General features: G+C 68.6%; 86 protein-coding genes. 44 read left to right on the forward strand and 42 right to left on the reverse strand.

From position 1 onward, the window contains the following. Positions 1-213: 213 nt before the first annotated feature. The 3 genes from QSK17_RS28905 to glgP all read right to left on the reverse strand — a co-directional run bounded on the left by QSK17_RS28905 (position 214) and on the right by glgP (position 5,333). Positions 214-1,494: an erythromycin esterase family protein gene (locus tag QSK17_RS28905; protein WP_285708607.1), complete on the reverse strand. Its 1,281-nt coding sequence runs from the start codon at positions 1,492-1,494 to the stop codon at positions 214-216. A 326-nt stretch (positions 1,495-1,820) separates the two neighbouring features. After that, positions 1,821-2,594, reverse strand: coding sequence for an enoyl-CoA hydratase/isomerase family protein (locus QSK17_RS28910; protein WP_285708608.1), 774 nt, complete (start codon positions 2,592-2,594; stop codon positions 1,821-1,823). Between the two features lie 141 nt (positions 2,595-2,735). Beyond that, entirely contained in the window at positions 2,736-5,333 is a 2,598-nt protein-coding gene (gene glgP / locus QSK17_RS28915) for an alpha-glucan family phosphorylase (protein WP_285708610.1), read from the reverse strand. 518 nt (positions 5,334-5,851) lie between these two features. Here glgP and QSK17_RS28920 point away from each other — a divergent pair. Genes QSK17_RS28920 through QSK17_RS28930 form a run of 3 tightly spaced genes read left to right on the forward strand, consistent with a single transcriptional unit; the run spans position 5,852 to position 11,072 of the window. Continuing rightward, positions 5,852-7,897, forward strand: coding sequence for an alpha-1,4-glucan--maltose-1-phosphate maltosyltransferase (locus QSK17_RS28920; RefSeq protein ID WP_285708611.1), 2,046 nt, complete (start codon positions 5,852-5,854; stop codon positions 7,895-7,897). 53 nt (positions 7,898-7,950) lie between these two features. Then, complete coding sequence (gene treS, locus QSK17_RS28925) at positions 7,951-9,717, forward strand: maltose alpha-D-glucosyltransferase (RefSeq protein WP_285708613.1); 1,767 nt, start codon at positions 7,951-7,953, stop codon at positions 9,715-9,717. Next, entirely contained in the window at positions 9,714-11,072 is a 1,359-nt protein-coding gene (locus tag QSK17_RS28930; protein WP_285708614.1) for a maltokinase N-terminal cap-like domain-containing protein, read from the forward strand. Before treS ends, QSK17_RS28930 begins: the two co-directional genes overlap by 4 nt. On the opposite strand, the gene QSK17_RS28935 is transcribed toward QSK17_RS28930, so the two are convergent. Both QSK17_RS28935 and QSK17_RS28940 read right to left on the reverse strand, forming a co-directional pair. Continuing rightward, positions 11,056-11,430 carry a hypothetical protein gene (locus QSK17_RS28935; RefSeq protein WP_285708615.1) on the reverse strand — a complete coding sequence of 125 codons (375 nt, stop codon included), beginning with the start codon at positions 11,428-11,430 and terminating at the stop codon, positions 11,056-11,058. The two genes, QSK17_RS28930 and QSK17_RS28935, sit on opposite strands and share 17 nt — an antisense overlap. A gap of 34 nt (positions 11,431-11,464) precedes the next feature. After that, positions 11,465-11,716, reverse strand: coding sequence for a ribbon-helix-helix protein, CopG family (locus QSK17_RS28940; RefSeq protein ID WP_285708617.1), 252 nt, complete (start codon positions 11,714-11,716; stop codon positions 11,465-11,467). A gap of 266 nt (positions 11,717-11,982) precedes the next feature. On the opposite strand from QSK17_RS28940, the gene glgB reads away from it, so the two are divergent. Together glgB and sppA are read left to right on the forward strand one after the other, a co-directional pair. Then, the gene (gene glgB / locus QSK17_RS28945) at positions 11,983-14,148 is read left to right on the forward strand and encodes a 1,4-alpha-glucan branching protein GlgB (protein ID WP_285708618.1); all 2,166 of its coding nucleotides are present in this window, start codon (positions 11,983-11,985) and stop codon (positions 14,146-14,148) included. 40 nt (positions 14,149-14,188) lie between these two features. Continuing rightward, the gene (gene sppA / locus QSK17_RS28950; RefSeq protein ID WP_285708619.1) at positions 14,189-15,877 is read left to right on the forward strand and encodes a signal peptide peptidase SppA; all 1,689 of its coding nucleotides are present in this window, start codon (positions 14,189-14,191) and stop codon (positions 15,875-15,877) included. A 23-nt stretch (positions 15,878-15,900) separates the two neighbouring features. Here the strand turns inward: sppA and QSK17_RS28955 are convergent, their stop codons facing one another. The 8 genes from QSK17_RS28955 to QSK17_RS28990 form a co-directional block, all read right to left on the reverse strand. Next, on the reverse strand, positions 15,901-17,676 hold the full coding sequence (locus QSK17_RS28955) for an asparagine synthase-related protein (protein WP_285708620.1): 1,776 nt from the start codon (positions 17,674-17,676) through the stop codon (positions 15,901-15,903). A 488-nt stretch (positions 17,677-18,164) separates the two neighbouring features. Further along, complete coding sequence (locus QSK17_RS28960; protein WP_285708622.1) at positions 18,165-18,335, reverse strand: hypothetical protein; 171 nt, start codon at positions 18,333-18,335, stop codon at positions 18,165-18,167. Between the two features lie 24 nt (positions 18,336-18,359). After that, the gene (locus QSK17_RS28965) at positions 18,360-20,003 is read right to left on the reverse strand and encodes a serine/threonine-protein kinase (protein ID WP_285708623.1); all 1,644 of its coding nucleotides are present in this window, start codon (positions 20,001-20,003) and stop codon (positions 18,360-18,362) included. Positions 20,004-20,126: 123 nt separating this feature from the next. Beyond that, positions 20,127-20,606 carry a flavin reductase family protein gene (locus tag QSK17_RS28970; RefSeq protein ID WP_285708624.1) on the reverse strand — a complete coding sequence of 160 codons (480 nt, stop codon included), beginning with the start codon at positions 20,604-20,606 and terminating at the stop codon, positions 20,127-20,129. A gap of 95 nt (positions 20,607-20,701) precedes the next feature. Beyond that, complete coding sequence (locus tag QSK17_RS28975) at positions 20,702-21,610, reverse strand: ABC transporter substrate-binding protein (RefSeq protein ID WP_285708625.1); 909 nt, start codon at positions 21,608-21,610, stop codon at positions 20,702-20,704. 32 nt (positions 21,611-21,642) lie between these two features. Then, positions 21,643-22,305, reverse strand: a complete 663-nt coding sequence (locus tag QSK17_RS28980; protein ID WP_285708626.1) for an ABC transporter permease — start codon at positions 22,303-22,305, stop codon at positions 21,643-21,645. Next, entirely contained in the window at positions 22,302-22,964 is a 663-nt protein-coding gene (locus tag QSK17_RS28985; protein WP_285708627.1) for an ABC transporter permease, read from the reverse strand. Before QSK17_RS28985 ends, QSK17_RS28980 begins: the two co-directional genes overlap by 4 nt. Further along, positions 22,957-24,114: an ABC transporter ATP-binding protein gene (locus QSK17_RS28990; protein WP_285708628.1), complete on the reverse strand. Its 1,158-nt coding sequence runs from the start codon at positions 24,112-24,114 to the stop codon at positions 22,957-22,959. Before QSK17_RS28990 ends, QSK17_RS28985 begins: the two co-directional genes overlap by 8 nt. A 277-nt stretch (positions 24,115-24,391) precedes the next feature. On the opposite strand from QSK17_RS28990, the gene QSK17_RS28995 reads away from it, so the two are divergent. Beyond that, entirely contained in the window at positions 24,392-26,248 is a 1,857-nt protein-coding gene (locus QSK17_RS28995) for a hypothetical protein (protein ID WP_285708630.1), read from the forward strand. 147 nt (positions 26,249-26,395) lie between these two features. On the opposite strand, the gene QSK17_RS29000 is transcribed toward QSK17_RS28995, so the two are convergent. Genes QSK17_RS29000 through QSK17_RS29010 form a run of 3 tightly spaced genes read right to left on the reverse strand, consistent with a single transcriptional unit; the run spans position 26,396 to position 28,869 of the window. Continuing rightward, positions 26,396-26,602 carry a hypothetical protein gene (locus QSK17_RS29000; protein ID WP_285708631.1) on the reverse strand — a complete coding sequence of 69 codons (207 nt, stop codon included), beginning with the start codon at positions 26,600-26,602 and terminating at the stop codon, positions 26,396-26,398. A 24-nt stretch (positions 26,603-26,626) separates the two neighbouring features. After that, positions 26,627-27,799 carry an acyl-CoA dehydrogenase family protein gene (locus tag QSK17_RS29005; RefSeq protein WP_285708633.1) on the reverse strand — a complete coding sequence of 391 codons (1,173 nt, stop codon included), beginning with the start codon at positions 27,797-27,799 and terminating at the stop codon, positions 26,627-26,629. Further along, complete coding sequence (locus QSK17_RS29010) at positions 27,799-28,869, reverse strand: acyl-CoA dehydrogenase family protein (protein WP_285708634.1); 1,071 nt, start codon at positions 28,867-28,869, stop codon at positions 27,799-27,801. The genes QSK17_RS29005 and QSK17_RS29010 overlap by 1 nt, the downstream gene beginning before the upstream one ends. A gap of 372 nt (positions 28,870-29,241) precedes the next feature. Between QSK17_RS29010 and QSK17_RS29015 the strand changes: the two genes are divergently transcribed. The 3 genes from QSK17_RS29015 to QSK17_RS29025 all read left to right on the forward strand — a co-directional run bounded on the left by QSK17_RS29015 (position 29,242) and on the right by QSK17_RS29025 (position 31,986). Further along, the gene (locus tag QSK17_RS29015; RefSeq protein WP_285708635.1) at positions 29,242-29,901 is read left to right on the forward strand and encodes a TetR family transcriptional regulator; all 660 of its coding nucleotides are present in this window, start codon (positions 29,242-29,244) and stop codon (positions 29,899-29,901) included. An 81-nt stretch (positions 29,902-29,982) separates the two neighbouring features. Then, positions 29,983-31,143, forward strand: coding sequence for a steroid 3-ketoacyl-CoA thiolase (locus QSK17_RS29020; RefSeq protein ID WP_285708636.1), 1,161 nt, complete (start codon positions 29,983-29,985; stop codon positions 31,141-31,143). A 129-nt stretch (positions 31,144-31,272) separates the two neighbouring features. Beyond that, positions 31,273-31,986 carry a FadR/GntR family transcriptional regulator gene (locus QSK17_RS29025; protein ID WP_285708637.1) on the forward strand — a complete coding sequence of 238 codons (714 nt, stop codon included), beginning with the start codon at positions 31,273-31,275 and terminating at the stop codon, positions 31,984-31,986. 22 nt (positions 31,987-32,008) lie between these two features. Here QSK17_RS29025 and QSK17_RS29030 read toward each other — a convergent pair whose 3' ends face one another. Next, positions 32,009-33,229: a C40 family peptidase gene (locus QSK17_RS29030; protein ID WP_285708638.1), complete on the reverse strand. Its 1,221-nt coding sequence runs from the start codon at positions 33,227-33,229 to the stop codon at positions 32,009-32,011. Positions 33,230-33,673: 444 nt separating this feature from the next. Between QSK17_RS29030 and QSK17_RS29035 the strand changes: the two genes are divergently transcribed. Beyond that, positions 33,674-34,879, forward strand: a complete 1,206-nt coding sequence (locus tag QSK17_RS29035; protein ID WP_285708639.1) for a cytochrome P450 — start codon at positions 33,674-33,676, stop codon at positions 34,877-34,879. A gap of 49 nt (positions 34,880-34,928) precedes the next feature. On the opposite strand, the gene QSK17_RS29040 is transcribed toward QSK17_RS29035, so the two are convergent. Continuing rightward, on the reverse strand, positions 34,929-35,954 hold the full coding sequence (locus QSK17_RS29040) for a GDP-mannose 4,6-dehydratase (RefSeq protein ID WP_285708642.1): 1,026 nt from the start codon (positions 35,952-35,954) through the stop codon (positions 34,929-34,931). 299 nt (positions 35,955-36,253) lie between these two features. On the opposite strand from QSK17_RS29040, the gene QSK17_RS29045 reads away from it, so the two are divergent. The 5 genes from QSK17_RS29045 to QSK17_RS29065 all read left to right on the forward strand — a co-directional run bounded on the left by QSK17_RS29045 (position 36,254) and on the right by QSK17_RS29065 (position 40,693). Further along, positions 36,254-37,498, forward strand: coding sequence for a glycosyltransferase family 4 protein (locus QSK17_RS29045; protein ID WP_285708643.1), 1,245 nt, complete (start codon positions 36,254-36,256; stop codon positions 37,496-37,498). A 90-nt stretch (positions 37,499-37,588) separates the two neighbouring features. Beyond that, positions 37,589-38,302: a class I SAM-dependent methyltransferase gene (locus tag QSK17_RS29050; protein ID WP_285708644.1), complete on the forward strand. Its 714-nt coding sequence runs from the start codon at positions 37,589-37,591 to the stop codon at positions 38,300-38,302. Then, positions 38,299-39,357 (forward strand): glycoside hydrolase family 15 protein, encoded by a 1,059-nt coding sequence (locus QSK17_RS29055; protein ID WP_285708645.1) that lies wholly within the window; start codon positions 38,299-38,301, stop codon positions 39,355-39,357. Before QSK17_RS29050 ends, QSK17_RS29055 begins: the two co-directional genes overlap by 4 nt. A gap of 93 nt (positions 39,358-39,450) precedes the next feature. After that, entirely contained in the window at positions 39,451-39,876 is a 426-nt protein-coding gene (locus tag QSK17_RS29060; protein WP_285708647.1) for a hypothetical protein, read from the forward strand. Positions 39,877-40,153: 277 nt separating this feature from the next. Next, positions 40,154-40,693 (forward strand): GNAT family N-acetyltransferase, encoded by a 540-nt coding sequence (locus tag QSK17_RS29065; RefSeq protein WP_285708648.1) that lies wholly within the window; start codon positions 40,154-40,156, stop codon positions 40,691-40,693. Positions 40,694-40,723: 30 nt separating this feature from the next. Here the strand turns inward: QSK17_RS29065 and QSK17_RS29070 are convergent, their stop codons facing one another. Then, complete coding sequence (locus tag QSK17_RS29070; protein WP_285708703.1) at positions 40,724-41,353, reverse strand: class I SAM-dependent methyltransferase; 630 nt, start codon at positions 41,351-41,353, stop codon at positions 40,724-40,726. A 152-nt stretch (positions 41,354-41,505) separates the two neighbouring features. On the opposite strand from QSK17_RS29070, the gene QSK17_RS29075 reads away from it, so the two are divergent. From QSK17_RS29075 to QSK17_RS29090, 4 genes are all read left to right on the forward strand, one after another. Continuing rightward, complete coding sequence (locus tag QSK17_RS29075) at positions 41,506-41,979, forward strand: pyridoxamine 5'-phosphate oxidase family protein (protein ID WP_285708650.1); 474 nt, start codon at positions 41,506-41,508, stop codon at positions 41,977-41,979. A 50-nt stretch (positions 41,980-42,029) separates the two neighbouring features. After that, complete coding sequence (locus QSK17_RS29080; RefSeq protein WP_285708651.1) at positions 42,030-42,224, forward strand: ferredoxin; 195 nt, start codon at positions 42,030-42,032, stop codon at positions 42,222-42,224. Positions 42,225-42,240: 16 nt separating this feature from the next. Then, positions 42,241-43,326 (forward strand): Zn-dependent alcohol dehydrogenase, encoded by a 1,086-nt coding sequence (locus QSK17_RS29085; RefSeq protein WP_285708652.1) that lies wholly within the window; start codon positions 42,241-42,243, stop codon positions 43,324-43,326. A 126-nt stretch (positions 43,327-43,452) separates the two neighbouring features. Further along, a complete protein-coding gene (locus QSK17_RS29090) occupies positions 43,453-44,301 on the forward strand; it encodes a hypothetical protein (protein ID WP_285708653.1) in 849 nt (282 codons plus the stop codon). 99 nt (positions 44,302-44,400) lie between these two features. On the opposite strand, the gene QSK17_RS29095 is transcribed toward QSK17_RS29090, so the two are convergent. The 8 genes from QSK17_RS29095 to QSK17_RS29130 form a co-directional block, all read right to left on the reverse strand. After that, positions 44,401-45,408 (reverse strand): sugar phosphate isomerase/epimerase family protein, encoded by a 1,008-nt coding sequence (locus tag QSK17_RS29095; protein ID WP_285708654.1) that lies wholly within the window; start codon positions 45,406-45,408, stop codon positions 44,401-44,403. Positions 45,409-45,501: 93 nt separating this feature from the next. Beyond that, entirely contained in the window at positions 45,502-46,662 is a 1,161-nt protein-coding gene (locus tag QSK17_RS29100; RefSeq protein WP_285708655.1) for a Gfo/Idh/MocA family protein, read from the reverse strand. After that, entirely contained in the window at positions 46,659-47,723 is a 1,065-nt protein-coding gene (locus QSK17_RS29105) for a substrate-binding domain-containing protein (protein ID WP_285708657.1), read from the reverse strand. The genes QSK17_RS29100 and QSK17_RS29105 overlap by 4 nt, the downstream gene beginning before the upstream one ends. A gap of 126 nt (positions 47,724-47,849) precedes the next feature. Then, complete coding sequence (locus QSK17_RS29110) at positions 47,850-48,836, reverse strand: ABC transporter permease (protein ID WP_285708659.1); 987 nt, start codon at positions 48,834-48,836, stop codon at positions 47,850-47,852. After that, complete coding sequence (locus QSK17_RS29115) at positions 48,829-50,385, reverse strand: sugar ABC transporter ATP-binding protein (protein WP_285708661.1); 1,557 nt, start codon at positions 50,383-50,385, stop codon at positions 48,829-48,831. The genes QSK17_RS29110 and QSK17_RS29115 overlap by 8 nt, the downstream gene beginning before the upstream one ends. Positions 50,386-50,419: 34 nt before the next feature. Beyond that, positions 50,420-51,592, reverse strand: coding sequence for an ROK family transcriptional regulator (locus QSK17_RS29120; RefSeq protein ID WP_285708704.1), 1,173 nt, complete (start codon positions 51,590-51,592; stop codon positions 50,420-50,422). Between the two features lie 332 nt (positions 51,593-51,924). Then, on the reverse strand, positions 51,925-52,821 hold the full coding sequence (locus QSK17_RS29125) for an SDR family oxidoreductase (protein WP_285708662.1): 897 nt from the start codon (positions 52,819-52,821) through the stop codon (positions 51,925-51,927). 169 nt (positions 52,822-52,990) lie between these two features. Continuing rightward, positions 52,991-53,191, reverse strand: a complete 201-nt coding sequence (locus tag QSK17_RS29130) for a hypothetical protein (RefSeq protein ID WP_285708663.1) — start codon at positions 53,189-53,191, stop codon at positions 52,991-52,993. 191 nt (positions 53,192-53,382) lie between these two features. On the opposite strand from QSK17_RS29130, the gene QSK17_RS29135 reads away from it, so the two are divergent. Continuing rightward, positions 53,383-54,441 carry an NAD(P)H-dependent amine dehydrogenase family protein gene (locus QSK17_RS29135; RefSeq protein ID WP_285708664.1) on the forward strand — a complete coding sequence of 353 codons (1,059 nt, stop codon included), beginning with the start codon at positions 53,383-53,385 and terminating at the stop codon, positions 54,439-54,441. Between the two features lie 71 nt (positions 54,442-54,512). Here QSK17_RS29135 and QSK17_RS29140 read toward each other — a convergent pair whose 3' ends face one another. From QSK17_RS29140 to QSK17_RS29170, 7 genes are all read right to left on the reverse strand, one after another. Then, positions 54,513-54,956, reverse strand: a complete 444-nt coding sequence (locus QSK17_RS29140; RefSeq protein ID WP_285708705.1) for a flavin reductase family protein — start codon at positions 54,954-54,956, stop codon at positions 54,513-54,515. Between the two features lie 116 nt (positions 54,957-55,072). Beyond that, on the reverse strand, positions 55,073-55,198 hold the full coding sequence (locus QSK17_RS29145; RefSeq protein ID WP_285708665.1) for a hypothetical protein: 126 nt from the start codon (positions 55,196-55,198) through the stop codon (positions 55,073-55,075). Between the two features lie 233 nt (positions 55,199-55,431). Beyond that, positions 55,432-56,499 carry an MBL fold metallo-hydrolase gene (locus QSK17_RS29150; protein ID WP_285708666.1) on the reverse strand — a complete coding sequence of 356 codons (1,068 nt, stop codon included), beginning with the start codon at positions 56,497-56,499 and terminating at the stop codon, positions 55,432-55,434. Positions 56,500-56,543: 44 nt separating this feature from the next. Further along, positions 56,544-57,860 (reverse strand): MFS transporter, encoded by a 1,317-nt coding sequence (locus tag QSK17_RS29155; protein ID WP_285708667.1) that lies wholly within the window; start codon positions 57,858-57,860, stop codon positions 56,544-56,546. Continuing rightward, complete coding sequence (locus QSK17_RS29160; protein ID WP_285708668.1) at positions 57,850-58,419, reverse strand: helix-turn-helix domain-containing protein; 570 nt, start codon at positions 58,417-58,419, stop codon at positions 57,850-57,852. The genes QSK17_RS29155 and QSK17_RS29160 overlap by 11 nt, the downstream gene beginning before the upstream one ends. A 137-nt stretch (positions 58,420-58,556) precedes the next feature. Next, positions 58,557-58,955, reverse strand: coding sequence for a type II toxin-antitoxin system VapC family toxin (locus QSK17_RS29165; RefSeq protein WP_285708707.1), 399 nt, complete (start codon positions 58,953-58,955; stop codon positions 58,557-58,559). A 16-nt stretch (positions 58,956-58,971) separates the two neighbouring features. Next, the gene (locus QSK17_RS29170; RefSeq protein ID WP_285708669.1) at positions 58,972-59,223 is read right to left on the reverse strand and encodes an AbrB/MazE/SpoVT family DNA-binding domain-containing protein; all 252 of its coding nucleotides are present in this window, start codon (positions 59,221-59,223) and stop codon (positions 58,972-58,974) included. 159 nt (positions 59,224-59,382) lie between these two features. Here QSK17_RS29170 and QSK17_RS29175 point away from each other — a divergent pair, with 159 nt between their 5' ends. The 5 genes from QSK17_RS29175 (at position 59,383) to QSK17_RS29195 (ending at position 65,937) form a co-directional block, all read left to right on the forward strand. After that, positions 59,383-60,024: a B3/B4 domain-containing protein gene (locus tag QSK17_RS29175; RefSeq protein WP_285708670.1), complete on the forward strand. Its 642-nt coding sequence runs from the start codon at positions 59,383-59,385 to the stop codon at positions 60,022-60,024. A 191-nt stretch (positions 60,025-60,215) separates the two neighbouring features. Beyond that, entirely contained in the window at positions 60,216-63,893 is a 3,678-nt protein-coding gene (locus tag QSK17_RS29180) for a multifunctional oxoglutarate decarboxylase/oxoglutarate dehydrogenase thiamine pyrophosphate-binding subunit/dihydrolipoyllysine-residue succinyltransferase subunit (protein ID WP_285708708.1), read from the forward strand. Positions 63,894-63,993: 100 nt separating this feature from the next. Next, positions 63,994-64,170 carry a DUF6104 family protein gene (locus QSK17_RS29185; protein WP_285708672.1) on the forward strand — a complete coding sequence of 59 codons (177 nt, stop codon included), beginning with the start codon at positions 63,994-63,996 and terminating at the stop codon, positions 64,168-64,170. A 190-nt stretch (positions 64,171-64,360) separates the two neighbouring features. Continuing rightward, the gene (locus QSK17_RS29190; RefSeq protein ID WP_285708674.1) at positions 64,361-65,182 is read left to right on the forward strand and encodes a DUF4097 family beta strand repeat-containing protein; all 822 of its coding nucleotides are present in this window, start codon (positions 64,361-64,363) and stop codon (positions 65,180-65,182) included. Beyond that, a complete protein-coding gene (locus QSK17_RS29195) occupies positions 65,179-65,937 on the forward strand; it encodes a helix-turn-helix transcriptional regulator (RefSeq protein ID WP_285708676.1) in 759 nt (252 codons plus the stop codon). The genes QSK17_RS29190 and QSK17_RS29195 overlap by 4 nt, the downstream gene beginning before the upstream one ends. Before the next feature lie 193 nt (positions 65,938-66,130). Here QSK17_RS29195 and QSK17_RS29200 read toward each other — a convergent pair whose 3' ends face one another. The 4 genes from QSK17_RS29200 to QSK17_RS29215 form a co-directional block, all read right to left on the reverse strand. Further along, on the reverse strand, positions 66,131-67,093 hold the full coding sequence (locus QSK17_RS29200) for a zinc-binding dehydrogenase (RefSeq protein WP_285708677.1): 963 nt from the start codon (positions 67,091-67,093) through the stop codon (positions 66,131-66,133). A 95-nt stretch (positions 67,094-67,188) separates the two neighbouring features. Next, positions 67,189-67,617 carry a type II toxin-antitoxin system VapC family toxin gene (locus tag QSK17_RS29205; protein ID WP_285708678.1) on the reverse strand — a complete coding sequence of 143 codons (429 nt, stop codon included), beginning with the start codon at positions 67,615-67,617 and terminating at the stop codon, positions 67,189-67,191. Further along, entirely contained in the window at positions 67,604-67,894 is a 291-nt protein-coding gene (locus tag QSK17_RS29210; RefSeq protein WP_285708679.1) for a hypothetical protein, read from the reverse strand. Before QSK17_RS29210 ends, QSK17_RS29205 begins: the two co-directional genes overlap by 14 nt. A 384-nt stretch (positions 67,895-68,278) precedes the next feature. Then, on the reverse strand, positions 68,279-68,599 hold the full coding sequence (locus QSK17_RS29215; RefSeq protein ID WP_285708680.1) for an SSI family serine proteinase inhibitor: 321 nt from the start codon (positions 68,597-68,599) through the stop codon (positions 68,279-68,281). Between the two features lie 335 nt (positions 68,600-68,934). Between QSK17_RS29215 and QSK17_RS29220 the strand changes: the two genes are divergently transcribed. From QSK17_RS29220 to QSK17_RS29260, 9 genes are all read left to right on the forward strand, one after another. Continuing rightward, entirely contained in the window at positions 68,935-70,044 is a 1,110-nt protein-coding gene (locus tag QSK17_RS29220; RefSeq protein ID WP_285708681.1) for a trypsin-like serine peptidase, read from the forward strand. Positions 70,045-70,521: 477 nt separating this feature from the next. Further along, positions 70,522-71,694 (forward strand): trypsin-like serine peptidase, encoded by a 1,173-nt coding sequence (locus QSK17_RS29225; RefSeq protein ID WP_285708682.1) that lies wholly within the window; start codon positions 70,522-70,524, stop codon positions 71,692-71,694. A 561-nt stretch (positions 71,695-72,255) separates the two neighbouring features. Then, entirely contained in the window at positions 72,256-73,503 is a 1,248-nt protein-coding gene (locus tag QSK17_RS29230) for a trypsin-like serine peptidase (protein WP_285708683.1), read from the forward strand. A 609-nt stretch (positions 73,504-74,112) separates the two neighbouring features. Next, positions 74,113-75,396, forward strand: coding sequence for a hypothetical protein (locus QSK17_RS29235; protein WP_285708684.1), 1,284 nt, complete (start codon positions 74,113-74,115; stop codon positions 75,394-75,396). 567 nt (positions 75,397-75,963) lie between these two features. Continuing rightward, positions 75,964-77,154, forward strand: a complete 1,191-nt coding sequence (locus QSK17_RS29240; RefSeq protein ID WP_285708685.1) for a trypsin-like serine peptidase — start codon at positions 75,964-75,966, stop codon at positions 77,152-77,154. A gap of 963 nt (positions 77,155-78,117) precedes the next feature. Further along, a complete protein-coding gene (locus tag QSK17_RS29245) occupies positions 78,118-79,350 on the forward strand; it encodes a trypsin-like serine peptidase (protein WP_285708686.1) in 1,233 nt (410 codons plus the stop codon). A 528-nt stretch (positions 79,351-79,878) separates the two neighbouring features. After that, positions 79,879-81,060 carry a trypsin-like serine peptidase gene (locus tag QSK17_RS29250; protein WP_285708687.1) on the forward strand — a complete coding sequence of 394 codons (1,182 nt, stop codon included), beginning with the start codon at positions 79,879-79,881 and terminating at the stop codon, positions 81,058-81,060. Between the two features lie 317 nt (positions 81,061-81,377). Continuing rightward, positions 81,378-82,505 carry a trypsin-like serine peptidase gene (locus tag QSK17_RS29255; RefSeq protein WP_285708688.1) on the forward strand — a complete coding sequence of 376 codons (1,128 nt, stop codon included), beginning with the start codon at positions 81,378-81,380 and terminating at the stop codon, positions 82,503-82,505. A gap of 124 nt (positions 82,506-82,629) precedes the next feature. Further along, positions 82,630-83,733, forward strand: coding sequence for a trypsin-like serine peptidase (locus QSK17_RS29260; RefSeq protein ID WP_285708689.1), 1,104 nt, complete (start codon positions 82,630-82,632; stop codon positions 83,731-83,733). A gap of 105 nt (positions 83,734-83,838) precedes the next feature. Here QSK17_RS29260 and QSK17_RS29265 read toward each other — a convergent pair whose 3' ends face one another. Next, positions 83,839-85,023, reverse strand: a complete 1,185-nt coding sequence (locus QSK17_RS29265) for an NAD(P)-dependent malic enzyme (RefSeq protein WP_285708690.1) — start codon at positions 85,021-85,023, stop codon at positions 83,839-83,841. Between the two features lie 271 nt (positions 85,024-85,294). Between QSK17_RS29265 and QSK17_RS29270 the strand changes: the two genes are divergently transcribed. Next, positions 85,295-85,849 carry a CGNR zinc finger domain-containing protein gene (locus QSK17_RS29270; protein ID WP_285708691.1) on the forward strand — a complete coding sequence of 185 codons (555 nt, stop codon included), beginning with the start codon at positions 85,295-85,297 and terminating at the stop codon, positions 85,847-85,849. Here the strand turns inward: QSK17_RS29270 and QSK17_RS29275 are convergent. Beyond that, on the reverse strand, positions 85,795-86,118 hold the full coding sequence (locus QSK17_RS29275; RefSeq protein ID WP_285708692.1) for a S24 family peptidase: 324 nt from the start codon (positions 86,116-86,118) through the stop codon (positions 85,795-85,797). The two genes, QSK17_RS29270 and QSK17_RS29275, sit on opposite strands and share 55 nt — an antisense overlap. A gap of 79 nt (positions 86,119-86,197) precedes the next feature. Here QSK17_RS29275 and sodN point away from each other — a divergent pair, with 79 nt between their 5' ends. From sodN to QSK17_RS29290, 3 genes are all read left to right on the forward strand, one after another. Beyond that, on the forward strand, positions 86,198-86,599 hold the full coding sequence (gene sodN, locus QSK17_RS29280; RefSeq protein ID WP_285708693.1) for a superoxide dismutase, Ni: 402 nt from the start codon (positions 86,198-86,200) through the stop codon (positions 86,597-86,599). 199 nt (positions 86,600-86,798) lie between these two features. Further along, positions 86,799-87,224, forward strand: coding sequence for an ATP-binding protein (locus tag QSK17_RS29285; RefSeq protein ID WP_285708694.1), 426 nt, complete (start codon positions 86,799-86,801; stop codon positions 87,222-87,224). Between the two features lie 17 nt (positions 87,225-87,241). Further along, positions 87,242-88,021, forward strand: coding sequence for an RNA polymerase sigma factor SigF (locus tag QSK17_RS29290; RefSeq protein ID WP_174550665.1), 780 nt, complete (start codon positions 87,242-87,244; stop codon positions 88,019-88,021). Here the strand turns inward: QSK17_RS29290 and QSK17_RS29295 are convergent. Then, positions 88,005-88,409 carry a hypothetical protein gene (locus QSK17_RS29295; RefSeq protein WP_285708695.1) on the reverse strand — a complete coding sequence of 135 codons (405 nt, stop codon included), beginning with the start codon at positions 88,407-88,409 and terminating at the stop codon, positions 88,005-88,007. The genes QSK17_RS29290 and QSK17_RS29295 overlap by 17 nt on opposite strands. 59 nt (positions 88,410-88,468) lie before the next feature. Here QSK17_RS29295 and QSK17_RS29300 point away from each other — a divergent pair, with 59 nt between their 5' ends. Continuing rightward, on the forward strand, positions 88,469-89,461 hold the full coding sequence (locus QSK17_RS29300; protein ID WP_285708697.1) for a diacylglycerol/lipid kinase family protein: 993 nt from the start codon (positions 88,469-88,471) through the stop codon (positions 89,459-89,461). A 281-nt stretch (positions 89,462-89,742) separates the two neighbouring features. Then, complete coding sequence (locus QSK17_RS29305; RefSeq protein ID WP_285708698.1) at positions 89,743-89,997, forward strand: WhiB family transcriptional regulator; 255 nt, start codon at positions 89,743-89,745, stop codon at positions 89,995-89,997. Positions 89,998-90,104: 107 nt separating this feature from the next. On the opposite strand, the gene QSK17_RS29310 is transcribed toward QSK17_RS29305, so the two are convergent. Then, positions 90,105-91,568, reverse strand: coding sequence for a sensor histidine kinase (locus tag QSK17_RS29310; protein WP_285708699.1), 1,464 nt, complete (start codon positions 91,566-91,568; stop codon positions 90,105-90,107). Positions 91,569-91,635: 67 nt separating this feature from the next. On the opposite strand from QSK17_RS29310, the gene QSK17_RS29315 reads away from it, so the two are divergent. The 4 genes from QSK17_RS29315 to QSK17_RS29330 all read left to right on the forward strand — a co-directional run bounded on the left by QSK17_RS29315 (position 91,636) and on the right by QSK17_RS29330 (position 95,582). Next, entirely contained in the window at positions 91,636-92,205 is a 570-nt protein-coding gene (locus QSK17_RS29315; protein WP_285708700.1) for an aminotransferase class I/II-fold pyridoxal phosphate-dependent enzyme, read from the forward strand. 46 nt (positions 92,206-92,251) lie between these two features. Then, positions 92,252-92,977 (forward strand): GntR family transcriptional regulator, encoded by a 726-nt coding sequence (locus QSK17_RS29320; protein WP_285708709.1) that lies wholly within the window; start codon positions 92,252-92,254, stop codon positions 92,975-92,977. Between the two features lie 9 nt (positions 92,978-92,986). Next, complete coding sequence (gene bioD / locus QSK17_RS29325) at positions 92,987-93,709, forward strand: dethiobiotin synthase (protein ID WP_285708701.1); 723 nt, start codon at positions 92,987-92,989, stop codon at positions 93,707-93,709. Positions 93,710-93,932: 223 nt separating this feature from the next. Beyond that, a complete protein-coding gene (locus QSK17_RS29330) occupies positions 93,933-95,582 on the forward strand; it encodes an acetolactate synthase (protein ID WP_285708702.1) in 1,650 nt (549 codons plus the stop codon). Positions 95,583-95,759: the final 177 nt, after the last annotated feature.

Raw genomic sequence — 95,759 nt, forward strand, 5'->3', positions numbered from 1 at the left:
CCGGCAGCCCACAGGAGGCCCTGGATCTGGTCTGCGACCTCTACGTGTCCAACACCGACACCTGACTACGAGCAGCACGCCAACTGGTGAACCGTCAACCCCCGAGGGACTTCCGGCGAGGACCACTTAGCGCGTCCGCCAGTAGGTCGTGAAGGGAGCCGTGAGTAGGTGGGGTCTCCGGCCGGAGGCCCCACCTACTCGGGTTCGGTCTGGTCAGAAGCGCACTGTGCGGTCCCGGGTAACCGTCGGGACGGCGAGTACGGCATCGAACGCCTCAGGGACCGGGGTGCTCAGATGGGAGCTCTGGAACCGGATCCCGTTGAGCAGTGGTGCACCCTGCGTGTCGCGCGGCGCGTGGCGCAGGTTGGTCAAGGTGATCCGGTCGGCGAGCCCGGCGTCGGTGAGGGCGGCCTCGACGCTGCCGGGCGCGGCAGGCTCAAGGTGGGCTTCGGCGAGGGTGAAGCCCACCGCGGCGTCCGGGTCGGGGTACATCTCCGGCACGTGGTCGGCGGTGTGGACGAGGGCCACGGCGCGGTAGTCCTGGCCGAACATCCGCTGCAGGTGCTGGCCCATGGGTAGCGTGGTGAGGCTGCCGCCGCCGAACTCCAAAGAAAACGCCGTCTTGTGGATGTGGTTGTTGTGCGCTGCGAGGACGATCCGGGTCCCCGGTTCGGCATGGTCCAGGTGCCAGCGCAGGGACTCGGCCAGGTAGATCTCTCGCAGCGACAGGTCCGCGGTCAGCGCCCGGCCGGACATCAGGGCGTTGCCCGCCTGGAACATGTAGTCGGTGTGGCAGGCCGCTTCCACCCGGCGCCGGGCGATGTCGAAGCGGCTCTGGCTGCTACGGGAGACGTAGAGCGGTTCGACGGCGCGAAGCCGCAACAACAGTCGCGCCAGTGTGGCGGTCAGTTCGTTCTGCTCGGCGGGCTCCAGGCCGGCCCACCCGGGAGCGGCCGAAGCGCCGGAGCCGCCGCCCTTGAGGAACCGGTCGCTGATCTCCAGGACCGTATCGACGAGGGGGAGTGCGTCGGGATCGACCTCACGCAGGTAGTCGGCCACCGGCTCCAGGGCAGGTCGTAGCGCCCCGCCGGCCTCGGGGATGTCGAGGCCGGCGAAGCGCAAGGGGTGTCCGCTGGCGCGGTTGTGGTGGCGCAGCCAGTGCATGAGATCTGCGGCGCCCCACTCGGCGGCGGCCCGGCTTACTTTCGCCAGGTCGCCGTCCTCTCCCTCGCCCTGCAGCCACTGGTCGAGCGGGAAGGCTTCGCTGAAGCCGAACTCCATGGCGAAGACGGTGAATCCACATCGTTCGGCGAGAAAGCGCAGCACCCGCTGGCGTGCGCGCGAGAACTCTTCGACGAAGTGGGCGCCCTCACCGACCGCCACAATCCGGGCATCGCCGACGATCTCCCGGAGGACTTCGAGGTCGTCGAGGGGCTGCTGCGGATCAAGGGTGGTCAGGGTGGTGGAGCGCTCGCGGAACCAATCGGCAAGCACGGTGCGGGAAGAAGGCTGAACAGGCACAGCTAGAGCTCTTTCTCGGCTCGGAGGTTCGGGACACAGCCGCTCATTCGCACACGGGCGGACGAGCGACGCGACGACGCGCAGCCGCAACCGGCGCCGGGCCACTGGGCCAACGGCGCGCCGCGTCTGCCGACGAACCTCGTCAGAGAAAATTGCTGCAGATTGCCATGATCGAAACCTAGCACCGGGCGCCGTACACAGGCACACGAATATTCCGGCGAACGCTCTTATCTCGCCATTTTTCGCGAGGTTCCGCACCCGCTCCTATCGGGCGAACGGGCGCGGTCCCGGCTTTCTGGTCAGCGGCCGGTGAACTTCGGGCGGCGCTTCTCCGCGAACGCCCCCATGCCCTCCTTGGCGTCCTCGGTGGCGAACAGACCGGAGAACTGCAGCCGCTCGATCTCCAGGCCAGTGTCGAGGTCGATCTCCAGGCCCTGGTCGATGGCCTGCTTCGCGGCGCGGATCGCCACGCCAGGGCCGCCCACGAAGGTCGAGGCGAGTTCAAGCGCGGCGGTGTAGACCTCGTCGTCCGGGACCACCCGATCCACCAGGCCGATCGCCAGCGCCTCGGCCGCGTCCACGTGCCGGCCGGTGAAGATCAGGTCCTTCGCCCTGGCCGGTCCCACGAGCCGGGGCAGCCGCTGGGTGCCGCCCGCGCCGGGGATGATGCCCAGTGTGATCTCCGGCTGGCCCAGCTTGGCGCTCTCCCCCGCCACCCGGAAGTCAGCGCAGAGGGCCAGCTCACAACCGCCGCCCAGGGCGTACCCGGTGATCGCCGCGACCACGGGCTTGCCGATCTCGGTGACGGCGGTGAAGCAGTCCTGGAGCGCACGGGAATGCGTGACCATGTCCGCGTAGGACATGACCGCCATCTCCTTGATGTCGGCGCCGGCGGCGAACACCCGCTCACCGCCGTAGATGATCACAGCGGCGGCCAGCGGATCGGCGTCCACGATCCGCGCGCACTCGGCGATCTCCTCCTGGACCTGCCGATTCAGGGCGTTCATCTTGGGCCGGTCGATCCGGATGGTCGCGATCTGATCGCTGACCTCAACACTGACGAACTCGCCCATCACGCCGTCGTCCTTCCGCTAGCTGACGCACTCCGGTGGCGTGACCACCTTACGACTGCGCCAGAGGAAGATCACGCGGCGATCCGGGTGTCCGAGCCGGCACGGCGAGGTAGACGCGTTCGTACCCGGACTGGGAAGGGCTCAGCGGAAGGTACCGGTGGTCATTCCCACCGGTTCCTCGGGAACGGCGATCAGGCCGAGCTCGGCCGGAGACGCCATGAGCGGGTGGTCGGGAACGACCCTGACGGTGTAACCGAAGGCGCCCGTGCGGTCCAGCGGCAGCGTCCCGATGCAGTGGGCCCGGCCGTCGTCGCCCATCGACTCCACCGTGAGCGTGACGTACCCCGGGTCGATCAGCTCGTCGTGCGCCCCGACCCGCCCGTACGCCGCCTGGACCCGGACGTCATCCGGGGACAGCTCGCCCAGCGCGACCGTCGCGCGCAGCTCCAGCGTCGCCCCCAGCTCGGGGGTGTCGCCGATGCCCGACGCCTCGACGTGCTCGACTCGGACGCCCGGCCAGGCGCGGGTGACCCGCAGCTTCCAGGCCGCGAACGCCTTGGCGTCGCGGTAGCCGTCCGCGGACAGCGTCCGCGCCGAGACGGCGGCGGGGGTGTACAGGTCGCCGACATAGTCGTGGAGCATCCGCCCGGCGAGGACCTTGGGGCCGAGAGAGGTCAGGGTGTGCTTGACCATCTCCATCCAGCGTCGGGGCAGCCCGTCGGCGGCGCGATCGTAGAACCGGTCGGCGACCTCGCGCTCGATCAGGTCGTAGAGGGCGGCGGCCTCCAGCTCGTCCCTGCGCTCCGGGTCGGCGACGCCGTCGGCGGTCGGGATGGCCCAGCCGTTGTTGCCGTCGTACCACTCCTCCCACCAGCCGTCGCGGATGGACAGGTTGAGGCCGCCGTTGAGCGCCGCCTTCATCCCGGAGGTGCCGCACGCCTCCAACGGGCGCAGCGGGTTGTTCATCCACACGTCGCAGCCGGTCACCATGAGCCGGCCCAGCGCCATGTCGTAGTCGGGCAGGAAGACGATGCGGTGCCGCACGTCCTCCTCGTCGGCGAACTTCACGATCTGCTGGATGAGCTTCTTGCCCCCCTCGTCGGCGGGGTGGGCCTTGCCCGCGATCACGATCTGGACGGGCCTCTCCGGGTCCAGGAGCAGCGCGCGGAGCCGGTCCGGGTCGCGGAGCATGAGCGTGAGGCGCTTGTAGGACGGCACGCGGCGGGCGAAGCCCATCGTCAGCACCTCGGGATCGAGCGCCTCGTCGGCCCAGCCCAGCTCCGCGTCGGAAGCACCGCGCTCGCGCCAGGAACTCCTGATCCGCTTGCGCGCCTCCGTGACGAGACCGGCCCGCAGCTTGCCGCGGATCGCCCATAGCTCCTGGTCGGGGATCTTCTGGACCGCGTCCCACCCACGGCCCGTCTCGACCAGCTCGGGCAGCTCCCGGTCGGCGAGCTCCATCATCTCGCGGCCCACCCACGTCGGGGCATGCACGCCGTTCGTGATGGATCCGATGGGGATCTCGTCGATGTCGAACCCGGGCCACAGCCCGTGGAACATCTCGCGGCTCACTTTGCCGTGCAGCAGGGACACGCCGTTGACGCGCTGGGCCAGCCGCATGCCCATGACCGCCATGTTGAAGACGGTCTTCTCGCCGTCCGCGGCGTCGGGTTCGGCGCCCAGCTCCAGGATCCGCTCGACGTTCACCGTCGGCCACGCGTTGGCCCCGCCGAACTGCCGGGCGATCATCTCCATCGGGAACCGGTCGATCCCCGCCGGGACGGGCGTGTGCGTGGTGAACACGGTGCCCGCGCGTACGGCCTCCAGGGCCTCCTCGAAGGAGAGCCGGGCCTCGGTGAGCTCGCGGATGCGTTCGAGGCCGAGGAAGCCCGCGTGCCCCTCGTTGGTGTGGAACACCTCGGGCTCGGGGTGCCCGGTGATGCGGCAGTACGCCCGGAGGGCGCGGACGCCGCCGATGCCGAGCAGGAGCTCCTGGACCAGGCGGTGGTCGCCGCCGCCGCCGTAGAGGCGGTCGGTCACGTCCCTGCCCGCCGTGTCGTTCTCCGCGACGTCGGAGTCGAGCAGGAGCAGCGGCACCCGTCCGACCTGGGCCACCCAGATCTGGGCGTGCAGCGTGCGCGGCCCGGGCAGCCCGATCCTGATCCGGGCGGGAGAGCCGTCCCGGTTCTTGAGGAGGGTGAGCGGCAGGCCGCCGGGATCGAGCGACGGGTAGTGCTCGAGCTGCCAGCCCTCGGGCGAGAGCGACTGCGAGAAGTAGCCGTGCCGGTAGAGCAGCCCCACGGCGAGGATCGGCACGCCAAGGTCGCTCGCGGCCTTGAGGTGATCGCCCGCCAGGATGCCGAGGCCCCCGGAGTACTGCGGCAGCGCGGCGGCGATGCCGTACTCGGGCGAGAAGTAGCCGACCGCGGCGGGGGCGCCCTCCAGCGACTGGTACCACCGCGGCGCGGTCATGTAATCACGGAGATCGTCCGCGGCGTCGGCCAGCCGGCGGAGGAAGCGCCGGTCCTGGGCGAGCGCGCGCAGCCGGTCGGCCTCGACCGCGCCGAGCAGCGCGACCGGGTCGTGACCGACCCGCTCCCAGGTCTCGGGATCCACCTCGGCGAACAGATCCGTCGTCTCCGGGTGCCATGACCAGCGCAGATTGTGGACCAGCTCGCCCAGCGGGGCGAGCTCGGGAGGAAGGACGGTGCGGACGGTGAACCTGCGGATTGCTCTCACGGGCCAGACCCTAGTTACTCAGCGCGACGGCGCGCGACCAAAACACTCCTGTCCAGGAAAGCACCTCCCGGCGCGGGGGGCGCCACCCTGCCTGCACTCCCTGGTCGTGCCCGAACAAATCAAGCCCTGCCGCGTCCCGGCCCGGACGGCGTCTCGCGTCCGTCTGGATCCGCGCTCGCGTCGGGCGGCATTTGCCAGACACCCCTTAGCGCTCTCACCATTAAGAAACCAGCTCAAACATCATCAAAGCAGCCGGTGCCCGGTGACGCCCTTCGCGATCGTACGGCTACCGCGATCTCAGGCGCGGTGCCAGAGTGTATGGAAGCAAGCACGCCGTGCGATCTTTCCCACCCACGGGGTAAAAAGGGACTATTGGGGCACCCCCTGTATGAGAAGCCGCCTCAGGCGTCTCCCAACGTGCTGTACCGAATGACACAGAGCACCTTGAAGAACCACAGATCAACGCTTGCCTCGGAAGTCCGGCGGCACCGGGTGTGCCGTCGCTAATTTGAATGACGATGATCGGACGAATCCCAATCCAGGACATCCACCCAGTCGTCGACTGCGGGCGCCGGCCCGCGAAGGCGGCCGCCGGGGAAACATTCGAGATCAGCGCCACCGTGTTCCGCGAGGGACACGACGCGGTGGCCGCCGGGGTCGTGCTGATCGACCCCGAGGGCAGGCCCGGCCGGTTGCTACGCATGCGCGAGCTCGGGCCGGGCACCGACCGGTGGGGTGTGGAGGTTCAGCTTCCCACCGAGGGCATGTGGCAGTTCCGCGTCGAGGCGTGGGGCGACCCGATCGCCACCTGGCTGCATGACGCCGGCATCAAGATCCCGCGCGACATGGACGCCGACCTGATGTGCGAGGAGGGGGCCCGGCTGTTCGACCGGGCGGCCCGTGGCGTACGGCCTGCGGACTGCCCGGGCGCGGACGACGGGGGGACGTGCGGGCACCGCGCAGCCTTCCTTGCGGTCGCGGCCCGGCTCCGCGACGAGAACCTCGATCCGCGCGCCCGGTTCGCGATCGTCCAGCTCCCGGAGACGGCGACGCTGATCGCGGCACACCCGCTGCGGGACCTGGTCACCAGGTCCGGCAGGAACCAGGTGACGGTGGACAGGCGGAGGGCGCTCTTCGGATCGTGGTACGAGTTCTTCCCGCGATCCGAGGGAGCGATCATCGAGGAGGGCGCCGCCCCCAAGTCCGGAAATTTCAGGACCGCGGGGCAACGGCTGCCCGCCATCGCCCGGATGGGGTTCGACGTCGTCTACCTGCCGCCCATCCACCCGATCGGCCGCCAATACCGCAAGGGACGCAACAACACCCTCACGCCCGAGCCGTACGACCCGGGGTCGCCCTGGGCGATCGGCTCGGAGGAGGGCGGGCACGACGCGATCCATCCCGACCTCGGCACCCTGGAGGACTTCGACGACTTCGTCGCCAGGGCGAAGGAGCTGGGCATGGAGATCGCGCTCGACCTGGCCCTGCAGTGCTCCCCCGACCACCCGTGGGTCAAGGAGCATCCCGAGTGGTTCAACATCAGGGCCGACGGATCCATCGCGTACGCGGAGAACCCGCCGAAGAAGTACCAGGACATCTACCCGCTGAACTTCGACCAGGACCCGGAGGGGCTCTACGCCGAGGTCAAGCGGGTGATCCTGCACTGGATGGATCACGGAGTACGGATCTTCCGGGTGGACAATCCGCACACCAAGCCGGTGAACTTCTGGGAGCGGCTCCTCGCCGACATCGCGGGCACGGATCCCGACGTGCTGTTCCTCGCCGAGGCGTTCACCCGGCCGGCGATGATGCAGACGCTGGCCAAGATCGGGTTCCACCAGTCGTACACCTACTTCACCTGGCGGAACTCCAAGGCCGAGATCGAGGAGTATCTCACCGAGTTGTCCCGGGAGACGGCGCACTTCCTGCGCCCGAACCTGTTCGTCAACACGCCCGACATCCTGCACGAGTACCTCCAGCAGGGCGGCGTTCCGGCGTTCAAGATCAGGACGATCCTGGCCGCGCTGATGTCCCCCACCTGGGGCGTCTACGCCGGCTACGAACTGGCCGAGAACATCCCGGTTCGCCCAGGCAGCGAGGAGTACCTCGACAGTGAGAAATATCAGTACAAGCCTCGCGACTGGGCGGGCGCCGAGCGGGAGGGCCGGAGCCTCGCGCCGTTCATCACGCAGCTCAATTTGTTGCGAAGAGCGCACCCGGCACTCCAAGAGTTGCGTAACCTACGGTTTCATAGCGTCGACCAGCCGGAGCTGATCTGCTTCTCCAAGCGACTGCCCGGCGCCTATGACACGGCCACACGACGGCACGGCGTAGGCGATGTCGTGCTGGCCGTCGTCAATCTGGATCCACACAACACGCACGAGGCCACGGTCCATCTGGACATGCCGGCCCTCGGTCTCGACTGGCAAGCCGAGTTCGTCGTGGATGACGAACTGTCGGGCGAGTCGTATCGCTGGCGCCAGGCCAACTACGTGCGTCTTGATCCGCATGTCCATCCTGCCCACATCTTCACGCTGCGCAGCGGGACCCCGCACCGCCCGTAGGCGCCGCGAACGCACATCCGGGGAGTCAACAGTTGACTGAGCGAAGCGACCCCATGACAAGAGGAGAGCCGGTGGAGCAGCCCGCCGGCTCGGTGCCCGCCCACAACGAGCCGATCCCGAACGCCTTCGCCCCCGAGATACCTCGGGATCGGTACTGGTACATGCGGGCCGTCTTCTACGAGGTGCTGATCCGCGGGTTCGCGGACTCCAACGGGGACGGCACAGGCGACATCCGCGGCCTGATCGAGAAGCTCGACTACCTCCAGTGGCTCGGGGTCGACTGCCTGTGGCTGCTCCCGCTGTACGAGTCTCCGCTGCGCGACGGCGGGTACGACATCGCCGACTTCATGAAGATCCTTCCCGACTTCGGCGATCTCGGGGACTTCATCCGGCTCGTGGACGAGGCGCACAAGCGCGGCATCCGCGTCATCGCCGACCTCGTCATGAACCACACCAGCGACCAGCACCCGTGGTTCCAGGCGTCCCGCCACGACCCGGAGGGCCCGTTCGGCGACTTCTACGTCTGGCACGACAGCGACGACCAGTACAAGGACGCCCGGATCATCTTTGTGGACACCGAGTCGTCCAACTGGACGTACGACCCGGCCCGCGGGCAGTACTACTGGCACCGGTTCTTCCACCACCAGCCGGATCTCAACTACGAGAACCCCGCCGTGCAGGACGCGATGCTGGAGGTCCTGCGCTTCTGGCTGGACCTCGGCATCGACGGGTTCCGGATGGACGCCATCCCATACCTCTTCGAGCAGAACGGGACCAACTGCGAGAACCTCCCGCAGACCCATGCGTACCTCAAGCGGGTCCGCGCCGAGGTGGACCGGCTCTACCCGGACCGGGTGCTGCTCGCCGAGGCGAACCAGTGGCCCGCCGACGTGGTCGAGTACTTCGGCGACCCGGTGACCGGCGGCGACGAGTGCCACATGGCGTTCCATTTCCCGCTGATGCCGCGCATCTTCATGGCGGTCCGGCGGGAGTCGCGCTACCCGATCTCGGAGATTTTGGCGCAGACGCCGAAGATCCCGGAGAACTGCCAGTGGGGCATCTTCCTGCGCAACCACGACGAGCTCACGCTCGAGATGGTCACCGACGAAGAGCGCGACTACATGTACTCCGAGTACGCCAAGGACCCGCGGATGCGCGCCAACGTGGGCATCCGCCGCCGCCTCGCGCCGTTGCTCGACAACGACAGGAACCAGATCGAGCTGTTCACGGCGCTGCTGCTCAGCCTGCCCGGCTCACCCGTCCTCTACTACGGGGACGAGATCGGCATGGGCGACAACATCTGGCTGGGCGACCGGGACGGCGTCCGCACGCCCATGCAGTGGACGCCCGACCGCAACGCCGGCTTCTCCAGCTGCGACCCGGGCCGCCTCTACCTGCCGCTGATCATGGACCCGATCTACGGCTACCAGGCGATCAACGTCGAGGCCCAGCAAAAAAGCCCGAGCTCTCTGCTGCACTTCACCAAGCGCATGATCGAGATCCGCAAGCGGCACCCGGTGTTCGGCCTCGGCGAGTTCACCGAGCTGAACTCGTCCAACCCGAGCGTCCTCGCGTTCATCAGGGAGCTGGGCGGTGACCGGGTGCTCTGCGTCAACAACCTGTCCAGGTTCCCGCAGCCGGTCGAGCTGGACCTGCGCCGGTTCGAGGGATCCACTCCAGTGGAGTGCATGGGCGGAGTTCCGTTCCCACCGGTCGGCGAACTCCCGTATCTTCTGACGCTTCCTGGGCATGGGTTCTACTGGTTCACCCTTCCGGTACCCCCCGGCACGGTCGAAGCGGACACGGTCAAGGAGGCATGACGACTTCACTCCAGGAGCTCCTCGCCGGCTGGATCACCGGGCAGCGGTGGTTCGCCGGCAAGGGACGCGTTATCGACGACCTGTCCATCGAGTACCGCGCTGACATCGCGCCGGGCGACCCGGGCCTGATCCACCTGATCCTGTCCGTACGGCAGGGCGAGCGCAGGACCCGCTACCAGCTCCTCGTCGGCCTGCGGACGAGCCTGCCCGACCGGCTCAAACACGTGCTGATCGGATACTGCGACTGGGACGGCGGGCAGTACGCCGCCTACGACGCGGCGCACGACGCGGAGCTCACCCGGATCCTGCTGGAGGCGATGGAGTCGTCCCGGCAGGCCGGGCGCCTGGAGTTCCACCACACGCCCGGGGTCGAGATCGACACGTCGCCGCGCAGCCTGGTGCTGACGGTGGAGCAGTCGAACACCTCCCTGGTCTACGGCGACCGGTACATCCTCAAGCAGTTCCGCCAGATCAGCCCGGGGATCAACCCGGAGTTGGAGGTGGTCACCGCGCTCGCGGCCGCCGGCTCCACCCACATCGCCCGGCCGTACGGATGGATCGAGACGGAGCTGGACGCCCTGCCGACGACGCTGGCGATCATGCAGGAGTTCCTCGCCAACGCGAACGAAGGCTGGGCGATGGCCCTGACCAGCGTCCGCGACCTGTACGGCTCCCCGCCGGACGTGCCGGCCGAGGACGCGGGTGGTGACTTCGCCGCCGAGGCGTTCCGGCTGGGCATCGCCACCGCGGAGGTCCACCGGGAGCTCGCGGAGGCGTTCCCGACCGGCGTGGTCGAGCCGCCGGAGGTCAAGCGGATGGCAGAGCGGTTCCGCGACCGTCTGGACAAGGCGGTGACCGAGGTGCCCCAGCTCGCCGCACACGCGTCGGTCGCGCACGCGGCGTACGACAGGCTCGCCGACCTCAGCCGGGCGGTGGCCGTCCAGCGGGTGCACGGCGACTACCACCTGGGTCAGGTCCTGCGGACGCCGGGCGACTGGATCGTCCTGGACTTCGAGGGCGAGCCGGGCCAGCCCCTCTCTGAGCGGCGCGGGCTGGACTCGCCGTTGCGGGACGTGGCGGGGATGCTCCGCTCATTCGACTACGCGGCGCGGCATCTGCTCGCCGGGCATCCGGGCGGCGTCGGTCTGACGGGACGGGCGGACGAATGGTCGGCGCGCAACCGGGCGGCGTTCCTCGGGGGCTATTCCGAGGGCGGTGGCCGGATCAGCGGCGGCGATGCCGTGTTGCTGCGCGCGCTCGAGCTGTCGAAAGCCGTCTACGAGGTGGTCTACGAGGCGCGCAACCGCCCGACCTGGCTCCCCATCCCCCTCGCCGCGTTCAGCTCTCCACGATGAGCAGCGAGATCTCGCTTCCGGCGAACCGCCAGGAGGCATCGTCCGTAGTGAGCACGGGCCAGTTCCGTTCCATCGCACAGACGGCGGCGTGCCCGAGAGAAAGTCGGTGCTCGGACTTGACGACGTCCTCGCCGTACATCCTGATGTGGATGTTGTAGGCCCTCCGGGTGGAGAGGTCGTCGTACAGGACCATGATCCTGTCCAGCATGGTCAGGATGTTGTTGAGTTCGTGGATCTCCTCGACCTCGATGAGCGCCGTGGCGAGGGACGCGGTGGGAACGAGCAGAGACGTGGACGTTTCGTATGCCTGGTCGACGACGTTCACCATGTCCGGCTTGTCGTTGGCCAGCGCGAGCACCGCGGAATGATCGAGAACGAGTCCCGACAGCCCCCTAACCACGCTCTTCCCGTCCGAACCACTCCGCGACCTTGCGCCGGGAGCGCTCGAACGCCTCTGGGTCCTTCTCCTTCGCCCGCTCGATCGCCGCGTCGATGACCACCCGGGACATCGCGGTTCTGTCGATCTCCTTGATAGCGGCCGACGTCAAGAACGCTGACACCGAGTCGGCTTTCCTGCTGTCGACCAGCTCCTGGATCGCCTCCGCAACCTCGTCGGGCACTGAAATGGACAGCTTCTTTGTCATGCGTCGATACTACTTTGAGTAGCACGAAAGATGCTACCGAATCGTGTCAATCAGCCTCTTGCCGTCCGGCCTCGGTCCAGATCGCTTCGGCGAACTGTCGCTCCTCGTCGGTGAATGCGCCGTGTTCTCGCTCGTACTCCCGCGATGTGCGCCGCGGAGCCCTCCCGGGACCTCACTGAGCGCGATCAACGGAGATGAGGGCGAGCACACCGATCTTTCACGCGAAGAAATGGGTGTTCCACGCGGTGTGGGGGCAGGGTTAGAGGATGGATCTCGATCGGCTGGCCGGCGGCGCTCATCACGACCCACACTCCATCCTCGGTGCGCATCCCGAGCGTGACGGTGTCACGATCCGTGTGCTGCGACCTCTCGCCGAGAAGGTCGAGGCCCTCGTGGACGGCACCGCGCACGAGCTGCGTCATGTCGCCTCGGGAGTGTTCGAGGTGACCATCCCGGGGCTGGACAAGATCCCCGACTACCGGCTGCGGATCACCTATCCGGGGACCGCGCCGTACGAGACGGGTGACCCGTACCGGCACTGGCCGACGCTCGGCGAGGTGGACCTGCACCTGATCAGCGAGGGACGGCACGAGCGGCTGTGGGAGGTACTCGGCGCGCGCGTGCTGCGCCACGAGGACACCGACGGGACCGCCTTCGCCGTCTGGGCGCCGAACGCGCTGGGCGTGCGGGTGATCGGCGATTTCAACCGCTGGGACGGCACCGGGCACCCCATGCGCTCGCTCGGCAGGTCGGGAGTGTGGGAGCTGTTCATCCCGGAGGTCGGGCCGGGCACCCGCTACAAGTTCGCGATCCTCGGCATCGACGGCGTGTGGCGCGAGAAGGCGGACCCCATGGCTCGCCACACCGAGGTCCCCCCGGCCACCGCGTCGATCGTCGAGCAGTCGGAATACGCCTGGCGTGACGACGCGTGGCTGGCGGAGCGGGCCGGCCGCGACGCGGTGGCCGAGCCGATGAGCGTCTACGAGATGCACCTGGGCTCGTGGCGGCCCGGGCTCTCCTATCGCGATCTCGCGACCGAGCTGGTCGCGTACGTCAAGGAGATGGGCTTCACGCACGTGGAGTTCATGCCGGTGGCGGAGCACCCGTTCGGCGGGTCGTGGGGATACCAGGTCACCTCCTACTACGCCCCCACGTCGCGGTTCGGGGCGCCCGACGACTTCAGACATCTGGTGGACGAGCTGCACCGGGCGGGCATCGGCGTGATCGTCGACTGGGTGCCCGCGCACTTCCCGATGGACGAGTGGGCGCTGGCCCGGTTCGACGGGACCCCGCTGTACGAGCACGCCGATCCGAGCCGCGGCGAGCACCCGGACTGGGGCACCTACGTGTTCGACTTCGGACGGCACGAGGTGCGCAACTTCCTGGTGGCCAACGCGGTCTACTGGCTGAGGGAGTTCCACGTCGACGGGCTGCGGGTGGACGCCGTCGCCTCGATGCTGTACCTCGACTACTCCCGCCGCGAGGGCGAGTGGACTCCGAACGTCTACGGCGGCCGGGAGAACCTGGACGCGATCGAGTTCCTCAAGGAGATGAACACGGTCAGCTATCGCGAGGTCCCGGGCATCGTGACGATCGCGGAGGAGTCGACGGCGTGGCCGGGAGTGTCCCAGCCGGTTCACCTGGGCGGGCTCGGCTTCGGCTTCAAGTGGAACATGGGCTGGATGCACGACACGCTGGCCTACCTCAAGCACGAGCCGATCTTCCGGCAGTACCACCACCATCAGATGACGTTCTCCCTGATGTACGCGTACTCCGAGAACTTCGTGCTGCCGTTGTCGCACGACGAGGTGGTCCACATGAAGGGGTCGCTGCTCGGCAAGATGCCGGGCGACGAGTGGCAGCGCTTCGCGAACCTCCGCGCGCTGTACGGCTTCATGTGGGCGCATCCGGGCAAGCAGCTCCTGTTCATGGGCGGGGAGTTCGGCCAGGGCTCGGAGTGGTCGGAGTCCAGGGGCCTCGACTGGTGGGTGCTCGACTTCGACTTCCACCAGGGGGTGCAGCGGCTGGTCCGCGACCTGAACCGGACATATCGCGAAACGCCCGCGCTGTACGCCCTGGACAGCGACCCCGACGGGTTCCAGTGGATCGACGCCGACGACGCCCAGGGGAACGTGTTCTCCTTCCTGCGGTATGACGGGTCCGGCTCGGCACTGGCCTGCGTCGCCAACTTCTCCGGCGCGCCGCACGACGACTACCGCCTGGGCCTTCCCGCCGCGGGCAGGTGGGAGGAGGTCGTCAACACCGACGCCTATGACTACGCCGGGAGCGGCGTCGGGAACATGGGCGCGGTCGAGGCGGTGGAGGAGCCGCACCACGGTCTCCCGTGCTCGGCGCGGCTCCGCGTGCCCCCTCTGGCCACGATCTGGCTGCGCCGTACCGCGGGGGCAGCTCACTCGGAGACGACGACATAGCGCCACTCCGTCGCGCGAAATCGTCACTTATGGTGGCACTATGGACGCGACGAAAGCGATCATCGATACGGTCGACCGGTTGCGGCAGCGCCGCACAGCGCCACTGGTCCTGGAGCTCGACCTGACGGAGGGACTCACGGAAGGACCGCCGGTCGATCCGCTGAGTGCGATCATGACCATGCGCAAGGCGCGGCTGGCCGACGTTCTCTCCGGGCTCAAGCGGGCCCGCCAGGACCCCCGGGTGCGCGCGGTCATCGTCAAGATCGGCGGGCATCCGCTCGGCCTGGGCATGGTCCAGGAGGTGCGGGCCGCCCTCCTCCGGCTCCGCGCCACCGGGAAGCTGACCGTCGCGTTCGGGGAGACCTTCGGGGAGTTCGCCGCCGGGACCGTCCCGTACTACCTGGCCAGCGCCTGCGAGCGGGTCTACCTGCAGCCGTCCGGGGACGTGGGGCTGACGGGCGTCTCGCTTGAGCAGCGGTTCGTCCGTGACGCGCTGGCCAAGGCCGGCGTGGAATACCAGCTCGGCCAGCGGTACGAGTACAAGACCGCGGCCAACACGTTCACCCAGAACCACATGACCGACGCGCACCGCGAGTCCGCGACCCGGATCGCCGAGTCGGTGACCGAGCAGATCGTGAAGGGCATCGCCGAAGCGCGCTCCCTCACGCCCGAACGGGTCCGCGAGCTGATCGACCAGGGACCGTTCGTCGGGCCGGAGGCGCTCGAAGCCGGTCTCGTCGACGCCCTGAAATATCGCGACGAGGTGTACGGCGAGACGGTCGGCGACGCCCACCTCCTCTACGTCTCCCGGTACGCCAGGAACCCGCTGCCCAAGAAGCTCCCGCACCCCGGCGAGCACGTCGTCGCGCTGGTCCACGGGATCGGCATGATCCGCCTGGGGCGCAGCGGCCGTTCACCGCTCGGCGGCGGGAACTCCATGGGGTCCGACACGATCTGCGCCGCGCTGCGCTCGGCCCGCCGCGACGACAAGGTGAAGGCGATCGTGTTCCGGGTGGACAGCCCCGGCGGGTCGTACGTCGCGTCCGACGCCATCTGGCGTGAGGTGGTGCTGGCCCGCAAGGCGGGCAAGCCGGTCATCGTCTCCATGGGCGACCTCGCCGCGTCCGGCGGGTACTTCGTGTCGATGGCCGCCGACGTGATCGTGGCCCAGCCCGGCACGCTCACCGGCTCGATCGGCGTGTTCGGCGGCAAGCCGGTCGTCAGCGAGCTGCTCGGCAAGATCGGCGTGGTGACGGAGGCGGTGACCGAGGGCGTCAACGCCGGGATGTTCTCCCCCACGCGCGAGTTCTCCGGCCCGCAGTGGGATCGGGTGAACGCCTGGCTCGACCGCATCTACGACGATTTCGTGGGCAAGGTGGCGCAGGGACGCGGGCTGGACCGGGACCGGGCGCACGAGCTGGCCAGAGGCCGGGTCTGGACCGGTGCCGACGCGCTGGAGGGCCGCCTGGTGGACGAGCTCGGCGGTCTGGAGGACGCCTTGGCCCTCGCCAGGAAGAAGGCGGGTCTCGCCGTGGACGCGCCGGTCAGGACCTATCCGCGGATGCATCCCCTTGAGCGGCTGTTCCCGCCCGAGTCGAGCGAGGACAGGTCGGCGGCCCCGGCCCGGATCCGCCTGGAGGCGTGGGGGCCGATGGCCCGCGTCGCCGCCGAGCTGGGCCTCCCGGCGTACGGCCCGCTCGTCCTGCCCGGCTGGTGGACGATCCGCTGACCAGTTCATAGCACCTGTCGCCGTCAGGCCCGGGGAATGCGTACTTCGACGGGGGTCAGGTCGTCCGGCACGCTCCCGGGGTACAGCCCGGACAGCATCGCGCCGACCGTGTAGAGATTCCAGGCCAGCGCGGGCTGCTTGACCGCGGGGGCGGCGAACAGGTCCTCGACGGCGTCCTTCCTGACGATGTCCCAGAGGACGTCGCCGTCCAGCACGCCCTCGCGGAGAACCGCGGTCAGCTGCTCGCCGGGGCTGGTCCGCCAGTTCCAGCCGCCCGCGCCCTTCTTCTGCGCCGCCGGGGCGGGCGGCTGCCGCCGGGCGAGCAGGGACTCCCATCGGGAGGGAGTGCGCTCGGCCATGAACCTCCATTCGGCGCCCTCGATCGGTATCCGCCGCAGCTGGGGAGCGAACATGCCGATGAGCTCGTGGACGACCTCCTCGGAACGGCGCCACATGGGGTCGAGCGCGAGCGCCGCCGCCACCACCCGGTTGTCGAGAAACGGCTGCACGGCGTCTCCCCTCCGCAGGGACCCCGCGCGGGCGGCCGCGTGCCATCTGCCCACCCTGTAGGTGACGTACATGTGGTCGAGGACCTGGGCCGGATCGGTCATGGCCCGCTCCTGCCAGGGAGCGGCGAGGCGGCGCGCGTGCGCGTTGGCGTCCTCGGTGAAGAGTGCCTCGTCCTTCAGGAAGAAGACGTCCACTCTCCGCCGCATCGCTTTGGGGGCGGGATTCCCCTGGCTGTAGAGGAACCCGCCGCGCAGGATCTCACCGCTCTGCCCGGACATGGTGAGCCTGGAGCTGTACGGCAGGTACTCGACGATGGTCTCGTAGGCGGAGGTCATGCCCTCGCACGTACGCAGCACCTCGAACGTACGGCGGAGCGGGTGCTCCACGAGCACCGCGTCCCGCTGCTCGGTGCGCTTGGGGGGAATCACCGTGTGCTCGACACCGAGCTTCGCGGCGATCCGCCGCGCGATCACCACATCCGGGTGGTCGTCCAGACCGTTGGTCGTCACCCGGAACGGAACCTTGGCCGCGTGGAGCAGGGCGGCCATGAGCCGGCTGTCCCGTCCTCCGGTGAGCGCCAGATTCACCTGGTCGGTGAGCGGCCTGACCGTTTCTATCAGCGCTTCGGCCAACCCCTCGATCGCGTCCCGCTTGCCCCGGCGGGACTCCGGTACGGGTCCGGACCCGGGCAACGGGACCGACGTGATCTTCCGGATTCCGTCGCGGATCTCCAGCGTGGTCGCCGGCGGCAACGCGCGCACTCCCTCGAAGGGCGTCTCGTCGGACAGGAAGTAGCCCTGCCGCACCATCGACTGGAGGGCCGGCACATCCCAGTCGATGGTGCGGCCGTCACGGGCCACCAGGTGCACGAGCAGCGCGCGGGTTCCCACGATGTGCAGCTCCGGGGTCTCGGCGTAGAAGACCCCGCACGCCCGCGTCATGTCGGTGACGGCCGTCATCGCCCCCGGTTCGATGCGAAGCGCCGCGAAACACCCTGGCATCCGGTGGGCGGTGTCGCGCATCGATGACGCGTTGAGCAGATCATGCGCTCCGCTCCAGTCGAGCAACGTTCCGGTGACTCCGAGCGCCCGGGAATCCGTCGCCATGACCAGAGCCGGCCGTGTGCCGCTCTCTCCCTCGTTCCCCCAACCGAGCAACACGGCCCCGGGAAATCGCCGCTGTACGGCGGCGACGGTGTCCGGCGGCACCGGAAACACCTGTTCGACCAGGCTTTCCGCGTGCCGGATCACCTGGTCGAGGAATTCCGGCGGAGCCGTGCCTTTGCTCACCGCCGCGAGAAAAACGCGCACTTTCACCTCACAGAGTCACATGTCCGGCTGTCTGAGGTCGGGGCGATATCGCGTGCTCCCGCATCGCGTGCTCCCGCATCGCGCGCCCTCAGTGATGCGGCGGACCCGCCGGTGGATCCGGTGCGAATCCGGCACGGCAGCGCGCGATCGCGACATCACAGCCGTAGTCGGTCGTCGATCTACGATCCGTTGCAGCCGCGGTGTGGCGGCTGCAATCAGGACGATCGACTTACACGTGGATTTTCACCGGGAGATGCCGCGGCATCGGCTGAACCCCGCACGAACGCCAGTGCGCCAGTGCGCCATAAATCCTGACCATCAGTACCCCCGTATCCAAAACGGCAAATCCATTCATGATCGTTGCACATGGAGGTCCGAACTGTCAGGTGAATATCAATATGACAGTAAAAGGCGCGCTTTCCCGGTTTCAGCGCGCAACCGATGTCACGCTGAAGAATCAATCAATTTCACGCGGTTCGCATAATCGCCCGGCCCATGCGGCGGCGGGAGCGGAGCCGTAGGAACGGGGTCCTGGCGGAGTCAATGTGCTCGACGGCCGGCACGGCGGTGGTGAAGAACGTGCGGTCACCGGCCGGCACGACCAGGGTCGTCGCGGCGACCGCCGACTGGCGGACCACCCGCCCGCGCGTGGAAGGCGCTGCTCAGGAGGGCGTGATGAAGGACCTGAACACGGCCCGCATCGTGGGCTGGAAGGTGTCCCAATATTGCTCGCGCACCTGCCAGTGCAGGAAGCAGAGCGATGCCCCCGTGGAGATCACCCGCGTCACCTGGCGATAGCCACCCTTCAGCTCGACGATCTCGGAGGAAGGGGTCGCCGTGAAGCCGGTGAACTCCAACTCCGCCGCCTCGCCGACGCTCACGGGTACCCGGGCGAGATTGGCGCGCTCGTATTTCGTGCCCTCCGCCTCGAAGTCGCGATCCATTTTCTCCAGGTAGCCCATGGGATCGGCCTCGCCGTCTTCCACTTCGCCGACCTCGATGCTGAGCACCGCGCGTCCCTTGGGATCCGACCACCACTGCTGGCCGTAATCGTTGCGGTCGTTCTTCCACGCCTTGGGTGCCTGGATGGACCACCCCTGGTCGGAGGAGAAGGAGCGGAGCGCGAGCGTCCTGGGCGGGGCGGACACCGCGGCCGGGCGGTTGCCCGCCCCCTCCGTTTGATCCGCCTTCTCTCCCTGCAGCAGGAACCAGCCGCCCGCCGCCACTCCCAGCAGCGTGACCGCCGCGATCAGCGTCGCCGTACGGCTTGGCCACCTGTCGGGCATCCGTCCGCGCAAGCGGTCCCGTACGGACTCTCTCGCTGTGCGCGATCTCCGCTTGCGCCCGGATGAGCGATCGTGGACAGGGCGGGTGGGCTCCTGCCATGACCGGTCATGATCCGGTGCCACGGCGCCCCCCACAGGACTGTCCATCAAGGGGCCGCCCGGCCTGGCACCGCTCGGCACTGGGCCACCCGGCACAACGCCACTCGCCGCCGCGGCCAGCAGTCGGTCCGCCTCCTCCGGACCGACGCGGTACGCCGGGTCCTTCACCAGCAGCCCGGCCAGGGCCGGACGGATCTCCGGGGGCACCCGAGTGAGATCGGCCTGTTCGTTGCTGATGAGAGCCGCCAGGACAGCCATCCCGCTGTCCCTGTGGAATGGCGACCTCCCGGTGACCAACGCGTACAGAGTCGCTCCGAGCGACCAGAGATCCGAGGCCGGCCCGGCCTGCGCCCCGCTGACCCGCTCCGGAGCGATGAAACTCGGCGACCCGGTGACCATCCCCGTCCTGGTGAGCGACGGGTCCTCCTCAAACGTCGCGATGCCGAAATCGGTGAGCACGATTCGGCCGTCCCGCCCGACCAGGATGTTGGCAGGCTTCACGTCACGATGGATGACACCGGCCGCATGAGCGCAGGTCAGCGCGGAGAGCACCTCCCGCCCGATCTCCGCGGCCCGAGCGGCCGGAAGAGGCCCGTTCTCCGCGAGAACCTGATCCAGAGACCGCGACGGGACGAGCTCCATCACGATCCACGGACGACCGTCCTGCTGGACGGCGTCATAGATCGCGATGATGCCCCGATGGTTGATCCGCGCCGCGGTCCGCGCCTCACGGGTGGCGCGCTCGATCAGCTCCGCCCGCTGCTCGTCACCGATCCCGGGCGGGAGGATCACCTCCTTGACCGCGATCGGCCGATCGAGGACCGTGTCGTGACCCTCCCAGACCGTGCCCATCCCGCCCTGACCCAGGGGACGGATCAACTGATAACGGCCAACGATGACCGGAGGGGGAGCAGTCGTCACCGTGAACACCGTCCATCAAGAAGCATGTCGTCAACCGACGGTCGATCATGCCACAGTCACCAGGACAAATGTGGCCTTCCCCACCAAACCGGCAGCTCACGCATGGTACGGAAGGGGGGCCGATCAGGAGACGGAGCGATAACGGGCGCGGAGCCGTACGAGCGGGGCCTTGGCGGGGTCGATGTAGTCGACAGCGAGCACCTGGGCGACGAAGAGCATGTGGTCGCCCGCCGGGACGACCTGGGTGGTCTCGGCCTCCAGCGCGGCCACCCCTCCCTCCACGACCAGCGCCTCGCTGTACGGCCCGCGATGGTGGGGGGCGCCGGCCAGGAGCAGCCGGGCGCTCGGGCGGCCGGGCGTGGCGAACCGGGAGGCGATGGCCTGCTGCCCGTCGGAGAGCAGCGCGATGGCCCAGCGGTCCCGGCGCAGCAACATCTCGGTGAGGTAGCTTCCGGCGGCGAGGCTCACCAGGACGAGGGGCGGGTCGAGCGACACGGACATCAGCGTGGAGACCGTGGCCCCCACATCGTCCCTGCCCTCGCGGACCGTGACCACCGACACTCCGGCGGCCAACTGTCCCATCGCCTCGACGAACTCGCCCACCCGGCTCCCCCGTGATCACGTTCGGTCGTTGCGGTCAGAGCCTATGCCTCGGGGCGATCACCCCGGCGGGCGCGCCCGCCGGGGTGATCATCCGATCAGACCAGCCCGTTCTGGGAGAGCCAGTCCTTGGCGACCACGGGCGGGTCGTCCTTGTCGACGGAGACGCGCTTCATCAACGTCACCAGCGTGGCGGTGTCGAGCTTGGCGGAGACGGCGTCGAGCGTGGAGGTGACCGTGTCGTCCACGCCCGGCTGGTAGACGAGCGGCGCGACGTTGTCCGCACCGAAGGCGTTCTTGGTGTCCTGGAGCGAGACGAGGCCGTTCAGCAGGATCTTCGGATCGGTGGTGAAGACGTTCCCCACCTGGACGGTGCCGCTCTTGATCGCGTCGGCCGTGGTGTCACCCGTGGGCTTCCACTCCTTGAACTCCAGGCCGTAGGCGTCCTTGAAGTTCTGCTCCTGGCGCTCCTTGAACTCCGGCGGGCCGCCCACGACGAAGTCCTTCGACACCTTGGCCAGGTCCTCGATCGTGGTCAGGTTGTGCTTCGCGGCGGTCTCCTTGGTGACCGTCAGCGAGTTGTTGTCCTCGGCGGCGGCGGGCTGCAGGACCTCCAGCTCCGCGGGAAGCTCCTTCTTCAGCCCGGCGAGGATCTCGTCCTCGGTCTTGGCCGTGCTGGTCTTGTCCACGAACGCGAGCAGCGAGCCGATGTACTCCGGCAGCACGGTCAGGCCGCCACTCTTGATCTGGCCGTACACGATCTCGCGGCTGCCGATGTTGGGCTTCTCCTCGACGGTGACGCCCTTGGCCTGCAACGCCTGAGCGTAGATCGACGCGAGGAGCACACTCTCGGGGAAGTTGAACGAGCCCACGACCACCTTCTTCGCGTCCGCCGGGGCCGCGGACGCGCTCGTGGAGGACAGCGGATCCGATCCGCCGCCGCAGGCGGTCAAGGCGAGCGCCGCGGTCACGGCGACCGCCAGAGCGCTGACAAGGCGTTTCATCATATTCCCTTCACAATTGGGGGGTAAAGCATAGATTACCGTGCCCGCCGGATGCCGGGCGAGACCGCTACCCGGGACAGCAGGGTGAACCCGGCTTGCGCCGCCAGGGCGAGCACGACGACGAGAAAGGCGCCGCCGATCGTGATCGTGTAGTTCTGGGTGGCGAGGCCGTCCATGATGAAGCGGCCCAGGCCGCCCAGGCCGACGTAGGCCGCGACGGTGGCCGTCGCCACCACCTGGATGGCCGCCAGCCGCAGTCCCAGGAGGATCAGCGGCAGCGCGACGGGGACGAGCACCTTGAAGAGGACCTGCGGTCCCCGCAGGCCCATGCCGTACGCCGCGTCGCGCAGGTCGGGGTCGACGCCGCGCACACCCTCGTACGTGTTGACCAGGATGGGCGGCACCGCCAGCAGGACCAGCGGGATGAGCACCGGCCAGGCGCTGCCGACCCCGATGATCAGTACGACGAGCACGAGGATGCCGAGGGTGGGCAGCGCCCTGGCGACGTTCGCGCTGATCACGACGACGTGTGAGCCGCGGCCGGTGTGCCCGGCCCAGAGCCCGAGCGGGACCGCGACGGCCGTCGCCATCAGCAGCGCCACCACCGAGAACGCCAGGTGCTCAAGCAGCCGTACGGGGATCCCTCCCGGGCCGGACCAGTTCGCCGGATTCGAGAAGAAGTCGATCAGCCAGTTCACGTGCGCCTCCACGGGGTCAGCAGCCGCTGCGCCAGCACGAGCAGGCCGTCCGCGATCACGGCGAGCAGGACGGTCGCCACGATGCCGACCACGATGGGCGTGGTGAACTGCCGCTGCCACCCGTCGATGAACAGGTAGCCGAGCCCGCCCTGTCCGATGAGCGCGCCGACGCTGACCAGGCTGATGCTGGAGACGGTGGCGACCCGGAGACCGGCCAGCACGACGGGCACGGCCAAAGGCAGCTCGACCCGCACCAACCGGCGCAGCGGGGTGAAGCCCATGGCGACCGCCGAATTCCGGACGTGGTCCGGGATCGAGGTGAGCCCGTCCACGACGGTCGGGACCAGGACCGCCAGCGAGTAGAACGTGAGCGGCACGATGACCGTCGCCTGTCCGAGGCCGGTGATCGCGAGCATCACGATGAAGACCGCGATCGACGGCAGCGAGTAGACGATGTTCATCACGCTCACCGTCGGCTGGTAGAGCCATCGCCAGCGGGCGCTCGCCAGGCCGATGGGCAGCGCGAGCAGCAACCCGAAGAGCACGGGGAGGAACGCCATGACAACGTGCGACTCCAGCAGTGCGACGATGCTGTCCGGCCGCCCGGTGTCCCAGTTGCGCCAGATCCAGTCCCATCGCACCAGGGGTTCGTCACCCATGCGGGTCCTCCCCGCGCGCGGGATCCGCACCCCGGGACTCATCCCGGGACTCTTCGTGCGCGGGATCCGCATCCGGGGACTCATGCCGGGACTCTTCGTGCGCGGGTCCTCCGCGCGGGTCGCCGGGGTCCGGCGCGGCGGAGCGCGCGGCGTACTGCCCCAGCACCTCGTCCAGCGCCTCGCGGGTGGCCACACCGATCACCCCGCCGTCCTCGTCGACCGCAACGGCGTTCCCGTTGGGCGCCAGCAGGGCCGCGTCCAGTGCCGCGCGCAGCGAGTCACGCTCCGGATCGAAGGTCCCGTACGGCAGGAGCCCCTCGTCGGCCCGCCAGCCCAGCGGGCGGCCGGAGGCGTCCACCGCGAGGTCGGCGGGAGCCGCACTCAGCCGGACGTCCTTGGCGGGGATGAACGAGAGACGGCGGATGCCCCGGTCACGGCCGAGGAACTCGCGGACGAAATCGTCCGCGGGCGCGGTCAGCAGCGTCGCGGGGCCCGCCATCTGGGCGAGACGGCCACCCACACGCAGGACGGCGACCATGTCGCCCAGCTTGATCGCCTCGTCGATGTCGTGCGTGACGAACACGATCGTCTTCTGCAGGTCCGACTGGAGACGGAGCAACTCCTCCTGCAGGCTCGCCCGGACAACCGGATCGACCGCGCTGAACGGCTCGTCCATCAGCAGCACGGGCGGGTCGGCGGCGAGCGCCCGCGCCACGCCCACCCGCTGCTGCTGGCCACCGGAGAGCTGGTACGGATAGCGCCGCGCCAGGTCGGAGTCCAGCCCCACCCGTTCGAGCAACTCCATCGCCCGGGCCCGGGCCCGCTTCTTGTCCCAGCCGAGCAGGTACGGCACGGTCGCCACGTTGTCCACGATCTTGCGATGCGGGAACAGGCCCGCCTGCTGGATGACGTATCCGATGCCCCGGCGAAGGGTGGGCGGGTCGATCTCCCGCACGTCCTGGCCGTCCAGGAGGATCCGCCCCTCCGTGGCGTCGATCATCCGATTGATCATCCGTAGCGACGTCGTCTTGCCACATCCCGACGGGCCGACGAACACCGTGATCGCCCCCGTGGGCGCCTCAAGACTGAGGTCGTCCACCGCGACGGTTCCGTCGGCGTAGCGCTTGGTGACGCCTTCAAATGTGATCACAGGAACCTCGTCCTTCGAGAGTTTGCGATCACGTCAACAACCCTGAGGCCCCTACCGTTCCCCTGAGCACTGCTCAGCCACATGATCCTCCCAACCAGCCTATGCGGGCATCTCGCCCGTCGTGTCCCATCTCTGGAAGAAATGGAACGGATGAATGCTCTCCTAAATTACTTACTAAATGTCTATCAAAGACACTTCGAATAGTGCGGTGGCCCCTGGGCACCCGGCATGATTGACTACACTCTCAAGACTCGCACCAACCTCAGAGGAACCGGCCGTGACAACACCGCTCACCGGTCAGCGGACCCGCAGTGAGCTGATCGCCGAGCTCTACGAACGTCACGCCGCCGGGCTGTTCGCTTACTGCCACGACCAGCTCGGCGAGACGAGCTCCGCCGCCGACGCGGTGGTGTCCGTCTTCACCGGAGTGCCGACCGACCCCTCCCCCGCGCGCGCCGCGCTGTACGCCCTCGCCCGGCGCGAGATCTACCGCCGGGACGTCAGCTACGCGCTACCGGCAGTGGACTCGGTCGCCGACCCGGCCACCGCGCTGATCGAGCGAGTCTTCCGTGACATCCGCCCCCACCAGCGGGAAGTCCTCCTCCTGTCCGCCGTCTGCGGCCTGACCACCAGTGAGCTCTCCTGGGTGTTCGAGGTCGCCACCGACACCGCGGCCGAGCTCACACTCAGCGCGCGCCGCCGCTTTTCCCAGACTCTCATCACCGCGACGACCGCGGCCCGGTCGGCCCCGTACGTGCCAGTGGGCGTCGCCGAGGTCTACGACGCCATCGTCGTCTCGCCGATCGAGGACGTGCTGGCCCGGCTGCCCTGGCGCCGCCCCGCCGCCGCGGTGCGGGCCCGGGTGCTGTCCTCCCTCCCCATGGAGGAGCCCGGCGACAGCGCCGCCGTCGCGGCCGCCCCTACGACACTGCCGACGAGGAAGCTGTGGCCGACCACGCCCGCGTGGCCGCTGCCGCTCACCGACCCCAACCAGGTCACCAACACGTGCGTGCTGCCCGCGGAGGCCCTCGCACCGCCGCAGCCCGGACGCAGGTCCAAGCACGAGGCGACGACCGAGCCGATGCCCCGGCTGCGCCCCTCGCTCTTGGCGGCGTTCACCGACCGGAAGCGACGCGCCGCACAGACTCCCGCTTCCGCCGGGGAGGCTCCGGCTTCGGGCAAGCAGGCTCCGGCTTCCGCCGGGGAGGCTCCGGCTTCCGCCGGGGAGGCTCCGGCTTCGAGAGAACAGGCTTCGGCTCCGGCCGGGCGGGATCTGACCGTTACGGACGCCCCGCCGTCCACACCCACCTTGCCCGCCCCGCCGGCCTTGCCCGCTCCGCGCGAGTCAGCACTCCCGGCCACGGTCGAGATGGCTTCCCCGGCCGCTGAGACGGCGGCACCGCGCCACTCGGCCACAGCGGATTCGACGGCTTCGTGGGGCTCCGCGCTCTATCCCTTCTCCTCGTCCGACCAGACGCCCTCGATCGGGCAGGCTTCCTTGGCCGGGGAGGTCGTCTCGCCTCGCCGTGATCCCTCCGCTCACGAGGCCTTCCCCACCGAGGCGATGCCCCCGATCTCGGGGGCATCCACCGTCTCGGGCGACGCGGTGACATTCGACGCCGTGACATTCGACACCGTGACATTCGACGCGGTGACATTCGACGCGTTCCGCCCCGCCGAGGAGACGTCGGCCGCACCGGCGGCCTTCCCGGCCCTGACGAGCTTCCCGGCCTTGACAGACTCCCCGGCTCCGGCGATCGAGGCGGCGCCCGCCGCCGAGACCCGCGTCACGGAGCCGGACGCCGTGCCGGCCGAGCTCGCCGAACCCTCCGAGGGCGGTACGACCGCCGGAGACGGCACGGCCACCGGAGACCGCAAGGCGGCCAAGCAGCGCAAGGCGGCGGCCAAGAAGGCGCTCAAGGCCGCGACCAAGGCCTCGGCCAAGGCGTCCGAGTCGTCCAAGGCCAAGGCCAAGGACGCGGTCTCGGTCCCGGCGAAGGCGAAGGGCAAGGCGAAGCCCGGAAAGCGCCGAGAGCGCCACTACGACTGGGCCTGGGAGCTCGTAGGCTTCCTGATCTGCGTGGCGATCGCACTGATCGTCTTCTTCTCGATGCCCACGTTCACCACTCCCTGACCTTCCGGAAGCCTCCGGTCCGGCCGACCGAGGCGAGCATCAAGACCGGCCGAGCCAGTACGCCGGTCGAGCGTCAGGGCACGCCGGGCGTCAGGGCGGGCCAGGGTGCTCCGCCCAAGAGTCAGGCCCCGGGGCGCGAACCGAGCGTCAGGGCCGGGCGAGCGTCAGGGCCGGGCGAGCGTCAGGGCTGGGCAGGCGCGGCCCCTCACCTGCCGCGATCACCCTGCCCACCAGCTCGTGCAGCGTCCTCTCCACGCCATCACGACCACCCGGCCCGTCGGGCTGTTCCGGCCCGTCCGGCCCTCCCGTGGTTCCCGCAACGCTTTCCCCACCGACGGGGCCCTGTGCGTTCATCGGGGTGCGTTCATCGGGGTGCGCTCATCGGGGCGGCTTGGGGAGCTGGAGGCCGAGCATGGCGATCAGCTCGCGCTGGACCTCGTTGACCCCGCCGCCGAAGGTGAGCACGAGTGCGCCCTTGACGCCCCGGTCCACCCGCTCGATCAGGTCGCGCGTCTCCTCGTCCGCCGGATCGCCGTACCTGGCGATGGTGTCGCCGACGATGCGGCCGACGTCCTGCATTCGCTCGGAGGCGTAGATCTTGGTAGCGGACGCGTCGGGCGCTCCCAGCCACCCCAGGTCCATGTTGGCGGCCACCTGCCAGTTCAGCAGTTCGTTGGTCCGGAAATATGCGTACACCTGGGCGATCGCGCGTCGTACCGCCGGGTTCTCGAAGAGCGGTCTGCCGTCACGGCCCGGCTTCCCCTTGGCCCACCTGAGGAACCGGACGTACGTGTGACCGATGTTGCCCGCCGGGCCGAGCGTCACCCGCTCGTGGTTGAGCTGGTTGACGATCAGGTCCCAACCCTTGTTCACCTCGCCGACGACCATGTCCACGGGGACGCGGACATCGCTGTAGTACGTCGCGTTCGTGTGGTGCCGCCCGTCCATGGTGATGATCGGCGTCCACGAGTAGCCGGGGTCGGCGCAGTCCACGATCATCATGGTGATCCCGCGATGTTTCTTCGCGGCGGGGTCGGTACGCGCGGCGAGCCAGACGTACTGCGCGTGGTGCGCGCCCGAGGTGAAGATCTTCTGCCCGTTGACCACGTAGTGGTCGCCGTCCCTGACCGCTGTGGTCCGCAGGGAAGCGAGGTCCGTACCCGCCTCCGGCTCGCTGTATCCGACCGCGAAGTGGCACTCGCCCGCGAGGATGCGTGGCAGGAAGAACTCCTTCTGCTCGGCGGTGCCGTACTGCATGAGGGTCGGGCCCACGGTGCCGACCGTGATGATCGGGTACGGCACCTCGGCGAGCGCGATCTCGTTCGCGAATATCTGCTGTTCCAGCGGGCCGTAACCGCCGCCGCCGTACTCCTTGGGCCACCCGAGGCCGAGCTTGCCGTCCCGGCCGAGCCGCTTGCAGTGCTCCATGTACGCGGGGCCGAACGGGTCGGCGGCGATCTTCTCGCGATCCTCGGGGGTGATGCAGCCCGCGAAGTATTCGCGCAGCTCGTCGCGGATCCGGCGCTGCTCTCGCGTGAGTTCGATGAACATCAGACCAGGGCTCCGATCAGGTCGAGCTGGGCCTCCGCGCCGCCGAGCAGGTGGGCGGCGTGCTTGCCCCAGGCGAAGTAACGGTGCAGCGGATAGGTCACGTCGAGGCCCATGCCGCCGTGCAGGTGCTGGCAGGTGTAGAGGGCTCTCACGACGGAGTCCGACGCGGTGTACGCCGCTATCGCCAGGTCCTCTTCGGCGGGCAGCCCCTCGGCCAGCCGCCACACACCCGACCAGACGGCCACGTCGATGGCCCGTGCCGCGATGTAGACGTCGGCGATCTGCATGGTCACCGCCTGGAACTCGGCCAGTGCCCGATCGAACTGCCTGCGCGTCCGGATGTAGTCGGTGGTGAGCTTGAGCGCGCCCGCCAGGACTCCGGAGGCGGTCGCCGTGATCCCCGCGAGGGCGTGCGACCGCAGCGTCTCGTAGGCCCGGCCGTCCGCCGCTCCGACGGGTTCTCCGGGGACGCCGTCCATGCTGATCACCGCGCCGGGTTCTCCGGTGGCCAGCGGCATGTCGTGAACGGTGACCGCTCCGGGATCGACGAGGAACAGCCCGACACCCGATCCCTCGACCTGCGCCGGCACGAGGATGCGCGACGCCGCGGCGGCGTGGGAGACCATGCTCTTGTGCCCGGTGATCCGGCCGTCCCTCGCGATCGTCGCGGGCGGGTCGGAGAGGTCCGCACCGGGTTCGCGCAACGCGACCGCCAGCACGGCCGCCCCTTCGACCAGCGGCGCGAGCGCCGCCCTCTGCTCGGCCGTGCCGTATCGGCCGATCGTGAGCGCGGCGACCAGGCTGGACAGCGCGGGCACGGGAGCGACGTGGGCGCCGACCTCTCGGAGGATCACCGCCATCCCGACCGGGCCGAGCCCGGCGCCACCCGCCTCCTCAGGAAGGCACGCCCCGAGCAGCCCCGCCTGCGCCATCGCCGCCCAAAGCGCCGAGTCGTACGGCAGGCCCGACTCCTCATGCGCCTCGATCCTGGCGTGGGTGGCCATGCGCCCCAGGACGTCGGCGGTCAGGGCGCGTAACTCTGCCTGGGTCTCATCCAGGTTGAAGTCCATCAGATCTCCAGAAAGTCGTAGCGGGCCAACGCGTTCGCGTTCCGGGTCGTGTTCCGGGTCGTGTTCCAGGTCATGTGGTGGGGCACTGCGGGAGGCGCCCACCTGGATCTCTTCGGTCACCGCGCGGGACATGTGCGGTCATCCCGGCGGCCGCCGGACCGGCACGGCACCCCGCCACGGCATCGCTCACACCGGCCTCCTCCGCAGGACACTCCAACCGCAAAGTAGAACAGGGTCTAATCTCTGTCCAGAGCGCGAGACCGCAATCTGGTCAGGACATCCGACCGAAACAAGAAAGACATGCAAGGACGACCCTCTTTGTGACTGGTGAGTAACCATCCAGCAGGAGAAGAAGTCAGATAACGTGTTCTTATGCGTATCCCGGATGCCGTCAGAGAGGCCGCGACGCCGGGCCCGGAAGGGGCAGCCAGCGTGGAGAACCACCCGACCACGGCGACCGCTCCGGGCGCCCGTACGCGAAGCCAGCTCCAGCGGCGCAAGCGCATCGTGCAGGCGGCGGCCGCACTCGCGTCGCGCGGCGGCGTCGAGGCCATGCAGATGCGGACCGTGGCCGAACGAGCCGGCGTCGCGCTTGGCACGCTCTATCGCTACTTCCCGTCCAAGATGGATCTCGTCGTCGCCGTCGTGGGTGAGGAGATCGACCTCCTGGAGTCGAGCATCCAGCGGCGCCCGCCGAGCGCTCCGACCGCTTCCGGGCGGGCCGTCGACGTCCTGATGCGAGCCACCCGGGGGCTGATGCGCGAGCCGGAGCTCGCCGACGCGCTGCTCCGGTCGCTGATCATGACCGAGGTGGAGACGCCGTTCGGCGACCGGATGGCCAGGCTTCTGCTCCGCGTCGCCGGCGACGGCCTCACCGTGGAGCTGGCCACGGAGGACCAGCTCACCCTGGCGGACTCGCTCGCCAGCGTGTGGGTCCACGAACTGCTCGAGATGCTCCGCGGACTGCGGACCTACGACCAGATCCAGCACCGGATCGAGATCGTCTCCGCTCGGCTGCTGATCGACTTCTGACCCGCTCCCGGCCTTCCACCGAAATATGAAACCGGTTACAGTCCTGGACTGGAACAAGGTTCTGAAACGGAGGAGGCCACCGTGGGCACACCGGTGATCGTCGAGGCGGTACGCACTCCGATCGGTAAGCGGAACGGCTGGCTCGCGGGCCTGAAGCCGCAGGCCGTCCTGGCGGCCACGCTGAAGGGGCTGGTCGCGAAATCCGGCATCGACCCCTCGATCGTCGGTCAGGTCTTCGCAGGCTGCGTGACCCAGGCCGGCGAGCAGGGCGGGCACATCGGACGGCACGCCTGGTTGTACGCCGGCCTGCCGTACCAGACGGGTGTGACGACGATCGACGCCCAGTGCGGATCGTCCCAGCAGGCGGTTCACCTGGTGGCCGCGATGATCCAGGCGGGCGTCATCGACGCCGGCATCGCCTGCGGCGTCGAGGTGATGAGCCGCCAGCCCCTGATGAGCAACGTGCAGCCGGCGCGGCCCAGGCCCGACGACTGGTCGCTGGACCTGCCCGACCAGTTCTCCGCCGCCGAACGAATCGCGCAGCGGCGCGGCCTCACCCGCGAACGGCTCGACGCCTTCGGCGCCCGGTCCCAGCATCTGGCGGCCAAGGCATGGGCCGACAACCGGTTCGAGCGCGAGATCCTTCCGGTGGTCGCCCCCGTGCTCGACGAAAACGGTCAACCGACTGGCGAGAGCCGCACCGTCACCAAGGACCAGGGGCTGCGCGAGACCACGGTGGACGGGCTCGCGCGCCTTCGCCCCGTACTGGGCGAGGACGGGCTCCACACGGCGGGCACGTCCTCGCAGATCTCCGACGGCGCGGCGGCCGTGCTGCTCATGAGCGAGGAGGCGGCCGCACGGAACGGCCTGCGCCCCCGCGCGCGGATCCTGGCCCAGGCTCTGGTCGGCAGCGAGCCGTATTACCACCTCGACGGGCCGGTGGATGCGACGGCCAAGGTGTTCGCGCAGACCGGGATGTCCGCGAGCGACATCGACCTGTTCGAGGTGAACGAGGCGTTCGCATCCGTCGTCCTCTCGTGGGCGTCCGTGCACGAACCGGACATGGACCGCGTCAACGTCAACGGAGGCGCGATCGCGCTGGGCCACCCGGTCGGGGCCACCGGGTCTCGGTTGATCACCACGGCCCTGCACGAACTGGAGCGCTCCGACTCCTCGACCGCGCTGATCTCGATGTGTGCCGGAGGCGCGCTGGCCACGGCCACGATCATCGAGCGTCTCTGACGTCCCGATCCGACTCTCAGAGCCGGATCGGGACCGCTGGGACAGGGTCGGCCGCCGGCGGCGGGCCCTCCACGCCGACGGGGCTGGGCGTGCGGTCGAAGTCGTGAGCCATAGACTGGTAGACATCCGATGTCTAGGAGCCCGCGCTGGGGCTCTGGTGGGGTGCGTGGCGTGGCGGTCACCGACGCGGCGATTGACAGAATCAAAGAGATGATCATCTCGGGCGAGCTCGCTCCCGGTGATCGGCTCCCCAAGGAGGCTGACCTCGCGGAGCGGCTCGGGCTGTCGCGCAACTCGTTGCGCGAGGCCGTTCGGGCGCTGTCGCTCATCAACGTCCTGGATGTTCGGCAGGGCGACGGCACGTACGTCACCAGCCTCCAGCCGAATCTGTTGCTCGACGCCATGTCCTTCGTGGTCGACTTCCATCGGGACGACACCGTCCTGCAGTTCCTCGAGGTGCGGCGCATCCTGGAACCTGCCGCGACCGCCATGGCGGCGACCAACATGTCGGAGGGTGACATCAAGGGGCTTCGCGAGATCCTCGAGTCGCTTCCGGACGACCCCAGCATCGAGCAGCTCGTCGCCAACGACCTGGAGTTCCACCAGCACATCGCGGCCGGGGCGGGGAACGCCGTCCTGTGTTCCTTGATCGAGAGCCTGTCCGGCCCGACCACCCGGGCTCGGGTGTGGCGCGGCCTCACTCAGGAGGGGGCTCTCGGCAAGACGCGCGAGCAGCATGTCGCCATCTACGAGGCGATCGCGGGCCGGCAGCCGGAGCTGGCCAGGGCCTGGGCGACCGTCCATGTGGCCGGTGTGGAGGAGTGGCTCCGCAAAGCCCTTTGACATTTGGTCGCTCCCCTGACGGTCAGCCCGGCCGGACCGCTCCGCGAAAGGCCGTCATGTAGTGGTGGGAGCCCAGCACGTCCACCTTCTTGACCACGTCGCCCGTCTTCGGGGCGTGGATCATCATCCCGCCCCCGGCGTACATCCCTACGTGCGTGGGGACGCCGCCGGTGCCGCCGAAGAACATGAGGTCACCCGGACGTAAGTCGCCGAGAGTCACCCGGCGGCCCTGGCGGAACTGGGTGCCCGTGTAGTGGCCGAGGCCGACCCCGGCCTTCGCCCAGGCCGCCATCACCAGACCGGAGCAGTCGAAGCCGACCCGTGCCGCTCCCCTGCCGACTCCCCTGCTGGGCCCACCGGCCGCCCCGCCGCCCCAGGTGTACGGCGTGCCGAGCCAGCTCTCCGCCGCCTTGACCGCCAACTCACCCCGGACCTCGGTCACCTGCACGGCCGGAGCACCCCGCGTCTCGGTCGCCTGCATGGCCGGAGCACTCCGCGTCTCGGCCGGGGCCGCCTCCCCCGAAGCCGGGCTCCACGCATCAGATGTCTGCGTATCCGGCGCCCGTGTGTCCGGCGCCTGTATGTCCGGCGCCTGTATGTCCGGCGCCTGTATGTCCAGTGCCTGTGTGTCCGGGATCCCGGCGTCCAGACTTCCCGACGCCGGGAACTCCCCGTACAGGGTGCGGGCGTCCGGTGCCCGGCCATCCGATGTCTGCGCGTCCGCGTCTCGCGTACCGGGCTCCGGCACCCCGTCGCCGGCACCGGCTGAGGGCCAGTCCACGACATGGAGGCATGTCTCGAACCTGTCGAGGCGGGCCGCGAGGAGCGCGTCCCAGTGCGCGGACACGAACGCCTCTCGGGACCAGAAGGCGCCGCCGGGCAGCGGGAAGGCCCACGAGCGGGCTCGCAAAGCTCCCAGCCACTTTTTCAGGCTTGCCCGCCACCGCTCTTCCCATCTCGCCCCGGACGGCTCCGGCAGAGCCGATCGCCGCCACTGCTCTCCGGCCGTCCAGTGCGGCCCCTGTCGGGAGCGGCCGGAGCCGTAGGGCGCTCGGCGGCTGGAATCGCCCGGCGACCGAACGTCACCCGGCGACCGGGGAGGCCGCTCGGGCGGCGCGGCGCAGGAGCTCGGGGCCGTCGCATCGAACGCCGAGCCCCTGGGGACACCCGTCGTGGGGCCGATGATCGTCACTCCGGCCATGGCCGCGGTGCCAAGCTTGACGGCGAGCATGATGGGGATCACGCGCTCCTCCTGAGTCCGATCGAAATCGAGGCCCAGCATCTGAGTCGGCGGCCCGGCGGTAAGTGACCGAAAGCGGTTCTGGGGATAAGCGTCAGCGTGTGGACAAGCTCGTGATCCGGATCACCCTCGCGATCCGGATCGCCCCCTCTCCAGAACGGGTAACCACCGAGCGACACGATCGGGGTCGTGGCGGCGGAATCGGGGAATGCCGATCTCGATGCGCCTGTCGAGGGTCCGCCCGATCATGGGAGATGCCGGTCGTTCCGCCGCTCCCGGTTCGGCCCCGTCCTTGACGGGCCGGACGCCTCGTAATAGAACACGTTCCAGAAAGAACATCTGCCAAGCGCTTGATTGAAAGAACGCCTCGGCACGAGCACGAGGCGACCGCATCTGCCGTACACGACCCCGACCTCCCCGGCCACATCTCCCCAGTAGGTGACTCCTGTGCAAATCAATGTCGTCGACCAGGACTACTACGCGCGGCACGGTGTGCCGCACGAGCAGCTCAAATGGCTGCGGGACAACGCCCCGGTGTTCTGGCACGAGGGCGACGCCGAGCTCGGCTGGCCGGGCTTCTGGGCGGTGACCAAGCACGAGGACGTCGTGCACGTCTCCCGGCACTCCGATCTCTTCTCCTCGTCACGTCGCCTGTCGCTCTTCAACGAGCTGCCCGAGGAGGAACGGGAACTGCAGCGGATGATGATGCTCAACCAGGACCCGCCGGAGCACACCCGGAGGCGCTCCCTCGTCAACCGCGGCTTCACGCCCCGGGTGATCTCCTTGCTCGAAGAACACATCCGCGGCATCTGCCACCGGCTGATCGACGAGGCCGAGGGCAAGCCCGACCTGGACTTCGTCACCGACGTCTCCGCGCCGTTGCCGCTGTACGTGATCTGCGAGCTCCTCGGCGCGCCGGTCGAGGACCGGGACAAGATCTTCGAGTGGTCCAACCGGCTGATCGGGAGCGAGGACCCGGACTACGCGACCACGCCGGAGGAGGGCCAGGCCGCGGCGGCCGAGGTCTACGCCTACGCCGGGACCCTGGCCGCGGCCCGCAGGGAGGATCCGCGCGACGACATCGTCACCAAGCTCATCCAGCCGACCGACGGCGGCGAGGTGCTGACCGAGGACGAGTTCAACCTGTTCGTCCTGCTGCTCATCGTCGCGGGCAACGAGACCACCCGTAACGCGGCGACCGGCGGGATGCTCGCGTTCTTTCAGCATCCGGAGCAGTGGGCCCGCCTGGTGGCGGACCGCGCGCTGGCCCGGCCGGCCGCCGACGAGATCGTCCGCTGGGTGTCCCCCGTGAACCTCTTCCGCCGTACGGCCACCACCGACACGGAGATCCGCGGGCAGAAGATCGCCGAAGGCGACAAGGTGGTGATCTTCTACGCCTCGGCGAACCGTGACGCCGACGTCTTCGCCGATCCGGAGGTCTTCGACATCGGCCGGGATCCCAACCCGCAGATCGGCTTCGGCGGCGGCGGAGCGCACTTCTGCCTCGGCAACCACCTGGCCAAGCTGGAGCTCAGGGTCCTCTTCGAGGTCCTGTCCGAGCGCTTCCCGAAGATCAGTCAGGCGGGCGAGGCCAGGCGACTCAGGTCCAACTTCATCAACGGCATCAAGTCGCTCCCCATCTCCCTCCGCTGACACCGGGCCCGGCGCTCCGAACGTCAGGAAAGCGGAGGAGCGCCGGGATCTACGGCCAGGAGGAGTCCTGGTCGGGGTCGCCGCCTCCGGCGAGGAGATTGAGGTCGGCCTCGACCATCATGGCGACGAGTTCCTCGAACGAGACCGTCGGCTCCCATCCGAGCTGCGCCCTGGCCTTCTTCGGATCGGCGCAGAGCAGGTCCACCTCCGCCGGCCGGTGCAGGGCCTGATCGCAGACGACGTGCCGCTCCCAGTCCAGGCCGGCCGCGCCGAAGGCGGCCTCGACCAGCTCCCGTACGGACTGCGTCCGGCCGGTGCCGATCACGTAGTCCTCCGGCTCGGCGGCCTGGAGCATCAGATGCATGGCCCGGGCGTAGTCACCGGCGAAGCCCCAGTCGCGCCGCGCCTCCAGGTTGCCGAGCCGCAGCTCGGAGGCGAGGCCCAGCTTGATCCGGGCGACGCCGAGGCTCACCTTGCGGGTGACGAACTCGGCTCCGCGCCTCGGCGACTCATGGTTGAACAGGATGCCGGACACGGCGTACATGCCGTACGACTCGCGGTAGTTCTGGGTGAGGAAGTGCCCGTACGCCTTGGCCACGCCGTACGGGGACCGGGGATGGAACGGCGTGCGCTCGTTCTGCGGGGTCTCCCGCACCTGGCCGAACATCTCTGAGGACGAAGCCTGATAAAAGCGGATCTGGCCGGAACCGGCGCCGCGGGCGGCGGTGATCCCGGAACAGACCCGGATCGCCTCCAGCATGCGGAGCACACCCATTCCGGTGACCTCGGCGGTGAGCTCCGCCTGCTCCCACGACATCGGGACGAACGAGATCGCGCCCAGGTTGTACACCTCGTCGGGCTGGACCTTCTCCACGGCGGAGATCAGCGACCCCTGGTCCAGCAGGTCGCCCCGGACGAGCTGGACATCCTGGAGCAACTTGCGCACCCGGGAGACCCGGGGGTTCGCCTGGCCGCGCACCAGCCCCCAGACCTCGTATCCCTCACCCAGCAGGTGTTCGGCGAGATACGAGCCGTCCTGGCCGGTGATGCCAGTGATCAGCGCACGCCTGGCCAAGGGATCCTCCTCGCATCGGGGGGCACCCGAATTCTCCGAAGTCCGCATGAGATAGCGGTGTAAGCAGCTATGAGAGGCGAATGTACCCCTCTGGTCCGATCTGAGCGCAGTCGCGACACGGAGAACCTACTAGAACATGTTCCACCGAACCAGATTCGGGTAAGCTAACTTCCCAGTTCGGGCCATGTGAACGCCGGAAAAGAGACCAATTTCACCTCGGTATCCCAAATGGTAGGGTCCGCAGCTAAGGTCATCTTTATGGCAGCCCCAAGGGGGGCACAACTGGAGAGGGGTGCCCCTTGGCGGAGAGGCTGCGAGTCGCGCTGCTGTCCTATCGCAGCAAGCCCACCTGTGGCGGGCAGGGGGTGTACCTACGCCACATCAGCCGTGAACTGGTCGCGCTCGGCCATCATGTGGAGGTCTTCTCCGGCCAGCCGTACCCAGAGCTCGACGAAGGCGTCATCCTCAACAAGGTCCCGAGCCTCGACCTCTACGACGACGCCGACCCGTTCCGCACGCCGAAGCTCGGCGAGTACCGCGACTGGATCGACGCGCTCGAAGTCGCCACGATGTGGACGGCCGGCTTCCCCGAGCCGCTCACCTTCAGCCTGCGGGCCTATCGCGAGCTCAAGAAGCGCCAGGGCGACTTCGACGTCGTCCAGGACAACCAGACCCTCGGGTACGGCCTGCTGGGGATCCAGAAGCTCTTCCCCGTGGTCGGCACCATCCACCACCCGATCAGCGTGGACCGGCGCATCGAACTGGAGGCCGCCAAAGGCTGGAAGAAGCTCTCCATGCGCCGCTGGTACGGATTCGTCCGTATGCAGAGCATCGTCGCCCCCCGGCTCAGCCCGATCCTCACCGTCAGCGAGTCGTCCCTCGCGGACATCCACCGCGACTTCAACGTGCCGCAGTCCAACATGCGGCTGATCCCGCTCGGCGTGGACACCCGCTTCTTCCACCCCCGCCCCCACCTGCCGAAGCGGCCCGGCTCGATCGTGGCCGTGGCGAGCGCCGACTCCCCTATGAAGGGCGTCGCGACCCTGTTGCGCGCGGTCGCCAAGCTCGCCACCGAGCGCGACGTCAACCTGACCGTCGTCAGCAAGCCCACCCCCGGCGGGCCGACGGAGAAGCTGGTCGCCGAGCTCTCCCTGCACGACCGGGTCCGGTTCGTCCACGGCATCTCGGACGAGGAACTGGCCGAGCTGATCGCCACGTCGGAGGTCTCGGTCGTGCCCTCGCTGTACGAGGGCTTCTCGCTCCCCGCGGTGGAGCACATGGCGTCCGGCACGCCCCTCGTCGCCTCCAGGACTGGCGCGCTGCCCGAGGTCGTCGGGGACGCCGCCATCCAGGTCGCTCCCGGCGACCCGGAGGAGCTGGCCGCCGTCCTGCGCCGCCTGTTCGACTCGCCGGAGGAGCGCGCGGAGGTCGGCCGCAAGGGCTACGACCGCGTGATGGAGCGCTACGCGTGGCCGGTGGTCGCCCAGCGCACCGTCGACGCCTACCGCGAGGCCATCGCCGCCCGTACGGCCATCGCCTCGTGAGATCACGCCGTGGCACCGGCGCCCTGGTGCCCGCGCGCGTCACGAAGCCGGACCGGAAGCAATCCGCATGATCATGAAAGGTAGGCAGGAGTGCTGACCGTCGACTTCGAACGGCTTCCCGTCGGGCCTGGCGACCGCGTTCTCGATCTCGGCGCCGGCGGCGGCCGGCACGCCTTCGAGGTGCTGCGCCGGGGTGCCGATGTGGTGGCGTTCGACATGGACGCGGCCGAGCTGGAAGGCGTCGCCGCGATGTTCGCCGCCATGGACAAGGAGGGCCAGATCCCTCCGGGGGCCTCCGGCGAGACCGTGGTCGGCGACGCGCTCGCCATGCCGTTCCCCGACGCGTCCTTCGACCGGGTGATCGCGGCCGAGGTGCTGGAGCACATCCCCGACGACATGGCGGCCATGCGGGAGATCGTCCGCGTCCTCAAGCCGGGCGGGCGAGCCGCGATCACGGTGCCGAGCTTCCTGCCAGAACGCATCTGCTGGGCGCTGTCCGAGGACTACCACACCGCCCCCGGCGGGCACATCCGGATCTACACGCTGGCTGAGCTCAAGGCCAAGCTGAAGGCGTCCGGCCTGGAAGTCGGCTCCCACCACCACGCGCACGGCCTGCACGCGCCGTACTGGTGGATCAAGTGTGCGGTGGGCGTGAACGACGACGACCATCCGCTGGCCAAGGCGTACCACGAACTCCTGGTGTGGGACATCATGAAGCGTCCCGCCGCCACCCGGATCGCGGAGACCCTGCTCAACCCTCTGATCGGCAAGAGCGTGGTCGTCTACGTCCGGAAGCCCGTATGAGCGTCCCGGCGGTCCCCGGAGCGATAGCAGCGGATCAGGTGGTGGCCACCGCGAGGAGCATCGCGGCGGTCCAGGACGACGAGGGCGGCGTGCCGTGGCCGGAGGGCCACATCGACGCGTGGAACCACGTCGAATGCCTGATGGCCATGACCGTGGCCGGACTCCGCGAGGAGGCCCGCCGGGGGTACGACTGGCTCGTCAGATATCAGCGCGAGGACGGCTCGTGGCCGATGAAGGTGGCCGGCGGCGAAGCGGTCGAGAAGGGCGGCGAGTCCAACCACGCCGCCTACGTCGCCGTCGGGGTCTGGCACGACCTGCTCGTGACCGGCGACGAGGACTTCGCCGCCTCCATGTGGCCGATGGTCGCCAGAGCGCTCGACTTCGTCGTCGGGTTGCAGACCACCCGCGGCGAGATCGTCTGGGAACGCGACGCACAGGGCGCTCCCGCGGCGTACGCGCTGCTCACCGGTTCCGCGTCGATCTATCAGGGGCTGCGCAGCGGTGTCCTGCTCGGTGAGCGGCTCGGCGATCCGCAGCCCGACTGGGAACTGGCCGCCGACCGGCTCGGACACGTGCTCGCCGCCCACCCCGAGGCGTTCGCCGACAAGAGCCGTTTCTCGATGGACTGGTACTACCCCGTCCTCGGCGGTGCCGTACGCGGGACCGCGGGCGAAAAGCGCGTCGAGGAGGAGTGGGACACCTTCGTCGTCCCCGGGCTCGGCGTCCGCTGTGTCTCCGACCAGCCCTGGGTGACCGGCGCGGAGTCCTGCGAGTTGGTGCTGACCCTGGACGCGATGGGCGACCGGGAGCGGGCCCTGCGCGTCTTCGCGGACATGCAGCACCTGCGCCACGAGGACGGCTCGTACTGGACGGGCTGGCAGTTCGTGAACGAGAAGCACTTCCCGCACGAGCGCTCCGCCTACACGGCGGCCGCGGTGATCCTCGCGGCCGACGCGCTGTCCGGAGCCACGGCGGGGGCCTCGATCTTCCGCGACGCCGGCGTGGACGACGTCCGCATCACCGGCGACTGCGGCTGCGAGCACGCCCGCGCCTAGATCCATCGGTGCCCGGAGCGAAGGCTTCGATCGGGGGCTCCGACCCAAAGCCGGGATACCAGCCCGCTCGTCGCCGGGCCGACCGACGTCCCCATGATCCTCAGCCCATTGGAGGCCGCCGAGGATCCCGAACTCGCCGTCCTGTCAGTGATCACCCACGCGTACACGCCGGAGGCCCCTGACATCCTGAACGCCCTGCTCACCGCAGTGCACAAGCTCGATCCCCAACGGGGCGCCCTATACGCTGACATGGTACGCGCGGCGCTGCCCCTCAAGATCTGGGAGCACCTGGAGAATCTCATGCAGACCGAAACCCGCAAATACCTCAGTGAGTGGGCCCGCAACAACGTGGCCGAGGGCATGGCTGAATCGATCTTCGCGGTGCTCTCCGCACGTGGTCTCGACGTACCGGAGGACGTACGCGCCGAGATAAACGCCTGCACCGACCTCGCCCAGCTCGACGCGTGGATCCGAGCCGCCGTCACCGTGGAATCGGCACGCGACCTGCTCGACACCTGAAACACGACCTGCACCGGCAACCGCCGGGCCGCCATGACGAACCCAACCGCCGGATCGTTCAAGACGATCCGGAGGCGGCGTTTCCGGGGAGCGTTCAGAGGCCAGGCGTCTTGTGGGTGACGGGGCCTCTGGCTATGGCTAGTGCTCTGACCGCATAGGTTCGCCGGGTCGGTGGTCGCTTCGTTCACCCTGGGAGCGATCTGTGTTTCTGGGTGGCGGTATCACGCAGAAGAAAAAGTGGTTGCCCCGGGACCAGAGCTCATGTTGGCTGGGCAGCATGGCTGAACTGCGTACCGATCGCCTCATCATGCGCCGATGGCGTGACTCCGACCTTGAACCGTGGGCGGCGATGAATGCCGATCCCGAAGTCCGGGAGCACTTGGGCGACCTGCTTACCCGCGAACAGAGCGATGCCTCCGTGTCGCAATTTCAGGCGGAGTTCGACCAGCGAGGCTACGGGTGGTGGGCGGTTGAGGTGGAGGCCACGGGCGAGTTCATCGGCTTCGCAGGCTTGGATGAAGTGGACGACTACATGCCGTTCACAGGAGTGGAGATCGGCTGGCGGCTCGCCCGCTCGGCCTGGGGCCAGGGCTACGCTACCGAGGCTGCGCTGACAGTCCTGGCCCACGGCTTTGACGCTCTTGAGCTTCCTGAGATCCTCGCTGTCACAACGGCCACCAACCTTCGTTCCCAGGCGGTGATGCGCCGGATCGGCATGACCCGGGACCCGGCCGACGACTTCGACGACCCCACCGAGCCCGAAGGGCCGCTGCGTCCGAACGTGCTGTACCGCATCGCCCGTAGTGCGAGGATCTAACGTTCTCCGCTGGGGTCGGCGGTCAGAGTGCTAGATGCCCGGCCCGGTACGTTCGAGGACGCGCAGGGAGCCCTCGGCACGGACCTCGGTGAAGGCCCCCGAGGCGATGGCCCGGAGATAGACGCGGTACGGCGCCTGCCCTCCGTCCGCCGGATCCGGATAGATGTCGTGGAAGACCAGCGCGCCGCCGTCGATCACATGTGGAGCCCACCCCTCGTAGTCCCTGGTCACCGGCTCCTCGGAGTGCCCGCCGTCGATGAAGAGCAGGGCCAGCGGCGTGTTCCAGTGCCGGGCGACGGTCTCGGAGGCGCCCACCACGGCGATGACCTCGTCTTCCAGACCGGCGGCGGCGATGGCCCGCCGGAAGAACGGCAGCGAGTCCATCTTCCCGAAGCACGGGTCCATCAGGGTGGGGTCGTGATGGGCCCAGCCCGGCTGGATCTCCTCCGAGCCGCGGTGGTGGTCCACCGTGAAGACGACCGAGCCCGCCGCCCGGGCGCCTGCTCCGAGGTAGATCGCCGACTTGCCGCAGTACGTGCCGATCTCGCAGATCGGGCCGCGCGAGCCGTACGCGCGGGCGAGTTCGAAGAGGGCCATGCCCTCCTCCGGCGGCATGAACCCCTTGGCCCGTTCGGCCGCGTACCGCAGATCCGCGGGCATCGTGACGGTGTTCACCGGTCGGTCACCTTCAGCATGGTCGGTCCTTCTCGTACGGCTGTCGCCTGCAAGGGACGGAGCCTAGCCCACAACAACCCGAACAAGGTTCCACTGTCCCCTTGTCCGGCATGATGGAACGTGTTCTACTTTGCAACGTGAACCTGCGCTCCCAGATCGCGATGTCCGACGAGGAGATCGCGGGGCTTCTCGGCGACGCCCGCAAGCTCCAGCTCGGCACCATCAACCCCGACGGCACTCCGCACATGGTGACGATGTTCTACGGGCTCGCCGACGGGAAGATCGCGTTCTGGACGTACGGCAAGGCCCAGAAGACACGCAACATCGAACGCGACTCCCGGGTCACCTGCCTGATCGAGGACGGCGACGAGTACTCCGAGCTGCGCGGCGTCATGCTGTACGGCATGGCCAAGCGCGTCGACGACCCCGCGGGCGTCCTCGACATCGGGATGGAGGTCACCCGGCGCATGACCCGGATGGACGACGTCGAACCGCTCCGGGCGTACGTCGAGCACACCGGCCGCAAGCGCGTCGGCTACATCGTCGAGCCGACCCGTGTGGTCTCCTGGGACCACCGAAAGCTCGCCGCCGTCCCGGGACAGAGCTCCTGAAAGCCCATACGAGCTCACCGGAGAAGCGGCCCCACCCAAGGAGAATCACGTTGAAGATCAAGGTCGACGAGCTGGTGTGCGAGGCCAACGCCGTATGCACCGGCCTGGCCCCCGAGGTCTTCGAGCTCGACGACGACGACCAGCTGCACGTCGTGCTGCCCGAGCCCCCGGCGGAGATGCTCGCCCGCGTACGGCATGCGGTCCGTTCCTGCCCCAAAGCCGCTCTATCGCTCGAAGACGAGTAACCCCCCAGGAGGTCAAATGCGCGGAGCTCTGCTGCACGCGGTCGGCGACGACAAGCTCGACATCCGTGACGACTTCACGCTGGCTCCGGTCGGCCCCACGGACGTCCGCGTGAGGATCAAGGCGACCGGTGTCTGCCACTCCGACCTGTCGGTGCTCTCCGGCGTGCTGCCGATGCCGCTTCCCGTGATCCCCGGACACGAGGGCGCGGGAGAGGTCGTCGAGGTCGGCGACCACGTGACCTCCGTCCAGCCGGGCGACCACGTGATCATCAACTGGACGCCCGCCTGCGGCGACTGCCCGAACTGCGTCGCCGGCCAGCCGCACCTGTGCATGACGTTCGTGATGAAGAGCTTTACGGACGCCCGCTTCCGCTACGGCGGTGACACCCCGGCATTCGGCATGGCCGGCTGCGGCACCTGGGCCGAGGAGATCGTCGTCCCGTGGCAGGGGGCGATCAAGGTCGATCCGGACGTGCCGTACGAGGCCGCCGCGCTGATCGGCTGCGGCATCACCACCGGCGTCGGCGCGGTACTCAACACCGCGAAGGTACGGCCGGGCTCCACCGTCGCGGTCGTCGGCTGCGGCGGCGTGGGCCTCTCGGTGATCCAGGGCGCCCGGGTGTCCGGGGCGACCACGATCCTCGCGATCGACCCGCTGGAGTCCAAGCACGAGCTGGCCAAGAAGGTCGGCGCGACGCACGCGATCACGCCCGACCAGCTCATGGACGCCATGGCCACGCTCACCGGCGGCCAGGGCTTCGACTACGGCTTCGAGGTGGTCGGCAAATCCGCCGCGATCATGACCGCCTGGCAGGCCACGCGCCGCGGCGGCGACGTCGTCATCGTCGGCGCGGGCGCCATGGACGACACGGTGCCGCTCACCGCGTTCAACCTGCTCTTCGAGGGCAAGAACATCCTCAGCTCGCTCTACGGCGGCTCGGACGTGCGGCGCGACTTCCCGTTCTTCGCCGGCCTCTACAAGGCGGGCAAGCTCGACCTGGAGAGCATGATCAGCGCCAGGATCAAGCTGTCTGACCTCAACGACGCGGTCACGGCGCTCAAGAACGGCGAGGTCCTCCGCCAGATCGTCATCATGGACTGAGTCCACAAGCAACGGACAGGCCCGCCCAGAGACCGCCGGGGCTCGGGGCGGGCCTGGTGGATTCAGGAGATTGGTCTCAATCCGACCGAGACAGCCGATGCCGTCGACCTGGCTGGAAGTGACGCGGTGGACGCCTATCTCACCAGCGGCGGTCTTCCCGGAATCCTGCGGGCGTGGCCGCCGGCCACCCCTGCGCTCGACTTCATCCGCGAAGAGTGCGCGGATCCGGCATCCCCTTTGTTCGGCGTTCCTGAATCCGTGCTGCTCTCCGAGTTTCCGGCACCCGACCAGGCACGCCGGGTGCTCGAAGCGATCGGCAGCGGCGACAGGACCACGGCCACCATCGCAGCGACGGCGGGCGGGCGCGAAGGCCCGCTGAAATCCGGCTCGCTCTCCCCTCTCCTCCGCAGACTGGCGGAGGAGAAGCAGGTACTGTCCGTAGATCAACCGCTGTCCACCCAGCCAGGCAAACCGGCTCTGTACCGGGTCGCCGATCACAACCTGCGGATGTACCTGGGCGTCCTGAGGGCCGCCGCGGACCACTCCCGCCGGGGCCGTCCCGACCTGGCCTTCCGGTTGGTGCAACGACGCTGGGCCAGTCTTCGCGGTCGTGCGGTGAAACCCGTCGTACGCGACGCGCTGACGATCGCCGCCGCGTCCGGCGAGTTGCCGTGGCCCGAGGTGGAAACCGTGGGCGGCTGGTGGAATCGCCGCTTCGCTCCCGAAGTCGATCTGGTCGGCGCGGACCGCGCCCCGGTGGCCCGCCAGGTCGCCTTCGTGGGCTCCATCAAGTGGCTGGGTACCCCGTTCGACGCGCATGATCTGGCGACGCTCCGCCGTGACGCGGCGCAGGTGCCCGGATTCGACACGGAGGCGAGCGGACTCGCTGTGGTTTCGTTGTCGGGCGTGCGGTCCGGCGCGGAAGGCGCCGACCTGGTCTGGGGCGCGGACGATGTCATCGCGGCGTGGCGTTGAGCCTGCGTGGCAGTCGAGCCCGGGCGGCGGAACTCGTCCCGGAGGACTCCCCCGCCCCGGTTGCTCTGAGCGGCCGCGCCACCAGAACAGGCGACGGGCCTAATCCGACGAGAAGGCCGCGTCGAAGGACGCCTCCGGCGGGGTGATGGCGTTCAACCTCCGGATGTACGCCAGGGACTCCGGAGCGCCGGCGAGGCGGTCCATGCCGGCGTCCTCCCACTCGATCGAGATCGGGCCGTCGTAGCCGATGGCGTTCAGGGCGCGGAAGCACTCCTCCCACGGCACGTCGCCCCGTCCGGTCGAGACGAAGTCCCAGCCGCGCCGCAGGTCCGCCCAGGGCAGGTGGGACGACAGGCGGCCACGGCGGCCGTCGCCGAGGCGGACCTTCGTGTCCTTGCAGTCGACATGGTAGATCCGGTCGGCGAAGTCGAGGATGAACCCGGCCGGATCGACCTGCTGCCACACCATGTGCGAGGGGTCCCAGTTCAGCCCGAACGCCTCGCGGCGGCCGACGGCCTCCAGGGTGCGCACCGTCGTGTGATAGTCGTAGGCGATCTCGCTCGGATGCACCTCGTGTGCGAAGCGCACGCCCACCTCGTCGAAGACGTCCAGGATCGGGTTCCACCGGTCGGCGAAGTCCTGGTAGCCCGCCTCGATCATCGACGGCGGGACCGGCGGGAACATCGCCACGGTGTGCCAGATGGACGACCCGGTGAACCCGACCACCGTTTCGACGCCGAGCTTCGCCGCCGCCCTCGCGGTGTCCTTCATCTCCTCGGCCGCGCGCCGCCGTACCTCCTCGGGGTCTCCGGAACCCCACAGACGCGCGGGCAGGATGGCCTTGTGCCGCTCGTCGATCGGGTGGTCGCAGACGGCCTGCCCGACCAGGTGGTTCGAGATGGTCCACACGCCGAGGTTGTGCTTGGCGAGGATCTCGCGTTTGCGGTCCACGTACGTGTCGTCGGAGAGGGCCTTGTCCACCTCGAAGTGGTCGCCCCAGCAGGCGATCTCCAGGCCGTCGTACCCCCATTCGGCGGCGAGCCGGCACACCTCCTCGAAGGGGAGATCGGCCCACTGCCCGGTGAACAACGTGATCGGTCGCGTCATGTGCGCTCCTCCCGGTACGGGATCTCTGGGGATTTCAGGGAATGTCAGGGGATGTCGGAAGCGGCGGCAGCGGAACGGTTACGTCAGAAGCGGTCACAGCGGCGTCCACCGGGACGCGTTCGCCGCGCTCTCCTCGACGGCCGCCAGGACGCGCTGCACGCGCAGGCCGTCCTCGAACGAGGGTGACGGATCGGTCCCGGCGGCGACGGCCGCGAGGAAGTCCCGCACCTCGTGCGTGAAGGTGTGCTCGTAGCCCAGGCCGTGGCCCGGAGGCCACCACGCCTCCATGTACGGATGACCGGGCTCGGTGACAAGGATCCTTCGGAACCCCGCGTCCGCCTCGGTCTCGTCGTGGAACCACAACTCGTTCATGGCCTCGAAGTCGAACGCCAGGCTGCCCAGCGAGCCGTTGACCTCCAGGCGGAGGGCGTTCTTGCGTCCGGTGGCGAAGCGGGTGGCCTCGAACGACCCCAGCGCCCCGCCGTCGAACCTGCCGATGAACAGCGCCGCGTCGTCCACGGTGACCTGTCCCCGCCCGTCCGTACGGCTCCCGCCGGCGAGCCCGCTGGCGCCTTCGGCCAGCGGCCTCTCCTTGATGAAGGTCTCGGTGAGGGCGGAGACGCCGGTCAACGCCTGGCCGGTGACGAACTGGGCGGTGTCCACGATGTGCGCGCCGATGTCTCCGAGCGCCCCGGAGCCTGCCTTCTCCTTCCGCAGCCGCCACACCAGGGGAAACTCGGGGTCCACGATCCAGTCCTGGAGGTACTGGGCGCGGACGTGCCGGATCTCTCCGAGGCGTCCCTCGGCGACGAGCCTCCTGGCCAGCGCGACGGCCGGCACCCGCCGGTAGTTGAAGGCGACCATGCTCCGCACGCCGCGCGCCGCCGCCTTCGACGCCGCCGCGGCCATGGCCTCCGCCTCCGCCACGGTGTTGGCGAGCGGCTTCTCGCAGAGCACGTGCTTGCCCGCCTCCAGCGCGGCGATCGCGATCTCCGCGTGAGTGTCCCCGGGCGTGCAGATGTCCACGAGCTGCACGTCGTCCCGCCGGACCAGCTCCCGCCAGTCCGTCTCGACGGCGGCCCAGCCGAGCTCGGCCGCGGCCGCCCTGGCGCGGTCCTCCGACCGGCCGGAGAGCACCGCCATCGACGGCGCCACCGGCAGGTCGAAGAACGCGGTCACATTCCGCCAGGCCTGGGAGTGCACGCGCCCCATGAACGCGTAGCCCACCATGCCCACCCCGATCAGCGGCTTCACGATTCGAACCCCAGTGGGAGGTAGGTCGCGGCGTTGTCCTTGGTGATGGTCTCGGACGCGAGGGTGATCGACTGCGGGACCTCGTTCTCGGTCAGGTCGGACATGCCCTTGCCCTGGGCGATGAGCCGGGCCAGCTTGATCGCGGATGACGCCATCGTCGGGCTGTAGGTCACCGTGGCCGCGAGCACGCTGCTCCCGGACTGGATCTCGCGCATGGCATTCGCCGATCCGGCGCCGCCGACCATGATGAACTCGCTGCGGTTCGCCTCCTTGATGGCGGCGAGCACGCCGATGCCCTGATCGTCATCGTGGTTCCAGATGGCGTCGATCTTCTTGTGCGCCTGCAGCAGGTTGCTGGCCACCTTGGTGCCGGACTCGACGGTGAACTGCGCGTCCTGCTTCGCCGTGACGCTGAAGCCGTACGCCTTGAGCGCGTCGGCGAAGCCCTTGCTGCGGTCCTGGGTCAGCGGCAGTGTGGCGATGCCCTGGATCTCGACGATCACGGGGTTGGACACCCCCTTCTCCTTGAGCGCCTTACCGATGTAATGCCCAGCGGCCACGCCCATGCCGTAGTTGTCGCCACCGATCCAGGTCCGGTACGACAGCTTGTCGGGGAAGACGCGGTCGAGGTTGACGACCGGGATGCCGGCGTCCATCGCCTGCCTGGCCACCTGGTTGAGCTGCTGCCCGTCGTTCGGCAGCAGCACCAGGACGTCGACCTTCGCCTGGATGAGGGACTCCACGGCGGAAATCTGCTGGTTGATGTCGTTCGTCGGCTCCACCGGCTTGAACACCACGTCGGAGTACTGCTTCGCCGCGGCCTCGGCGTTCTTGGCGATGGCCGCGATCCAGCCGTGGTCGGCGGCCGGGGCCGAGAATCCGATCGTCACCTGCGTTCCGGGCTGGTCGTTGCCACCCGCCGCGGCGGCGGTCGTGGGGGCCGCGGCCGCCGCGCTGGGCTGCGCGGCCGGCTCGTTGCTCGTGCACGCGGAGACGAGCGCTCCCGCGCCGAGTACGGCACCGCCGAGGAGGAATCCCCGGCGACCGGTGTTCTGGGTCATGTGCTCTCCCTGTTCGGATGGGCGGCGAACCGCGTGAAGAGAGGGATCGAGGGCGTGAGGGGCCGGGGCCGCGAGTCGTCTCCCGGCCCTTACGGCATGCGTTGGTGGGGCTCACGGCCCCACGGGTCAGGTGCCGGTGAGTGCGCCGCGCCGCTGCATCAGCACGGCGACGACGATGATCAGGCCTTTCGCGATGAGCTGGTCACTGGTGTTGAGCCCGTTCAGGATGAACAGGTTGGTGATCACGGTGAAGATCAGGAGGCCCAGGATCGAGCCGATGATGGTCCCCCGGCCGCCGGTGAGGAGGGTGCCGCCGATGATGACGGCGGCGATGGCGTCCAGCTCGTAAAGGTCGCCGTGGGTGGAGGAGCCGGTGGTCGTCCTGGCCATGATGAGGACCGCCGCGATCCCGCAGCACAGGCCGGACAGCCCGTACAGCAGCATCGTGTGGCGCCGGACGTCGATGCCGGCCAGCCGGGCCGCTTCGGGGTTGCCGCCGACGGCGTAGGTCCTGCGGCCGAACGTGGTCCGGTTGAGCAGGATCCAGCCGAGCGCCACCACCAGGGCGAAGACGTAGACGAGCAGCGGCAGCCCGAGCACCCGGGTGGTGGACAGCTCGACGATGGCGTTGTTGGCCTGCTGGACCAGCTGGGTGCGCTGGTTGGACATGCGCTGGGCCAGGCCACGCGCCGCCACCAGCATGGCAAGGGTGGCGATGAACGGCACCATCCGGCCATAGGAGATCAGGAAGCCGTTCACCAGCCCGGCCCCCGTGCCGACCAGCAGCGCGCACACGATCATGACCGCCGGGCCGTACGACTGGGTGGCCAGTGTGGTGGCCCACACGGAGGACAGCGCCATGACCGCGCCGACGGACAGGTCGATGCCGCCTCCGATGATCACGAACGTCATGCCGACCGTGATCACGCCGATGGTCGAGGCGAGCGCGAGGATGCTCACCAGGTTGGAGGAGGTGGCGAAGTTCTCCGGCCTGGTCGCCAGGCCGACGATCGCCAGGAGGACGAGCGCGGCGACGAGGCCGAGATGCGGCACCTCCCCGATCTTCCCCAGGAAGGGCCTTTTCGCCACGCTTGTCGGGGTCGCCTCAGTCAACGCGGGACTCCTCGTTCGTCGAAACCATGACCAGGTCGAGGACGCGGTGCTCGTCGAGGTCCACGGCGGGAGCCTCGTGCACGATCCGGCCCTCGCGGACGACCAGCACCCGGTCCGCGAGCCCGAGCACCTCGGGGACCTCGCTGGACACCAGCAGGACCGCCACGCCGTCGTCGGCCAGCCGCCGGATGACGGCGTACAGCTCGGCGCGGGCGCCCACGTCCACGCCGCGGGTGGGCTCGTCGAGCAGCAGCAGCCTGCGGCCCTCGACGAGCCAGCGGGCCAGCACCGCCTTCTGCTGGTTACCGCCGGACAGCGTCTTGACCGGCCGGCGCGGATCAGGCGGCCGGATGTCCAGCGCCTCGATCAGCCGGGCAGCCTCGGCCGCCTCCCCGCGCCGGTCCATCCAGCCGAAACGCGAATAGCGGGTCAGCCCGGCGAGCGTGATGTTGCGCGCCACGCTCTGGTCCAGCAGCAGGGCCTGCGCCTTCCGCTCCTCCGGGGCCAGGCCCATGCCGAGCCGTACGGACCTGGTCGTGTCGCCCGGGCGTACGGCGCGGCCGTCGAGCAGGACCCGGCCGGACGCCCTGCGCGCGCCGTAGACGGCCTCGATGATCTCGGACCGGCCGGAGCCGACCAGACCGGCCAGCCCGACGATCTCCCCCGCCCGCACGGAGAAGGAGACGTCGGCGAAGACGCCCGGCACGGTCAGCCCCTCCACCCGCAGGACCTCGGGCCGTTCCTCGGGCCGCTCCTCGGACCGCTCCTCGGGCACGGCCGGGCGCGGCGGGAAGACGTACTCGACGTCGCGCCCGGTCATCAGCGAGACGACCTGCCCGGTCGGGGTCGTGGCGGGCAGTCCGACCGCGACCGTGCGGCCGTCCTTGAGAACGGTGACCCGGTCGCCGATCTCGCGGATCTCCTCAAGACGGTGCGAGATGTAGACGACCGCGACGCCCTGGGCGGTGATCTCGCGGATGATCCGGAACAGGTTGGCCACCTCGTCATGCGCGAGCGCGGCGGAGGGCTCGTCCATGACGATCAGGCGGGCGTCGTGCGAGAGCGCGCGGGCCATGCTGACGATCTGCTTGGCGGCGGGAGGAAGCCGTCCCACCTCGGTGGCCGGCGGGATCTCCCCGTGACCGAGCCGCCGGAGCAGGTCCGCCGCGATCCGATTGGTCTCTCCGCGCCGGGTGAACCCGAAGGAGGCCCGCTCATGGCCGAGGAGGATGTTCTCGGCCACGGACAGCCCGTCCACCAGGTCGAGCTCCTGGTAGATGGTCGCGATGCCCTGTTTCATGGCCGCGGTCGGGGTGGCGAGCCGTACCGGCTCGCCGTTCAGCAGCACCTCGCCCTCGTCCGGCTGGTGCGCGCCCGAGAGGATCTTGATGAGGGTGGACTTGCCCGCGCCGTTCTGGCCGAGCAGGCAGTGCACCTCGCCGGCCCTGACCTCCAGGTCGACGCCGTCCAGGGCCCGCACGCCAGGGAACCGTTTGACGATTCCCCGCATGGCGAGCAGGGGTGCCGTGTCGGGGGGTGACGCCGGCATGAGGCCTCCAGTTGCTGCGATGTGGCGTTACGCGTTACGCGGCCGAGTAGACGTGATCGCTGATGAGCCGGGTCGCGCCGACGATCCCGGCGGTGTCGCCGAGTTCCGAGAGCACGATGGGCAGGTTGCCGGTCGCCAGCGGCAGCGACCTGCGGTAGACGACGCTTCTGATCTCCGCGAGCAGCACGTGTCCCAGGCGGGCCACGCCTCCGGCGATGATGACAAGCGCCGGGTTGAAGAAGCTGACCAGACTGGCCAGGACCTGGCCGACCCGGCGCCCGCCGTCGCGGATGATCTGGATCGCGGCGGCGTCCCCCTGCGTCGCCGCGGCCGCCACGTCCTGCGCTGTCAGCCCTCCGGCCGCGGCCAGCCGTTCGGCGAGGTACGGCGAGCCGCCCGCCTTGGCGACGGCCGTGGCCTCGCGAGCGAGCGCGGCGCCGCCGAAGTACGCCTCCAGGCACCCGGAGTTGCCGCAGGCGCAGATCGGACCGTCGTCGTCGACCCTGATGTGGCCGATGTCGCCGGCGCTTCCGGAGACGCCCCGGTAGATCTTGCCGTCCACCACGATGCCGCAGCCGACGCCGGTGCCGATCTTGACAAGCAGGAAGTCGCCGACCTGCCGGGCCAGCCCGGCATGGAGCTCGCCGAGCGCCATGATGTTCACGTCGTTGTCGACCATCGCGGGGCAGCCGAGCTCCTCGCTGACCGCCTCCCTGACCGGGTAGCGGTCCCACCCGGGCATGATCGGCGGGACGACGGGAACGCCCTCGGGAAAGCTCACCGGCCCCGGCACGCCGATGCCCGCGCCGTGGAGCTGGGTGAACAGGCCCTGCTCGTGGAGCTTGCCCAGCAGGGCGGTGGCCCGGTCGAGCACTGCGGCGGGGCCCTCGCGGATGTCGCACGGCTCGCTCAGATGCCCGAGGACGTTCAGCTCTCCGTCGGTGACCGCGACGTCGACCGAGGTGGCGCCGATGTCGATCCCGGCGAACCGCGTCCGGCGCGACAGCCGTACCTTGCCGGACCGCCTGCCTCCGCGTGACTCGGCGAGCCCGTCGGGCTCGGCCAGGCCCAGCTCGATCAGCCGGTCGAGCTCGACGTTGAGCTTGGACCTGGACAGGTCCACCGCGTCGCCGAGCTCGGCCCGCGATCGGCCGCCCTCTCGCAGGAGCCGCAACAGCATCGCCTGGTGCGCGTTTTCTGGCCGCATCCGCTTCACGGAGCCTCCGCATCGGAGTGAGATGGCGCGAACTTACCCCTCTTATGCGGAACTGTGAAGACCTTTTTTATGCGCTGCGCCCGACTTTCGCTGAAATCTGCAAAAGTTCGGGACATGCGTCGGCACAGCGAACGCACCGGCATCGAGGCTTCTCACCTGATCGACGTCGGTGCGCTCCCTGTGACCAGGCCCCGGCAGGCGAGCCACCGGCAGGGATGTCAGAGCATGACCGGGATCGCCGCATGACCCGAATGGAACGGAGTGCCGAGCATGCCCGTACGGATCAGAGCATGCCCGTACGGATCAGAGCATGCCCGTACGGATCAGAGCATGGCCTGCAAGGAGGCGCCGGCCTGCTGCCCCAGCGTGGTGGGCTGGAGATAGGGCTGCTCGGCCATGATGGCCTCCCAGTTGTCGCGGACGGACTCGACGGTGACGGCGTCGTCCCGCCACCCCGGCCCCTCGGCGACGAATACGCGGGCGACCCGGCCGCCGCCGACCGAGAACACCTCACCGGTGGTCTCGCAGCTCTCGTGTGCCAGATAGGCGACCAGGGGACTGATCCGCTCGGCGGTGAACTTGGCCTCGAACTCGGCCGGGAGGAGGGTCTCGGTCATCCTCGTCCAGGCGATGGGCGCGATCGCGTTGGCCTTGATGTTGGCGCGGGCGCCCTCGATGCCGAGGGTCTTGGTCAGGCCGACCAGGCCCATCTTGGCCGTCGAGTAGTTGGCCTGGCCGAAGTTGCCGAAAAGGCCGGACGGCGACGAGGTGTTGACGATGCGGCCGTAGCCCTGCTCCTTCATGTGCGGGAACACGGCCCGGCTCACCAGGAACGAGCCGCGCACGTGCACGGCGATGACCGCGTCGAACTCCTCGACGGTCATCTTCCCGAACGACTTGTCGCGCAGGATCCCCGCGTTGTTGACGACGACGTCCACCCGGCCGAAGGCGTCGAGGGCGGCCCGCACCACGGCTTCGGCGCCCTCGGGCGTGGCGACGCTGTCGGCGTTCGCGATCGCCTCCCCGCCGTTCTTCGTGATCAGGTCGACGACCTCCGCGGCCGGACCGGCGGAGGCGCCGGTGCCGTCCAGGGCGCCGCCGAGGTCGTTCACGACGACCTTCGCCCCCCGTTCGGCCAGCAGGAGCGCGTGCGATCGGCCGAGCCCGTGCCCCGCGCCGGTGACGACGGCGACCTTCCCGTCGAACCTGAGAACGGACATCGCGTCCACCCTTCAAAGAGAACAAGATTCTGGTTGCGCACACCATAACCCCGGCTCGCCTGGTGGACAGGCGGGCCGGGGCGGGGACCCAGACACCTTCGGCCGTTTTGTCCCAGATCGAGGATCCGTACGCAAAATCGCCCTGATCCTGACAGACGACATTGACCGCCTACCCCTGCAGGTACATGTCGACCTTCACGACCCTGGCGGTGAGGGACTTGCCAGCACGGCCGTTCAGGTCGGCGGTCGCGGGGAATCCCATGGCGGCGTTCGCCGCCTGAGCCGCGACGCCCAGCGTGAGGAGGGCCGCCACGATCACCATGACGAGCCGTTTCGCACCACGAGAGAAGTGCCGGAGAGAGAGCTTCACGCGGCCAAGGGTCGCCGGGCCTCCTGCATGATCCCTGTACGGCGATCTGCCGTCGCCCTGACCGGCCCGGACGGCCCGCTCAGCATACGATCATCGCTGCGGATAGTGATCGCATGCCGGGATTTCTGCTATAGTCCTGGGTCTCGCACGGGCATGGGTAGATTGACGGCATACCTGACTGGAGGCCTCAGATGCCCCCATCCCGGCCGCTGCGCGTGGTCCAGTGGGCTACCGGCGCAGTCGGAGGGTACGCGCTTCGCGATGTGATCAGCAGGCCGGACTTCGAGCTGGCCGGGGTCCTCGTCTACGACCCCGACAAGGTCGGGGTCGACGCCGGTGAGCTGGTCGGGCTCGGCTCCACCGGGATCATGTGCACCGACGACGTGGACCGGGTGCTCGCCCTCGACGCCGACTGCGTGCTGCACATGCCGCTCCCCGCCGCCTACTTCGGCGGCGATCCGGCCACCGACGTGGAGGCGATCTGCGCCCTGCTGTCCTCCGGCAAGAACGTCATCACCACCACCGGTTTCGTCTACCCCCGGACGTACGGCCCCGGCCTGGTGGACCGGCTGGAGTCGGCCTGCGCCACCGGCGGGACCTCGCTGCACGGAACCGGCATCAACCCCGGGTTCATGAGCGACCTGCTGCCGCTCGCGCTGACCGGGCTGTCCGGGCGCCTCGACCACATCTACGTGCGCGAGTCCTCCGACTTCCGCGGGCACCCGTCACGGCAGATCGTCGCCGACCTGATCGGATTCACCCAGGCGCCCAAGGACTACGCCGGCGCGGTGCGGCCGTTCCGCGCCTTCCAGCGGGCGCTGTTCTCCGAGAGCGTGCAGCTCGTCGCGCACGCGCTGGGCGTGGAGCTCGACGAGGTCGAGGAGACCGACGAATACGAGCTGGCCGCCGACGAGTTCGAGATCGCCGCCGGCGTGGTCCGCCCGGGCACGGTCTGCGCGTCGCGGTGGGTCTTCAGTGGCCTGGTCAGAGGCCGGCCGTTCATGACGGTCGAGTGCGTCTACAAGGCGGACGCCGCCCGGGTGTCGCGCTGGGCCGCACCGGGCTTCGCCGTCCACATCCAGGGCCGCCCCACCATAGCCGTCGCGATCGACGAGGTGGAGCACGGGCTGGCCGGGGCGGCGGCCCACGCCGTCAACTCGATCGCGTCCGTGTGCGCCGCGCCGTCCGGGATCCGCACGGTCCTCGATTTGCCGCTCGCCACCGGCCGCGGCACGGTCCGGCTCGCCTGACCCCGACCGAGGCCCGACCGAGGCCCGACCGAGGCCCGACCGAGGCCCGACCGAGGCCCGCGTGCGGCGCGTCAGTGCGGCAGGAAACGGCCGAACCTGCCCTGGTGGTAGAGCAGCGGCCGGCCGGCGCGCTCGACCGTCGTCGCCGTGACCAGGCCGACCACCAGGATGTGGTCGCCGACCTCGACCGTGTGGTGCGTACGGCAGATCAGGTGGGCGGACACGCCGTCGAGCAGGGGAACGCCGTCCGGCCCGTCCGTCCATCGCGTCGGGTGGGCGAACCTGTCCACGCCCTTCTTCGCGAACTGGGACGCCACGTCGGCCTGGTCACTCGCGAGCACGTTCACCGCGAAGTCGCCGGCCCTCCGCAGCCGCGGCCAGGTCCTCGAGGACTGGGCCACGTAGAACGACACCAGCGGAGGGCTGAGGCTCACGGAGGAGAACGAGGTGGCCGTCAGGCCGACCGGCTCCCCGTCGGGAAGCGCGGTGACGACCACGACCCCCGCCGCATGCATGGCGAGCGCCCGGCGGAACTCCTCGCCGCCGACCCCCTCACCAGTCCCCTCTCCCACACCCGCGACAAGCCTGAGCCGCGAGCGGCCGCTCTCCTCCGGTATCTCGTGCGCAACGGTCACGCGGTCACCTCCTGCGGAAGCGCGAGCCGCACGGCCACCTGGTCCACCCAGGCGGCCCGGACGGCGACGTCCAGCGTCCGCGATCCGGCCCTCGGGTCGCCGACCAGCGTCACGATCGTCATGTCGCACTCCTTACCTGTACAGCATGCATGCACTGGGACATTTCTCTGTCCCCGCGCACAGCCCTCACGAAGAGGTGACCGCCCGCGCCCGCGGGCGGATCGCTTTCTACGAGGCACGACGACACCGGGCGCTCAAGACGCGGCCGACGTCCACGGTGGGCACGCCTGGTCAGGTACGGGCCCCGGCTCATGACCGTGACGCCGAACACGACTCACAGTAAAGTAAATCTTTCCTACTGACCTTCCATGGAATGCCACACGTCCGGCTCGCCCTCGACCCGGGCCGCCAGGCCCCGGGCCTCCAGCCACACCAGGTGGGCGAGAGTCTCGTTGGTCGCGGAGCGCTGCATGAACGCCGGGATCGTCTCCCACGGCCGCGACCAGGTGAGGCGAGTGGCCAGTTCCCAGCAGGTGACACCGCCGGAGGCCGCGAGCACGGCCTCGATCTCCGCGAGCCGCTCCTCGTGGTGGCCGATCACGTAGTCCACCCGCTCAGAAAGCTCCAGGAAACGGTATTCGTGGGCGGGGAGCACTTCGTCCACGTCCAGCTTGCCGACGCTCCGCAGCGAGTCGAGATAGTCGGCCAGCGGGTTGGGCGCCGACTGGGGGTGGACCGCCACGTGGGGGGTGATCCGGGGGAGCACGTGGTCGCCTGAGAACAGCAGCTTGCGGTCGGCCTCGACGAAGCACAGGTGACCGGGCGAGTGCCCCGGCGTCCAGATCGCCTTCAGGTGCCAGCCCGGCAGGTCGAGCCGCTCACCGTCCTCGATCAGCCGGTCGGGCGCGGCCGTCGACACGTAGTTGCGCATCATCATGGACGCCCCGGCCAGCTCCTGGGCCGTCATGTCGGGCACGCCGCACCGGAGGAGCAGCTCCCTCCCCCGATCGGCGAGCGCCTGGATGCCCGGTTCGTCGTAGCGGTCGCGCACCAACCGCGCGTCGGCGGGGTGCAGCCCGATCCACGCGCCCGACGCCTCCCTGAGACGCCCAGCGAGGCCGTAGTGGTCCGGATGGATGTGCGTGACCAGGACGGCCTTGATGTCGGTGACCGCGTATCCGGCCACGCCGAGCCCGGCGGTGAGCGCGTCGTACGCCTCGTCGGTGTTCCATCCCGCGTCGATGATCGCGACGCCGTCCGGCAGCTCCATCGCGTAGACCAGGACGTACCGCAGCGGGTTGATCGGGATCGGCACGGGGATCGACCAGAGGCCGGGCCGGACCCGCTCCACCTCGGGCAGCGCCCCTCCGTTCCATGCCACACGCTGCTGCTCGTTCGCCGCCGTCACCATCGGCTTGCTCATCGGCCTGCCCCTTTCGCCGCAAAGATTCTGCCCCGGATACCGAATCAAGTTCTACTCGGGGCGGGTGCGAGAGCCGTCCGATGGGCGGGGAGCCGTACGAACAGGAGGGATGAGACAAGAATCACGACGGCCACGGCCGCCCAGGTGCCGCCGATGCCGAGGCCGGTGGTCAGCGGGCCGAGCCCGAGCGTGATCAGCAGGCCGCCGAACTGGAGCTGGAGGGAGTCCACGGACATCACCGTGGCGCGCCGGGCCGACTCCACCCGCAGATGGATCAGCTCACCGCGGACCAGCTCCGCGACGGAGATCGCCGCGAAAACGAGGAAGTACGCCACGCCCGCCGCGACCACCCCTGCCGTGCCGGACAGCGCGACCGACGCCGCCAGCCCGCCGAGCGCCGCTGCGGTCACCACGATCGCGGCGACCGCGGTGCGGGTGGACGTGCGGAGAAGCCGGGCCACGAACAGGGCGATCGAGCTCCCGACGGCGTTCCCGGCGAAGCCGACCGCGGCCACGAACGCATAGACCGAGCTCCCCGTCTCCAGCCGGCCGGTGAGCTCGGCCAGCCGCACCGGCGTCAGCGTCTCGATGGCGGCCAGCATCATCCCGCTCGCCGCCGAGAACAGCAGCAGCCGGGCCAGGCCCCGGTCGCGAACCGCCATGTGGAAGCCGTCGCGGATCGTCAGCGGGACGTCCGTGAGGATCTCCCCGAACCGCGCCGCCGCGCGCGATCGCGCGGGGCCGCCGCGCGATGTCGAGCGAGGCGGCTCCGGCATCGCGACGACGACCACGACGAGGGCGGCGACCGCCGCGACCGCGCCGCACCACACCGGGACCGAGAGCCGCAGCACCTCGTCGCCGGGCAGCACAAGCGGCGCGAGTCCGCCGGCGAGCACCCCGCCGAGCAGGGCAGTCGAACTCGCGGCGGACCCCACGGCGAGGCCGGGCTTGAGATCGGCGTCCGGCCCCTCGGCCGCGTGCAGCGCGTCGACGTACCAGGCCTGAGCGGGGCCGCTGGACAGCGCCCGCGCGACGCCCTTGAACAGCGAGGCCACGAAGAACAGCCACACGGAGTCGGCCAGGGCCATCACGACGAGGCCGACCGCGCTGAAGCCGGTGCCGACCGCGAGCACCGTGCGGCGCCCCACGACGTCGGCGAGCCCGCCGGTCGGGAGCTCCAGCACCACGATGGTGACGGAGTACGCCGCCGACACCAGGCCGATCTCCCCCAGATCGAGTCCCCGGGCGGACATCAGCAGCACCATCGGCGCCATCATCAGCCCCGGGGGCAGCCAGGCGAGAAACTGGATCAGGGCGTATCTCCGCCGCGCGCCCGCCGCGGTCAGCGTGTCACCCCACATAACCGCGCACCGGGTGCGCGCTGACGAACACGGACACCCGCTCGGCGTCGGGGGCGTCCTTGTCGTGCTCCTCGAGCTCCCGGAGAAGGGCGGAAACCCGCCCGTAGAGGGCGGCGACCGAGGCGGGCGTGAGCCGGACGACGTCGTCGGCCATGCCGGCCGCCTCGATCCACTCCGCGCCCCAGGACGCGGAGTCCCGATCGAACGCCTCGACAGCCTCCCTGAGCACCTCCATCTGCCGCCGGCGCATGAAGGCCACCGCCTCGCGCCCCTCAGGAGCGCCGGACAGCGCGGTGTTGCTCCACGACGTGTACGCGTGGGCCGCCCGCCAGCGGCGCTCGCGCCGGTCGCGCTGTTCGCTGTCCTCCTCGACGAAGCCGTACTTGGCAAGTTGCCGCAGGTGGTAGCTGGTCGAGCCCGAGCTCTCGCCGAACTTGGCGGCCAGTTCCGTGGCCGTCGCCGGCCCGTCGATCCGCAGCGCCCCCAGGAGGCGGACCCGCAGCGGATGTGCCACGGCCTTGAGCGTTCGGGGATCGGTGACATGGAAGGTGTCGTCCATGTCTCCGGTTCTAACATCGCAAAGATAGCTTTGCAATACTTTCTTTGTGATGTGGATTCCATCGGTCGAGTACTACGCCGGTCAGGCGGCGATCGGCGCCGGAGATCATCGACGCCGGACGGATCAGCTCGGACGGATCAGCTCGGACGGATCAGCTCGACCAGGCCGGGAGCGACCCCGGGGAACTTCCGATCCGCGGTGAGCAACGCATCGGCCCCCACCTCCCGCGCGGTCGCGATGATGAGGGCGTCCGGCATGCGGAGGGTCAGGTCTCCCGCTCTGAGCCGCGCCGCGCCGTCGGCCGTCGGCTCGTCCACTGGAAGGACCCGATCGATGGCAGCGGCGCGGAACCGGTCGAGCGCCTTCTCGGCCTCCGCTCCTCGGCGAAGGGCCCCCACCCGCAGCTCGCTCCATGTGATCACGGAGACCGCGAAGGACGCCGCACGCCCCTCCCAGCGGCGTACAGCGTCGAGGGCGTCGCGGTGAAGCGCGTCATCGGGATCGAGCAGGCCGGAGATGACGTTCGTATCGAGCATCACGACAGGCACGGTGTCAGCTCCACCCGTCCCGCTCGGCCTCGACGTCCACGGCCTCGGTGAAACCGGGCAGGGTGCCGACGACGCCATCGAAGCGGCTGCGGTGCCGCCGGATGACGATGCGGCCGTCTTCCTCTTCGATGTCGATCGGATCCCCCGCGTGGAGCCCGAGGCTGCGCAGCACGGCGGCCGGCAGGGTCACCTGGTTCTTGCTGGAGATCCGCGCCGGTCCCGCACGTCGGACACGCGGCCGCTTTTCGTGCTCCATAACCTTTACCGTACCCATCACAAGTAAAGGCTAAGAGTGATAACGGATCGCACGCAAGCGGTTTCGCAGTGTAGCCGACGGCCTGCGCGGTGCCCCGTGATGGAGCGGGCCGTTGTCGAGCGCGGTGCGCAGCGGTGACGACGCCCTAGGCTGTACCGCGTGATCGAGGCAATCAGGGTGGACGAAGCGGTCCGCGAGCTGCGTCCCGACTTCGCCGTCCTGGCCGTCTGCGCGTACGGCCTCGCCAACGGCCCCAGCGACGACAGGTCGCGCGGCTGGCTCACCGAGGCGGCGGAGGCGGCGCCGCCGCTCGAAGACGAGAAGATCGAGGCGTGGCGCGCGGCCTATCGCGCCTTCGGCGCCAAGCCGCAGCGCACCCGCCCCTCGGTCGACGCCCTCATCCGGCGGATGCCGCTTCCCGAGATCAACCTCGTGGTCGACGCCTACAACTCCGTGTCCGTACGGCACGGCCTGCCGATCGGCGGCGAGGACCTCGGGCACTACGAGGGCGCGGCGCGCCTGGTCCGGGCCGCGGGCGACGAGCCGTCCGACGAGGTTCTCGGCGACCCGGGGATCGGCGAGGTCGTCTGGCGGGACGACGCCGGTGTCACCTGCCGTCGGTGGAACTGGCGGCAGTGCGTCCGGACGCGGATCACCGAGGACACCGTGGACGCCTTGTTCCTGCTCGAACGCCTGGAGCCCCTCTCGTTGGAGGAACTTTCGGCCGCGGGGGACGAGCTGGCCGCGTTGCTGGACACCATCACCCCTGGCATCCGGATCGAGTCACGCCTGACCCGGTAACACCGATATGACCATCTGGTAAGCATGGGCTCACCCCCCAGATGGGCTACCCGGACGTGACCTGTTTGGTCAGTCCTGGGAGGATAGGCCGGGACCTGCGGCCGGACGGGCGCACCCCCTGTCCCGGGCGAGTAGCCTTGGACAAGTTCTCTATCATCAACGCCGATCTGCGGAAGAGGGCGATTTCCGCCGTGTCGTCTGAGTCGTCGCGGACAAACCCGCTGGCAAGCTTCGGGCAAAACGAATGGCTTGTCGACGAGTTGTACCAGAAGTACCTGCAGGATCCCGAGTCAGTGGACAAGGCATGGTGGCATTTCTTCGCTGACTACAACGGAACCGGCAAGGCCACCACCGCCGCCGGAGCCACCGCCGTTGCCGCTCCCCCGTCTCCACCCTCCCCCGCAGCCAAGGCCCCCGCCGCACCGGCGCCCGCGGCCGCGAAGCCGGAGAAGGCGGAGAAGGCGGAGAAGGCGGAAAAGAAGGCCGCCCCCACGCCAGTACCGGCTGGCGCGGCCGAGGAGAAGCTGCGCGGCGCCGCCGCGCGCACGGCGCTCAACATGGAGGCCTCGCTCGCGGTCCCGACGGCGACGAGCGTGCGCGGCGTCCCGGCGAAGCTGCTGATCGACAACCGCATCGTCATCAACAACCACCTGCTGCGCGGGCGTGGCGGCAAGATCTCCTTCACCCACCTGATCGGCTTCGCGGTCGTCCAGGCGCTGAAGGCCATGCCGGAGATGAACTACTCCTACGCCGAGGTGGACGGCAAGCCGGTCCTGGTCAAGCCCGAGCACGTGGGTCTCGGCCTCGCCATCGACGTGCAGAAGGCCGACGGCACCCGCCAGCTCCTCGTCCCGTCGATCAAGGCGGCCGAGACGCTCGACTTCCGCCAGTTCTGGGTGGCGTACGAGGACGTCGTCCGCAAGGCACGCGCCGGCAAGCTGGGCGTGGACGACTTCCAGGGCACAACGATCTCCCTGACGAACCCCGGCACGATCGGGACCGTCCACTCCGTGCCCCGCCTGATGCCCGGCCAGGGCACGATCATCGGCGTCGGCGCGATGGAGTACCCCGCGGAGTACCAGGGCGCCTCGGTCGAGACGCTCAACCGCCTCGCGATCAGCAAGGTGATGACGCTCACCTCGACGTACGACCACCGGATCATCCAGGGCGCGCAGTCGGGTGACTTCCTGCGCCGCATCCACCGGCTCCTGCTGGGCGAGGACGGCTTCTACGACGCCATCTTCGAGTCGCTGCAGCTCCCGTACGAGCCGGTCCGCTGGGTCCAGGACATCTCCGCCACCCACGACGACGACGTGGCCAAGTCCGCCCGCGTCCTGGAGCTCATCCACGCGTACCGGGTCCGCGGCCACCTCATGGCGGCCACCGACCCGCTGGAGTACCACCAGCGCAAGCACCCCGACCTCGACATCAAGTCGCACGGCCTGACGCTGTGGGACCTGGAGCGCGAGTTCGCCACCGGCGGTTTCGGCGGCAAGCCGCTGATGAAGCTGCGCGACATCCTGGGCGTGCTGCGCGACACGTACTGCCGCACCGTCGGCATCGAGTACATGCACATCCAGGACCCCGAGGAGCGGGCCTGGATCCAGGCGCGGATCGAGAAGCCGCACACCAAGCCCGACCGTGACGAGCAGCTGCACATCCTGCGCAGGCTCAACACCGCCGAGGCGTTCGAGACCTTCCTGCAGACCAAGTACGTCGGCCAGAAGCGGTTCTCGCTGGAGGGCGGCGAGTCGCTGATTCCGCTGCTCGACTCGGTGATCAGCGCGGCCGCGGCCGAGGATCTGGACGAGGTCGTCATCGGCATGGCGCACCGGGGCCGCCTCAACGTGCTGGCCAACATCGTGGGCAAGTCCTATGCCCAGGTGTTCGGCGAGTTCGAGGGCAACATCGACCCGCGCAGCGCGCACGGCTCCGGCGACGTGAAGTATCACCTCGGCGCGACCGGCGGCTTCGTCGCCCCCGACGGCACCAAGATCACCGCATCGGTGGTGGCCAACCCGTCGCACCTGGAGGCCGTGGACCCCGTCCTCGAAGGCGTCGTCCGCGCCAAGCAGGACCTCCTGGAGCGCGGCGAGGAGGGCTTCAGCGTCCTGCCCGTGCTCGTGCACGGTGACGCGGCGTTCGCCGGCCAGGGCGTGGTCGCCGAGACGCTGCACCTGTCGCAGCTCCGCGGCTACCGCACCGGCGGCACCGTCCACATCGTGGTCAACAACCAGGTCGGCTTCACCACCAGCCCGGCCAGCTCGCGCTCCTCGGTGTACGCCACGGACGTCGCCCGGATGATCCAGGCGCCGATCTTCCACGTCAACGGGGACGACCCCGAGGCCGTGGTCCGGGTCGGCCGGCTCGCCTACGAGTACCGCCAGGCGTTCCGCAAGGACGTCGTCATCGACATGGTCTGCTACCGGCGCCGCGGGCACAACGAGACGGACAACCCCTCGTTCACCCAGCCGCTGATGTACGACCTGATCGACGCCAAGCGGTCCACTCGCAAGCTCTACACCGAGTCCCTGATCGGCCGCGGCGACATCACGGTCGAGGACGCGGAGCAGGCGCTGCGCGACTACCAGGACCAGCTCGAGCGGGCGTTCACCGAGACGCGCGAGGCGGCCAAGAAGCCGCTCGAGCCCGGCGCGGTCGTCAAGCCTCCGGCGGACGAGGTGATCCCGTGGTCGCACGAGGACACCGAGACCGCCATCTCCGAGGAGACGGTCAAGCGGGTCATCGAGACCCAGCTCAACCTGCCCGAGGGCTTCACGGTGCACCCGCGCCTGGCGCCGATCCTGCAGCGCCGCGGCACCATGATCACCGACGACACGATCGACTGGGCGACCGGTGAGGCCCTCGCCTTCGGCGGCCTGCTGATCGACGGCCACCCCGTCCGCCTCGTCGGGCAGGACTCCCGCCGTGGCACGTTCGGCCAGCGGCACGCCGTCCTGGTCGACCGGGTCACCGGCGAGGACCACACCCCGCTGAAGACGTTCAACCAGGGCACGACGAAGTTCTACGTCTACGACTCCCTGCTGAGCGAGTTCGCGGCGATGGGCTTCGAGTACGGCTACAGCGTGGTGCGCCCCGACGCCCTGGTCTGCTGGGAGGCGCAGTTCGGCGACTTCGCCAACGGCGCCCAGTCGATCATCGACGAGTTCATCTCGTCGGGCGAGCAGAAGTGGGGCCAGCGGTCGTCGGTCGTGCTGCTGTTGCCGCACGGTTACGAGGGCCAGGGTCCGGACCACTCCTCGGCCCGGATCGAGCGCTACCTGCAGCTGTGCGCGATGGACAACATGACCGTCGCTCAGCCGACCACCTCGGCGAACTACTTCCACCTGCTGCGCTGGCAGACCCTGTCCAACCGGCGCAGGCCGCTGATCGTGTTCACGCCCAAGTCGCTGCTCCGGCACAAGGGCGCGGCGTCGGCGACGTCGGAGTTCACCTCCGGCTCGTTCCGGCCGGTCATCGGTGACACGACCGTGGATCCGTCGGCGGTCACCCGGGTGGTCCTGTGCTCCGGCAAGATCTACTACGACCTGGCCGCCGCGCGGGAGAAGTCCGGCCGGACCGACATCGCGATCGTCCGTATCGAGCGGCTCTTCCCGTTCCCGGAGAACCCGCTCAAGGCGGAGCTCGCCCGCTACTCCGCCGACGCCGAACTGATCTGGGCCCAGGACGAGCCGGTCAACATGGGCCCGTGGCCGTACCTCACGCTGAAGACGACCGAGCGGCCCGAGCTGCTCGACGGCCGGCGCCTGCGCCGGGTCTCCCGTGCGGCGAACTCGTCGCCGGCGACGGGGTCGCACTCCGCGCACGACGCCGAGCTGGAGGCGATCACCAAGGAGATCTTCGGCTAGTCCGTACGGCCTCCGGGCCCACGGCACACCCAGAGAAGTCCCCCTCGGCCCGTCCGCGGGGGACTTCCCCCTTTACGGGGACCGATCGAGGAGCGAGGACATGTACTTCACCGACAGGGGCATCGAGGAGCTCGTTAACCGGCGCGGCGACGAGGAGGTCAGCGTCGGCTGGCTGGCCGAGCGGCTGCGCGAGTTCGTCGACCTCAACCCGGAGTTCGAGATCCCGGTTGAGCGCCTGGCCACCTGGCTCGCCCGCCTCGACGACGAGGACGAATAGCGCGCCGATCGCGTACGGCCCGGCTCCGCGAGGGACCGGGCCTGGGTCGTGTCTGGCGAATCAAGCGCGCACCAGTGGGAGCGGAAACGCGATACATCTTGACTTTCAGTACACACGACATATCGTGTGTACTGAGGGTTGGCCGCCGATCTCGCGGGGCCGACGGAACTTCACGTCGAAAGGTCGAGCCATGTCGAACTGGACGATCGAGAAACCCGCGCAGTTGACGTTCGGGCCCGTGTCGCAGGTAAGCGTGCGCATCGTCGCCGGACGGCTGGCCGTTCTCGCCAGCGACGGCCCGCCCACCCTCGAGGTCGGCGACATCGACACCCCGCCGCTCGTGGTCACCCACGACGAGGACGGCCGGCTCACCGTGGCGTACAAGGACCTCACCTGGGACGGCATCCTCGGCTGGCTGCGGCCCGGGAAGCGGATCATCACCGCCACGCTCACCGTTCCGAAAGACTGCCCCGTGCAGGTCGGTGTGATCTCCGCGTCCGCGGTGGTGGCCGGCTTCGAGGGGCGCACCAACGTGAAGAGCGTCTCCGGCGAGATCGTCCTGGACGGCGTAACCGGCGACGTGAGCGCCGAGACGGTGTCGGGCTCGGTGGAGAGCCGCGGCCTCGCTGGCGACCTGTCGTTCACCAGCGTCTCGGGCGAGCTGACCGTCGCCGGAGGGGCTCCGCGCCGGCTGCGGGCCAACACGGTGTCCGGCCGGATCACCGCCGACCTGGAGCTCGCCCCCACCGGCCACGTCACCCTCAACAGCGTGTCCGGCGACATCGTGGTGCGGCTCCCGCACACGGTCGACAGCGGCGTGGCCCTCCGCTCCGCCTCCGGCGACCTCAAGGCGGCGTTCTCCGGTCTGGAGAGCAACAACCGGCCGGGCGCGAGGACGCTGACCGGACGCCTCGGCGGCGGCATGGCCTCGGTCACGGCGACCACGGTCTCCGGTGACGTCACACTCCTCAGCAAGGAATCCGCGAACCAGCGAAACGGAGAGTGGGCATGAGTCCCGTCTTCGGGCACGGCCGGCTTCGGCTGTACCTGCTCAAGTTGCTCGAAGAGAGCCCCAGACACGGTTACGAAGTGATCCGGCTGCTCCAGGACCGGTTCCTCGGCGTCTACTCGCCGTCACCGGGCACGATCTACCCGCGGCTCGCGCGGCTGGAGGAGGAGGGCCTGGTCACCCACGAGGTCGTGGACGGAAAGAAGGTCTTCACGCTCACCGACAAGGGCCGGGCGGAGCTGGCCAGCCGGATGGACGAGCTCGCCGAACTGGAGCAGGAGATCACCGCCTCGGTCCAGGACATCGCGCGCGAGGTCAAGGAGGACGTCCGCCAGACGGTCCGGTCCCTCCGCCAAGAACTCACCCAGATGGCCAAGGACATCAATCACCAAGCCGACCGGGAGAAGCGCGATGCCTGGCGCGAGCAGAAGGACGAGTGGAAGCGGCAGCGCCAGGAGCACAAGGAGGAGCTGCGGCAGCAGAAGGAGAACTGGCGCCGCCACAAGCAGCAGTGGCACGAGGATGTCATGCGCTGGAGCCGGGAGTGGGACCGGATCTGGAGCGAGACAGGGGCGTGGATCGGAGAGCCGCGCCGCACGCCGAACCTGGACGCCGAGCTCGGGCGAATGCTGGCCGACTTCGTCGGCGAGATCCGCCAGGAGGCGGCGCACGGCCGGATGACCGAGTCCGCCCTCGACGAGTGCCGGTCCGTCCTCGACGAGGCGGCCGCGCGCATCCGCGACACGCTCCGGTCCTGACACCGCCATGTACGGCTGGCGCAATCCGTTCCTGCCCGTGCACCCCCCGGCGGGCCCGCTCAGCGCTCCGGCGGCCGGCTCCTCGTTCGGTCCTCCGTACACGGAGGGGCGGGGCGTTCCCGAGAGCGGGCGCGCACACGGAACCGACCGTGTCGCGTGGCGCTCCCGGGAACGGCTTCCCGCGCCGGACGCGTCACACGGTGAAGACGATCTTGCCGAAGACGTCGCCGTCATGCATGGCGGCGAACCCCTCCTCCGCGCGCGTGAGCGGCAGCACGCGGTCGATGATCGGGCGTACGCCGGTCTGCTCCAGGAAGACGCCCAGCCTGGCGAGCTGCTCCCTGGTCCCCATGGTGGATCCCACGATGGATCGCTGAAGGAAGAAGATCTGGGCGAGCTGCGTGGGGGCGACCATGCCGCTGGTCGCACCGCAGACCACGATGCGGCCGCCGGGTCGCAACGAGCCGAGGGAGTGGTCCCAGGTCGCCGCGCCGACGCTCTCCATCACCGCGTCGACCCGTTCGGGCAGCCGCGCCCCGCTCTCGAAGACCTGGTCCGCGCCGAGTTCGAGAGCACGGGCCCGCTTCTCCTCCGAGCGGCTGGTGGCCCACACCCGGAAACCGCCGGCCCGGCCGAGCGCGATGAGCGCGGTCGCCACGCCGCCGCCCGCGCCCTGGACCAGCACGGTCGATCCCGGCTGCAACCCGGCCTTGTCGAACAACATGCGGTAGGCCGTCAACCACGCGGTGGGCAGGCAGGCGGCCTCCTCGAAGGAGATCGCCGCAGGCTTGGGCACGAGGTTGCGCTTGGGGACGGCCACCTTCTCGGCGAAGGTGCCGTCGTAAACCTCGGAAAGCAGCGAACGCCGGGGATCGAGCGTCTCGTCTCCGTCCACCGGAGTTCCGATCACCGAATGGACGATGACTTCATTGCCGTCCTCGTCCAGGCCGGCGGCATCGCAGCCGAGGATGATGGGCAAGCGGTCCTGGCGGACGCCCACGCCCTTGAGCGTCCATAGGTCGTGATGGTTGAGCGCTGCGGCCTTGACGGTGACCGTGGTCCAGCCGTCGGGAACCGTGGGATCAGGGCGCTCACCGAGCGTCAGCCCCTTGAGAGGGTTGCCGGGGTCGGTCTGAGTGGCGGTTACGGCGAACATGCCCGAACATTACTCCGCCCCGCCTTCAAGATCACGTACGGCTCTCGCGGAGCGTCGCGGGGCGCCTGTCGTACGTGATCAGGAATCGGAGGCGGTCAGTCCAGCGGATGCCGCCACCGCAGGCCGGGGAACTTCGCGAAATCGCCGTCACACGTGACGAACTCGCACCCGTGCTCGATCGCCAACGCGGCAAGGTAGGCGTCAGGAACCAGCTTGCCGATCGCAGGAGTGCTCCCGCACAACTTCGAGAAGATCTCCCAGTGTCGCTCGCCGGGCGTCACGACGATGGCGTGCGGCTGGTTTCGGACATATCCGGCGAACTCCAGAGCCATGCCGATCGACGCCGGCTCCTTGTACGCACGCGGATTCGTCACGATCCGAATGAATCCGTTGATCACGAAGTCCGCCACAGCGTATGCCTGGAGGCCGTTGATCGTGTCGTCCAGCCAGGATCGATACTCCGTGTGTCGATCGTTCTCCGGACGGAAGGCGTTGACGTACACGTTCGTGTCAACGAGCATCATCGCGCCGGACCCCTTCCAGAGTCTCGAGCTGCTCCTCCAGCCAGAGGGCGTCGACGGCCTCCTCGAAAGTGTGCCCAGCGGCGAGGATCGCCTGCATCCGGGGCGTGTATCCCAGCTCGCCACAGAAGACCGGCAAGTCCACGCGGGGCCTGCTCGCGATCTGTTCCGAGCGGTTCATCAGTTGGCGCAAGGCCTCCTCCATCACCGAGTTGAGGGTTCTGCCGTTTCTGGCGGCGAACGCCTTCGCCTCGTTGAGAAGTGCCTCGTCGATCCGCACCGTGGTTCTCCGCATGACTCCAGCGTCTTCGCCAGACATTTAAATGTCAACACCGAAAGTAATCGCATGGCCACAAAAACATCAAGCCAATTCGAAAACCTGACCGAAATGTGCGGAATGTCAGCAAGATCAGGTCCGAACGCGTACGCACACACGACAGACAGAGTGCGGATGCGGACGGCGGCAGAGCACGCGATGCCGGCGGAAGACGGGACATCTTGAGGGAGCCGTCCGCGGCGTGAGGTTCCAGTGAGGGATTCGCGACGGAACGGGCCACGGAAGGCCTCGGCCTCACCGGTGAGCTACGGGCGGCCGCCCTGGCCCTGGACATGCTTAAGGGGCCCGGCGGATGACACCGGGCCCCTTTCACGTACGGCGGCTCGCTCAGAAGGCGAAGATGGCACCTGTCATCGCGCGGAGCTGGCAGGCGTTGCCGTACGTGTGCTCGAACCGGACGTAGGCGTCGTTCCAGATTCCGGAAGCCGTCACCGTGACCGGATCGAAGAGCATGGGGCAGGCGACGGCCGGGTCCGGCTGGAGGTTCGCGGGATCCCCGCCAGCCTTCTCCAGCATCGGACACGCCTTCCCTGGCGCCGGGTGCGTGCCCAGGGCGGACGAGCAGCTCAGCAGCGCGAAGCGCTGCGGCTTGGTTCCGGCTTCGCCCCTGGCGACGGTCACCACCAGCGACTTGGTGCGCGCCTTCATGGGATGGATCCTGACCGGCACGTCGGTCTTGACGTTGGGTCCCCACGGTGGTGGGACTGTGGCGGCGACCGCGGCGCTGGTCGGGCTGACCGCGATGGCCGTGAAGGCTAGAAGTGAAAGGAGTGGCCTCATATCAATCCCCCGGATTCGGCTGACGACAGCCTGTACGGGCGGGCCCCTCCGATCAAGCGCCCACTCCGTCGCGCCGGGCAAATCTGACGCCACAGAGATCCCAACGGTTCCACGGGTTTCATAACGAGATGGTCACGAAGCTTCGCGTATTTCCTGTTGATCTGGAAAAATCACCCCTTACCACCCATGAAAGAAGGCAGACAGTGCATCGGCGACTCTCACTCGGCCTCGTCGGCGGCCTCGCCGCGACGAGCGCGGTCGCCATGCTCTCCATTCCTGGGCCCGCCACGCCCGCCGCGGCGGCGACCACGGGTGTGCTGCCGAAGGCCCTGAGGGGTGACGTCAGCTCGTACGCGCTGGCCGCGACGCAGGCCGACATGCGGAAGGTCGCATCGTACTGGAGCCCGGAGCGGCTGAAGCGGGCGAGCAGCTACGAGCCGAAGACCAAGCCGTCCCCCTCGGCCACCGCCACGACGTCGGCGGCGGAGGTCGGTCGCGCGGCGGCGCCTGCCAAGCCTTCCGCGCCCGCGCCCGCTGCCGCCCCGGCGTCGGACGCGCCGCCGATGGTGGGCAAGGTCTTCTTCAAGGTCGACGACAAGGAGTACTGGTGCTCCGCCTCGGCGGTGCACTCGGCGTACAAGAACCTGGTCGCGACCGCCGGGCACTGCGCGTACTCCCTCGCCAGGGACAAGCCGGTCGAGAACTGGATCTTCATCCCGTCGTACGCCAACGGCGCGACGAGCGCCGGCATCTTCGTCGGGCACACGCTCTACATGCACCAGGACTTCCAGGGGCAGGGCGACTTCGACCGGGACTACGCGTTCGTCACGGTCTACCGGGGTTTCACCTGGCAGCCCTACACCGACGGCGGCCAGGTGAAGTACCGCTCGGCCGACGTGGGGCTCCTCGAGGACAGGGTCGGCGCGTTCCAGTTCGCCTGGAACAAGGGCACCGGCCAGAGGGCCCACGTTTTCGGCTACCCCGCGGGCGCCCACCCCGACGGCAGCCGGCCGTACACCGGCCAGGACGTCAAGACCTGCTCGGACACGACCGAGAAGAAGTCGGTCAGCGCGCCCACCTGGCAGTTGGAACACGGCGTGCGGCTGGCCGGCTGTGATTTCACCTCGGGAGCCAGCGGCGGCCCCTGGGTGATCGGCTACGACAGCGTCAAGCGCACCGGTTGGATCAACGGCGTGACCAGCCTGACCTGGAACCTGAACGGGGACGGGAAAATGGACGCGGTCTCCACGCCCTACTTCAACACGGTCACCCAGCGCGTCTACCTGCAGGCCGCGCGCCAGTCCACCTCCTGAGCCCTCGGCCGGTTTCCGTACGGCCTCCCTTCACCGGCGGGCGCGTCCGCCCGAAGATCGTTGCTCTCCCGCCTCCCTCTCGGGGTCCGGCCTCCCGCCGGGCCCCGTTTCCGTCTCGCCGCGAAGGTCCGGCCGTTCCAGTTAGACCTTTGTGACTTTTCGGGAGAATTAGACGTGATCATGGGCAAATCGGTGCCATGGGGTTTATGTGATTTACATCACATCCCCTGCCGAAGCGATCTTCGCGCGGCCGCACGGACCGCCGATCGCGACCAAGCGGCCACCTGCGCATACATCACGAAATGATCTCGAAGATGACATCGGCTGTGGAAAATCACGAAAGCGTCACGGGGTATCGGAGCGAGAAACCGCCGCCGACAAGCCCTGGGGCGGCAAGATCTCGCATGTAGTGTTTTGACCATCCCTTTACTGACAGATGGAGGCGTTCTCGCGTCTATCGACAGCGCAAGGAGCTTCATGAACACCCGAGTCAAGCGCCTGGTCCTCCCTCTCGGGGGTCTCGCCGCCGCCGGCCTGATCGGCAGCACGCTCGTGGCACCCGCTCAGGCCGCTGGTGACACGGCTACCGACCCGCTGGCCGCCAGCGGAGTCGCCGCCAAGAACGTCGTCGCGTTCTGGCTGAACCAGAACGCGGCCAATCTGATCAACGCCTCGCCGTACGAGACGCAGGTCGTGGCGAAGCACATCTCCAAGGGCGGCCCGGCGCCGGACAGCAAGCCGGGCACCGTTTCGCCGACCGGCAAGGGCGGCTCCGGCACATCCAAGAACGTGAACCTGCCGAAGACCACCGGCAAGGTGTTCTTCAAGGGCTCCGACGGCCGGCCGCACTGGTGCAGCGCGACCTCCGTCCAGGCGAAGTACCGGAACCTGGTCGCCACGGCCGGGCACTGCGTCTACGACACCGGGTCGAACAAGGCCACTCTGGACCGCTGGGTGTTCATCCCCGGCTACTACCAGGCCAAGGCGCCGTGGGGTATCTACGTCGGCAAGCAGGCGTTCACGCACTACGACTTCGACGTGTACGAGGACGGCGACCGCGACTACGCGTTCGTCACGGTCTACAACGGCATCAAGGCCGGGGCGGGCACCAGCTGGTTCGACGCCGCGGAGTGGAACTGGCAGGAGGTCGACAAGGCCACCTACGACAAGTACAGCCCGTACATCCGCAAGTCGAATGGCGGCAAGTACTACGTCGTCAAGTTCACCGACGTCGGCCGCCTGGGCGACAACGTCGGTGGCCAGGGCCTGGCCTACAACCAGAAGATCGGCAAGCCCGTCTACGTCTTCGGCTACCCGAGCGGGTCGCACCCGGACGGCAACTACGCGTTCTCCGGCAAGACCCTCAAGTGGAGCTACGGCAAGACCTTCGCGGCCAAGGCCCCCGAGGTGAAGGCGGAGGAGCTGGTGGGCGTGAAGTCCTCCTTCACCGGTGAGGGCTCCTCGGGCTCGGCCTGGCTGCTCAACTACAGGAACGCCAGCCGCATCGGCTACCTGAACGGCATCACGAGCGGCGTCTCGGACACCGACGGCAACAACCGGATCGACACCAGCGTCTCGCCGTACTTCGACGGTGAGCTCTACGGCGTCTACAAGGCCGCCGCGAACCTCTGGTCCGGCAGCATCGCGTAAACGCCACCTGACCGAAAGAAGGGCCCGGCTCCTGAGCCGGGCCCTTTTTCATCTTATTTTCAGATCTGGCGGTAAACCTCGCCGCACCATAAAACGTCACTGCCCGATTTGGGGTTTTTGTCGCATCTGGGATGCAGCGGTGCGACCGAAGCATGCAGGCGCGGATCATGACACGACCTAGTCAATTCGATCAGGAGAAATCGCAGGTCAGAAGGCTGACAAGGCGCTCAAGCCCGGCAAGGAGCGGCGGAGTCGGGGCCGCCGCCTGAATGGAGTCTGTGTGATTTACATCACAGATGCCATCATGGCTAAGCGATGCGGAAACAGTGCGCGTGGCGCGACAGAACGGGCCGCACTATCACCTAGCTGCGACGACTCCGGCGCCGGAGCAACGCCAGGGAAATCCTCGACCCACCAAGATCGTCTCGGCGGTTCCGAGGGGCCAGAAAATGGCCACTTATCCCGGTTTTAAGGGGACTCAGCCGACTGTATGGTTCCCCCATCCCTTTACTGACGCATGGGACGCAAGAAGCGTTCCACGACAGCCCAAGGAGTTCCCCCATGAAGCGCACTCTCGCCTTCGGTGGCCTCGTCGCCACCGCCGGCCTGCTGGCCGCCGGTCTGGCCGTCCCGGCCCAGGCCGCCCCTGACGTCGCCACCGCATCCATGGCTTCCACCGGCATCGCCGCCAAGAACGTCGCGGCGTTCTGGCTGGCCGAGGACGCGGCCAACCTGATCGCGGCCACGCCGTACGCCGTGGAGACCAAGCCGGTCACGACCAAGCTTGTCTCCAAGGGTGGCCCGGCCCCCGACAGCAAGCCGGGCGTTGTCCCGGCGATCGGCGACGAGAAGAAGACGGTCGCCAAGTCGAAGAACGTCAACCTGCCCAAGACCACGGGCAAGGTGTTCTTCGCGGACGGCGTCAAGAACGTCGGCACCGAGAAGGACCCGAAGTGGCAGGCGGTCAACCCGCACTGGTGCTCGGCCACGTCCGTGCAGTCCGCGTACAAGAACCTGGTCGCCACGGCCGGTCACTGCGTCTACGACACCGAGTCGAACAAGGCCACCCTGAACTACTGGGCGTTCGTGCCGGGTTACTACCAGGGCAGGACCCCGTGGGGCGTGTACGTGGGTAAGCAGGCCTTCACCCACTATGACTACGACGTCTACGAGGACGCCGACCGCGACTACGCGTTCGTCACCGTCTACAACGGCGTCAAGGTCAACGGCGGCATGACGAACCCGGAGGACCGGAACTTCCCGGTGTCCTCGACCGAAGTCTCCAAGCTCGACTACGAGTCCTACGAGAAGAACGCGCCTGCCCTCCTCGCGGGCACCAAGACGGATGACAAGGGCAACGTCCACTACTACGTCTGGAAGCTCCAGGACGTCGGCGCCCTGGGTGCCAACGTCGGCGGGCAGGGCATCGCCTACAACCAGAAGGTCGGCAAGCCGGTCTACGTGTTCGGCTACCCGAGCGGGTCGCACCCGGACGGCAACTACGCCTTCTCCGGCCAGACCCTCAAGTGGACCTACGGCAAGACCTTCCCGGTCCAGGTTCCGTCCATCAAGGGCGAGGAGCTCATCGGCACCAAGTCCTCCTTCACCGGTGAGGGCGCCCTCGGCTCCTCCTGGCTGGTGAACTACAGCAGCGGCCGCCGTCTCGGCTACCTGAACGGCGTGACCATCGGCGTCTCCGACACCGACGGCAACAACCGCATCGACACCAGCTTCTCCCCGTACTTCGACGGCGAGCTGTACGGCGTCTACTCCGCGGCCAAGAACCTCTGGTCCGGCTCGATCGCCTAGTTCCTCACGAACTGACGCGATCCCGAGACAGGGGTCCAAACCCTGATCTCAAACCTGCTTCACCGAAGGGCCCGGCTCTCCAGTCGGGCCCTTTCGTTTTCCTGGAGCACCGGTGTTCGGTGCCGCGCTGAAATGCCGGCCGGCACCGAACTCGACCGGCGCAACGGTGTCAACATCCGGCATGATCACAGCCCATCGGCCGCACTTCTCGTTGGCATTTCTTCAAAACTTTCCAAGCAGGTCGGTAAACCGGCCGAGGCAGTGGAACGACGCTGCCGGATAACCGATTATTTATGGCTGCTCGGATGACACCGATAATGCTGCGATCTAATTCACAGGGAATGCTGGAAGAGATCTTCCCATTTGCTTCACACGTCGTGGAAGAAAGGTGTCCAGTGACGGCTACCTGCACGAATGCCGCGTTCCTTGGGCGACGAAGGGACAACAGTCGGACTTTCGCACTGTAAGCCTTCAAGAAAGGCCGTCCGGAGGCGGCGAACGGCGGGTTTTCCCACGCTTCCGGCAATCCGTCTGCGCTATCTTTTGCGCATCCCTTTCCTGACGCATGGGACGCAAGAAGCGCCCCACGACAGACCAAGGAGTTCCCCCATGAAGCGCACCCTCGCCTTCGGCGGCCTCGTCGCCACCGCCGGCCTGCTGGCCGCCGGTCTGGCCGCCCCGGCTCAGGCCGCCGGTGACGTCGCCAGCGACGCCCTCGCCACCGACGGCATCGCCGCGTGGTCCACGGTCGCCTACTGGTACAACAACAAGGCCGCGAACCTGATCAACGCGACGCCGTACAACGTCGAGACCAAGCCGGTCACGACCAAGCTCGTCTCCAAGGGCGGCCCGGCCCCCGACAGCAAGCCGGGCGTCGTCCCGGCGATCGGCGACGAGAAGAAGGTCGTCGCCAAGTCCAAGAACGTGAACCTGCCCAAGACCACGGGCAAGGTGTTCTTCGAGGACTCCAAGGGCAACCCGCACTGGTGCACGGCCACCTCGGTGCAGTCGGCGTACAAGAACCTGGTCGCGACGGCCGGTCACTGTGTGTACGACACCGAGTCGAACGCGACGACCATGAACAACTGGGTCTTCGTTCCCGGCTACTACCAGGCCAAGACCCCGTGGGGCATCTACGTGGGTAAGCAGGCCTTCACCCACTACGACTACGACGTCTACGAGGACGCCGACCGCGACTACGCCTTCGTCACCGTCTACAACGGCCTCACGATGGGCCACGACGGCCTGTCCGAGCCCGACGAGGCGCCCGGTGAGTGGTACGAGGTCTCCTGGGAGACCTACCAGAAGTTCCCGGCGGAGTACCGCGCCAGGGCCAAGGAGCAGGGCCCCTGCTACATGAGGGAGCGGCCCGGCAAGGACGGCAAGACCCACTACTTCGTGTGGAAGTTCGTCGACACCGGCGCCCTGGGCGCCAACGTCGGCGGGCAGGGTCTGGCCTACAACCAGAAGATCGGCAAGCCGGTCTTCGTGTTCGGTTACCCGAGCGGCTCCCACCCGGACGGCAACTACGCCTTCACCGGCAAGACCCTCAAGTGGAGTTACGGCAAGACCTTCGCGGTCCAGGCCCTGGCCATCAAGGGTGAGGAGCTCGTCGGCATCAAGTCGCCGTTCACCGGTGAGGGCTCGCTCGGCTCGGCGTGGCTGCGGAACTACAGCAACGGCCGCCGTCTGGGCTACCTGAACGGTGTGACCATCGGCGTCTCCGACACCGACGGCAACAACCGCATCGACACCAGCTTCTCGCCGTACTTCGACGGTGAGCTGTTCGGCGTCTACTCCGCGGCCAAGAACCTCTGGTCCGGCTCGATCGCGATCCCGTTCGAGTCGCCCGCGATCCCGCACGCCAGCGAGTCGCTCAAGCCGCGGGACTAAGTAGTTCGTCGGTCAGCTCGTTCAGAAAGGCCCGGCCACTCGGCCGGGCCTTTTTGGCGTTTCAGGGACCGGACCGCTGAAGAGCCGTTTCTCAGACGACATCGCACCGGAACCAGCCGCAGAGCCTCCGGTCGGCCGGGCGCCTGTCCGATTGGTGTCGCACGCCGACCGTAAATCCTCGCGCTGGGTGATCGTCCCCTTCCGGAATTGCAACGCCGGGCCCGCCGAGGTTCGCGCTTAGACGCGGGACTCACCGATACGGTGCCCCGAATTTCCTGTGATCTGCATCACACTTAGACCAACCCTCATGGCGCACCGCGACCGGGCCTCCACGTCGAAAGAATCCAGCGACAGGGCCTGGAGCAGCGCGAACAAAACTCGCCACCGCCTGACAGATTGCCTTTCCTTGAGTCATTTATATAACGGGACGGTATCGCGGCCCGGCGTGCCGTGAAAGCGGCGATCCGAGGGGTTCGCGACAAAAGATCGCACTGTATGTTTTGGCCATCCCTTTACTGACGTCTGGGACGCAAGAAAGCGCCCCACGACAGCCCAAGGAGTTCCCCCATGAAGCGCACCCTCGCCTTCGGTGGCCTCGTCGCCACCGCCGGCCTGCTCGCCGCCGGCCTGGCCGTCCCGGCCCAGGCCGCCCCTGACGCCGTCCAGACCCCGCTCGCCCAGAGCAAGATCGCCGCCAAGAACATTGCGGCGTTCTGGGGAGCCGAGGCCAACGCCAACCTGATCGCGGCCACGCCGTTCAACGCTGAGACCAAGGTCGTCGCCAAGCACATCAGCAAGGGCGGCCCGGCTCCGGACAGCAAGCCCGGCGTTGTCCCGGCGATCGGCGACGAGAAGAAGACGGTCGCCAAGTCGAAGAACGTCAACCTGCCCAAGACCACCGGCAAGGTGTTCTTCGCGGACGACTTCAAGTGGGAGAACGGCAAGGTCACGGCCGTCAACCCGCACTGGTGCTCGGCCACCTCGGTGCAGTCGGCGTACAAGAACCTGGTCGCCACGGCCGGTCACTGCGTCTACGACACGAAGTCCAACAAGACCACGCTCAACAACTGGGTGTTCGTCCCGGGCTACTACAAGGGCAGGACCCCGTGGGGCATCTACGTGGGTAAGCAGGCCTTCACCCACTACGACTTCGACGTCTACGAGGACGCCGACCGTGACTACGCCTTCGTGACCGTTTACAACGGCATCAAGGCGCTGAACGGCCACCCTGAGGTCAACAAGAAGGAAGTCACCGAGGCTGAGTGGAAGCAGTACAAGCCGTGGATGCAGCTTCCGGCTGAGGGCGGCAAGTACTACGTCAAGAACGGCTTCGTCGACGCCGGCGCTCTGGGCGCCAACGTCGGTGGCCAGGGTATTGCCTACAACCAGAAGGTCGGCAAGCCGGTCTACGTGTTCGGCTACCCGAGCGGCTCGCACCCGGACGGCAACCAGGCCTTCACCGGCCAGACCCTCAAGTGGACCTACGGCAAGACCTTCGCGGTCCAGGCCCCGGCCATCAAGGGCGAGGAGCTCGTCGGCACCAAGTCCTCCTTCACCGGCGAGGGCGCCCTCGGCTCCTCCTGGCTGGTGAACTACAGCAGCGGCCGTCGTCTCGGCTACCTGAACGGCGTGACCATCGGCGTCTCCGACACCGACGGCAACAACCGTTACGACACCAGCTTCTCGCCGTACTTCGACGGTGAGCTGTTCGGCGTCTACTCCGCGGCCAAGAACCTCTGGTCCGGCTCGATCGTCTAGTCTCCGCTCGCGGAACAAGCACGATCTCCGAGGTAGGGGTCCAAACCCTGCTCTCAAACCTGCTTCACCGAAGGGCCCGGCTCTCCAGCCGGGCCCTTTCGTTTTTCGCCGGGCCCTTTCGTTTTTCCAGGTCGGCTTCGTCATGCCGCCGGGACTCCGTAGGACGCCCGGTCGAAACGGGCTCCCGTGATCGGGAGGGAGCGCCCTGGATCGGGAGAGCGCTGCCCTGAGCAGGGACGGGGTGCCCTTCGGCCAGGGACATGGCTGCTGCCGAGGACACTGCCGCTGTCTGGGACATAGCGCCGAAGGGACACGGCGCACTCGGCCAGGACGGGGTGCTCCGGACCGGAAGCGGATCCTCCACGGGTCGGAAACGGGGCTTTCGCGGGTCGAATCGGTCGTGACCGAAATCGGGCCCGCACGACCGGATCGCGCCCTCCGCAGACCCGGACCCCCCGGTACCGGCACCACGAGATCCAGCGGGCCGGCCATCGTTCCCGCCCTTTTCGGATGGTTCCAAATTCCCGATCTCCAGACCCAATCCTCGGCCCGCGACCAGGACTCGCGGCTGTGTATGCTCCCGAGCGACCCAAGGCTCCGGCGGACCGCGCCGGAGCCTTCGTTCGTTCGAGGGCGCGTTAGACGTGACCGAACCCAAATCGGTGCCATGACGGGAATGTGTTTTACCTCACACAGCCGTTTTTCAGGATCTTTCGGATGTAACAACTTCGCCGCGACGATCTCACCCACGATCGCGCGGTTGATCTGCACAGATGCGGACCTCGCCGACCCGCGAACAGGATTCGAACATAAGGTCACGGAGAGATCTCCACGCCGTACGGGGCGGCTCCCGGCTCCGCGGCGGCTTTCGCCGCGCAAGATCGCGCCTGTATGTTTCCGGTCATCCCTTTACTGACGCATGGGGCGCAAGATGCGTCCCACGACAGCCCGAGGAGTTCCCTCATGAAGCGCACCCTCGCCTTCGGTGGCCTTGTCGCCACCGCCGGCCTGCTCGCCGCTGGTCTGGCCGTCCCGGCCCAGGCCGCCAGTGACGTGGCCAGCACCCCGCTGGCCGCCAACAAGATCGCCGCGCAGAACATCGCGGCGTTCTGGGCCGGGGAGAAGGCCGCCAACCTGATCCAGGCCACGCCGTACAGCGTCGAGACCCAGGTCCCGGCCAAGCACGTTTCGACTGGTGGTCCGGCTGCGGACAGCAAGCCCGGCGTCGTCCCGGCCATTGGCGACGAGAAGAAGACCACCGCCAAGTCGAAGAACGTCAACCTGCCCAAGACCACCGGCAAGGTGTTCTTCAAGGGCGCCGACGGCCAGCCGCACTGGTGCACCGCGACCTCGGTTCAGTCCTCGTACAAGAACATGGTCGCGACCGCGGGTCACTGCGTGTACGACACGAAGTCCAACAAGGCCACCCTCGACAGCTGGGTCTTCATCCCCGGCTACTACCAGGGCAAGACCCCGTTCGGCATCTACGTGGGTAAGCAGGCCTTCACCCACTACGACTTCGACGTCTACGAGGACGGCGACCGCGACTACGCGTTCGTCACGGTCTACAACGGCCTCAAGTTCCCGGCCGGCGGCTTCGCCGACTTCAAGGGCATGAAGTACGAGGAGTTCAAGCAGTACGCCGGCTTCCAGGAGGTCGACGAGGCCACCTACAAGGCCTACGAGGACGCCGACACCAAGAAGACCGGCCGCGGCTACTACACCACCACGGACGAGAAGGGCGCGAAGCACTACTTCGTCTTCAAGTGGACCGACGCCGGTCGCCTGGGCGACAACGTCGGTGGCCAGGGCCTGGCCTACAACCAGAAGCTCGGCAAGCCGGTCTTCGTGTTCGGCTACCCGAGCGGCTCGCACCCGGACGGCAACTACGCCTTCTCCGGCAAGACCCTCAAGTGGAGCTACGGCAAGACCTTCGCCGCCACCGCGCCCGCCATCAAGGGCGAGGAGCTGCAGGGTGTCAAGTCCTCCTTCACCGGCGAGGGCTCGCTCGGCTCGGCGTGGCTGCTCAACTACAGCAACACCCGTCGCGTCGGTTACCTGAACGGTGTCACCATCGCGGTGGCCGACCGTGACGGCAACAAGCGGATCGACACCAGCCTCTCCCCGTACTTCGACGGTGAGACCTACGGCGTCTACAGCGCGGCCAAGAACGTTTGGTCGGGCTCGATCGCCTAGTTCCCGGCCTGCGGGAACGAGGTGGTCACGGGCCAGGGGTCCAAACCCTGACCCAGCCGCTGAACTCACACAGGGGCCCGGCTCTCAGCCGGGCCCCTGTGCCTTTTCTGGAGGACACCGCGCGGAACGGCGGGCGCGCCGCCTCCCCCGCTTTGTCTGCTCCAGAAACCGAAGGCCCCGGGGCGTCGCCCCGGGGCCTTCGCCGTAGGGAACGGCCTTAGACGTGACCGCCTCCGATTCGGTGCCATGCCAGTTATGTGATTTAGATCACATAACTGAAGATCACCCCGCCCGCCATCGGGCTACCACCGAATCCGTCACTTCCCCCTTGATCTGCATATATGTCGCCCCGCCGACAAAGGACCCGAGTCCAGCAACAGATAACGGAACAGCAACGCCGCGGGGGGTGCCAGAGAGACCCCTGGAAGCCGCTTTCGCGGTGAAAGATCGCGGCTGTATGTTTCCCGCGTCCCTTCACTGACGCATGGGGCGCAAGAAGCGTTCCACGGCAGACCAAGGAGTTCCCCCATGAAGCGCACCCTCGCCTTCGGTGGCCTCGTCGCCACCGCCGGCCTGCTGGCCGCCGGCCTGGCTGCCCCGGCCCAGGCCGCCCCTGACGTCGCCAGCGACCCGCTGGCCACCAGCGGCATCGCCGCCTACAACGTCGTCGCCTACTGGACCAACCACGAGGCCGCCAACCTGATCGGCGCCACGCCGTACGCCGTGGAGACCAAGCCGGTCACCACCAAGCTCGTCTCCAAGGGCGGCCCGGCCCCCGACAGCAAGCCCGGCATCGTCCCGGCGATCGGCGACGAGAAGAAGACGGTCGCCAAGTCCAAGAACGTCAACCTGCCCAAGACCACGGGCAAGGTGTTCTTCACCGGCGGGGACGGCAACCCGCACTGGTGCTCGGCCACCTCGGTCCAGTCCGCGTACAAGAACCTGGTCGCCACGGCCGGTCACTGCGTCTACGACACCGAGTCCAACAAGGCCACGCTCACCAACTGGGTCTTCATCCCGGGCTACTACGAGGCCAAGAGCCCGTGGGGCATCTACGTCGGCAAGCAGGCGTTCACCCACTACGACTTCGACGTCTACGAGGACGCCGACCGCAACTACGCCTTCGTCACGGTCTACAACGGCCTCAAGGCGCTCAACAGCGCTGTCGAGATCGACGCGACCTCGTGGAAGCAGGTCACCGAGGACGCCTGGAAGCTGTACAACGAGAGCCTCCGCGGCACCAAGATCGTCGACGGCAAGACCCAGTACTGGGTCAAGCGGTTCGTCGACGCGGGCGCCCTCGGTGCCAACGTCGGCGGCCAGGGCATCGCCTACAACCAGAAGGTCGGCAAGCCGGTCTACGTGTTCGGCTACCCGAGCGGCTCCCACCCGGACGGCAACTACGCCTTCACCGGCAAGACCCTCAAGTGGACCTACGGCAAGACCTTCCCGGTCCAGGTTCCGTCCATCAAGGGCGAGGAGCTCATCGGCACCAAGTCCTCCTTCACCGGTGAGGGCGCCCTCGGCTCCTCCTGGCTGGTGAACTACAGCAGCGGCCGCCGTCTCGGCTACCTGAACGGCGTGACCATCGGCGTCTCCGACACCGACGGCAACAACCGCATCGACACCAGCTTCTCCCCGTACTTCGACGGCGAGCTGTACGGCGTCTACTCCGCGGCCAAGAACCTCTGGTCCGGCTCGATCGCCTAGTTCCTCACGAACTGACGCGATCCCGAGACAGGGATCCAAACCCTGATCTCAAACCTGCTTCACCGAAGGGCCCGGCTCTCCAGCCGGGCCCTTTCGTTTTCCCGGCATGCCTTCTCACGGCCATACGGCGAACGACGCGGACACGGAAGGCGGTGACGGCGTCAACGGCGACGGGCGCTATCCCGCCCGGAACGCGTGACCCCACAAGACGCGACCCGACCGGGGTCATGTGCCAAGCCAGGGTAAATGCGCTGTAATCTTCCTCTTTACCGAGGCAAGGGGCGCTGGGGCGTCCACGCACAGCGCAAGGAGCGTCCGTGAAGCGCGTCGTCCTGCCCGCCGGGTGCGCGGCGGTCATCGCCGGGCTGCTCTGTTCCACGGCACTCGCCGCGGCCGGCCCGCTCACACCCGCCCGGGCGTACGACATCACCGCCACCCGCCCCTTGGCGGCCGAAGCCCAGGTCCCCTCCGTGCTGGCGTACTGGCTCGGCGGCGACGGTCGCGCCCTCGCCACCGCGACGCCGTACGGGCTGCGGACGAAGGTCACCGCTCGGCCGGCGTCACAAGGCGGCGCCGCAGCGGACGGCAAGCCAGGAGGCGTCCGCCCGGCCGACCCGAAGCCTGGGCCCGACAGGAAACCGGGGTCCGGCGGCAAGCCGGACGGCGTCCACACCGCGCAGAACACGAACCCGGCCCCCACCTCCAAGAACGTCAACCTGCCCAGGACCACAGGCAAGGTGTTCTTCCTGGGGTCGGACGACAAGCCCTACTGGTGCTCGGGCACCTCGATCCAGGCCACCCATCGGAACCTGGTCGCCACCGCCGGGCACTGCGCCTTCGACACCGACAACGGCGGCGCGCCGATGCGGAACTGGATCTTCATCCCGGGCTACCTGCCGGGCACGATCCCCTTCGGCGTCTACGTGGGCAAGCAGGCGTTCACCCACCACGACTTCGCCACATACCGTGACCTCGACCGCGACTACGCGTTCGTCACGGTCTACAACGGCCTCGCCCCGCAGCCGTCCCGGGGCCCCGGCCGGATCAGGCTTGCCGACGGCGGCCCGCTCGCGGACGGGGTGGGCGGGCAGGGCCTCGCCTACAACCAGAAGATCGGCCGAAGGACAGTCATCGTCGGGCCCTCCGGACCCAGCGTGCAGGGCATGACGTTCCCGGCCCAGGATCCGTCCATCCAGGCGGACGAACTGATCGGCCTGAGGTCATCCCGTACGGCCGACGGCTCCTCCTGGCTGATCGGTTACCGCAAGGCGAACCGCCTCGGCTACCTCAACGGCATCACGATCACCATGTCCGGCGCGGCCGCTGTCTCCCCGTACTTCGACGGCGAACTCCACGACGTCTACGCCGCGGCCCGACGGGTCGAGTCCGGCCCCGTACCCAGCGGCAGCGTCCGCGAGGGCGGGAACGAGATCAACATTCGGTAACAAACAACTCCGGCCATTTCGGCAATTATGGGCTTTCGTATGGGTGATGTAGGTTTTTTACCATCCCTTTACTGACGATAGGGGCGCAGTAGCGGCCCTCATCAGCGCAAGGAGCGAATCCCTCATGCAGAAGCGTCTGCTTCTCCCCCTCGGCGGCCTCGTCGCCGCCACCGGCCTTCTCGCCGCAGCCCTGGTGACCCCCGCTGGGGCCGCCTCGACGGTGTCGAAGGCGAAGCTCGCCTCCGCCACCCAGGCCGGCGACGTCATGAACTTCTGGACCGCGGACGGCGGTGCCAACCTCAAGGCCGCCAAGGCGTACGGCGTCGAGCACAAGAGCGTGCCGAAGCACGTCTCCACCGGCGGCCCCGCGACCGACGGCAAGCCCGGTGTCGTCCCGGCGATCGGTGACGAGAAGAAGGTCGTCGGCAAGTCGAAGAACGTCAACCTGCCCAAGACCGTGGGCCGCGCGTTCTTCGTCATCGACAACGACGTCTACGCCTGCTCCGCCTCCTCGATCCAGTCGCAGTACCGCAACCTGGTCGCCACGGCCGGCCACTGCGTCTACGACATCGAGAGCAAGAAGCAGACCGTGGACAAGTGGGTCTTCATCCCCGGCTACTACGACGGCAGGGCCCCCTGGGGCGTCTACGTCGGCAAGCAGGCCTTCACGCACTACGACTTCGACGTCTACGAGGACGCCGACCGTGACTACGCCTTCGTGACCGTCTACAACGGCATCGGCTACGACTTCGACAAGAACGTGCATGTCGACCTCGGCCCGCTGGGCAAGAACGTCGGCGGCCAGGGCTTCGCCTACAACCAGAAGGTCGGCCAGCCCGTCTTCGCCTTCGGCTACCCGGCCGCCCCGCACGACGACGGCAACTACGTCTTCACCGGCGAGAAGATGAAGTGGTGCTACGGCAAGCCGGTCTACCCGATCGTCGAGAGCAGCGTGAAGGTCGAAGAGCAGATGGGCCTGAAGTGCTCGATGACCGGCGGCTCCTCCGGTGGCCCCTGGATCCTCAAGTACAACAGCAACCGTCGCCTCGGCTACATCAACGGCGTCACCAGCCTCGGCGGTGACACCGACGGCAACAAGCGCAGCGACATGATCACGTCGGCCTACTTCGACGGCGAGACGTACGGCGTCTACCGCGCCGCCTTCTCCCTGTGGTCCGGCTCGCTCGTCAAGGCGGACGGCTCGGTCGGCATCACCGAGACCAAGTAACGCGTCCTCACTTGAGGAACGTGAGGCCCGGCTCCGGCCGGGCCTCTTTCTCGTGCCCGGCCGCCTGTTCCGAGCCCGGCGCGAGCGCCGGGCTCAGCACGGGGATCAGCGTCGGGCGACGCCGTCCAGGCGGGCCTGCTCGGCGACGGCCGCGATCACAGCGGGCGCGACACGGGCGTCGAACGGCGAGGGGATGACGTAGTCCTCGGACACATCGTCCCCGACCACCGCCGCCAGCGCGGAGGCCGCGGCCACCTTCATGTTCTCGGTGATGGTCGTGGCCCGCACGTTGAGCGCGCCGCGGAAGACGCCCGGGAAGGCGAGCACGTTGTTGATCTGGTTGGGGAAGTCGGACCTGCCGGTCGCGACCACCCGCGCGTGCCGCCTGGCCACCTCGGGGTGGACCTCCGGAGTGGGGTTGGACAGCGCGAAGACGATGGCATCCGGGGCCATCGACATGATGGCCTCCTCGCTCACCGTCGAGCCCGAGAGGCCGATGAACACGTCCGCCCCGCTGAGAGCCTCCTCGGTGGAGCCGGTGAAGCCCGCCTTGCTGGTGTCCCTGGCCAGGGCCTCCTTGACCGGGTTGAGGCCCTCCCGCCCGGTGTAGATCACACCCTTGGAGTCCGCGACGGCGACGTCCCCGATGCCGGCGCCCAGCAGGATGCGGGTCACCGCCACGCCGGAGGCCCCGGCGCCCGCGATGACGGCCCGCAGGTCGCCCAGCGTGCGCCCGGTCAGCCGGGCGGCGTTCTGCAACGCAGCGAGGGCGACGATGGCGGTGCCGTGCTGGTCGTCGTGGAAGACCGGGATGTCCAGCAGAGAGCGCAGCCGCTCCTCGACCTCGAAGCAGCGCGGAGCGCTGATGTCCTCCAGATTGATGCCGCCGAACGACGGCGCGAGCCGGACCACGGTCTCCACCAGCGCGTCCACGTCGGTGCAGTCGAGGCAGATCGGCACGGCGTCGACGCCCGCGAACTCCTTGAAGAGGAGCGCCTTGCCCTCCATGACCGGCATCGCCGCGGCCGGGCCGATGTCGCCGAGCCCCAGGACGGCGGTGCCGTCGGAGACCACCGCCACGACGTTGGAGACCCAGGTGTAGTCGTTGACGAGTTCGGGCGTGTCGGCGATGGCGGTGCAGACCCGGGCGACGCCCGGCGTGTACGCCAGGGAGAGATCGTCCGCGTCGCGGACCGGGATGGTGGAGCGGACCTCCAGCTTGCCGCCACGATGCAGGGCGAAGGCCGGATCGACGTCGAGAGCGTCCAGAGAATCGGAAGTAACAGTCACAGCGACCCCAGTGTCACGAGGAGTTCCTTCGGTAGACGCCGCAAAGAGCGATCCGGCCCGGGCTTCGGTAGCCGCCCGGCGGCCGTCGCGGTCGACGGTCGTCTCTTTGGGGGGTACGGGGGTCACCCGTTGTTTGATTGTGCCACATGATGAGATCGCGGCCTGCGAGGTTGCCGGGTTAACAAAGTGTCAGATTTATTGCGTATGCAATCTAACCTGCGGCATGTAATACTCGATTTCCGGTCTGATCACTTACAACCGTGGGTCGCACGTGGACTTCACCTCATACGCCAAGCTCGCCGTACTCCTTGTTAACGAGCGCGACCGGCTGAGATCCCTCGATTCCCTGCGCGAGCTGCTCATCGAGACTGGCCGCACCGAGGCCGCCGCCCGCGCCACCCGCCGAGATCTGGACGCCGTCTGCGAGCTGCGCGAGGAGCTGACCGGCGTCTTCGAGTCCGCCGCGAGGGGTGACGGAGCCGACGCGGTCGAGCGGCTGAACGGGCTCCTCGTCCGACATCCCGTACATCCCCAGATCTCCGGCCACGACGGCCAGCCCTGGCACATGCACCTGACCGAGGGCGGCCGGGTGGCCGACACTCTCGCCGTGGGCTCCGTCATGGGTCTGGCGACCGTCGTCACCAGCCTGGGCATGGACCGCCTGGGGATCTGCCAGGCCCCCGTCTGCGACAACGCCTATCTCGACACATCGTCGAACCGGTCGCGCCGCTACTGCTCGGAACGCTGCGCCAACCGGGTCAACGTCGCCGCCTACCGGGCGCGCAAGCGCGGCGCGGCGAGGCGGAAGGCGACGCGCGGCCAGTAGCGCAGCACCACCCGTCCGACGATCTCGGACTCCGGCACCGCCCCGAAGTCCCAGCTGTCCCGCCGTCCCGGCGCGTTCTGGTTGTCGCTCTCCAGCCACCAGCCCTCCCCGGTACGGCGGAACGCCCGCTTGACGATCAGCCCGTGCGGCCGCCGCGCCACCACCAGGTCACCCTCCCTGACAGTGGCGCCGCGCCGCAGGAGCAGGCAGTCTCCGGGACGCAGGACAGGCAGCATCGAGTCGCCCACGACGCGCACTGTGGTGAGCACATCCCCCTCCACACTTGGCTTTCCGAGACGAGTAAGGTCGGTCCTGGACAGTGCTTCACAGCATTAAGGAAGGATTCCGATGCTCGCACGACTGCTGCGGCCCAAGCACGAGGCGTCCGCCCACTGCGACCTGCCGTGCGGTGTCTACGACCCCGCCCAGGCTCGCATCGAGGCCGAGTCGGTGAAGGCCATCATGGTCAAGTACGCCGACAACGACGACCCCGTGTTCCGCTCCCGCGCTCTCACGATTAAGGAAGAGCGCGCGGAGCTGGTCAAGCACCACCTCTGGGTGTTGTGGACCGACTACTTCAAGCCGCCGCACCTGGAGCAGTACCCTCAGCTTCACCAGCTGTTCTGGGATGCCACCAAGCTCGCGGGCGCGGCCGGTGCGAAGGGCACCGTCGATGTGGCAAAGGCCGACGACCTCCTTGCAAAGATCGACGAGATTGCGAAGATCTTCTGGGAGACCAAGGCCGCCTGAGCCTGAGACGTCCTGACCCCGCCCGGTCCATGACCGCGCGGGGTCCGGCATTTTCGGGGCCGTCCGCAACCGGAGAATTCACCCGGACCCTCCTCCAAGATCGCGACAATCGGCGCGTCCCAGCCGAGCAATCGCGGGCCAGTGGCGGTAGGTTGCAGTGAGCGGCAGTGCGCCGGCTCGATATGGGGCGAGGAGGAACGTGACCGAGGAAACCGAGACGCCTGCGGTGGATCTGGCCGGGATCCGCGACGCGGTGAGCGTCCGGCTGCCCGCCGTGAGCGCCTATCTCTCAGTGCTGCGTACGGCTACCGCCGGGCTCGCGGCCCGGCTGGACTTCACCCTCGACCAGATCGAGGACCTCCGCATCGCGGTGGACGAGGCCTGCGCCATGCTCCTGCGGCAGGCGGTGCCCGGCACCGACCTGGTCGCGGAGTTCGAGCTCACCGGGCAGGAGATGACGGTCCGGGTCGAGGTCAACACGGTCGGTGCGACCGCTCCGAAACGCGATGACTTCGCCTGGATGGTGTTGACCGCGCTCGCGGACGACGTGGACGCCATCTCCGACTCCCCCGATCACACGGCGATCGTGCTGCGTAAGCGCCGAGGCGCAGCGAGGCCGGCGTGACGGAAAGGACTCGTGCCATGGCCTCCGGCGACTCGGCGGTTCCCGACCGCGTGCGTGCTCGCGCGCTCTTCGGGGAGCTCGTGGAGCTGCCGGCCGACGACCCGAGGCGTCAGCGCATCCGCGACGAGCTCGTCGAGCTTCACCTCCCGCTGGTGGAGTACCTCGCCCGCCGTTTTCGTAACAGGGGCGAGTGGCTCGACGATCTCACCCAGGTCGCCACGATCGGCCTGATCAAGTCGATCGACCGCTTCGACCTGGGCCGCGGCGTCGAGTTCTCCACCTACGCGACCCCCACCATCGTCGGAGAGATCAAGCGTCACTTCCGTGACAAGGGCTGGGCGGTCCGCGTGCCGCGCCGGCTGCAGGAGCTCAAGCTCTCGCTCACCAAGGCGATCAGCGAGCTGTCGCAGCGGGAGAGCCGCGCGCCCACGGTGGCCGAGCTGGCGGCCCACCTGCAGATGACCGAGGAAGAGGTCCTCGAGGGCCTGGAGTCGGCCAACGCCTACTCCACCGTCTCCCTCGACGCGCCCGATTCCGGTGACGATGACGCGCCCGCCGTGTCGGACTCGCTCGGCATCGTGGACGAGTCGCTCGAGGGCGTCGAATACCGCGAGTCCCTCAAGCCGCTGCTGGAGCGTCTGCCGCCGCGCGAGAAGCGCATCCTGCTGCTGCGCTTCTTCGGCAACATGACCCAGTCGCAGATCGCGACGGAGCTGGGCATCTCGCAGATGCACGTGTCCCGGCTCCTCGCCCGGACCCTCGCCCAGCTTCGCGAGGGCCTCACCGCGGAGGACTAGAAGACTGCCCGTCCTCGCCCATCAGCGCCTTCGTGGACTGCGGGGCCAGGAGTGTCACCAGGGCGATCGCGGCGGCCACCACCAGCGGTATGCCATAGGCGTACTGCTGAGACTGGATCAACGTGATCGCCACGGGCAACGCGAAGATCTGGGTGACCACACCGGGTCCCCTGGTCCAGCGGAAAACCTGGAGAACCCCCCAGGCGACCCAGAGCAGCCCGGCGCCGACCAGGATCCCGAAGGCCGCGACGAAGATCGAGCTGGCCAGGTCGCTCGGCTTTCCGATCACGGTCTCGACGGCGACGTACCCGCCCAGGGCCAGGGCGGCGAGGCCCTCGACGGCCACCACGACGGAGGCGACGGTCAGGGTCAGAGGTCGGCTGTTCACAGCGGCCAACCCTAACAACACGGGTGGTAGGGCATGGTTCGTGCTCTACCCTTCAGGGCATGCGGGCTCTCCTTGTCGTCAACCCCAAGGCGACGTCGACCAACCATCGCACGCGGGACGTACTGATGAGAGCGCTCGGCGCCGCGATGGACCTGACCGTGGAGGAGACCGGTTACCGCGGCCACGCGGCGATGATCGCCGGTACGGCCCACGCGAAGGGGTTCGACGCCGTCGCCGTGCTGGGTGGCGACGGCACGATCAACGAGACGGTCAACGGCCTGCTGCGCGCGCAGCCCGTGGCGCACGCGGTCGAGCGGCCCGCGCTGATCGTGATCCCCGGTGGGAGCGCGAACGTCTTCGCCCGGGCTCTCGGGTTGCCCAACAACCCGGTCGAGGCGACCGGAGCGGCGCTGGAGGCGCTGCGAGACGGCCGCCGGCGCACGATCGGGCTCGGCGAAGCCGTCTGGGAGCATGACGTTTCGCACGGCGATCCAGAGGTAGAGCCGCGGACAGGCCCGCGTGGGTCACGTTATTTCACATTCTGCGCTGGGCTCGGATACGACGCCGAGGTCGTCCGGGCCGTCGAGGGGTTGCGAAGCGCCGGCTGCAAGGCGACGCCCGCGTTGTACGTGAAGACGGCGATCAACCACTACTTCCTGACCGATCGTCGCCGTCCGGCCATGGTGCTGGAACGTCCACGGCACGCGCCGCAGAGCCGGATCTTCCTGGCGATCGTCTCCAACGCCGCGCCGTGGACCTACGCCGGGTCCCGTCCGATCAACCCGACGCCCTGGGCGGGCTTCGAGACCGGGCTGGACCTGCTCGGGCTGCGGAAGATGGGACTGGGGTCCGTGCTCAGCCTGGTCCGGCAGATCATCGGGGAGCGCCCGGGGTTGCCGACGGGCCGGCACCTGGTCCAGACCCATGACGAGGAGGAGTTCACTCTCTCCGCCTCCCGCCCGGTCGCCTTCCAGTTGGACGGTGACTACCTCGGAGAACGCGAACGGGTGCTTTTCCGGTCTATCCCGGACGCATTACAAGTTCTCGTCTAGACCGTTGCATGCGGTCATAGTGTGACGCATCCGACAGCCATAACCGGCAAAACCTTCCCCCAAACCTCTTGTGCGGTCTTGGCCTGCCTGAAAAGCTAAATGCGACGTCGGAACGTAGGACCTTTGCGGAGGCCACCGCCCCCCGGAGTGCCCCGGCGATCATTGGACCCAGCCCGGTACGACCCAAGTTCCGGGCGAAAGTTCGCAGCAGTTAGTGAAAGACTTCACAAAGTTGACGGTCAGGAGCCGCGGAAGGCTCCACTTACGAAGGAGTGGAACGCATGGACTGGCGCCACCGCGCTGCCTGCCGTGACGTGGATCCCGAGCTTTTCTTCCCGATCGGCAACACCGGCCCCGCGCTCATGCAGATCGAAGAGGCGAAGCAGGTCTGCCGGCAGTGCTCCGTCATGGAGTCCTGCCTGAAGTGGGCGCTTGAGTCCGGTCAGGACGCCGGCGTCTGGGGCGGTCTGAGCGAGGACGAGCGACGCGCCTTCAAGCGCCGGACGGCCCGCGCCCGCGCCCGCGCGAACGTCTGAATTTTCCCCTGCACGACCGCGCATACCACCGAATGCGCCAGGATCATCATTTCGCGGTTGTCGCGGTCACATGAAAGGCGAGGGTCGCGTCCCAAAGGACGCGGCCCTTACCCGGTTTGAACGGGAATGCTGATCGTGACTTCGGTTCCGCCGCCTTCCCGCGGAGCGATCGACAATCGTCCGGAAAGCTCGCCGACCACGAGCGTGCGTACGATCTGCAACCCGAGACTGGTCGTCGCCTCCAGATCGAAATCGGTGGGCAGGCCCTTTCCGTCATCCGCCACGACGACCTCCAGGTGATTCGCGTCCCGGGACACGATCACCTGGATGCTCCCGCTCGCGTGCGAGAAGCCGTGCTCCACCGCGTTCTGCAGCAGCTCGGTGAGGACCATCGCGATCGGCGTGGCCACGGCCGCGGGCAGCACGCCGAAGCTGCCGATCCGCTTGGGCGTCACGTGCGCCACCGAGACCTCGGCGGTCATGGCGACGACCCGGTCGGCGATGTCGTCGAACTCGACCATCTCCTCCGGCATCTGCGCCAGGATCTCGTGCACGATCGCGATCGACCCGACCCTCCTGACCGCCTCCTCCAGCGCCTCCCGGCCTTCGGGATTGCCGAGCCTGCGGGCCTGGAGCCGGAGCAGCGCCGCCACCGTCTGCAGGTTGTTCTTCACCCGGTGGTGGATCTCGCGGATCGTGGCGTCCTTGGTCAGCAGCTCGCGCTCCCGGCGGCGCAGCTCCGTCACGTCGCGGATGAGCACCAGCGCGCCGATCCGGCCGCCGCCGACCACGAGCGGGATCGCCCGCAGCAGCACGACGATGCCGCCGCGTTCCACCTCGGTCTCCCTCGGGGCCCGGCCGCTCGCCACGTGCATCAGGTCCTCGTTGATCGGCTCGTCCGAATAGCAGAGGTCCGCCGTGGTCCGGCCGAGTTCCGCACCGACCAGGTCGGCCTGCAGGCCGAGCCTGCGGTACGCGGAGAGCGCGTTGGGCGAGGCGTAGGTCACCCGGCCGGCCCGGTCCAGCCGGAGGAGGCCGTCGCCCACCCGGGGCGAGCGGACGAGGGTCGGCTCCTCCTCGGGGAACGGGAACCTCCCCTCGGCCACCATCTGCGCCATGTCCGAGGCGCTCTGCAGGTAGGTCAGCTCCAGCCGAGACGGCGTACGCGCGGACGACAGGTTGGTGGAGCGCTGGATGACACCGATGAACTCTCCCTCCAGGCCGCGCCGCACGGGGATGGTCTCCTCGCGGACGGGGACGCCGCTGGACCAGTCCGGGTCGCCCTCGCGGCAGATCCGGTGCTCCTTCCAGGCGGTGTCGATCAGTGGGCGCTCGCCCTCCGCCACGACCATGCCGACCACGTCGTCGTGGTAGACGGTGGGGCCGGTGGTCGGCCGCATCTGAGCGACCGCCACCCAGCCCGGCCCCTCCTTGCGCGGGATCCACAGGATGAGGTCGGCGAACGACAGGTCGGCGAGCAACTGCCAGTCGGACACAAGCGAGCGCATCCACTCGATGCCCGCGGCGTCGAGCGCGGTTTGACGGGACACCAGGTCGCTGAGAGTCGACACGACTGCATCATGCGTCCTGAACCGGCCCGAAGGCGAATCCACCCATCCGACCTGCAAAGATGCACCCATGAGTAGGCCACTCGACAGGCTGCGTGCGGCCGCCGCCGGCAGGGGCGCGGTGCACACTGCCGGACTTGCGGGGAATCCTCATATTGTGAGAACCGTCACGCTTTCCAAGTCGCTCGGCTCTCAGGGCGGAGCGATGCTCGGCGCCCCCGAGGTGATCGAGACGCTGATCGACACGGGGCGTTCGTTCATCTTCGACACGGGGCTCGCGCCCGCCTGCGCCGACGCCGCCCTGCGCGCGGTCGAGATCCTGGAGAGGCACCCTGAGCTGCCAGAACGCGCGTCGGCCAACGCGCGGGCGCTCGCCGGCACGGCGCGCGAACTCGGTCTGGAGTCCGGCGAGCCTGCCGCCGCCGTGGTCCCGATCGCGCTCGGATCGCCCGGGGCCGCGGTCTCAGCGGTGACCCTGTGTGCGGAACTCGGCGTGCGCGTGGGATGCTTCCGCCCACCATCGGTGCCCCAAGGGAGGTCTTGTCTGAGGTTGACCGCCCGGGCCAATCTGGGGTCCGATGACCTCGCGGTGATCAGGCGGGCGCTCACCGCCGTGGCCGAACGGAAGGTGGGCAAGTGACCCGGCGAAACATCGACGACGTCGTGAGGGAGGCATCGTGACCGAACTGGCCGAGGACGCGCCGAGAGTCCCGAAGTATTACGACGTCAAGCGCAGCCTCCTGGAACTCACCAAGAGCCTCCCTCCGGGGAGCGCGTTGCCACCCGAGCGTACGCTCGCCGTGCGGTTCGTGACCTCTCGGACGACCGTGCGGCAGGCACTGTCGGAACTCGTGGTGGAGGGCCGCCTGCTGCGGATCCAGGGCAAGGGCACGTTCGTCGCTCAGCCCAAGGTCGCCCAGGTGCTCCAGCTCACGTCCTACACCGGGGATCTGCGCACCGTGGGCCTCGAACCGGACACCAAGATCCTGGACATCAGCTACATCACCGCGGACGAGCAGCTCGGCCGGCGACTGGCGATCAATCCGGGCGGCCGGGTTCTGCGCATCCACCGCCTGCGGCTGGCCAACGGCGAGCCGATGTCGATCGACACCACGCACCTGTCCGCCCGCAGGTTTCCCCGCCTCCGGCGGGAGCTGGAAGCGCACTCGTCGCTGTACGAGACGCTGCACAACGCCTACAACGTGCGGCTGACCGACGCCGAGGAGGTCATCGAGACCGTCCTCGCCACGCCGTACGACGCCCAGGTGCTCGGCGTGGACGTGGGCCTGCCCATGCTGCTGCTCACCCGGCACGCCTTCGACGCCGACGGCAACCCGGTGGAGTACGCCCAGTCGCTGTATCGCGGCGACCGCTACAAGTTCGTCACGCGTCTGCGCAGGCCCAGCCCCTAGGGTTGGCTGATGAGCATCCTCATCATCACCGGCACCGACACCGGCGTAGGGAAAACGGTGGTGACCGCGGCGACGGCCGTACTCGCTCGGGAGCGGGGAGCCACGGTCGCGGTGGTGAAACCGGCGCAGACCGGCGTAGCCCCGGACGAGCCGGGCGACCTCGACGAGGTCATCCGGCTGTCGGGCGTCACGACGACGTTCGAGTTCGCCCGGTTCCCGGATCCGCTCTCCCCCGCCGCCGCGGCGCGCGAGTCGGGTCTGCCGCCGGTCTCGCTGGGGGAGGCCGCCGAGCGGATCCGCGAGATCGCCGAAGCCCACCGGCTGGTGATCGTGGAGGGCGCGGGCGGGCTGCTCGTCCGCTTCGACGAAGAGGGCTCGACGCTGGCGGACCTGGCGCACCTGCTGCACGCCCCGGTGCTGGTGGTCGCGCGCGCCGGGCTCGGCACGCTCAATCACACCGCGCTGACGCTCGAGGTGATGGCGGGCCGCGGGGTCGACCTGGCCGGCGTGGTCATCGGCTCCTGGCCGGCCGAGCCGGATCTCGTGGAGCGCTGCAACGTCGCCGACCTGGAGATGCTCGCCGCCCGCCCGCTCGCCGGCGCGCTGCCCGAGGGAGCCGGCGAGCTCGACCGTACGGCCTTCGCCCAGGCGGCCAGGGCGGGACTCGGTCCGACGCTCGGCGGCGGGTTCAACCCGGCGCGTTTCCGATCAACGCTGAGGCTCCCCCTGTGACCGAGACGCGATCATCGTGGGGAACTACCTGGCTGGGCCGCTCTCCCGAGCAGGACCTCGGCCTCCTCGCCGACCTCAGGATGCCGATCAAGGCGCTGTCGCAGACGCTCTAGAACCGCGCCGTCCCATGGCGCAGGACGGGTCGTAGGCGCGCGGATCCGTCGCCTGGCAGGCAGTGGCGACTCACTATCCCCCTATGTGACCGGCTGGTAGGTTTCCCGGCATGGAGTCAGCAGCGAAGCATGCAGGCGACATCGCGGTCGCCGTTTCCCAGGCCTACGGCGTCGAAACGATGTTCACGCTGTCCGGGGGGCACGTCTTCCCCCTGTACGACGGCGCGGTGCACGAGGGCATGCGCATCCTCGACGTACGGCACGAGCAGAGTGCCGTCTTCGCGGCCGAGGCGACGGCGCGGCTCACCCGGGGGCCCGGCCTCGCGGTGTTGACCGCCGGACCCGGCATCACCAACGGCGTCTCCGGCGTCGCGACGGCGCACTTCAACGGCTCCCCCGTCGTCGTGATGGGCGGCCGCGCACCGCAGTCCCGCTGGGGCTCGGGCGCCCTGCAGGAGATGGACCACCCGCCGCTGTTCGAGTCCATCACCAAGCTGGCCTTCACCGGCTCCGGCGCCGAGACGATCGGTCAGGACGTCGAGATGGCCTTCCGTACGGCTCTCGCCCCCCACCGCGGCCCGGTCTTCATCGACTTCTACATGGACCACCTGTTCGCGCCGTCGCCCGAGCGGGCCACCGAGACGCTCGCGCCGTCACCGCTGGAGCCGGACACCGACGCGCTCGCGGACATCGCCAAGCTGATCGTGGCGGCCGAGCGGCCGGTCCTGGTCCTCGGCTCCGACGTCTGGATGGACCGCGCCGAGGAGGCCGCGCGGGACTTCGCCGAGGAGTACCGCCTGCCGGTCATCCCCAACGGCCAGGGCCGGGGCATCCTCCCCGCCGGGCACGACCTGCTCGTCACCCGCGCCAGGGGACTCGCCTTCGGCCAGGCGGACCTGGTCATCGTGGTCGGCACGCCGCTGGACTTCCGGCTCGGCTACGGATGGTTCGGCGGCAAGGACGGGGCTCCCCTGGCCAAGGTCGTGCACATCGCCGACGCGGCCTCCCAGCTCGCCACGCACATCGGCCTGGCCGGCTCAGCCGCCGGCGACCTGTCCCTCACCTTCTGGGGCCTCGCCGCGGCCTGCTCGACCGCCGGGGTGGATCCGAAGGCGTACGCGCCGTGGGTGTCCACACTGGCCGAGACGGCAGCGGCCTCGATCGCCGGGGACGCCGCGCTGCTCGCCTCCGACGCCGACCCGATCCACCCGATGCGCATCTACGGCGAGCTCGGCAAGGTCCTCGCCGACGACGCCGTGGTCATCGGCGACGGCGGCGACTTCGTGTCCTACGCCGGCAAGTACGTCGAGCCGCGCAACCCGGGCAACTGGCTCGACCCCGGCCCGTACGGCTGCTTGGGCACCGGGCTCGGCTACTCGATCGCCGCCCGGCTCGCCCGGCCCTCCTCCCAGGTCGTGCTGCTCCTCGGCGACGGCGCCGCCGGGTTCTCCCTGATGGACGTGGACACCCTGGTCAGGCACCGGCTCCCGGTCGTCATGATCTGCGGCAACAACGGCATGTGGGGCCTGGAGAAGCACCCCATGCAGCTGCTGTACGGCTACGACGTGGCCGCCGAGCTCCAGCCGCAGTGCCGGTACGACCAGGTCGTGACCGCGCTCGGCGGAGGCGGCGAACTGGTGACGTCCCCGTCGGAGATCGGGCCGGCGCTGCGGCGGGCCTTCGACTCGGGCGTGCCATACCTGGTGAACATCGCCACCGACCCCGCGGTCGCCTACCCGCGCAACACCACCGGGGTCTAGGGAGTATCTGACGAATGCCGCTCGCGACGGACAGCATTCGTCAGACACTCACTAGTAGTACTTCGTTAGATCGATGATCACTTAACGTGATCATTTTGATGAGTTACTTCGGGATCATGCTGTCGTGACACCTGACGAGATGGCGCTGGTACGCCCGCGGCTTGAGAAGTTTGCAGA

It is taken from the genome of Microtetraspora sp. NBRC 16547 (assembly GCF_030268965.1).
In the GTDB taxonomy this organism is placed as follows: domain Bacteria; phylum Actinomycetota; class Actinomycetes; order Streptosporangiales; family Streptosporangiaceae; genus Microtetraspora.

Bases quoted from the DNA above. Each gene is read 5' to 3' on its own strand.
- QSK17_RS29015 (WP_285708635.1), top strand. From the start codon at position 29,242: ATGCGTATCCCGGATGCCGTCAGAGAGGCCGCGACGCCGGGCCCGGAA.
- QSK17_RS29140 (WP_285708705.1), bottom strand. From the start codon at position 54,956: ATGCATGCGGCGGGGGTCGTGGTCGTCACCGCGCTTCCCGACGGGGAG.
- QSK17_RS29250 (WP_285708687.1), top strand. From the start codon at position 79,879: ATGAAGCGCACCCTCGCCTTCGGTGGCCTCGTCGCCACCGCCGGCCTG.
- QSK17_RS29060 (WP_285708647.1), top strand. From the start codon at position 39,451: ATGATCCTCAGCCCATTGGAGGCCGCCGAGGATCCCGAACTCGCCGTC.
- QSK17_RS29000 (WP_285708631.1), bottom strand. From the start codon at position 26,602: ATGAACGCACAGGGCCCCGTCGGTGGGGAAAGCGTTGCGGGAACCACG.
- QSK17_RS29055 (WP_285708645.1), top strand. From the start codon at position 38,299: ATGAGCGTCCCGGCGGTCCCCGGAGCGATAGCAGCGGATCAGGTGGTG.
- bioD (WP_285708701.1), top strand. From the start codon at position 92,987: ATGAGCATCCTCATCATCACCGGCACCGACACCGGCGTAGGGAAAACG.
- QSK17_RS29085 (WP_285708652.1), top strand. From the start codon at position 42,241: ATGCGCGGAGCTCTGCTGCACGCGGTCGGCGACGACAAGCTCGACATC.
- QSK17_RS29225 (WP_285708682.1), top strand. From the start codon at position 70,522: ATGAACACCCGAGTCAAGCGCCTGGTCCTCCCTCTCGGGGGTCTCGCC.
- QSK17_RS29005 (WP_285708633.1), bottom strand. From the start codon at position 27,799: ATGTTCATCGAACTCACGCGAGAGCAGCGCCGGATCCGCGACGAGCTG.
- QSK17_RS29200 (WP_285708677.1), bottom strand. From the start codon at position 67,093: ATGTTCGCCGTAACCGCCACTCAGACCGACCCCGGCAACCCTCTCAAG.
- QSK17_RS28975 (WP_285708625.1), bottom strand. From the start codon at position 21,610: ATGATGAAACGCCTTGTCAGCGCTCTGGCGGTCGCCGTGACCGCGGCG.
- QSK17_RS29190 (WP_285708674.1), top strand. From the start codon at position 64,361: ATGTCGAACTGGACGATCGAGAAACCCGCGCAGTTGACGTTCGGGCCC.
- QSK17_RS29235 (WP_285708684.1), top strand. From the start codon at position 74,113: ATGAAGCGCACCCTCGCCTTCGGCGGCCTCGTCGCCACCGCCGGCCTG.
- QSK17_RS29170 (WP_285708669.1), bottom strand. From the start codon at position 59,223: ATGGAGCACGAAAAGCGGCCGCGTGTCCGACGTGCGGGACCGGCGCGG.
- QSK17_RS29240 (WP_285708685.1), top strand. From the start codon at position 75,964: ATGAAGCGCACCCTCGCCTTCGGTGGCCTCGTCGCCACCGCCGGCCTG.
- QSK17_RS29215 (WP_285708680.1), bottom strand. From the start codon at position 68,599: ATGAAGGCGCGCACCAAGTCGCTGGTGGTGACCGTCGCCAGGGGCGAA.
- QSK17_RS29315 (WP_285708700.1), top strand. From the start codon at position 91,636: ATGAGTAGGCCACTCGACAGGCTGCGTGCGGCCGCCGCCGGCAGGGGC.
- QSK17_RS29290 (WP_174550665.1), top strand. From the start codon at position 87,242: ATGGCCTCCGGCGACTCGGCGGTTCCCGACCGCGTGCGTGCTCGCGCG.
- QSK17_RS29105 (WP_285708657.1), bottom strand. From the start codon at position 47,723: ATGACCCAGAACACCGGTCGCCGGGGATTCCTCCTCGGCGGTGCCGTA.
- glgB (WP_285708618.1), top strand. From the start codon at position 11,983: ATGGATCTCGATCGGCTGGCCGGCGGCGCTCATCACGACCCACACTCC.
- sppA (WP_285708619.1), top strand. From the start codon at position 14,189: ATGGACGCGACGAAAGCGATCATCGATACGGTCGACCGGTTGCGGCAG.
- QSK17_RS28985 (WP_285708627.1), bottom strand. From the start codon at position 22,964: ATGGGTGACGAACCCCTGGTGCGATGGGACTGGATCTGGCGCAACTGG.
- QSK17_RS29095 (WP_285708654.1), bottom strand. From the start codon at position 45,408: ATGACGCGACCGATCACGTTGTTCACCGGGCAGTGGGCCGATCTCCCC.
- QSK17_RS29330 (WP_285708702.1), top strand. From the start codon at position 93,933: ATGGAGTCAGCAGCGAAGCATGCAGGCGACATCGCGGTCGCCGTTTCC.
- QSK17_RS29125 (WP_285708662.1), bottom strand. From the start codon at position 52,821: ATGTCCGTTCTCAGGTTCGACGGGAAGGTCGCCGTCGTCACCGGCGCG.
- sodN (WP_285708693.1), top strand. From the start codon at position 86,198: ATGCTCGCACGACTGCTGCGGCCCAAGCACGAGGCGTCCGCCCACTGC.
- QSK17_RS29205 (WP_285708678.1), bottom strand. From the start codon at position 67,617: ATGATGCTCGTTGACACGAACGTGTACGTCAACGCCTTCCGTCCGGAG.
- QSK17_RS29010 (WP_285708634.1), bottom strand. From the start codon at position 28,869: ATGGACTTCAACCTGGATGAGACCCAGGCAGAGTTACGCGCCCTGACC.
- QSK17_RS28920 (WP_285708611.1), top strand. From the start codon at position 5,852: ATGATCGGACGAATCCCAATCCAGGACATCCACCCAGTCGTCGACTGC.
- QSK17_RS29165 (WP_285708707.1), bottom strand. From the start codon at position 58,955: ATGCTCGATACGAACGTCATCTCCGGCCTGCTCGATCCCGATGACGCG.
- QSK17_RS29155 (WP_285708667.1), bottom strand. From the start codon at position 57,860: ATGTGGGGTGACACGCTGACCGCGGCGGGCGCGCGGCGGAGATACGCC.
- QSK17_RS29245 (WP_285708686.1), top strand. From the start codon at position 78,118: ATGAAGCGCACCCTCGCCTTCGGTGGCCTTGTCGCCACCGCCGGCCTG.
- QSK17_RS29120 (WP_285708704.1), bottom strand. From the start codon at position 51,592: ATGCGGCCAGAAAACGCGCACCAGGCGATGCTGTTGCGGCTCCTGCGA.
- QSK17_RS29185 (WP_285708672.1), top strand. From the start codon at position 63,994: ATGTACTTCACCGACAGGGGCATCGAGGAGCTCGTTAACCGGCGCGGC.
- QSK17_RS28910 (WP_285708608.1), bottom strand. From the start codon at position 2,594: ATGGGCGAGTTCGTCAGTGTTGAGGTCAGCGATCAGATCGCGACCATC.
- QSK17_RS29150 (WP_285708666.1), bottom strand. From the start codon at position 56,499: ATGAGCAAGCCGATGGTGACGGCGGCGAACGAGCAGCAGCGTGTGGCA.
- QSK17_RS29195 (WP_285708676.1), top strand. From the start codon at position 65,179: ATGAGTCCCGTCTTCGGGCACGGCCGGCTTCGGCTGTACCTGCTCAAG.
- QSK17_RS29145 (WP_285708665.1), bottom strand. From the start codon at position 55,198: ATGACGATCGTGACGCTGGTCGGCGACCCGAGGGCCGGATCGCGGACG.
- QSK17_RS29065 (WP_285708648.1), top strand. From the start codon at position 40,154: ATGGCTGAACTGCGTACCGATCGCCTCATCATGCGCCGATGGCGTGAC.
- QSK17_RS29070 (WP_285708703.1), bottom strand. From the start codon at position 41,353: ATGCCCGCGGATCTGCGGTACGCGGCCGAACGGGCCAAGGGGTTCATG.
- QSK17_RS29300 (WP_285708697.1), top strand. From the start codon at position 88,469: ATGCGGGCTCTCCTTGTCGTCAACCCCAAGGCGACGTCGACCAACCAT.
- QSK17_RS28940 (WP_285708617.1), bottom strand. From the start codon at position 11,716: ATGACAAAGAAGCTGTCCATTTCAGTGCCCGACGAGGTTGCGGAGGCG.
- QSK17_RS29305 (WP_285708698.1), top strand. From the start codon at position 89,743: ATGGACTGGCGCCACCGCGCTGCCTGCCGTGACGTGGATCCCGAGCTT.
- QSK17_RS29115 (WP_285708661.1), bottom strand. From the start codon at position 50,385: ATGCCGGCGTCACCCCCCGACACGGCACCCCTGCTCGCCATGCGGGGA.
- QSK17_RS29135 (WP_285708664.1), top strand. From the start codon at position 53,383: ATGCCCCCATCCCGGCCGCTGCGCGTGGTCCAGTGGGCTACCGGCGCA.
- QSK17_RS29025 (WP_285708637.1), top strand. From the start codon at position 31,273: ATGTCTAGGAGCCCGCGCTGGGGCTCTGGTGGGGTGCGTGGCGTGGCG.
- QSK17_RS29260 (WP_285708689.1), top strand. From the start codon at position 82,630: ATGCAGAAGCGTCTGCTTCTCCCCCTCGGCGGCCTCGTCGCCGCCACC.
- treS (WP_285708613.1), top strand. From the start codon at position 7,951: ATGACAAGAGGAGAGCCGGTGGAGCAGCCCGCCGGCTCGGTGCCCGCC.
- QSK17_RS29230 (WP_285708683.1), top strand. From the start codon at position 72,256: ATGAAGCGCACTCTCGCCTTCGGTGGCCTCGTCGCCACCGCCGGCCTG.
- QSK17_RS29160 (WP_285708668.1), bottom strand. From the start codon at position 58,419: ATGGACGACACCTTCCATGTCACCGATCCCCGAACGCTCAAGGCCGTG.
- QSK17_RS28930 (WP_285708614.1), top strand. From the start codon at position 9,714: ATGACGACTTCACTCCAGGAGCTCCTCGCCGGCTGGATCACCGGGCAG.